This is a genomic window from Cupriavidus pauculus (genome assembly GCF_002858765.1).
Classification (GTDB): Bacteria; Pseudomonadota; Gammaproteobacteria; order Burkholderiales; family Burkholderiaceae; genus Cupriavidus; species Cupriavidus pauculus_B.
The window spans coordinates 1-111,222 of the sequence record NZ_PJRP01000008.1; the positions used below are offsets into that span (position 1 = coordinate 1).

Here is a 111,222-nt window from a genome sequence, read left to right on the forward strand (position 1 = left end):
GCGATGTGGTGATCAGCACCGTGCGCTTCCTGCAGACCAGCGCAGCGCAGATCGTGGCGGCGGTCAAAGCCGCCGGCGTCGAGCGCCTGCTGGTAGTGGGCGGCGCAGGCAGCCTTTACGTGGCACCGTGTCGAACACGGCGGCCTCGGTGGCGTCGAGTTCTTCGGCGCCGCCCGCCAGCATGGCCACCTGCCGGCCCGTGGCGATGGTCTCGTAGGCGTAGCCGATGCCGTGGCTACCCGACGTGCAGGCGCTCGACGTGGTCAGGATGCGCCCGGTCGTACCAAAGAAAAGCCCGATATTGACGGCCGTGGTGTGGGCCATCATGCGAATGTAGGTCGTGGCGTTGACGCCCTCGGTCGTGCGGTCGCTCATCATGCGCGCGAAGTCCTGCGCGGCCGAAGGCGTGCCGGCCGACGAACCGTATGCCACGCCCATCTGCCCACCCTTGACCAGCGGATGACCGGTCAGCCCGGCATCGGCCAGGGCAGCCTCGCTGGCCAGCACGGCCATCTGCGACACCCGGCCCATCGTGCGCATGAGCTTGCGCGTGTAGTGCGGCGGCAGCGTGAACGGGGGGACCGGCGCGCCAAGCTGGGTGTTCAGGCCGCGAATACCCGCCCAGGCGTCCATGCGCACGACGGCATTGCGGCCGCCGGCCAGGTGCCGGCGCACCGTCCCCCAGTCGTTGCCCAGCGCGCTGACGGCGCCCATGCCCGTCACAACCACCCGCTTCATCCGAACATGCCCCCGTTGACCGATATCACCTGCCGCGTAATGTAACCGGCATCGGCCGATAGCAGGAAGGCCACCGTTGCAGCTACCTCATCCGGGGTACCCAGGCGCCGGGCGGGAATGATCTTCAGCGCTTCTTCGCGCACGTGGGCCTCGACCATCTCGGTATCGATCAGCCCGGGTGCCACGCAATTGACCGTGATCTGCCGCTTGGCCAGTTCGATCGCCAGTGCCTTGGTGGCGCCGATGATGCCGGCCTTGGCCGCGCTGTAGTTGGCCTGGCCCCGGTTGCCGACGATGCCCGACACCGACGACAGCGTCACGATGCGCCCCGGCCGGCGGCGCTGCACCATCGGCATCACCACGGGATTGAGCACGTTGTAGAAGGCGTCGAGGTTGGTATGCACCACCTCGTCCCATTCCTCGCCGGTCATGGCCGGGAAGGCGGCGTCGCGTGCCAGGCCGGCATTGCACACCACCCCGTAATAGCAGCCGTGCTGCTCGATGTCGGCCAGCAGCGCATCGGCCGTGGCCTGGCGCTGGCTCACGTCGAAGGCCAGCACACGGGCATTGCGGCCGAACGCGCGCACGGCGTCGGCCACGGATTCGGCTTCGGCGCGGCTGGCACGACAATGCACCACCACGTCGTAGCCATCGCGCGCCAGGCGCAAGGCAATGGCCCGGCCGATGCCACGCGACGCGCCCGTCACGAGCACGGTCTGGTTCGTCATGTCTGCTGTCCTTCGAGGAAGACCCGCGCATCGGCGGGCACAAAAACGGAAACCGTGGCGCGTGCCACTTCCCTGCCGTCCTGCGTCAGCGTGCAGGCGAACATCGACAGGGCGCCGTCGGCCGCCACTTCGCCGGCCATCTCAAGCTGCACGCGGATCGTCAACACGCTGCCGGCCGCAAACGCCGGCACATCGCTCACGTAGCGCCGCGTGCCGAGCAGGAATCCGGGCACGGGCGAGCGACCTGCTTCGCGTGCCTGCATGCCGGCCCATGCCGCGATGGTCTGCGCCATGTACTCGACGCCGATCCATGCCGGCATGCCGGCATCGTCCACGAACAACTGCGTCGGCCGCACGGTGGCCCGGGCCACGCCATGCGTGGCATCGGCCTCCAGCAGTTCGTCGATCAGACGCATGGCGCCCGCGTGAGGCACCAGTTCGCCAACGGGCGGCAGCGGGTTCCGTGCAGTCGATAACGGATCGGCGGCAGTCATCTTTAGCCCTCGCTCATGACCAGCACGCAGTTGCTGCCGCCAAAGGCGAACGAGTTGCTCATGGCATGGCGCACCGGGCGACCCAGCGACTCGTCGGCGCCCACCACATGCAGCGGCGCGATATCGGGGTCGAGCGCGCCGTCCCACCAGTGCGCGGGCAGCCGGCCGCGCGGATTGCCGGTCAGCGTCAGGTACAGCAGCGCGGCCTCCACGGCCCCGGCCGCGCCCAGCGTGTGGCCGGTCTGCGGCTTGGTCGAGCTGACCGGAATATCCGCGCCGAACAGATCGGCCACGGCACGCGCCTCCATGGCGTCGTTCTGCTCGGTGGCCGTGCCGTGCAGGTTCAGGTAGTCGATGTCGCCCGGCTGCAGCCGCGCACGGGCCAGCGCCTGCTGCATCGCCGCACGGGCCCCGGCGCCCGTGGGGTCTGGCGCCGAAATATGATGGGCGTCGCCGGTTTCGCCCCAGCCGCTCAACCGTACCGGCCCGGGCTCGCGCGACATCAGGAACAGCGCCGCCCCTTCGCCCAGATTGATGCCCTGGCGATGTGCCGACAGCGGGTTGCAGCGCGCGGCGCTGACGGCCTCCAGCGCGCGGAACCCGGCAATCGTGAACGTGCAGAGCGTATCCACGCCACCGGCCACGGCTACGTCGACCACGCCCAGTTCCAGCAGCCGCGCCGCGGCGCTCAGCGACTTGGCGCTGGACGAGCACGCCGTGGAAATCGTATACGCCGGCCCTGCCGTGCCCAGCCGGCGTGCCAGGTAGCGCGCCGGAGAATCGAGTTCCTGCTGGCTGTAGTGGAAGCCCGCAGGAAACGCACCGGTGGCGGCACGGGCCCGCACCGCCAGTTCCCCTTCATGGATGCCCGACGTGCTGGTACCGAGCACGATGGCCACGCGCGTCGGGCCTGCCCGCGCGATGGCTGCGTCGACGGCGGCACGCAGCGGTGCCAGCGTGCGCTCCAGCACCGCGTTGTTGCGGCTGGCCTGCGACGGCGGCGTATCGGGCGGCAGGTCCGACACATCGACGGCTTCGGCCAGCACGCCCAGATGCAGCGCCGTGCCGGGCGTGTAGAGATCGGTGCTGGCGCCGCCAGAGGGGCCGTCGCTGCGCCAGAGCGCGGCCCGCACGGCATCGTTGCCGCTGCCCAGCGCGCACAGCACGTTCATGTCGTGCAGGTACACCGTCATCTCGCACTCCCGTTGTCACGCAAGGTACGAATGGTCAGCCGATAGCCGTCGCGCCGCTGGGTGAACAGCGTCGTGGCAGCATCGGGATATCGGATTTCCGCCACCACCTCGGTGCCGGCACGCAACTGTCGCACACCGTCGGCGGTATCCACCCGCCATCCAGCCGGCAGCGCGGCCTGGATCGCCGCCAGCGGCCAGAGCGACAGTTGCATGTCGCTCAGGATACGCTCGGGTTTCAACTCGGGTGGCGCCCACGGCGACCGCATCACGCGCAGGTCGTGGCCGTCCCAGTCGATGCGCGCCAGCACCTGGTTGCCCGCCATCGCCGCCAGCCGCGTGTGCGCCGCATCGGCTTCCAGCAGCGCCAGCATGTCGCGCGTCTGCTCGCCCTGTGGCGACGGATATTGCACCGTGATCTGCTGCTCCAGGCGCAGCGTGCGGCCCAGCGAGGCCGGCGACAGCCGCAGCAGCGGTGTATCTGCGGGATTCACCGCCCCGGCAGGGTTGGATGCCCCGGTCGTCGCGCAGCCGGCCACGCCCGCAGCCAGCACGCACGCGGCCATCAGCGACAGCAGGGAGACCGGGGTCAGGCGCCGCAAAGCTGCTCCACGACGCCAAGGCGCCGCCGCGCATCGGCCACGAACGGGTTGGACGTATCCCAGGCATAGCCGGCCAGGATCGACGAAATCATGCCGCGGATCTCGGCCGGCGAGTCGGGATGGAACAGCACGCGCTGGAAGCGTCCTTCGTACCACGCCTCGACAAACACGCGGAAACAGTCGACGCCAGCCTTCAGCGGCTTGGCGAAGTCCGCTTCCCAGTCGACCGTCTCGCCGGCCAGCTGGCGCACCAGGCAGGCGGCGGCCAGGCTGGCCGACTTGAACGCGATGGTCACGCCCGACGAAAACACGGGGTCCAGGAACTCGCCCGCGTTGCCAAGCAGCGCATAGCCGTTGCCCCACAGTGAACTGACATTGGCCGCGTAGCCCGCGATCTGGCGCGCCGGGGTGTCCCACTGCGCGTTCTCGAGCAGCGCGGCCAGCCCCGGTTCCTCGTTGACCAGCGCCTGCAGCTTCGTCATCTCGTCGCCGTCGTACTGGTCGAGGAACGTCTTCTCGGCCACGACGCCAAGCGAACAGCGGCCATTGGAAAACGGGATCGTCCAGTACCAGACATCGTCATGCTCGGGATGCACGCCCACCCGGATCTTGTTGCGGTCGAACGTGCCGGCCGGAATGCCATCGGCCACGTGCGTGAAGATGGCAGCCCGCACCGGGAAGTTCGACGGCGATTCGAGCTTGAGCAGTCGCGGCAGGATGCGCCCGAAGCCGGAAGCATCGAGCAGGAACTTCGCCTGCACGGCGTAGCGTTCGCCATCGTCGCCGCAAACCGTCACCACCGGCTGCGCACCGCTGACATCAACGGCCTCCACCACATGGCGGAAGCGCACTTCGGCGCCCTGCTTCTGGGCCTCGCGAATCAGCACGTCGTCGAAATGCGCGCGCTGCACCTGGTACGTGGTGCCCCAGCCGGGCGAGAATTTCTCGCGGAAGTCGAAGTCGGTGTAGCGGTCGCCGCGCGCGAACGCCGCGCCGTTCTTGTACTGGAAGCCCGCTTCCACCACGGCCTGCAGCATGCCGGCCTCTTCGATATAGGCCATGCTTTGCGGCAGCAGGCTTTCGCCAATCGAGAAGCGCGGGAAGGTTTCCTTTTCCAGCACCAGCACGCCGATGCCGTGCCGGCGCAGCAGCCCGGCAGCCACGGAGCCGGCCGGGCCGGCCCCCACGATCACGACTTCGGCTTGTTCGGTCTTCATCAATCCTCTCCTGTTGTCCCGCGCCTATCGGGCGGCGGGTCTGAACCATGGCGACAGCACCCAGACCGCGCCCACGCCCGACAGCATCGTCATGCCGAACGCGTGCAGCGCCGGCGTGGACGACAGCGCCAGCAACCCGAACGCCAGCAGCGTGCTGGCCGCGCCCAGGACGATGGCCGTCCACGACACGCCATCGCCAGGATGTTCGAGCAAGAAAATGCCGTAGTCGACGCCAACGCCCAGCAGCAGCGCCAGCGCCAGAATCGAGAACAGTTGCAGCGGCACGTGCAGCCAGCCCAGCACGGCCACACTGAACGCCGCCGCCAGCAGCGTCGGGGCCAGCGCGCGCCAGCCGGACAGCCCGTAGCGCCACGCCAGCAGCAGCCCCACCACGCCGGCGCCGGCCAGCAGCAGCCAGCTCATCAGCACGCGGTAGTGATGCAGCAGCGACGAAAAATCGGCCACGCGGTCCACCCATTCGGCGCCGGGCACCTGGCGCACCGTGGCGGCGATGGCGGGAATCTCCGACACATTGTCCAGGCCGCGCAGCAGCATCACGCTGGCGTAGCCGTGGCCCTCGCGATCCAGCCACAGGTGGCGCAGCGTGTCGGACACGGGATTGGCCAGCCAGGCCTGCAGCGTCAGCCCATCGCCGGCTGGCGCGGCCACGGGCGCGGCAATCGTGCCGCCCAGCGTCCTGGCCACCCGTTCGCGCACCGCCGCCTCCTGGCGGTCGGCCAGCGCCGCGTCGGCACGCTGCCGGGCCGCTGAGGGCACCCAGTCCGAGATCGCCACGAATCCGCCGAACGCATGGCGATCACGCGCGCCGGCCAGGCTTGCCTTGACCGCTTCCTCGCGTGCCAGTACCTCGTCGGGCGTGGCGCCGCGCACCAGCACGAACTGTGCAGGGCTGGGCGTGCCCAGCAGCCGGCCAATGGTGCGTTGTGCCTCTATCAGCGCCGGCGGCGAACTCTGCAGCTGGCGCACGTCATCGACCACGCGCACCTGCCACACCCCGCCCACGATAAACAGCGCCAGCAGGCCCAGCGCCACCCAGGTGCGGCGATCGTTGCGCACCTGCGGCCAGCGCGCCAGGCTATCGGCCAGCCATGTGGACAGCCGGGTCTGGCGCGGCGTGCCGCGATCCAGCAGCGGAAACCAGAACGCCACGGTCAGGAAGGCCCCGGTCAGCCCCACCGCCGAAAACAGTGCCATCTGCCGCAGGCCGGGGAACGGTGCGATGCCAAGGGCCAGATACGCCATCACGCTGGTCAGCAGCGCCAACGACAGGCCAGGCAGCAGGAATCGCATCACCGACGGCGGCGTGGCGCGCGGCATGGCCTGGCGCGTGACAAAGTAATGGATGCCGAAATCCTCCGCCACGCCCATCAGGCTGGCGCCGAACACCAGCGCAATCAGGTGCACGCGGTCGAACACCACGGCGGTGGCGGAAATGGCCATGGCCGTGCCGATCAGCAGCGACAGGCCCACCAGCAGGATGGGTCGCAGCGAGCGGAAAGCCATCCACACCAGCAACAGCACCGCCGCCAGCGAGCCCCAGCCGATGACGTTCATTTCCCAGTTGGCCTGCGACGCCGCTGCCTCGGCGTGCAGCGGAATGCCGGCCATGATCACGCGCACGGCGCTGTCGCGCCCTGGCCCGCCCTGTGCTTCGCCTTGTGCCCCGCCTTGTGCCCCATCCCGCGCGGCCGCTTCGCCCTTGCCAAGCAGGTCGCCGTAGTCGGTGTTGCCGTTCGCGGAAAAGCCCGACTTGGCCGTGCGGAACGTCAGCACGATCCAGTCCTTGCCGTCGCCGGTCACCGTCGCCATGCCGTCGCGCTCGCGCACCCGCGTAGCCGCCGCACGGTCAAGCCACCACTGCTGCCACAGGCCCAGCGGATCGGCCGCCCATTCGGTGAGCTGGGGGCCCATCGAGAACTGGTAAAGCCGCGTCACGGCCTGCTGGGCCAGCGCATCGGGGCTTTCGGAAGACAACTGCTGGCGCTGCGCGTCGGTCAGCAGCCGGTCTCGCCAAGGGCGATAGAACGCCAGCGCCGCGTCGAAATTGAAAGCGCCGAGCTTGTCCTGCGGTTGCAGCAGCGCGTTGCCCGGCCCCACGGCCTGGCGGAAGCGCTCGGCGGCGGCGCGTGTGCGGGCCCAGTCGTCGGCGCCGACCAGCACCACCACCTCGCGCGACACGCCTTCGCCAAGCTGCCGCAGCACGCGATCCGCCGTGGCGGTGCGCGCGCTGGTCGGCAACAGCGCCATCACGTCGGTATCGAGCCGCGACGCGCGCCAGAACTGGAACTGATGCACCGCCACGGCGATCACCAGCAACAGCCACGCGATAGCCAGCACGCGGTCTCGCCGCGTGAGCCCACCCTGCATCGCGAGACCGCCGGCCGCATTACTCAAAGCGCTGCTCCTCGGCGGCATCGAGCCGGTTCGCGGCCACAGGGTTGATCATCTTCACCACCGTGCTGTCGCCGCCGGCTTCCTCCAGCTTTACGTCGCGTACGTACTGGTCGCCCGACAGCTCGATCCGGGCGAACGCGCGCCGCGTGCCGGCATCGGTCGGCGTCAGGGTCAGCGTCCAACCCTTGCTGCCAACGAGCTTGCCGGTCACCGCGAACCGGCCCGACAAACTACGGAAATCGCCGCGCAGCATGGCAATCATCGATTCCCCCACCACGCGCATGGCGGGCTGGGCATCGGCACGCATCTGCTGCTGCACCTTGCCGTCGGCGCCACGCATGACCAGCTTTTCGGGCGTGACCAGCAGGCTCGACGGCACGGGATCGCGCGTCGTCCACACCACGCCCCGGCCACGGGCGACGACAAAGTCGCCGTGCGATACCAGCGGATTGCTGAAGCCGGCCAGCCGGCGCGTCTGCTCGAACTGGCCACGGATCACCGGCGCATCGGTCAGCCGCGCGGCCACCGCCGCCGGCAAGTCTTCTGCATGCAGGGAGGGCACGGCCAGGCCACCCAGAGTGGTAAGGGCGGCAAGGGTCCGCAGCAGGCTGCGGCGCATCATGTCGGGACGCATCATCCCTGGACTCCAAGTCGTTGCAACAGGATGGGCGGGTTGGCGTACAGCATCTCCTGCGTGGCCATGTCCACGGCCACCTGAATCGAATAGCCCCGGGTCAGTCGCTGGCCGCTGGACGCGTCGCGCGCCTCGTAATGGATCTTGAGCCGGTGCTCCCATTCGGCAAACGTGGCGCGCACGATCACCGACTGGCCATAGCGCAACGGCCGCACGTACTTGACGCGGATGTCGATGATGGGCCACGCATAGCCCGATTCGCGCATCTGCGGGTAGTCGTAGTCGATCTGCTGCAGCAGCGCGCAGCGCGCGAGTTCAAAGTAGCGCAGGTAGTTGCCATGCCAGACCACGTCCATCGGATCGAGGTCGTGGAAAGCCGGCGTCAGTTCGATTTCATGACTGAGGATGTTCGGCATCTTGGTCGCGCCCGGTCTGCGAGGGGTCCAGCCGGCCGACGCTGATCGGATCCCGGGCCCAGAAGTCGTAGAAATTGAACCAGTCGTACGGCGAGCGCACCACCAGCAGTTCCAGCCAGGCCACATAGCGCTGCGCCAGTTCCACTAGCCGCGCCTCGCGCGCGGCACGCGGCAGCGCCACGCTGCGCGCCAGTTCGGTAAAGCGGATCACGTGGCCATTGCCGGCGCGCACGCAGCCCATGGCGAACAGCGGGCACTTGAGCAGCGCCGCCAGCACGTAGGGCCCCACCGGAAAACGGGCGGGCGCGCCCAGGAACGGCACGCTCACGGCCCGCCCGCCATGCGCGGGCGCCCGGTCGCCGGCAATCGCCACGAACTCGCCGGCCTGCACGCGGGCCGACAGTTCGAGCGCCGTGGCCGGCGAGATATCGTCGATCTGGTACAGCTGCAGCATCGCGTCGGGGTCGAGCCGGGCCAGGACGCGATTGAACTGCTCCGCGTGGGCCGAATGCACCAGCACCGTCAGCCGCAACCCGTCGATGCGGTTGGCCATGGCACGGCACAGCTCCAGGCAACCCACGTGGGCAGTCATGATGATGCCGCCCTGCCCGCTGGCAATCTGCCTGAGCAGCACGTCGCCGCCTTCCTTGGACACGTGCTCGAACCGGTAGCGGCCGCCGATGGCCAGCAGCTTGTCGAGGATCGTGTCGCCGAACGAGAACAGGTGATTCAGCGAATGGCGCCACGTGGGCCGCGTGCCGATGGCGCCGGTGGCCGCCTCCAGCCGGCGCAGATAGTCCGTCGAGGAACGGCGCGCCAGCGGATAGGCCAGCCAGTAATACGCCACCACCGGCACCATCACGATCCGGAACAGCACCCGGCCGAACACCCGGTACAGCGCGTACAGCAGCCAGATGCCCCAGACGCAGGTGACCTCGCCGATGGCGCTCCAGTGCTGCGAGCGCCGCGACGGTCCGGATGGCTCCGAAGGCCCGGACGGTCCCGAGGGCCCCGGCGGGGACGAGGAAGAATCGGGTTGGACGATACTCATGCCGTCCTCACCTTGCGCCACAGCAGCGACGGCGCACGCCAGATCATGCCCACGAACAGCCGCGTCAGCATGCCGGCGATCAGCAGGTTGTCCTGCAGCATGCGGAAGTGCGACACGCCGTCGCTGGGGTAAGTGACCCGCGTGGGCACGTTGACCACCGGCGCCCCGCGCCAGTACAGACGCACGATCACCTCGGTATCGAACTCCATGTGGTGGCCCAGGCGGCTGTCGGCCATCAGCTTCGTCACGGCGGGCAGCGGATACACGCGCAGGCCACACATCGAATCGCGGATATCGAACGACAGCGTGATCAGCCACACCATCACGTGGGTCAGGTAGCGGAAATAGAACCGGTGCGTGGGCACGGTGTCGTCGTACACCGGATAGCCCGCGATTACCGCGTCCGGGTGCGACTGCGCCAGATCCAGGAAGCGCGGAACGTCGTTGGCGTCGTGCTGGCCGTCGGCGTCGATCTGCAGCGCGTGCGTATAGCCGAGCCGGGCCGCCGTGCGGAAGCCGGTCATCATCGCGGCGCCCTTGCCCTGGTTCTGCGGCAGCCGCTCCAGCAGCACGCGCTCCGGATGGGCGTCGGCAATCTGGCGCAGCACCGCCTCGCACGCGGGCCCGCTGCCATCGTCCACCAGCAGGCAGGGCCACGGATGGCGCAGGATCGCCTCGACCATGGCGCCAATGGCATGCTCATGGTCGTAGACCGGAACCAGCACGATGGGACGGAATACTGCGCTCATGAAGCGTCTGGATGAAATACGATCTTGCCGCTCGCGTGCGGGCCGGCATCGGAGGTCAATCGGAAACCGAGCACGCATTCGGCCGGCTGCCAGGCCAGCGCGAGCCTGACGCGGGTGCCGGGGCGGATGACGGCCTGGAACTTGAGCATGTCGAGCCGCGCGAAACGCTCGCGCGGCGGAATGGCAAGCCGCTCGGGCGCCAGCGCCATGACCCAGTCCACCTGGGCCACGCCAGGCACCACCGGCATGCCGGGAAAGTGACCGTCGAACACGGCCAGGTCGTCGGCGATGTCCAGATCGGCCTGCGCGGAGGTGGCATCCGCCGCCACCCAGCGCACCGCCGGCACGGTATGACGGAACAGTTCGCGCAGCATGGCATCGGTGGTCTTGCCCTGCGCATTGGCGGGCAACTCGCGCGGAAACACCCAGCGGCGCGGCAGGGCCAGCGGATCGACGGCCGGGGCCAGGCACTGGCGCAACGCGCGCACCACGGCGGGCCGCCCTGCCCCGTCCAGCAGGCGCTGACCGGCATCGTCCAGCACCACCACGGCGCCGACGCGCTCGCCCACAGCCGTGGCGATCATCGCCACGCGGGCCTCGCGCACCAGCGGCGACGTGGCCAGGCGCTGTTCGACGGCCGTCAGCGAAATGCGTTTTTCCTCGATCTTGACGATGCGGTCGGCCCGGCCGGCCAGCACGAAGCCGCCGTCCTGTGTGGGCAGCGCGCGATCGGCGCAGACGTACCAGTCGTCATCGGCAAGGTGCGCGGAGCGTACGGCAAGGTGGCCGTCCTGCAGTCGCCAGGCCACGTCAGGCAGCGGCGTCCAGGCATCGTTGTGAAGCTGGCGCTGCCGCCACGCGATGCCGCCGGTTTCGGAACTGCCGAACACCTCGATGGGCGACACGCCAGCCAGGCGCAACACGTCTGCCGACGCCTCGGCTGGCAACGGTCCGCCCGACGAGAACACCGCGCGCAGGACGCCCCGCGTGGCCGTCCAGTCGAGCCCGGCTGGCATCCGCCGGAGATGGGCAGGACTGCTGACCAGGATGGCCGGGCGCGGATCGGCGGCGCACTGGCTCACCAGTTCCTCCAGAAACGCCAGGCGGCTCTGCGGGATGGCGCGGCCAGCGGCGAGTGGCCACAGGATCGTGAACAGCAAGCCATAGATATGCTGGTGCGACACCGTGGTCAGTATCCGCACGTCGGCGGGCAGCCGCGCGCCGAACGCCTGTTGCAGCGCGCGCAGCTCGGCATCGAGCTGGGCGAGCCGCTTCGGCAGCGCCACGGGTGCGCCAGTGGAGCCCGACGTGAACAGCGTGACCCAGGTATCGTCCGGGGACAGCGGGGGCCAGTCGAAGGCGGGTTCGGCACCCGGCAAGCCGGCCTCGGCCTGCAGGCCTTCGGGCAGGTCGCCAGCCAGGCCGTCGACGGTGTCGCGCAGGGCCGCGAGGGTCTCCGCGCGATTGTCGCCTGGCAACACCACTTGCTTGCCGGCATGCCATGCGCCTAGCAGCGCAGCCGCAAATGGCTCAGGCTGGTCCAGGTACAGCGCCCAGCGCTGCCCGGCCTGCGCCGCGAACGCCTGGCGCCAGCCTGCCACGCGGGCCACAAAGTCTGCCGCCCCGGCCTGCGTGGCCAGCCGCGACATCGCGCCTGTCACGCCTGTCACGCCTGCCACGCCGCTCACGCCACTCACGCCGCCCGGACCCATCGCGCGCTCAACCATGATGGCCCTCCGCATGACGGGCCCTGACGCGCTGGCGCACCAGCCATTCGCCGGCAAACATCGCGCCGATCAGGCCATAGGCGATCGCCCCGTTATAGAGCGCCCAAACCCGGTCGCTCGCGGCAAACGCGGTGATGGCGGCCATCGTGCCATTGCAGACGAAGAACACGCACCAGGCCTGCGTCACCCGGCGCGTGTAGGCCACGCCGTGCGCAGGCAGGTCTGGCTCACGCAGGCGCGCCAGCCGCTCGACCAGCGTGGGGGGATAGGCCAGGCTCCAGCCAAACACGCCGAGCAGCGCCACGTTCACGAGTACGGGATAGATTTTCAAGGGCAATGCGTGATCGGAGACCAGCACCACGGCAGCCAGCAGACCCGCCAGCAAGGCCAGCGCACGCCAGCCGGCCTGGCGGCTGGTGGTGGCGCGCAGCAGCGCGAGCGCCAACAGCGCCAGCGCCATTACGCGCGGCGAGTAGTGCTGCAAGCCAAAATAGATCACGAGCGGGTATGCCATCGTCAGCAGCCCCAGGCCCCATTTGCGCCATGCCATGCTGATCCGGTGTCAGGCGGTGGCCGCCGGTGAATCGATCAATTGCGCGAGCGTTTTCACCACATCTCCCACAGTTCTTACCGACTTGAATTGTTCCGGTTTCAGGGGGTGGTCCAACATCGGTTTCAGTCTGACAAGCAGGTCTACCGCATCGATGCTGTCGATATCGAGATCGTCGTAGAGGCGAGCTTCGGGCGTGATCCGCCCGGGCGCGATCTCGAACATCTGCTCGAGCACCGCGGCCACGCGTGCAAGGATTTCATCGTGCGTCATGATTCGCTCCGCATTCCCGTCATGCAAAGTGCCTGATGCGTCGCAATTCAGCTTGCGGACTTGTCGCGTTGCGACGCCACATAGGCGGCCAGCGTGGCCACGCTGGCAAAGCGGGCGCGCATTTCTTCCTTGTCGCCCTTCATCGTGATGCCGTACTTCTTCTGCAGCGCGAGGCCAAGCTCCAGCGCATCGATCGAATCGAGGCCAAGTCCCTCGACGAACAGCGGTGCCTCGGCATCGATATCGTCAGGCGCGATGTCTTCGAGCGACAACGACGCGATGATGAGTTCCTTGATTTCCTGTTCAAGCGCCTTCACGGCGGATCTCCCTCGTAAAAAAGTCGGATAGTGAGCGGTTCAGACGCCGCACCGCCTGCACGGCTTCGGTTTCAACGGGCATCCACGGTTCCACGCTGACATCGGGATGGACATCGATCTCGTAGCAGGGCCGGCGGGCCGGCACGCGGTACCACTTGTCTCCTTTTGTCAGCGTAGGCGGTTCGCAGCGAATCACCACAGGCGTCAGGTCAAAGCCACCCCGCACGGCCACGTTGGCGGCGCCGCGCTGCAACTGCAGCGGTTCGCCCGGCCGCGTGCGCGTGCCTTCCGGAAAAATGATCAGGTTGCTGCCGGCGCGCAGCGACGCGATGCAGTCTTCCACCATCGCGACGCCCCCGGCGTCGTTGCGAATCCAGCCGGTGGCCGCCACGGCAGCACCTGTAAACGGGTTGCGGGCCAGGTCGGCCTTGACCACGCAATCGGCGCCGCGCGTCAGCGTCATCAGGAACACGATGTCGATCAGCGACGGATGATTGGCCACGATCAGCAATCCGCCGCGCCGCAGCCGCTCGCCATTGCGCACGCGGTATTCGATGACGCCGAGACGGCACATCAGCCAGAGAAAGCCTGTGAGTGTGTAATGAATCACATTTCGGCACACGCGACGATGCGTATCGGCCGACCACGGCATCAGCGACAGAAGCGGAAACACCACCAGGCGGACCAGCAGTCCGCCAATACCGAAAATGATGAAGCACAGCGCGGTGGCCAGTACCCGCCAGCCGCGTTCGATGCGGTCAGCCATGTCGCTGCCACCTCCATGCGGCGTTCTCGCCACAATGCAGCAACATTGGCTCGTCCGTCAGGACAAAGCGCAGCACGTCGAGGCTGTGCGGCAGCAAGGCAGGCGGGCGCGGGGCGTCCAGGCTGTCCGGCTCGATGATTTCCAGGCTGAAGGTCGGGTGGGTGCCGTCCGGCTTGCCAATGTGCCAGGCCCAGCCGAACAGGCATTGCGGCTCGTCGGCAAAATCCAGATAAGGGGCCGGGAGCGGCGTGTCATAGCAGACCACCAGCACCTCGTCAGCGCCCTCGCCCAGCAGCGCGCAGGCTTCGACCAGTGCGTTTTCGGTGGTATCCCGCCCGGCAGAGAGGGCCTGCATGTTCGAGGGATCGCGACGATCGATCGAGAACATGGCGCCGATGGCGTTGTGGACGGACAAGCCGAAGGCCGTCGGCGACAGCGGCTGGCTATTGGCCAGTTCGCCGAGCATTTCGTAGGCCCGGTGGGAATCGCCGTGACGGGAGGCAAAGACGGCCGGCATGGCCTTCGGCTTCCCAGTTGCCTGGTCAACAGCGCCGATGTCGTAAGCCGGATGCAGCGCGGCGCGGCCGGTGACATTGACGCGACGGCGCAGCATGGGCGCCATCGCCGCCAGCGGGGGCAGGTCGGCCCCTTCTGGCAACCATGGCGCCTGGCTCCAGGCCTGCCAGTCGGCGGGGGTCTGCAATGCCGGCGCACAGGCGGCCCATGCGCGAATGTCGAATTGAAGTGCCATGCCGTGCGCGTGGGGAAATAAGTGATCCAGTCTGCCGCCAGCATGCGATATGTGGGCGGCGACGCATTCTCCCATGCCACCGATAGCGCTAGCTGTGCCAGAACGTAACTGGAATGCAAAATTGTAACAAGGCAGATGCAGCACTCGGCCGGATCTGCCCTGTCGTTTCCCCTACTACCGCACGCGATGGCGGCCCGGCGTTCAGCGCGGCGCGGGCAGGATCTGGCCGGTTACCTGCCCGAAACCAACGCGGTAGCCATCGCCCTGGCACCAGCCGGTCATGGTCACCGTATCGCCATCTTCCAGGAAGCCCCGCGTAACGCCATCGGCCAGCGTCACGCGCTCGGCGCCATTGCGGGTCGTTTCCAGCAGGCTGCCGAACGAGTCCGGCGTCGTGCCGCTGATCGTGCCCGAGCCCATCAGATCCCCCACGCGCACGTTGCAGCCCGACACCGTGTGGTGCGCCAGCTGCTGCGCCATGGTCCAGTACATCGCCTTGAAGTTGGTGCGGCAAACGGTCGTGGCCGTGGCCGCGCCCTGCGGTTGCAGCGCGACTTCCAGGTCAATGTCGTACGCGTTGCGCGCCGGCTGCTGCAGGTACGCCAGCGGTTCGGGCGATTGCGCCGGGTTCTCGCTGCGGAACGGGTCGAGGGCTTCCATCGTGACCACCCACGGCGAAATCGACGTACCGAAGCCCTTGCTGTTGAACGGCCCCAGCGGCACGTATTCCCATTGCTGGATGTCGCGGGCGCTCCAGTCGTTCAGGATCACCATGCCGAACATGTGGGCAGGCGCATCGGCGGTACTGACCGGCTCGCCCAGGTTCGACGGCTTGCCGACGATGAACGCCATCTCCAGCTCGTAGTCGAGCTTGCGGCACGGGCTGAACACCGGGCGCGCGTCGTCGGGCAGCTTGATCTGGCCATTGGGGCGACGCAACGACGTGCCGCTGACCACCACCGAACTGGCGCGGCCGTTGTAGCCGATCGGAATCTCCAGCCAGTTCGGCAGCAACGCGTTGGCCGGATCGCGGAACATGCGGCCCACATTGGTGGCGTGCTCGCGCGACGAATAAAAATCCGTGTAGCCGGGAATGTCGACCGGCAGGTGAAGCGTCGCCGCCGACATCGGCACCAGGGCCTTGTCGCGCAGTGCGCCGTTGCCGGCGAGCGTCTGGTTGTCGGCGGACAGCAAGGCCGTCAGCGCGGCGCGCGTCTCGGTCCACACCGGCTTGCCCAGCGCAATAAAGCGGTTCAGGTTCGGCGCGGCAAAGGCGCCCTTCGCGGCGGCGGGCAGCAGGCCGGCATCGTCCAGCGCGGACAGGTCCAGCACCTGGTCGCCGATTGCGACGCCCACGCGCGGCGCGCCGTTGCCAATCGAAAAGATGCCGTATGGCAGGTTCTGTGGCGAGAAATGGGTCTGGCCGTCGTTGGCCGAGGCAATCCAGCTGGTCTTGGGGGCGGTCATTGTTCTGGAACTCCGGAAATCAGCGCACGTTCGGGTTGAAATGCTTCTTCAGGCCCTGCCAGCACGTGTAGTAGTCGTGTTGCAGCAGCGCCGATTCGGCGGCCTGGCGGGTGGGACGGATCACGCCCGGCGTCTCGAACATGAACGCCATCGTGTCGGTGATGGGGTGCGGCGTGCTGGTGTCGGATGCCGACGCCCGCTCGAACGTTTCCGCATCGGGGCCGTGGCCGCTCATGCAGTTGTGCAGGCTGGCGCCGCCGGGGGCAAAACCCTCGGCCTTGGCATCGTAGACACCGGCAATCAGGCCCATGAATTCGCTGGCGATATTGCGATGGAACCAGGGCGGGCGGAACGTATCCTGCGCGGCCAGCCAGCGCGGGCCAAAGATCACGAAGTCGATGGTGTCCACGCCCGGCGTATCGGACGGCGACTGCAGCACCAGAAAGATCGACGGATCGGGATGGTCGAAGCTGATCGAACCAATCGTGTTGAAGTGTCGAAGATCGTACTTGTACGGGGCGTAGTTGCCGTGCCAGGCCACCACGTCCAGCGGCGAATGGTCGATCTCGGCACGCCACAGATTGCCCTGGAAGCGGGCCACCAGCTCGAACTTGCCTTCGCGGTCTTCATAGCTGGCCACCGGCGTCAGGAAGTCGCGCGGGTTGGCCAGGCCATTGGAGCCGATCACGCCCAGGTCGGGCAGCTTGAACAGCGCGCCGTAGTTTTCGCAGATATAGCCACGGGCCTCGCCATCGGGCAGCTCCACACGGAAGCGCACACCGCGCGGAATCACCACGATTTCCTGCGGCTCGACGGCCAGGCGACCCATTTCCGTGGCGATCAGCAGGCGGCCCTGCTGCGGCACGATCAGCATCTCGCCGTCCGCGTTGTAGAAGAAGCGGTCCTGCATCGACCGGTTGGCCAGGTACAGATGAATGCCGCAACCGGTCTGGGCCTCGGGGCCGCCATTGCCGGCCATGGTGACGATGCCGTCCACAAAGTCCGTAGGCACGGTAGGCATCGCCGGCGGGCTCCAGCGCATCTGGTTTGGCGACGGCGGCACTTCGTCGAAACGGCTCAGCCAGCGGTCCTGATCGATGCGCACGAACGGCTTGTGCATGGCGGCCGGGCGGATCCGGTACAGCCAGGCGCGGCGGTTATGGGCGCGCGGCGCGGTAAAGGCCGTGCCGGAAATCTGCTCGGCATACAGCCCATACGGGGCGCGCTGCGGCGAATTGCGGCCCACAGGCAGCGCGCCGGGCAGCGCCTCGGTGGCAAATTCGTTGGCGAAGCCGGACATGTACTCGGCAATCCGCGAATCGGCCGCGTGCAATTGTGTTTGCGTCATGGAGTCTTCCTCTCACACCTCCGCCGGCTTTGAAGCTGGCGTTCGTCATCGGCATGGCGTGGGCGCCATATCCATCAAATTACGAATAGTAAAATTGATTCACCAAATCGTAATCACGACTGAGAGCGATGTCAAACCACAATTACGATAAGTCAGCGAACGGATGCGCGAAGGCACGTCATGACGAGCGCAGACGTCGCCTATCGATGGCGGGAACTGGGGAAAACGGAAAAGTGAAGACAGCGGCGCGCGAAAGCACGCTGCAGGCGGCAGCAGAAAGGCGCGCCATTCGATATGGCGGCCGGCAGGACAGGCAGCGCGGCGGCGAAAGCCGGCGCAGCCAACGGAATTCGTGACAGGACGAGCGGTCGCCTGTCCTGTCACGAATCCTGAGGGGTCAGACGGGCTTGTGGCCTTCCCCCGATGTGGGGCCCGAACCGAAGCCTCCGGACGACGGCGTCGAAGTCGCCGGTGCAGCTGCCGCGGCAGGCTGGCCGGCCATCGAGGCAGCCGTCACACCGCCATTGCGGCTGGCAATGAACGCGTTCACGTCGGCGGCAAGATGCTGCGGCGCAAGCACAACTTCAAGCCCCAGCGCCTCGCAGGCCGCCAGGAAAGTGGACATGCGCGGGTCGGCCTGACCCGATTCGGCACGCAGATATGCCTCGCGGGAAATCCCGGCCTTACGGGCGACGTCCTCCTGCTTGAGCTTGCGCGCTCGACGCAACGCCCGCAGTTGCCGGAACGGTTCGCTAGCGCCTCTTGGCACGGCTGTACTGTTCATGTCGGTCTCCAGTCACCAGTGAAAAAAAAGTGCGCGGACGTGCATTCGAGTATAGAGCACGTAAAGCGTTCCGTAAGGTCTGTTGTGGAACACTTTTACAGATTTCTTATGATGGCTTGATCTTCGCCGCCAGACTCTCATCCAAACGGCGGATAAAGCACAGCATCCTCCTCCCGCCCCCACATAACGGTAGTGCGCGCTTTGCGTTGACGTCACATCAGTATCGTCCATGTGTGGCACAAGGCAAGTTGACAAACCGACCGGTCGTGCTATTCTCCAACGCATGCAAAAGGGACAGCTCACGCGCACCGCGATCATCGAACAGGCTCTGCAGTCGGCCACCCAGGTCGGCTTCGAGCAGTTGTCGCTGGCCACACTGGCTGCCGACACCAACATGTCGAAGAGCGGCCTGTACGCCCACTTCAAGTCGAAGGAGGCGCTGCAGGAGGCCGTGCTGGCGCGCGCGATGGAGCGGTTCTCGGAAATCGTGGTACAGCCTGCGATGCGCCAGAAACGTGGCCTCGCCCGACTCGAAACGCTGTTCGATGGCTATCTGGCGTGGATCGCCGGCGCGGTCATCGAGGGTGGCTGCGTGTTCATGGCGCTGTCCCAGGAATACCGCAATCGGCCAGGCGTTATCCGCGACAAGCTGGTGCAGACCTTCAAGGACTGGCACAGCACCATCGTGCGCGTGGTGACCGATGCCGTGGACGAAGGCGACCTGCACGCCGATACCGACCCGCGCCAGTTTGCGTTCGAGATGGCGGGCATCGGCATGTCGTTTCAGTCATCGTCCAGGTTGATGGCCCGTGCCGACGCGGAAGTCATGGCCCGGCGCGCATTCGCGCGACTGGTCAATGACGTGAAAGAGAATCGCGGCAGCGCGACCGCCGGGACACACTGATCCTGGCAGGAAGGCTGCGGAACGCGATGGCGATTCCATGATATCCACCCGCCGCAGGGCAGCGGCATGACGGTGCAGAGGGTGGTTCAGACGGCATTTTTGCCCCATTTTCTTGCCCTGAAAATAGCACGACTGGTCGGTCGTAAAGTATAAAAAAGATGAGGCCAACGAGGTCTTGTCACCGGCCAGATCGGTAAATGATCAGTTGGAGGTGTTCGTCGTGCCGCAAGTGCTGTCATCCACATCCCAACCCGCCCCCGTCCCGCACGCTGGCGGCACCCTCACCCATCCACCGCGGACGGTGTCCAGCGCACTCGACGCGAGTGTCATGGCGTGGCGCCGGCTTCGCTGGCAAGCCGGTAGCCTGTTCTTTCCCACCGCGACCGCTACGGCGCTGGAACGGCTGTGGTTCAGTCCTCCCCGGGCCAAACACAGTCCCGAAGGCCGCCGGCTGCTGGATTCGGCGCGTACGGAATGGGCGCTGGTGACTGGCCAGGGCGCCAGCCGGCGTGTGCGGGTGTATCGCTGGGGCAACAAGGGGCCGGTCGTGCTGCTGGCACACGGCTGGGGCGGCAACGCCGGCCAGTGGCATGCCGTGGTCGGCGGCCTGCTGTCGGCGGGCATGCGCGTGGTGGCATTCGATGCGCTGTCTCACGGCGCATCCGACGCAGGCGCGCGCGGCCAGCAGCAAACCTCGATCGTGGAAATGGCGCGATCGCTATTGGCCGTGGCGTGGCACGTCGGCCCGGTGCACGCCGTCGTGGCGCATTCGCTGGGCGGCGCGGCGGCGGCCCAAGCCATCCGCGAGGGCCTGCCCGCGCGTGGGGTGGCAATGATCGGCGCCCCCGCGGACATGTACGACGCCTGCTCCGCAATGGCCTGGCAGCTTGGCATCGCGCCGCATGTGCTGAAGCGCATGCAGCGCCGCAGCGAGCAGTGGCTGGGCGCCAGTTGGTCGACGTTCAATGTGCCCGATATTGGCCGGACGCGACCGGTGCCGCCGTTGCTGGTGATTCATGACCGCAACGACAAGGAAGTGCGCTGGGAAGATGGTGCGGCTATCGCCGGAGCCTGGCCCGATTCGCGCCTGATCACGACGGAGGGCCTGGGCCACCGGCGCATTCTGCACGATGCCGATGTCATTGCGCACCTGTCGCGCTTTGTCTGCGGCCTGGCAGCCGCGCCGGCCCTGCCACCGATGACGTTCAAGACCTTCACCTCGCCATGACGTGCTGTCATCTGCCGACCGGTGTCGCGTGCGCCGGCAGGCGGATGCGCAATATGGCGCTGGCAAACTCCCTGGTCTGCAAGAACAAAAAAGCCCGCACGAAGCGGGCTTTTTTTACGAGCGAAGGAGAATCAGGTCAAGTCATCCGGCACCGGACGATAGCCCATCGGCGTCGTCGAGGCGTCCTGCACGTACTTTTTTGCGTGCGCCTCGCGCATCGGCTTGAGCACGAAGATGGCCATCAGCGCCGAGACCGCCGCCATGCCCGAGGCCAGCATGAATACCGCATGCCAGTCGCCGGTGGCCGCCGTGATCACGCTCGAGAATGGCACCAGTAGCGCGGCCGTTCCCTTGGCGGTGTAAAGCATGCCGGCGTTGGTCGCGGCGAACTTCGGGCCGAACGTATCGCCGCAAGTGGCCGGGAACAAGCTGTAGATCTCACCCCAGGCGAAGAACACGATGCCGGTCAGGATCACGAATGCCACCGGATTGTGACCATAGCTGGCCAGCAGCAGGATGCCCACGGCTTCCACCGCAAACGCCAGGAACATCGTATTTTCCCGACCGATGTTGTCTGACACCCAGCCGAAGAACGGGCGTGTCAGGCCATTCAGCACGCGGTCGATGGTCAGGGCGAAGGTCAGCGCCGGCAAGGTCAGTCCAAGGATCGACACCGGCGAGTCGTGCAGGCCGAAGTCCTTGGCGATGGGGCCCAGCTGGGCGGTGGCCATCAGACCGCCCGCAGCCATCATCACGAACATCGCGTACATGACCCAGAAGATCGGCGACGACATCACCTGGCGCGGCGACGCGTTATACGTGGTCGCGGCCTTGAGCGTCGACTTCACGTCCGCCAGGATCTTGGCCGACGGCGGCAGCAGCAGCAAGCCCAGGATCATGACGATGATGCCCTGCCCCAGACCGAAGTACAGGAACGTGGCCTCATAGCCGCTGCTCTTGATCATGTTGGCGATCGGCACGACGGTTGCGGCCGATCCGGCGCCGAAACCCGCGGCCGTCAGGCCCGCTGCCAGGCCCCGGCGATTCGGGAACCACTTCAGCGCGTTACCCACGCAGGTGCCATACACCGCGCCCGCGCCGACACCGCCAATGGCAGCCGCCACGTAGAGCATCGGCAGCGACGACGCCACCGAGTTCAACGCCCAGGCCACCGCGCATAGCAGGCCGCCCCCAACCACTACCGGGCGCGGGCCGTACTTGTCCACCAGGTAGCCTTCGATCGGCACCAGCCAGGTTTCGGTCACCACAAAGATGGTGAAAGCCACCTGGATCGCCGTGCGGCCCCAGTGGTATTTGTCGTCGATCGGATTGACGAACAGGGTCCAGCCATACTGCATGTTGGCGATCATCGCCATACAGATCACGCCAAATACAAGCTGCGTCCACGGCGATGAATACCAGGACGCCTGCGCGCTTGCGCCTTGCTGATTTTCCATGGTGTCTCCTTCTGGCGGGTGGGCCCGCTGTTGTGGATCGGCATCTGCATTGGATGCCTTTGGTGTGTGCTGCTATACGTTCTTGTCGTCGAACGGCTTAGCCGCCCTAGTGCTATACAGTATGTGGTATATCAAGCAAGTCAAGCCGATTCGGCGCACTACCTGACCTATCAGGCAGACATTCAAATGGACGTAGTCGCGCTACCGGGGTGACTGGTGCTTGGGGTGCATGAAAGCACTGCGAACGGACAGACCGATTTCCTTGCCGATCAATCACTTAGGCGTGGATTCGGCATCAATGGAAAATGCTGCGGCGCATGTCGCGGATAACCCGATCTAGGGAAAGTCCCGAGCCTTGTGACAACGCCGACTCATCAGCGGGCAAGCTGAATCGGTCGCGGTTCAGGACTGCGGCGCATGGACGAAAACTGGGAATTCCGGAAAATCCGGGGAGGAACAACGCGGAGAGGAACAGAGCGGAGGGCAATGCCTGGCTGCGTCGGGACCTGAGATCACGGGCGCAGGGGCATGGCGATGTTGCTGCTGCGAATGCAGAGAGAAAACGGCCGCTGAGGACTGCGGGAACTACGTACTTCGGGCGTTGCCGGCCGCTACAACTACCCCACTACAACAAACTGCGAATACTGCGAATACTGCGAACTACGGGTACAGCCAGTACTGCGAAAACAGCGATCAGGCGATCAAGCGTGCAGGAAGCGCGGCTGGAGCACCATGTCCGATGCGGAGCTGCCGATGCCGGTGGACGGCTCTTCCGACGAACCAAGACCAGCAAAGCGGCCATGTTCCTGTGCAGTGGTCAGCAGGCCCATCGGCAGGAAGTTGGCCAGCACGTAAGTAACAGTGACACCCAGCGAAACAACACCGAGAGCGAGGAGGGTAAGCAGCGTGGCGTTCATGAAAACTCCTAAGTCGTAAGGATCAAGGTGGATTCATTATATGCTGCACTGCGAGGTCTGTAAATATTTGGTATGTGATATATCTAGAGAGGAAACGCTCTAAAAACAACAACGCACCCCTTGGGGTGCGTTGTTCGTCTCATAGACCTGCTTGTGTGCGGTCGGATCGAGCCAATCAGGGGGTAAAAGTGTCAAATACATCGCAAAAATATTTACTGCGGCGCGGCACGTGAATCCCGTTCATCGCCCTACCCCACTTTCTTCAACAGGCCCTGGTCGTACTCCTGCGCGCGCAGGTTGTCCCAGACCGCCGCGGCATTGGGCTTCAGCGAGCGCGCCTTGCGCCGTACCAGCATGACGTTGGACGTCACCTGGGGCCGCAACGGTCGCAGGACAGCGGCGGGAGCCATGCCGCTGGCCTGCGCACGCGACGGCACCACGCCGATGCCCAGCCCCATCGCCACCATGCCGAAGATGGCAGCGAAATGCCCGAGCAACTGCAACGAGCCCGGCCTGACGTGATACGTGGACAACGCGCGCTCGACGGCGGGCTGGACCCCGGAATTCTGGTCCAGCGACAGCACCGACGCATCGGCCAGTTCGCCCCACCCCAGCGAATCGCGCGACGCCAACGGATGGTCCGCCGGCAGCACGGCCTGCAGCGGATCCACGCACAGCGGCTCGCAGTAAAGATCGTCGCAAGGCGTGGGATTGCTGGCGATACCAAAATCCACCTCGCCGCTGCGCACGCTCTGCAGCACGCAATCATGCGACCGATCGCGCAGCGTGATGCCGATGCCGGGCCATGCCTTGCGGCAGCCCGCCAGCCACATCGGCACCGACATCGAAGACAGCACGGGGTCGGTAGCGATCTGCACCGTGCCCTGGCTCGGCTTGCCGGTGCCGTGGCTGTCGCGCAGCGTCTGCTCGACTTCCTCGATCAGATGGCAGATGCGTTGCGACAACATTTCACCGGCGTCGGTCAGCTCTACCTGGCGCGTGGTGCGGTCGAACAACCGCTGGTCGATCTCTTCTTCTAGTTCTCGCACGCTACGGCTGATTGCCGACTGCGTAAGACCCAGTTCTGCCGCGGCGCGCGTAAAGCTTTTCTGGCGCGCCACCGCGGCAAAGGCCTTCAACTGAGGAAGCGAAACATTCATGGTGCCGCTCCTTCCTTGCTGGGTACTGCCGGGGTTGGGGCTCGGGCTATTCACCCTTGCCTGTGGAGAAACCTGCCATATAGGTACCGCTGTCGCTAACAGGGACAGGCTGTGCCTCGGCATGGCCCGTGATAAAGCGCCGGCGCATCGGCTGCAGCACGAACTTGGCTGCCAGCCCCGCCGCCACCGTCATGACGGCCGCCACGGCAAACACCAGGTTCCAGCCGCCCGTGTGCGACAGCACCGATGCCACCGGCACCAGCAGCGCGGCCGTGCCTTTGGCCGTATAGAGCGTACCGGCATTGGCTGCGGCGAACTTGCTACCGAACGTATCGGCACACAGCGCCGGGAAGATCGAGAAGATCTCGCCCCAGAACAGGAACGTCAGCGCCGCGAACAGCATGAACATGTACGGGTCGTGACCGAACTTCAGCAGGCCGATCAGGGACAGGCCCTCGCCGATGAAGATCAGGAACATCGTGTTCTCGCGGCCGATGCGGTCGGAGACGAAGCCGCACAGCGGACGCGTCAGCCCGTTGCACAGGTTGTCGATCGACAGCGTCATCGTCAGCAGCGGCAGCGTCATGCCCAGCATGGTCACCGGCATCGTGGCAAAGCCGAAGTCCTTGGCGATGGGGCCCAGCTGCGCGGTGGCCATGATGCCGCCCGCCGCCACGGCCACGAACGAGAGGTAGATCACCCAGAACACCGGGGTGCGCACCATCTGGCCAGGCGTGAACTCCACCGGGTTGGTCAGGATCTTCTTGTTGGCCACCAGCCCCTTGGGCGGCTGCGGCTTCACCAGCAGCAGGGCCATCGCGAAGATGAGCACGCCCTGCATGATGCCGAACGTGAAGAACGCGTGCTCATAACCCGACTTCTGGATCATGTTGGCGATGGGGATCACCGTCAGCGCCGAACCCGCGCCAAAGCCGGCGGCGGTCAGCCCGGCGGCCAGGCCGCGCTTGTCCGGGAACCACTTGAGCGCGTTGCCCACGCAGGTGCCATAGACGCCGCCCGCACCAATGCCGGCGATCACCGCCGCCGCGTAGAGCATCGGCAACGACGTGGCATAGGAATTCATCACCCACGCCAGGCCGGCACAGATGGCGCCCACGGCCACCACCGGGCGCGGGCCAAACTTGTCGACGAGCCAGCCTTCCACTGGCACGAGCCAGGTTTCGGTAACGATAAAAATGGAAAAGGCGACCTGGATCGCAGAGTCGCCCCAATGATGCTTGGCGTTCATGGGCGTAACGAACAACGTCCAGCCATACTGGAGGTTCGCCACCAGCCCCATACAGAGTACGCCAATGAATAGCTGGAACCAGCGGTTGCGAAGCAAACCGCTGTTTGAATTGCCCATGGCGGGGCCTGCCGCATTGATGTGCGCCATGTCGTGTCTCCTTGCATTAGTGTCATGCGCGCTCTGCGGCGCGCGTGGTGGGCTGGCCTTTGGGGGGACGCCCGCTTTCACTACTGAATGAGCGCGCCTGACATTGCGGCACGTGTATTCGTGGATTGATGCTACTTCAAACTTAGATCAGCACAGCATAAAGTTTTTTATTATGATCATTGACGATCCTTTATAGATTGCAGGAAATCGTGCAATGAAGAATGCCACGCTGCGCCAGCTGAAAGTCTTTGAAACGGTGGCCCGCCATCTGAGCTTTTCGCGCGCGGCGGAGGAGCTGCATCTCACGCAACCTGCTGTTTCCACACAGGTTCGGCAGCTGGAGCACCATGTCGGCCTGCCCCTTTTCGAGCAGCTCGGCAAGCGCATCTACCTGACACCGGCCGGCACGGAAATGCTCCACTACAGCCGCAGCATCATTCAGCAGTTCCGTGAGGCGGAAGCCGCAATGGGGCAGCTTAAGGGTATATCCGGGGGCCGCCTGAACGTCGCCGTGATCAGTGCGGGCGACTATTTCTTTCCGCGTCTCCTGGCCGAATTCATGAACCGGCATGATTCGGTGACCTTGAATCTTGCAGTGCACAACCGCGAGGAGCTGCTGCACCAGCTGGCAGGCAACCTGACCGACCTGGCTGTCATGGTACGCCCCCCCGAGGGCATGGACACCATTGCCGAATCGTTTGCCCCGCACCCCTATGTGATCGTGGCCGCGCCCAATCATCCGCTCGTGGGCCAGCGCAATATCCCGTTGGCGGGCCTGGCCGAAGAAGCGTTCGTCTCGCGCGAGAAGGGCTCGGACACCTGGAACTCCATGCAGGAAGGTTTTGCCGGCCGGCTCTCGAACCTGCGCATCGCGATGGAGATCAAGAGCACCGAGACCATCAAGCAGGCCGTGATTGCCAACATGGGCATCGCGTTCCTGTCGGCCCACACCGTGGGCCTGGAACTCCAGACCGGCAAGCTGGCCGTCCTAGATATCGAGGGGTTCCCGGTGATGCTGAACTGGTATGTCGTCCATCGCAAGAACAAGCGCCTGCCGCCCGTGGCGCTGGCATTCAAGCAGTTCCTGATGGAGGAAGGTCACACGCTGATCCAGCAGATCACCGGCGTGGAAGGCCTGATCCGGCCGCATCCTGGCCAGTCATCCCATATATAAGCAATAACTTATGGTTTTGCGATAAAACTTTAATTATCGTAAATCGTTCTTCCTGCCTAAGCTTCGGACATCACACGCTGCGGTACAGACGTGTGCAACCACAGGAGACGATCATGAACCACCTCCAATCCGACGCGCCCGCCACCGTTGCAATGTCGACGGCCGTCAGCGAGATGCGCCACGTTGATCGTGAGATCCAGCTGGCCGCCTACAACGCTGCATTCACCGAACTGGGCCTGCGCTTCCGCTGGGACGCACCGATGTTCGACTGGCTGTGCGGCATCGACTGCGAGAAGACGCGCGTCACGCGCTATATCGAGCAGTACCATGCCCACCTGCTGAACGCGTACGACGCGCCGTTCCTGAGCCAGCTGATCTTCGACAAGAAGAACGAATACCTGCGCGGCATGGCCGGCGCCGGCGCGAACTAAGTTCCGCGGCGCTGCCAGAGCGACAAGGGCCCCGTCATGGGGCCCTTCGCTTTTCTACTATCTCTACGGTTGCTTCCGCGCATGGTAGGGGCGCGGGGGAAAACTCGGCAGCGCAAATTGCGGCTTGTCTCAAATTGAGCCGCCCGCCCTCTCCCTCGCTCCTCTCCCGCATACGGGAGAGGGGAGAAAACCAGCAGGAGGGGTGGATACTCCGTCAGATCTTTCCGGCCCCGCGGGCCCACTTGTACTTGGCCCCCAGCACTGCCACCGGGATTTCCGTCGAGTACGCGTAGGCCGGTACGCCGTGCTCGTACAGGTATTCGGCAGCTTCCTCCACCTGCACGTCGCCGGCTAGCGACGCCACGATCGGCTTCTCGATGCCCAGCGCCTTCATTTCCTCCTTGACCTCGACCACGAGTTTGGCGAATACCATCGGCGGCGTGATGATCGTGTGCCAGTAGCCCAGGATGATGGCGTGGATGCGCGGGTCTTCCAGGCCCAGCTTGATCGTGTTCTTGTAGGTGGACGGCGGCTCGCCACCGGTGATGTCCACCGGGTTGCCGGCCGCACCGAACGGCGGGATGAACTTGCGGAACGCGGCGTCCAGGTCATCGGGCATGGACATCAGCGACAGGCCGTTGTCCACGCAGGCATCGGACAGCAGCACGCCTGAACCGCCGGCGCCGGTGATGATCACCACGTTCTCGCCCTGCGGCGTCGGCAGCTTGGGGATGCCCCGCGCGAACTCCAGCAGGTCGCGCAGCGAGCGGGCGCGGATCACGCCGGCCTGCTTGAACACGTCCTCGTAGATCTTGTCGTTGCCGGCCAGCGCGCCCGTGTGCGAACTGGCAGCGCGGGCGCCCATGCTGGTCCGGCCCGCCTTGAGCACCACCACCGGCTTCTTTTTCGATACGCGGCTGGCCGCTTCGGCAAACGCACGGCCATCCTTCAGGTCTTCGCAGTGCTGGGCGATGATCTCGGTGTTGTCGTCCTGCTCGAAGAACGTCAGCAGATCGTCTTCGTCGATATCCGACTTGTTGCCCAGGCCCACGATAGCCGACACGCCCATCTTGGCCGACCGCGAGAAGCCGATGATGGCCATGCCGATGCCACCTGACTGCGACGACAGCGCCGCCTTGCCCTTCACGTCGTACGGCGTGCAGAACGTGGCGCAAAGGTTCTTCGGCGTGTAGTAGAAACCGTAGATATTCGGTCCCATCAGGCGGATGTCGTGCTTGCGCGCGATGGCCACGATCTCTTCCTGGCCTTCAACGTTGCCGGTCTCGGCAAAGCCTGACGGAATCAGCACGGCGCCCGGAATGCCCTTCTTGCCCACCTCTTCCAGCGCCTGCGCCACAAACTTGGCGGGAATCGCGAACACGGCCACGTCGACGTCGCCCGGCACATCGAGCACGCTCTTGTAGGCCGTCATGCCCATGATCTCTTCGGCCTTGGGATGGATCGGATAGATCTTGCCCTGGTAGCCGCCGTTGATCAGGTTTTTCATCACCGAATTGCCAATTTTCCCGTCTTCGGCCGACGCACCGATCACGGCCACGGTATCGGGCTTCATGATGCGGTTCATCTGGCGGACGATGTCTTCCTGGCTCGGGCGATATTTCTGCGGCTGCGGCGAGTGGTCGACCACGATGCGCACGTCGGCGGCAATCGCGCCGGTCGCGCTGGCGAACACTGGGTTCAGGTCGAGTTCGGAGATTTCCGGAAAGTCACTGACCAGTTCCGACACGCGCTGGATCATGGTCGCCAGCGCCTCGCGATTGGCCGGCGCGGCGCCGCGCACGCCCTTGAGCACTTCGGCGGCGGCGATGCCATCGAGCATCGACAACCCGTCATCGTACGAAGCCGGCGCCATGCGGAACGTGATGTCCTTGAGCACTTCCACCAGCACGCCGCCCAGGCCGAACGCCACCAGCTTGCCGAACGACGGATCGGTCACGGCCCCGATGATCACTTCCTGGCCACCGGTAATCATCTGCTGCACCTGCACGCCGACGATATTGGCGTCGGCCTTGTACTGCTTCGCGTTCTCGAGGATCTTCAGGTAGCCCTGCTCCACCTCGGCCGCCGATTTCAGGCCCACCAGCACGCCACCGGCCTCGGTCTTGTGCAGGATGTCGGGCGAGACGATCTTGAGCACCACCGGAAATCCCATCTTGCTGGCCAGCTCGACGGCGCCCGTCGGCGATTTCGCCACGCCCTCGCCCGGCACCGAAATGCCGTAGGCATCGCAAACCAGCTTGCCCTCGGGGGCGGTCAGTGCATCGCGGCCTTCTTCCTTGACGGTCGCGAGGATCTTGCGCACCGCATCCTTGTCATGTGCCATGTCAGGTCTCCATCTGTTCTGGCGGGATGACCGCCAATATTTAGACGTGCAAAGGGGCAGCCGCCCCGCATCGGTTGACGTGGGCGGCATGCGGACTGCTCTGGAGAAATCGTCAGGGATGCGGCGCGGGCGCTAGACGGCTCCGGCCGCCTTCAATGCGGCAATCTGTGCCGGCGAACGGCCCAGCCATTCGAGCACTTCATCGGTATGCTCGCCCAGCAGCGGCGAGCGCTCGACTTCCACCGGCGAATCGGACAGCGTGATCGGGCAGCCAAGCTGCACGTACTTGCCGCGCTGCGGGTGATCCAGTTCCACGAGGTAGCCGCGGTCGTACAGCGAGCCGTCCTCGATCAGGTCCTTCATCGACAGGATCGGGCCACACGGCACGTCCACCTCGTTCAGGGCCGCCATGACCTCGAACTTGGTCCGCGTCCGGGTCCACTTCTCGACGACACCGAAGCACTCGCCCAGGATCTTCAGGCGGCCTTCCGGTGTAGCGAAGTTCGGATGCGTGATCAGGTCCTCGCGGCCGCTCAGGCGCATCAGCGGCTCCCAGCCCTGCGGCTGGATGATGACGTACACGTAATCGTTGGCCCCGCCTGGCGCGCAGCGCAGCGCGGCGCCCGGCTGGCCGCCGCCCGACGCGTTGCCGGCCCGTGGCACGAAATCGCCGAATTCCTGGCTCGGGTATTCCTTGAGCGGCCCGGCCGCCAGGCGCTGCTGGTCGCGCAGCTTCACGCGGCACAGGTTCAGGACCGCATCCTGCATGGCCACTTCCACGCGCTGGCCACGGCCCGACTTCTCGCGATGCAGCAGTGCGGCCAGGATACCCACCACGCAATGCACGCCGGTGCCCGAGTCGCCGATCTGCGCGCCGGTCACAGTGGGCACGCCGTCGGCGTCGCCGGTGGTGCTGGCCGATCCGCCCATGCACTGGGCCACGTTCTCGTACGCCTTGCAGTCGGCGTACGGGCCGGGGCCGAAACCCTTGATCGACGCATAGATCAGGCGCGGATTCAGCGTCTGCAGGCGGTCCCAGTCGAAGCCGGCGCGATCCAGCACGCCCGGCCCGAAGTTCTCGACCAGCACGTCGCAGCGCTGCACCAACTCTTCCAGCAAGGCCTTGCCCTCGGGCGTCTTCATATTGAGGGTCACGCTGCGCTTGTTCGAGTTCAGCATCGTGAAGTACAGGCTGTCGGCGTTTGGCACATCCCGCAGCTGGCTGCGCGTGATGTCGCCGCGACCGGGCAGCTCGACCTTGATCACGTCAGCGCCCAGCCAGGCCATCAGCTGGGTGGCCGAAGGGCCGGCCTGCACATGCGTCATGTCCAGGATGCGGACCCCTTCCAGAGCCTTGTTGTTCATGGCGTTGTCTCCTTGAGGATTCTCGTGAAGGCAATGTCTGGGCGACCGGCCTTGCCTGTTTGACCGGATCGCGTTTCGCGTTCGCGCCGTGAGGGCGTCGATCTTGCTAAACACGGTATGTGATATATCACGCTGCAACAAGAAAAATGTCGGCAGGTCCACCAACTTTCGGTTCTGCGCCGCACCAAATTCGGGCGCCATATCCGCGAAAACCCTCGACACAGAAGGCTTTGCGATCAATACCGGTGCATTGATGCCGTGCGCTTGTCAGCCGAAGACCCTCCTTCGATGCCGGCATCAACCGAGGCATTTTTCGCCACTTTTTCCTTATTTCTGTTGATATATTACATACCATATTTTAGTCTACGAAAAACGAAAACAGCCGGACACCGCGCTGCGCCCCCGGGCGCTTCTCATGCGAGGAGACACATTGCACATTCACGAACATCAGGCCAAGGAGTTGCTCAGGCGCTATGACGTGCCCGTACCGCAGGGCTGCGTGGCCTTTACGCCAGACGAGGCCACCCACGCCGCCCGCAAGCTGGGCGGCACGGTCTGGGTGGTGAAATCGCAGATCCACGCGGGCGGCCGCGGTGTCGGCCGCTTTGTCGGCGACGGCTCGGGCAAGGGCGGCGTGCGCATTGCGACGTCAATCGACGAGGTGCACGCCCACGCCATGCAGATGCTGGGCAAGACGCTGGTCACCCGGCAGACCGGCCCGGCCGGCCGGACGGTGCGGCGTCTCTATATCGAGAAAGGCTTCGACATCGCGCGGGAGTTGTACCTGGGCATCCTGATCGACCGCGCCACGTCGCGCATCACCATCATGGCGTCCACCGAGGGCGGCATCGACATCGAAGAGGTCGCCGCACGCACGCCGGAGAAGATCATGAAGGTAGCGATCGATCCGGCCAGCGGCATCCAGCCGTTTCATGCGCGCCGGCTGGCCAGCAGCCTGAGACTCTCGGGCAAGCAGGTGGGCGCGGCCACGCGCTTCATCCTGTCGGTCTACCGCGCATTTACCGAACTCGACGCGTCGATCGTCGAGATCAATCCGCTGGTGGTCACCGGCAGCGGCGACGTGATGGCGCTAGACGCCAAGTTCAGCTTCGACGACAACGCCCTCTTCCGCCACCCTGAAATCGAGGCCATGCGCGACGAGAGCGAGGAAGACCCGGCCGAAGCCGAGGCCGCGCGCCATGGGCTGAGCTACGTGCGGCTGGACGGCAATATCGGCTGCATGGTGAACGGCGCCGGCCTGGCGATGGCCACCATGGACCTCATCAAGCGCCATGGCGCCGCGCCGGCCAACTTCCTCGACGTGGGCGGCGGCGCCACACAGGAACGCGTGACGACCGCCTTCCGGCTGATCGCGGCCGACCCCAAGGTCGAGGGCATCCTGGTGAACATCTTCGGCGGCATCATGCGCTGCGACGTGATTGCCGAAGGCGTGGTGGCCGCCGCGCACGACGTGGACCTGACCGTGCCACTGGTGGTGCGGCTGGAAGGCACCCACGTCGAACAGGGCAGGCAGATCCTGCGCAATTCGGGCCTGCCGATCCTGTCCGCCAGCCATCTTGGCGATGCGGCCGAGAAAGTGGTGGCCGCCGTGCGCGCCACGCAAAAAAAAGGAGGCAAGTGACATGGCTGTCCTGATCCACCAGCACACGCGCGTGATCTGCCAGGGCTTGACGGGCGCACAAGGTACGTTCCACGCCGAGCAGGCGCTGGCCTATGGCACGAAGATGGTCGCGGGCGTCACCCCCGGCAAGGGTGGCGAACTGCACCTGGGGCTGCCGGTCTTCGACACCGTGGCCGCCGCGGCCCATGCCACCGGCGCCGATGCATCGGTCATCTACGTGCCGCCGCCGTTTGCCGCCGATGCGATCCTGGAAGCCGTCGACGCCGGCATTGCGCTGATCGTCTGCATTACCGAAGGCATTCCCGTGATGGACATGGTGCGGGTCAAGCGTGCCCTGTCAGGGTCCGGCAGCCGGCTGATCGGGCCGAACAGCCCTGGCCTGATCACGCCGGGGCAGTGCAAGATCGGCATCATGCCGGGGCACATCCATACGCCGGGCAAGATCGGCGTGGTGTCGCGTTCGGGCACCCTCACCTACGAGGCCGTGGCGCAGACCACGGCGGCCGGGCTGGGGCAATCGACCTGCATCGGCATTGGTGGCGATCCGGTGAACGGCACCGACTTCATCGACTGCCTGGAGATGTTCCTGGCCGACGACCAGACCGAAGGCATCATCATGATCGGAGAAATCGGCGGTTCGGCGGAGGAAGATGCGGCGCGGTTCCTGCGCGATGCGCGCACGCGCAAACCCGTGGTGAGCTTTATCGCCGGCACCACGGCGCCGCCAGGACGCCGCATGGGCCATGCCGGCGCCATCATCTCGGGCGGCACGGGCACGGCCGAGGCAAAGATCGACGCCATGCGCGAGGCCGGCATCCACGTGGCCGCATCGCCAGCGGAACTGGGTACGACCATGGCAGCAGCCCTGCGATAGCGATGCAAAAACAAACGGGGCGCAACGATGCGCCCCGATATCGGTGAGTCAGCCGGCTCAGGCCGCAGCGCTGGCCTGGGCTTCCAGTTCCGTGATGCGCTTGCGCAGCGCCCGCTCTTCCTGAAAGCGCACGGTCTCGTCGCGGATCACCGCCACGATGCCGGTGACTTCGCCGCCGTCGCCATGCAGGAGCGCAACGGTGAAGGCGATCGACATCGCATCGCCCCTCTTGTTGATCGCCGGAACCTTCAGCAGGTCATGACCGTAGCGGGTCTTGCCCGTTGTCATGGTCTTGTCGTAGCCCTCCCAATGGCGCGCACGCAGGCGCTCGGGAATGATCAGGTCCAGCGACTTGCCCAGGGCTTCTTCCTGGGTAAAGCCGAACATGTATTCCGCCGCAGGGTTCCACAACGTGATGGCGCCGTCAGCGCCGGAGATGATGACGGCGTCGCCGATGGCCGACACCAATTGTTCGTAGTCGATTGCAGTCTGCATGATCATTCCTGAGGAATGTTGGGGTGGCCCGGTTTGCCGCCCCGGGTCCGGGCTGCCGTTGCGATACGGTCGGCCATGCCGGTTGCTCCGGCCGGCGTCCAGGCAAGGAAACACCGGGGCGCGTGGACGCTCGGTCCGCGCGCCCCGATGCTTCGCTCAGATCACCTGCGCTTCACGCAGGCTGGCGATTTCCTCGGCGCCGTAGCCAAGACCGGCCAGCACTTCCTCGCTGTGCTCGCCCAGCAGCGGCGAGCCCGTGATTTCCGGCTTCATGTCCGAGAACTTGATCGGGCTGCCCACGGTCAAGTACGTGCCACGTTCCTTGTGCGGGACTTCCACGATCGAGCCGCTCTTGCGCAGCGATTCATCCGCCGCGATTTCCTTCATGGACAGCACCGGCGAGCACGGAATGTCGAACTTGCGCAGGATGTCGACCGCTTCGTACTTGGTCTTGTCGGCAAGCCAGGCTTCGATGGTCTGGAAGATGTCGAAGATGTGCGGCTGACGGGCCTTGGGCGTGTTGTAGTTCGGATCGGTGATCCACTCTTCCTTGCCCAGCGCCTTGCAGATCGGCTCCCAGGCGTGGCCCTGGATGGTGAAGTAGATATAGGCGTTGGGATCGGTCTCCCAGCCCTTGCACTTCAGCACCCAACCCGGCTGGCCGCCACCGCCGGCGTTGCCGCCGCGCGGCACCACGTCGCTGAACGTGCCGTGCGGGTACTGGGGATACTCTTCCAGATAGCCCAGGGTGTCCAGGCGCTGCTGGTCGCGCAGCTTCACGCGGCACAGGTTCAGCACGGCGTCCTGCATCGACACCGCAACCTTCTGGCCCTTGCCGGTCTGCTGGCGGCCGATGATCGCGGTCAGGATGCCGATGGCCAGGTGCATGCCAGTGTTCGAGTCGCCCAGGGCGGCGGCCGACACAGTCGGCGGGCCGTCCCAGAAACCGGTGGTCGATGCCGCGCCACCGGCGCACTGCGCCACGTTCTCGTAGACCTTCAGGTCTTCATAGTGGTGGCCGTCGCTGAAGCCCTTGACCGATGCCACGATCATCATCGGGTTCAGTTCATTGATGCGCGCCCACGAGAAACCCATGCGGTCCAGTGCGCCCGGGCCGAAGTTCTCGACCAGCACGTCCGATTCACGGATCAGCTGCTCCAGGATCTTCTTGCCTTCCGGCTTCTTGGTGTCCAGCGTCAGCGAACGCTTGTTGCTGTTCAGCATCGTGAAGTACAGCGCGTCGGTATCGGGCTGGTCGCGCAGCTGCGAGCGGGTGACGTCGCCAGAACCGGGGCGCTCCACCTTGATGACGTCCGCGCCGAACCATGCGAGAAGTTGCGTGCAGGCGGGGCCGGCCTGGACGTGCGTAAAGTCGATGATCTTGATGCCGTGCAGAGGTAGGTTCACGTTCGCTCTCCCGTTGGAATAGAGGGTGAAATTCAGGTGGATGGCTTTTTACTTGCTGGCCGAGCTTTGCGGATTCAGGTTGGTCAGACGACCGCTTTCAGTGCCAGCTGCGGGGTCGATCACGGCGTTGATCAGCGTGGGCTTGCCCGACCGCAGCGCTTCGTTCACCGCGGCTTCGAGTTCCGTCGGCGTGGTGACGTTGTGACCGACGCCGCCGAACGCTTCCATCATCTTGTCGTAGCGGGCGCCCGGGACGAACATCGTGACGGCCGGGTCCGCGCCGCCGGTCGGGTTCTTGTCGATGCCCTTGTAGACGCCGTTGTTGTTGAAGACGACCACGCAGATCGGCAGGTTGTAGCGGCAGATCGTCTCGACTTCCATGCCCGAGAAGCCGAATGCACTGTCACCGCACACCGCCAGAACCGGCTTGCCGGTCTCCACCGCCGCAGCAACCGCGTAGCCCATGCCCACGCCCATCACGCCCCAGGTGCCGACGTCCAGCCGCTTGCGGGGCTCGTACATGTCGATCACGGCGCGCGCGTAGTCCAGCGTATTGGCGCCTTCGTTGACAAACGGGATGCTCGGGTTGGCCTTGACGACGTCCTTCAGCACGCGCAGCGCGCTGTGGAAGTTCATCGGCGACGTGTCCTTGGCCAGGGTCTCGGCCATCTTCGCCAGGTTCTTTTCCTTGCGCTCGTCCACCGCGCCAATCCACTCCGCGCCCGGCTTGGCAAAGTTGTTGCCGATCTTGCCGAGCAGTGCCGACACGCACGAGCCAATGTCACCCACTACCGGCGCGGCGATGGATACGTTGCTGTCCATCTCGGTCGGCGAGATGTCGATCTGGATGAACTGCTTCGGCTTGCCCCAGGTCTTGCCCTTGCCGTGCGACAGGAGCCAGTTCAGGCGGGCGCCGACCAGCATCACCACATCGGCTTCCGCCAGCACATACGAACGCGCGGCCGAGGCCGATTGCGGGTGCGTATCGGGCAGCAGGCCCTTGGCCATCGACATGGGCAGGTACGGGATGCCGGTCTTCTCGACCAGCGCGCGAATATCGGCATCGGCGCGTGCGTAGGCGGCACCCTTGCCCAGCAGGATCAGCGGACGCTTGGCGCTCTTCAGCAACTCGACGGCACGGTCGATCGAATCCGGAGCCGGCAGTTGGCGCGGGGCCGGGTCCACAACCTTGATCAGCGACTTGCGGCCCTTCTCGGCTTCCATCGACTGGGCCAGCAGCTTGGCCGGCAGATCCAGGTACACGCCGCCCGGGCGGCCCGACACGGCGGCGCGGATGGCACGCGCGATACCGACACCGATGTCTTCGGCGTGCAGCACGCGGAAGGCCGCCTTGGCGTGCGGACGGGCGATGGCCAGCTGGTCCATCTCTTCGTAGTCGCCCTGCTGCAGGTCGACGATCTCGCGCTCGCTCGAGCCGCTGATCAGGATCATCGGGAAGCAGTTGGTGGTCGCGTTCGCCAGCGCCGTCAGGCCGTTCAGGAAGCCGGGTGCCGACACGGTCAGGCAAACCCCCGGCTTTTGGGTGAGATAGCCCGCAATCGCCGCGGCGTTGCCCGCGTTCTGCTCATGGCGGAAGCTGATGACGCGCATGCCGTTGGCCTGCGCCAGGCGGGCCAGATCGGTGACCGGAATACCAGGCAGGCCGTAGATGTTTTCGATGCCGTTCAGCTTCAGCGCGTCGATGACCAGATGGAAACCATCGGTTTGTGCCTGCTGTTCTTCTGCAGCGTGACGCTGCAGTTCGTTTCCGACTTCTGCCATGGTTGCTTCCTTCTATGCAAATTGACGGGATTGGACTTTCTTCTTCAGGGTGTCTTCAGCGGTCGCGCTCGGTTTCCGCCTGGGCTACTTCGGATAAAACGGAACCGTGTCTCCTCCTGGCGATTCGCTGTACCCGGTAAGTCTGAAATACGGTATGTGATATATCAAAACTCAGCAAGAAAATTTCCACTGTTTCGACGAACTTTCGTCGACGCACTGCAGCATTTCCTGAAAATTAGACGCAAATAAGGGAAATTACTGACGTCCAGGGACGCTTCCTGGCGGCTGCCACGGCAGCCGCCCTGCTCTGCTCCGCAGCGACTGAACCGGTCTCAGCCGCGCATGTGGTTGACCAGCGAGCCGATCCCGCGGATCGACACCTCCACCACCGAGCCATCCTTCATGGACCCGACCCCGATCGACGTGCCGACGGCGATCACGTCGCCCGGCATCAGCGTCATGTCCTGGGACAGGCGGCTGACCTGCTCCTCTGGCGAAAAAACGATGTCTGACAGCGGGTAGTTCTGGCGCTCGGTGCCGTCCAGACGCGTCACCACGCTGGCGCTGCGCCAGTCAAAGCCGGAGACGATGGCCGGACCAATGCAACCGAAGGTGTCGGACCCCTTGGCGCGCGTCCACTGCGGGAAGTTCGGATCGGCATTGAGCAGCTCGCCCGCCGTCACGTCATTGACGATGGTGTAGCCAAAGATGTGCGAGGCGGCTTCGCCCAGCGGCACGCTGCGGCATTCCCGGCCGATGACGATGCCGAGTTCGCCTTCGTAGGCGATCTTGCCGGTGTATCCGCTGGGACGCCGGATGGCATCCCCTGGACCGGCCAGCGAACTGGCCGGCTTCAGCAGGAACAGCGGGTGCACAGGCACCGTTTTCTCAAGCCGGGCCGCAAGCGCGTGAAAGTTGTTCCAGAGCGCCACGATCTTGCCGGGCTCGCACGGGGCCAGCAGGTCAAGCGAGGCGTAACTGTAGGTGTTGCCAGTGGGACGGGGATCGGTATAGCCAGGGCCGTCGCATTCGATGACGCGGTCGGCATCGCCATCGTCAAGCCGGCCATAAGCGGTGTCACCGTCAGGACGGCGGAAGCGAATCCAGGTTTGCACGGCAGGGTTCCTCCGGCAGACGCGTCCATGCCGCGCCTGCGTTCTCATCGGAAATTGGGGGCCCCGTATCAGGGGCAGTGGAGACAGGCGCCGGCCAGGGGCCGCGCGCCTCGGGTCAGACTGCGCCGGCTACGCGCAGCGCCGCGATCTGTGTCGGCGAGCGACCCAGCCATTCGAGGATCTCGTCGGTGTGCTCGCCCAGCAGCGGCGCGCGCTCGACGTCCACCGGCGAATCCGACAACGTGATGGGCGAGCCAAGCTGCACGTATTTGCCACGCGCCGGATGGTCCAGCTCCACCAGGTAGCCGCGCTCGTACATCGACTTGTCCTCGATGAGGTCTTTCATCGACAGGATCGGGCCACACGGCACGTCCACCTCGTTGAGCGCGTTCATCACCTCGAACTTGGTGCGCCCCTGGGTCCATTGCTCGATGATCCCGAAGCAGGCCGTGAGCTTCTTCAGGCGCACTTCAGGCGTGGCGAAGTCCGGATCGGTGATCAGGTCTTCGCGGCGGCACAGGCGCATCAGCGGTTCCCAGCCCTGCGGCTGGATGATGACGTAGACGTAGTCGTTCGGACCGCCCGGCGCGCAGCGCAGCGCCGCACCCGGCTGGCCGCCGCCCGACGCATTGCCGGCGCGCGGCACGTGGTCATCGAACTGGTCGTTGGGGTACTCGCGCAGCGGGCCGGCATCCAGGCGCTGCTGGTCGCGCAGCTTCACGCGGCACAGGTTCAGCACGGCGTCCTGCATGGCCACTTCCACGCGCTGGCCGCGGCCCGAATGCTCGCGCTGCAGCAGTGCGGCCAGGATGCCGACCACGCAATGCACGCCAGTGCCCGAATCACCGATCTGCGCGCCGGTCACCAGCGGCGTGCCGCTGGACTCGCCCGTCGTCGACGCGGAGCCACCCATGCACTGGGCCACGTTTTCATACGCCTTGCAGTCCTGGTAGGGGCCAGGACCGAAGCCCTTGATCGACGCGTAGATCATGCGCGGATTCAGGTCCTGGATATGGTCCCAGTCGAATCCGGCGCGGGCCAGCACACCCGGGCCAAAATTCTCGATCAGCACGTCGCTCTGCTGGATCAGGTCTTCCAGCAATGCCTTGCCTTCCGGCGTCTTCATGTTCAGCGTCAGGCTGCGCTTGTTGCTGTTCAGCATGGTGAAGTACAGGCTGTCAGCGTTCGGCACATCGCGCAGCTGGCTGCGCGTGATGTCACCGCGCCCCGGCATTTCGACCTTGATCACGTCGGCCCCCATCCAGGCCATCAACTGCGTGGCCGAGGGGCCGGCCTGCACGTGGGTCATGTCCAGAATGCGAATACCGTCGAGGGCTTTGCGTTCGTTGTGGGTGTCGGCCATGGTGCGTCTCCTGATGTGTGTTTTGCGCTGTTGACATACAGTATGTGGTATATCACGAAGACGCAAGGGGGTTTAAACCCGAATCACGGAGGTTTCGATGGTGCATCGCAGCAAGCCGCTGTGTCGGATGTGCGCGGCGGGGCGTACCCATGAAAAAACCCCGACGCGCCGTGAGGCGGTCGGGGTGCAAGAGGATGCGGTCACGTCGCACGACGATGACCCTGCGCGCATGGCGCTACGTTAGAACGGCCCTGCCCTGGCCGCAGTCACGGACCGGACCGGGGCGCGGCAAGCGCATGCCGCGACTGGCTGTCAGTCGAGGCTCAGTCCAGAAAGTCGCAGTTCTTTTCCACGTACTCGGCCAGATCCAGCGAATGCTGGCGCACCAGCCGTTCGGCCAGTTCCGTATCCCGCTTTTCCAGTGCTTCGATAATCCGCAGGTGGTCGACGATGGAACGGGCCGCACGGTCGCTCTGCGAGATCGTCATTTTCCGAATCGCGCGCACATGGACAAAGATGTTCTTGATCTGGTCCATGATGATCTGCGACTTCGACAACTGCACGATCGCCTGGTGGAACACGATGTTGGCGTCGGAATATTCCTCGATATGCTCGGCCGGCGTGGAGTCGCGGAAGCTGTCGAACATATGGCGCAGCTTGCCGATTTCCTCGTCGCTGGCATTCTGCGTGGCCAGGCGGGCGGCCATGCTCTCCAGCGCGGCCCAGACCTGGATCATCTCGACGATCTCGCGCTTGGTCTTGCGGGTGATATAGATGCCCCGGCGTGGCACCGTGCGCAGGAAGCCTTCCTGCTCCAGCAGCGTCATGGCCTCGCGGATCGGCGTGCGGCTCACGCCCAGCGCTTCGGACAGCACGCGTTCGTCCAGCCTGACTTCTTCGCGTGACTGGTAGATGTCGGCGTCGGCAATGGCCTGGCGCAGCATCGCGTACGCCTGGTCGCGCAGGCTGGCGCCGGCATTGATCGGTTGCAGCGACAAGGACAGCCCTTGCGGCTGGATTTCGGATTGGCTTTGGGCAGACATGAATGCACTCGTCAGTGGCCGGTGCCCCGGACGCCGGTCTGGCGTCCGGTGGCACCCGTCCCGTGAACGTCATGGCGTCAGTTTGGCATGACGCCATGCGTTCCGCTCATCAATCTGGCGCGCTCAAGCACCACGTCGAGACACAAGGGACGAGTCCGGCCTTTCGTATATGGTATATCACATCGACGGCACTACCGAAGGTCATTGCCCTCGCTCAACCACCCGGCTTCAGGCGGCCTTGGCCACCTTGACCGGTTCGGCGCTGCCTGCCACCGGTGCCTGGGCCATGCGATCGCGCTGCTTGATCAGCCCCAGCACTGCGTCGATCATCGGCGTGGGCTGGCCCATCATCCGGCCCATTTCCTGCACCACGGTCAGCAGCGGGTCGATCTCCATGGCCCTGCCCGCCTCCAGATCCTGCAGCATCGACGTCTTGTGCGCGCCCACCGCCCCGGCGCCATCGATCCGGCGCTCCACGTCCACGCGGAAGTGGACACCAAACCGCTCGGCGATGTCCTTGGCTTCGAGCATCATCTGCCTGGACAAGGCACGCGTGGCCGGGTCGGACGTGATGATGTCCAGCGTGCCGTGCGTCAGCGCGCTGATCGGGTTGAAGCACAGGTTGCCCCAGAGCTTCAGCCAGATTTCGTCACGGATGTTGTCGCGCACCGGGGCATCCAGATCCGCCTTGGCCATGATCTCTGCCAGGCGCGTGACCCGGTCCGAACGGGTGCCATCGGGTTCGCCAATCGGAAACTTCTTGCCATAGACGTGCTTGATGACGCCCGGTGCCACGATTTCGGCCGCCGGGTACAGCACACAGCCGATGGCACGCTCGGGCCCCAGCCCCTGCCACTGCTTGCCGCCCGGGTCCACGCTTTCCAGCGTCCGCCCGGCGAATTCGCCGCCGTGCTTGTGGAAATACCAGTAAGGAATGCCGTTGACGCCGGTCACCACGGCGGTATCCGGCCCCAGCAGCGGCTGCATCAGGTCCACCACGCCCGGCACCTGGTGCGCCTTCAATGTGATGAATACGTAATCCTGGGGGCCCAACTCGCGCGGATCGCTGGCGCAACGAACCTTGGCCACGCGCTCCTGGCCTTCGATCTGCAAACGCACCCCGTTGGCCTGCATGGCCGCCAGGTGCGGCCCCCGGGCGATAAAGCTGACGTCGGCACCCGCCAGCGCCAGCTGGGCGCCCATGTAGCCACCAATGGCTCCCGCCCCGTAGATACAGATCTTCATCGGTTGTCTCCTGATTGTGGTGATAGTGATGTGATGATGTGAATGCTTTGGTATATCACATACTATATTTCACAATCGCCGTTCGACAACCTCGTTCTTTCACTACGTGGCGCCGGACACGCTGTACCGGTATCGCCGCGTGCGGGGTGTGTACTACCATGTCTACCGTTGTCCGCTTGCGGGCCGCCGTTCCCCTTCCCGGCCCCCTTCCACCGTCACGGAGATCTGGAGTCCGCATGGAAACACTGCTCGAACTGGCACGCGACCCGTCCGCCTGGGCCGCCCTGGCCACGCTGGTTGCCATGGAAATCGTGCTCGGCATCGACAATCTCATCTTTATTTCCATCCTGACCAACAAGCTGCCCGAGCAGACCCGGGAAAAGGCGCGTCGCATCGGTATCGGCCTGGCGCTGATCCTGCGGCTGGGGCTGCTGGCCACCATCGCCGTGATCGTGGCGCTGACGGAACCGGTTTTCACCATCCTGGGCAAGGGCATTTCCTGGCGGGACATCATCCTGATTGCCGGGGGCGCCTTCCTGGTGTGGAAAGCCACCCGCGAAATCCACGAGCATGTGGCCCCCGAGGCCGAACACGAGGAGGAATCCGCCGCCGCCCGCGCCGTGCCAGGCTTTGCGGCGGCCATCGGGCAGATCCTGGTGCTCGACCTGGTGTTCTCGATCGACAGCATCATTACCGCCGTGGGTATGACGGATCACATTCCAATCATGTTCGTGGCGGTGATTGCCGCCGTGGCCGTGATGCTGTTTGCCGCCACGCCATTGGCCAACTTCATCAATCGCAACCCCACCATCGTGATGCTGGCGCTGGCCTTCCTGATCATGATCGGCATGACGCTGATCGCCGACGGGCTGGGCCACCATGTGCCCAAGGGCTATATCTACACGGCGATGGCGTTCTCCACGGTCGTGGAAGGACTGAACATGCTGGCGCGGCGCCGGCGCGCAAAGGCCGCCGGCAACGCGCACGACTAAGGACCCGGGCGGCGATAGGTAGGCAAGTCGTCAGATGGCAATTCGTCAGCCGGTTATTCGTGGAAGCGCGACGTGAACCGCTCGCGCAGCACCCGGATGGCCGATTGGAACGTGCCGGCCTCGGTTTCCATCTGCGCCCGCAGATAGGCCTCGCTGGCCGGCAATAGTGCCGCATACAGCGCACCGGTACCGGCCCGTGCCTCGCGCCCGGGCCAGTCGGCCGGCAGCAGTTCATCGGGCAGGCCGGGGTCACGCAACAGCACCCGGCGATACTCGTGGATCAGCAGGATGCGCACAAAAAACGCATCGGCCGCCGACAGCGACGGGGCTTCCTTGACCCATGAGGCAAAGCGCCTGACATACGCCTGCCACGCCTGCGCCACCTCTTTGAGCCGATAGATCTGGTGGATCAGCTGTTCCAGCGGCTGCCGCGAGAACGACGCCACCGATTCCGCCCGCATCACGGCCGCGTGCTCCGTGGCGCCCGCAGCCAGCAGGATTTCAGCCAGCGATCCCTGGTCGGCATTGGGGTGGGCGAACACGCCCGGGGCCACCGGCCCGAAGCCCTCCCAGAGCAGTTCCCGGCGCAGCGGCTGGCGCATCGATGCGCGGGTGTCGTTGCGCAACAGCACCAGCGTCCACTTGCCGTCCCACGCCGGCGACGCGCCCGCATAAATGCGCTTGCCGGCATGCTGCACGCGCAGCAGCCCCGCATCGGACAACCCGTAGAAGCTCTTGCGGCCCACGCGCGTGGCCTCCAGCCAGTCGTCGGCCGTGAGCCGGAAGATCGCCGTGCGCACCAGCCGGTTGCTCAGGCCGAACGGCGCCGACAGCGCGATCAGGCTGCCCAGCCAGGGCGCCTGCGGACGCGGGGCAATCACATCGCCATACATCGTCACCAGCAGCGAGCCCGCGCCCAGTTTCAGCCCCTTCGCCAGCCGGGTCACGGCAGGCGACACCCCCTCCGGCTTCAACAGGTCTGGCATGGGTCTCCTTACGCAAAGTGATACACACGAACTCGTTGAATGAGTCAAATCGTATCACTATGATCCTGATCAATGTCAGGTCTGGCTGATCGGCTACGACCCTGATGCGAATCACGGAGACACGCATGTACGCGCAACTGGTCGATACCGGTGTTACGAAAGTCCGCTCGGCGGAGGACATGAGCGATGACGAACGCAGCTTCCAGCAGCGGATCGACGAAGGCATCCGTATCGAATCGAAGGACTGGATGCCCGACGCCTATCGACGCACGCTGGTACGGCAGATCTCGCAGCACGCCCATTCCGAAATCGTCGGCCAGCTGCCCGAAGGCAACTGGGTGACACGCGCCCCCACGCTGGAGCGCAAGGCGGTGCTGCTGGCCAAGATCCAGGATGAAGCCGGCCATGGGCTGTATCTATATAGCGCGGCAGAAACGCTCGGCGTGTCGCGTGACCAGATGCTGGCCGACCTGCATAGCGGAAAAGCCAAGTATTCGAGCATCTTCAACTACCCGACGCTGAACTGGGCCGACATTGGCGCCATCGGCTGGCTGGTGGACGGATCGGCCATCATCAACCAGGTGCCGCTGTGCCGCTGTTCGTACGGCCCCTATGCCCGCGCGATGGTGCGCGTGTGCAAGGAAGAGTCGTTCCATCAGCGCCAGGGCTACGACATCCTGCTCAAGCTGTGCAACGGCACCCCCGAGCAGAAGCAGATGGCGCAGGACGCGCTGAACCGCTGGTGGTGGCCGGCGCTGATGATGTTCGGGCCGTCCGATGCCGATTCGCTGCACAGCGCGCAATCCGCGCAATGGCGCATCAAGCTGTTCTCGAACGACGCGCTCCGCCAGAAGATGGTGGACCAGACCGTGCCGCAGGCCGAGTTCCTGGGCCTGTCGATTCCCGACCCCGACCTGAAGTGGAACGACGAACGCGGTCACTACGACTTCGGCGCCATCGACTGGGACGAGTTCTACAACGTGATCCAGGGCAACGGCCCCTGCAATCGCGAACGCCTTGGCGCCCGCGTCAAGGCCTGGCAGGACGGCGCGTGGTTCCGTGACGCGCTGGTGGCCCATGCCGACAAGCAGTCCGCCGCGCACCCGGCGGAACGCCAGGTCGCCTGAGGCGCCCCCCTTCCATATCCAGCATCCAACAAGCAGGAGACAGCCATGAGCGAATGGCCGCTTTGGGAAATCTTTATCCGCAGCCAGCACGGCCTGGCGCACAAGCATGTCGGCAGCCTGCACGCCGCCGACGCCGCGATGGCGATCAACAACGCCCGCGACGTCTACACCCGTCGCAACGAAGGCGTCAGCATCTGGGCCGTGCCGGCCACGCACATCGCCGCCAGCAGCCCCACCGACAAAGGGCCGCTGTTCGAGCCGGCCAACAGCAAGGTCTATCGCCATCCGACCTTCTTCCCGATGCCGGAAGCGGTCAAGCACATCTGAGGCGCGCCATGGAAGACAGCAAGCACGCGACGTTCGACTATCTGCTGCGCCTGGGCGACGCCCCGCTGGTGCTGGGTCAGCGCCTGTCCGAATGGTGTGGCAAGGGCCCGGCACTGGAAGAAGACATCGCGCTGACCAACGTCGCGCTGGACCTGATCGGCCAGGCGCGCATGTGGCTGTCCCGTGCCGGTGAGGTGGAAGGCGCGGGCCGCACGGAAGACCAGCTGGCCTACCTGCGCGACGCCCACCAGTTCCGCAACCCGCTGCTGGCCGAGCAGCCCAACGGCAGCTATGCCGATACGCTGGCCCGCCAGTTCCTGTTCGACACCTGGCACTACTACCTGCTCGACGCACTGCGGCAGTCCAGCGACGCCGCCATCGCCGCCATCGCCGACAAGGCGGTCAAGGAAGTGGCCTATCACGCCCGCCGCAGCGCCGATCTGGTGGTGCGCCTTGGCGACGGCACGGCGGAAAGCCATTGCCGCATGCAGGACGCCATCGACCGGCTGTGGATGTACACCGGCGAACTGTTCGATGCCGATACCGTGGACGCCGGCCTGATCGCCGCCGGTGTGGCCTGCGACCCGGCCACGCTGCGCGAGCCCTGGCACCGGCAGGTAGCCGAAGTCCTCGAAGAGGCCACGCTGACCATGCCCGCCGATGGCTGGATGCAGCGCGGCGGCCATGCCGGCCGGCACACGGAACACCTGGGCTTTCTGCTGGCCGAGATGCAGTTCCTGCAGCGCGCCTATCCCGGGGCGACGTGGTGAGCAGCATGCACGCCCAGGCCCTCGCCCATCCGGAAGCCATGACGGACACCATTACCGACACCATCTGGTCCTGGCTCGACACCATCCCCGACCCCGAGATTCCCGTGATCTCGGTGATCGACCTCGGCATCGTGCGCGGCGTGCACTGGGAAGCGGGCACCTGCGTGGTGACGATCACGCCGACGTACTCGGGCTGCCCGGCCGTCACGCTGATCCGCGAGCAGATCGTGCAGGCGCTGGGTGAACACGGCATCGGCCAGGTCGAAGTCCGGCTGCAACTGGCCCCGGCCTGGACCACGGACTGGATGACCGCGCGGGGCCGGCAGCAACTGGCCGGCTACGGCATTGCACCGCCCGCGCAGACCGTCATCGACATCAGCGGCATCACCCGCCGGCGCCAGCCCGCGCTGCAGGTGGCCTGCCCCCAATGCGGATCGGCCCACACCCACCTGGTCAGCCAGTTCGGTTCCACGGCCTGCAAGGCGCTGTATCGCTGCGACGACTGCCGCGAGCCGTTCGACTACTTCAAGGCGCACTGAGCCGCCGCGACCGGAAGAGATAGACATGAGCACTTTCCATGCCCTGCGCGTGACCGACGTCATCAACGAGACCCGCGACGCCATTGCCGTGACCTTCGCCGTGCCGCCGGAACTGGCCGACACCTATCGCTACGCAGCCGGCCAGCACCTGACCGTGCGCACCCGGATTGCCGGCGACGAAGTGCGCCGCTCGTATTCGATCTGCGCCGCCGCGCAGGACCAGCGCCTGTGCATCGCCATCAAGCGCGTGGATGGCGGCCTGTTCTCGAACTGGGCCACCGATACCCTGCACCCCGGCCAGACACTCGACGTGATGCCGCCGTCCGGGCACTTCAGCGTGCCGCTCGACGCCAGCCATCGCAAGCACTACGTGGGCTTTGCCGCCGGCAGCGGCATCACGCCGCTGCTGTCGATCATCGAAACCACGCTGCGCGCCGAGCCCGAAAGCCGCTTCACGCTGTTCTACGGCAACCGCGCGTCGTCCACGGTGATCTTCAAGGAGGCGCTCGAAGACCTGAAGGACACCTACCTGCACCGGCTGAACCTGGTCTTCATCCTGAGCCGCGAGACGCTCGACATCGACCTGTTCAACGGCCGCCTGGACGGCGCCAAGGCCGACGCCCTGCTCAAGCAGTGGGTGGACCCCGCCAGCATCGACGTGGCCTTCATCTGTGGCCCGCAATCGATGATGGAGGGCGTGTCCGACGCGCTGAAGCAGAACGGCGTCGACCCCGCCCGCATCAAGCGCGAGCTGTTCGGCACCAGCACGCCCGCCGCCCGCGCGCCGCAGCCGCAACGCGCCGCCGCCGGCAAGCAGGACTGCGAGGTCACGGTCATCCAGGACGGCCGCTCGCGCAGCTTCACCGTGGCCCGGAATGCCCAGACCGTGCTCGACGCCGCGCTGGAACAGGGGATCGAACTGCCCTACTCCTGCAAGGGCGGCGTCTGTTCCACGTGCCGCTGCAAGCGCGTCTCGGGCGAGGTCGACATGGACGTGAACTTCGCCCTGGAAGACTACGAAGTGGCACGCGGCTTCATCCTGAGCTGCCAGAGCTACGCCGTCACCGACAAGCTCGTTCTCGATTTCGACCAGGAAACCTGAGCCGGCCTGATCGGCCAACGCGCCCGCCCACCGCATTTCGCATCACAACGCCCCTCACGCTTCGGCGTAGCAGATTCAGAAAATTTGGAGACCCCCGTGACGCAAGCCTTGTTCATCCGCCATCAGCCCATGCTCGACCAGGCGCTCGCCGCCATCGATCAGCGCGGCTACTGGAGCCCGTTTTCCGAAATGCCGAGCCCCAAGGTCTATGGCGAAACAGCCGCCGATGACGGCAAGGCCACCTTCGACGCGCGCCTGGGGCAACCGTTTCCGATCACGCAGCCCGGCACCACCGGGCAGGCCGGCCAGGAAGTCTCGCCCTATGGCCCGACGCTTGGCGTGACCTATCCGCGCCCCGATCTGGACGCACTGTTTGGTGCGATCGAAGCCGCCGCGCCCGCGTGGCGCGAGGCCGGCCCCACCACGTGGGTTGGCGTGTGCCTGGAAATCCTGACCCGCCTGAACCGCCGCAGCTTCGAGATGGCCCACGCGGTCATGCACACCACCGGCCAGCCGTTCATGATGGCGTTCCAGGCCGGCGGCCCGCACGCGCAGGATCGCGGCCTGGAAGCCGTGGCCTATGCCTGGCAGGCGATGCGCGGCATCCCGACCCGTGCCACCTGGGAAAAGCCGCAGGGCAAGAATGCGCCGCTGCGGATGGAAAAGACCTTTACGGTCGTGCCGCGTGGCATCGGCCTGGTCATCGGCTGCTGCACCTTCCCCACCTGGAATGGCTATCCCGGCCTGTTCGCCAGCCTGGCGACCGGCAATCCGGTCGTGGTCAAGCCGCACCCGGGCGCCATCCTGCCGCTGGCCATCACGGTGCAGATCGCCCGCGAGGTACTGGCCGAAGCCGGTTTCAGCCCCGACATCGTGACGCTGGTCGCCAACAATCCGGACGAGCGCATGGCGTCCACGCTGGCGCTGCGCCCCGAGGTGCGGCTGATCGACTTCACCGGCAGCACGGCCAACGGCGAATGGCTCGAACGCAACGCCCACCAGGCGCTGGTCTACACCGAGAAAGCCGGCGTCAACCAGGTGGTCATCGATGCCACCGACGACCTCAAGGGCATGATTCGCAACCTGGCCCTGTCGCTGGCGCTGTACTCGGGCCAGATGTGTACCGCCCCCCAGAACCTCTACATCCCGCGCGACGGCATCGACACGCCGGATGGCCACGTCACGTTCGACGGCGTGGTGGCCGCGCTGGGCGAGGCACTGCAGAAACTGACCGCCGACCCGGCCAAGGCCGTGGAGATCCTGGGCGCGATCCAGAACGACGGCGTCGCGCAGCGTATCGACGCATCGCGCGCGCTGGGCAAGGTGGTGCTGGACAGCCAGACCATCGCCCACCCGCAGTTCCCCGAAGCCCGCGTGCGCACCCCGCTGCTGCTCAAGGTGGATGTGCGCGACGAGGACACGTTCACGCAGGAACTGTTCGGCCCGATCGCTTTCGTGATCGCCACCGACAGCACCGACCAGGCGATTGCCACCGCCCGGCGCATTGCGAAGCAGCACGGCGCGCTGACGCTGTCGGGCTATACCACGCAACGCAACGTGGAATCGCAACTCGAAGACGCCGCGCTGGATGCCGGCGTGGCGCTGTCGCTGAACCTGACCGGCCCCGTGCTCGTCAACCAGTCCGCCGCCTTCAGCGACTTCCACGGCACCGGCGCCAATCCGGCCGCCAATGCCGCGCTGGCCGATACGGCCTTCGTCGCCAACCGCTTCCGGGTGATTCAGGCTCGCCGCCATCTGAAAGACTGAACCCCACGGCTCACGCCATCCGCCGCCAAACATCCGCCACATCGCCCGACATACCCTGGAGGAGACACCCATGGTCCAGCGCGCCCCCCAAGCCGATCAGCGTAACCAGCTCGACGCCATCGAGCATGCCAGCCGAGACGAACTCCAGACGCTGCAGCTGCAGCGCCTGAAATGGACGCTGCAACACGCCTACGACAACGTGCCCCACTACCGCCAGGCGTTTGACGCCGCCGGCGTGCATCCCGGCGATCTGCGCCAGCTGTCCGACCTGTCGAAGTTCCCGTTCACCACCAAGAAGGAACTGCGCGACAACTACCCGTTCGGCATGTTCGCCGTGCCGCGCGAGGAAGTCGTGCGCGTGCACGCGTCGAGCGGCACCACGGGCCAGCCGACGGTGGTGGGCTATACCGCCAACGACATCGATACCTGGGCGACGCTGGTGGCCCGTTCGATCCGTGCCGCCGGCGGCCGTCGCGGCGACCTGGTGCAGATCTGCTACGGCTACGGCCTGTTCACCGGCGGCCTCGGCGCCCACTACGGTGCCGAAAAGCTCGGCTGCACCGTGATCCCGATGTCCGGCGGGCAGACCGAGAAGCAGGTGCAGCTGATCCGCGACTTCAAGCCGCGCATCATCATGGTCACGCCGTCGTACATGCTGAACCTGATCGACGAGATGGCCCGCCAGGGCATGTCGCCGGCCGACAGCTCGCTGGAAATCGGCATCTTCGGCGCCGAGCCGTGGACCGACGCCATGCGCCAGGAGATCGAGACGCGCGCCGGCATCGACGCCGTGGACATCTACGGCCTGTCCGAGGTCATGGGCCCCGGCGTGGCGTGCGAGTGCATCGAGAGCAAGGACGGCCCGGTCATCTGGGAAGACCATTTCTATGCCGAAATCATCGACCCCGTGACCGGCGAAGTGCTGCCCGACGGCGCCGAAGGCGAACTCGTCTTTACGTCGCTGACCAAGGAGGCGCTGCCCGTCATCCGCTACCGCACGCGCGACCTGACGCGCTTGCTGCCGCCCACATCGCGCGCCATGCGCCGCATCGGCAAGATCACCGGCCGGTCGGACGACATGCTGATCATCCGTGGCGTCAACGTGTTCCCGTCGCAGATCGAGGAGCTGATCCTCAAGCAGCCCGAACTGGCACCCCACTACCAGCTGACGGTCACGCGCGACGGCCACCTCGACCGCCTGGCCGTGGCGGTTGAAGTGCGGCCCGAGGTCACGCATCGGCTGTCCGACGCCGAGCGCGAGGCGCTGGGCGCGAAGCTGCGCGACGCGATCAAGACCAACGTCGGCATCACCACCCGCGTGGACGCCGTGCCAGCCGACCGACTGGAGCGAACCTCCACGGGCAAGGCCCGGCGCGTGCTGGACCTGCGCACCGCCGCCACGCCAGTGGCGCCGGCACCCGAACGCGCCGCCGCCTGACGCGCGCTTTTCTACCCCGACGACTCCTCGCCGTCGCCGCCCGCCATGCGCGCGGGCGGCAGGCCGAAGCGCCTCGACAGAAGGCGTGACCGGCCACGCTTCGCCATTGGAGACAACCATGACCGAACGGCAATTCGCCTCTATCACCCAACACCCCGACTTCCAGTCGCTGACCCGGCGCCGCGCGCGCCTGGGCTGGACGCTGACCGCGCTGATGCTGGCCGTCTACTTCGGCTTCATCGGCCTGCTGGCCTTCTATCCCGCGCTGCTGGTGGCGCCCGTGCGCGGCGGCACGCTGACCACGGGCATCGTTGCCGGCGCCGGCTTGATCGTGGTGGCGTTCGCGCTGACCGCCATCTACGTGCGCAAGGCCAACCGCGAGTTCGACGGCCTGAACGCCCGCATCCTGAAGGAGTGCGCAGCATGAAGCGGATTGCCATCCTTGCACCGGCCCTTGCCGGGCTCACCGGTCTCACCGCCCTGTCTGCCGGCACCGCCATTGCCAGCCCGGCCGTCGAAGGCAGCGTCGCCGCGCAGCCGCTGAACTGGCATGCCATCGGCATGTTCGTGGTCTTTGTCCTGTTCACGCTGGTCATCACGCGCTGGGCCGCCCGCCGCACACGCACGGCATCGGACTTCTATGCGGCCGGGGGCGGGCTGACCGGGTTCCAGAACGGCCTGGCCATTGCCGGCGACATGGTGTCCGCCGCGTCGTTCCTGGGCATCTCGGCCATGATGTTCGACAAGGGCTTCGACGGCCTGATCTACGCGCTGGGCGTGGTGGCCGGCTGGCCGATCATCCTGTTCGTGGTGGCCGAGCGGCTGCGCAACCTGGGCCGCTACACGTTTGCCGATGTGGTCGCCTACCGCCTGTCGCAAAAGCCGGTGCGCATCACCGCCGCATGCGGCACGCTGACCGTGTCGATCATGTACCTGGTGGCCCAGATGGTAGGCGCCGGCAAGCTGATCCAGTTGCTGTTCGGCACCAGCTACCTGTCCGCCGTGCTCGTGGTTGGCGTGCTGATGGTGCTGTACGTGATGTTCGGCGGCATGCTGGCCACCACGTGGGTGCAGATCATCAAGGCCGTCCTGCTGCTCGGCGGCACCACGTTCATGGCTTACGAGGTCCTGGCGCACTTCGGGTTCAGCCTCGATGCGCTGTTCGCCGCGGCGGTCCAGGTCCATCCGAAAGGCCAGTCGATCATGGCGCCGGGCGGGCTGGTGGCGAATCCAATCGAGGCCATATCGCTAGGCGTCGGGATGATCTTCGGTACGGCGGGCCTGCCCCATATCCTGATGCGCTTCTTCACCGTGGCCGACGCACGCGAAGCCCGCAAGTCGGTCTGCTACGCCACCGGTTTTATCGGCTACTTCTACCTGCTGATCCTGGTGGTCGGGTTCGGGGCCATCGTGCTGGTGGGCAACAACCCTGCCTTCCGCGATGGTGCCGGGCAGCTGATCGGCGGCAGCAACATGGTGGCCGTGCACCTGGCGCAGGCCGTGGGCGGCAACATGTTCCTGGGCTTCATCTCGGCCGTGGCCTTCGCCACCATCCTGGCGGTCGTGGCGGGCCTTGCGCTCTCGGGGGCATCGGCCGTGTCGCACGACATCTATGCCACGGTCATCCGCAAGGGCCGCGCCACCGAGGCCGAGGAAATCCGCGTATCGCGCTACGCCACGCTGGGTATCGGCGTGGTGGCCATCCTGCTCGGCCTGCTGTTCGAGAAGCAGAACATCGCCTTCCTGTCCGGCCTGGTGCTGGCCATCGCGGCCTCGGTCAACTTCCCGGTGCTGTTCCTGTCGATGTTCTGGAAGGGCCTGACCACGCGCGGCGCGGTGGGCGGCAGCGTGGTGGGCCTGGTATCGGCCATCGTGCTGCTGGTGCTGGGCCCGACCGTCTGGGTGGGCATCCTCAAGCATGGCCAGCCGATCTTCCCGTACGCCAACCCGGCGCTGTTCTCGATGACGCTGGCCTTTGGCGCGGCCTGGTTGCTGTCCGTGCTCGATCGTTCGGCAGCGGCTGCCGGCGAGCGCCAGGCCTATCTGCCCCAGTACGTGCGATCCATGACGGGCCTGGGCGCGGCGTCGGCCAGCCAGCATTGATGTAGGGCGCCGGAGCGGCTGGCGGCCTGCTGGACGCCACCGCCTTCGGCACCGGCACCAGCATTACGTTGCCAAGTTAGAATGGCCGCCAGCGCGGCAGCCTGCCTGGAACGGCCGGCTGCCGCACCGCCCATTCCCTTGTCGCACGGACCATTGCCAGCATGTCGACCTCGCCGATCAGCTTTGAAGAGGCCATCCGTACCGCCGGTGTCGGAAAATTCCAGTACCGGCTCTTCGTGATCTTCGGGCTGGTGTGGATGGCCGATGCCATGCAGGTGCTGTCCATCGGCTTCAGCGCCCCGTCGATTGCCGGCACCTTCGGCGTGCCTGTCCCGCAGGCACTGCAGACTGGCACCACGTTCTTCATCGGCATGCTGGTCGGGGCGTTCTGCTTCGGCCGCATCGCCGACCGCATCGGCCGACGGCCGGCGCTGATGCTGGCAGTGGTCATCGACGCGGCTTTCGGCGTGGCTTCCGCATTTGCCCCGAGCCTGGGCTGGCTGATGGCGCTGCGCTTTCTGACCGGCATTGGCGTGGGCGGCACGCTGCCGGTCGACTACACGATGCTGGCCGAATTCCTGCCGCGCGACCGTCGCGGCCGCTGGCTGGTGCTGCTGGAATCGTTCTGGGCGCTCGGCACGATCTGCCTGGCCCTGCTGGCGCTGGCCGCTGCCGCCCATGGCAACGACGCCTGGCGCATCATCTTCTTCGTGACGGGCATCCCCGCGCTGGTTGGCGTGATCCCGCGCATGTATGTGCCGGAGTCGCCGCTGTTCCTGAACCGGAACGGCAAGTCCGAGCAGGCCCGCCAGGTGCTGGAACGCGTGGCCCTGACCAACGGCAGGCACGTCGCCATGCCCGCGCTGCAATCCGAACGCGCCGAGCGGCAATCGGTCTTCACGCTGTTCACGGCCAGCTTCCGGCGCCGCACCGTGGCGCTGTTCGTGGCGTGGCTGCTGATTTCGGTGGCCTACTACGCGGTGTTCGTCTATCTGCCCATCCGCCTGAGCGGCGCCGGCTTTGCCTTCATGCGCGGCCAGGCCTTCCTGGTCATCCTGGCCCTGGTGCAGTTGCCGGGGTACGCACTGGCGGCCTATGGCGTGGAGCGATGGGGACGCAAGCCGACGTTGATCGGATTCCTGCTGCTCAGCGCCGTGGGCTGCATGCTGTACAGCCTGGGCACGGCGCCCGTGGTGGTGGTCGGGTCGACGCTGCTGATGAGCTTTGCGCTGCTGGGCACGTGGGGCGCACTGTACGCCTTCACGCCCGAGGTCTATCCGACCAACCTGCGCGCCACGGGCATGGGTACGGCGGGCGCCGTGGCCCGGTTTGGCGGACTGTTCGCCCCGGCCGTCATCGCGCCTGTCATGTCCACGCATTTCACGCTGGCCCTGGCGATGATTTCGGCCATGCTCGCCACGGCGGCACTGGCCGTCGGCGCCGTCAACGTCGAATCGCGGAATCGCGCACTCGACTGAGTGGCTTCCCCGCGCGGCAGATGGATCACCGGTGCGCGACGTCCTTGCGGAGCGCGGATCCACCTTCTAGGATTTGAACGGTGTTTGCCGACCTAGTGGAGCCGCGCCATGAGCCCAACACCATCCACCCAGCCGCAGTCTGCGACGGATGCCCCCGATCAGGTTCGGCTCACGAAGGTCTCGCCCGAATACTGGCGCGTGACGTTCCACAATCCGCCGTACAACATCTACGGCCCCAGGACGATGCCGCAGTTGAACCAGGTCATCACGGCCCTGGAGACCGATGCGGCCGTGCGGGTCGTCGTGTTCGACAGCGATGTGCCCGATTTCTTCCTGACGCACTACGACTTCGTGCCGCCCCTGACGGACACCACCAGCCTGCCGGCCGGGCCCACGGGGCTGCCGCCGCTGCCCGACATGCTGGTACGCCTGAGCAAGGCCCCCGTCGTATCGATCGCGTCGATCCGGGGACGCGCCACGGGCGTGGGCAGCGAACTGGCGCTGGCTAGCGACATGCGCTTTGCCAGCCGCGAAAAGGCGATCCTGTCGCAATGGGAAATCGGCGCCGCACTGGTGCCGGGCGGCGGCCCCATGGCGCGCCTGCCCCGGCTGATCGGCCGCGGCCGCGCGCTGGAAGTGCTGCTGACCGGCAACGATATCGATGGCGACCTGGCCGAGCGCTACGGCTACGTCAACCGCGCCATGCCGGACGGCGAACTCGACGGCTTCGTCGACACGATGGCCCGGCGCATTGCCCGGTTCGACAAGACATCGATCGGTGAGATCAAGCGGCTGGTCAATGCCAACAGCCTGCCGCCGAATGAGCAGATCGCCGCCGAATGGGATGGCTTTATCGGCTCCGTCATGCGGCCGGGCGCGCAGCAGCGCATCGGGCAGCTCATGGAGCTTGGCCTGCAAACCCATGCGGATGTCGAGAAGCGCCTGGCGCACTATACGGGCCAGCTGGGCTAGCCCGCCGGCCCCATCCGCCACTACCCGCCACGACCTGCTATTCCTTGTAGATATGCGTGGCGAAGTAGTCGATCAGCAGGCGCACATTCGGCATCAGCCCACGGCGAGACGGAAACACCGCGTGGATGATGCCGCCTTTCGGCGCCCAGCCGGGCAGCACGTCGATCAGCGTGCCATCGCGCAGGTCGTCTTCCACCACCATGCACGGCAACTGGACGATGCCGACGCCGGTCTGCGCCGCCTTGCGCAGCGCGCTCATGTCGTCGGTGACGTAGCGGGGCTGGTGCCGCACTTCGGCCGACTGTCCTGCCGGGCCGATCAACTGCCAGGCGTGGCTGCGCGGCGGGCCCCAGTCCAGGCTGGGCAGACCGGCCAGCTCCGCGGGATTGCGTGGCAATGTTCGGCCCGCCATCAGTGCCGGACAGGCCACCAGGCGCTGGTGGCTCTCCGACAGCACGCGCATGACCAGGTCGCTGTTTTCCAACGGCGGAAAGCGCACGCGCAGGGCCAGGTCCAGGCGTTCGCCGATCACGTCCACCCGACGATTGGTGGCTTCCAGATGCACCTGCACCTTCGGGTAGGCCAGCATGAACTGCGCCACGAGCCCGGCCACCCGGTATTCGAGCAACGTCGTCGGGCAGGCCATCCGCACGATACCCTGCGGCTCGGAGCGCTCGCGCTCCATGACCTCGCGCGCCGCTTCGGCCTCGACCAGCACGCCGATACAGCGCTCGTAGAACTCGCGCCCGGTCTCGGTGACCGAGAAGTGCCGCGTCGATCGCTGCAGCAGCCTGACGCCGTACCGGGCCTCCAGCGCCGCGATGCGGCGGCTGAGCTTCGACTTGGGCGCGCCCAGTGCCAGGCCCGCCTGCGTGAAGCCGCCATGGTCGACGACCTTGACGAAGTAGTAGAGGTCGTTGAGGTCGTCCATGACTGTTCCTTCCATAGAACACAGACGGCATCTTACGGTACTACTGTGCCGGTTCCGGCGAACCTATGATGGCTCCACGCTTCGGGGCGTCATCGCGATGCCTCCGGAGCGGCCGATGCTCACAACAACGCGTCCGCGAGACGCGTGACCCATCCCTGCAAGGAGATAGCCATGACAACGTCCTACAAGCGCCTGGACAAGAGTGACGCCGCCGTACTGCTGGTGGACCACCAGGCCGGCCTGCTTTCACTGGTACGCGATATCGACCCGGACAAGTTCAAGAACAATGTCCTGGCGCTGGCCGACCTGGCCAAGTACTTCAAGCTGCCGACCATCCTGACCACCAGCTTCGAGACCGGCCCCAACGGCCCGCTGATGCCCGAGCTCAAGGCCCAGTTTCCGGAAGCGCCCTACATTCCCCGCCCCGGCCAGATCAACGCCTGGGACAACGAAGACTTCGTGAAGGCCATCAAGGCCACCGGCAAGAAGCAGCTCATCATCGCCGGCGTGGTCACCGAAGTCTGCGTCGCCTTCCCGGCGCTGTCGGCCCTGGCCGAAGGCTTCGACGTGTTCGTGGTGGGCGATGCATCGGGCACGTTCGATCCGATCACGCGTGATGCGGCGTGGCACCGCATGGCCCATGCCGGCGCCCAGATGATGACGTGGTTCGGCGTGGCCTGCGAACTGCACCGCGACTGGCGCAACGACATCGAAGGGCTTGGCACGCTGTTCGCCAACCATATTCCCGACTACCGCAACCTGATGACCAGCTTCAAGGTCATGACGTCGAAATAAGTCGACGCCCGCGCAGGCAAAAGCCCCGCCGCACCATTCGCCGGTGCGGCGGCTTTCTCTTTCAGGCGCTCGGGCGCCGACGCATCACTCGCCGTACTGGTACAGCGTGCGCCCTTCCCCGGGTGCGCCGCCGGCCGCGTCGGCGTGCGGCAGGGCACTGGCCCACACCGCAAGCAGCACGGCCAGCGTCAGCAGGGCCTTCACGATGCCGCTCCGGCCAGCGTCGCCTGCAAGGCCTGCAGCCCGTCGCGATAGATGCCCGTGAACAGCCGCGAGGCGTCTTCGCCGCTCACGCCCGCCGGCGTGAACTGCCCGGACCATTCCACGCGCGATGCCTGGCCGTCATCGACACCGACCACGCGCAGCGTGGACCGGTAGCCGGTCACGGGGAACGGCGCCTCCAGGATCGAGTACGTGTAGCTGCGCGCGGCGTTGTCGAACGCTTCCAGCCGCTCGACGATGGCATCGCCGTCGGGGTTGGCCAGTCGGCGCACGCGGCCGCCCTCGCTCGGTTCGCTCTTCGGGATATACGGCAGCCAGTCGGGCAGCGAATCGAAGCCACCAATCAGTTGCCAGACGCGGTCCGGTGCCACCGGCAGCGTGATGGTGGCAGCAGCGGTGGCCAATGGGGTGGCCAATGCGGGGGCCAATGTGCTTGCAGAAGCTTGTGTCATGGTGAACGCCTTCCAGGATGGTGCGGGTCAGACGCGGGCCGATGCGTCGATGGGCAGCGGTGCGTCCGCGGCCACCAGGTGCTGCGCGCGCAGTGCGTGCCAGAAATCGGCCGGAATGTCCTGCTTCAGCGCGGCGGCGTCCTCGGCGATGCGTTCGGGCCGGCTGGCGCCCGGAATCACGGCAGCCACCGCCGGGTTCGCCAGCACGAACTGCAGCGCGGCCGCCTTGACGCTGACGCCATGGCGTTGCGCCACCGCCTTGATGCGCTCGACCTTGCCGACGATCTCGGGCGGCGCCTTCTGGTACTCGAAATGGGCGCCACCGGCCAGGATGCCCGAGCTGTACGGCCCACCCGCGACGATGTGCGTCTGGCGCTCGGCGGCCTTCGGCATCAGCCGTTGCAGCGCGCGCTCGTGGTCCAGCAGCGAGTAGCGGCCCGCCAGCAGGAAGCCGTCCGGCTGGGCTTCGGCCAGGTCCAGCGTCAGTTCGATCGGCTCGACGCGGTTCACGCCCAGGCCCCAGGCCTTGATCACGCCCTCTTCGCGCAGGCGGGTCAGCGCGCGGAAGGCACCCTTGCGGGCCGTCTCGAAGTACGACAGCCATTCGTCGCCATAGAAGTCCTGCGCGATGTCGTGGATCCAGACGAAGTCGAAGCGGTCGGTCTTCATCCGCTTGAGGCTGTCCTCGATCGACCGCAGCGTGCCGTCGGCCGTGTAGTCGACCACCAGCTTGTTGGGACGACCGGCCACGAACAGGCCGCTTTTTTCGCCCAGCGCCCGCGCGGCGGCGTCTTCCACCTCGTCCGAGATCAGGCGACCAACCTTGGTGCTGAGCACGTATTCGTCACGCGGACGGCGCGACAGGGCCTCGCCGAGCCGGATTTCCGACAGGCCGGCGCCGTAGAACGGTGCGGTGTCGAAGTAACGCACGCCGTGCTCCCACGCGGCGTCCACGGTGGCCTGCGCCTCGGCTTCGGGGATGTCGCGGAACATGTTGCCCAGCGGGGCGGTGCCAAAGCCGAGCACGTGGCCGGCGAGTTTGTCCTTGAGACTCATGACTGCTCCAGATACAAAGTAAGTTGGGGTGAAGGCAGTCTAGGATTGCAAGTTAAGTCTGTCCAAGACAGAATACACAACACTTGAGTCCCACAAGGTCTGACATGTTGGATATCCGCCAGCTTCACTATTTCGTGGCCGTCGCCGAAGACGAGCACGTCGGGCGCGCCGCCGAACGGCTTCATATCTCCCAATCGCCACTTAGCCGCCAGATCGCCCAGCTTGAAGAAAAACTGGGGTTGACGCTGTTCGAGCGGTCCCAGCAACGGATTCGGCTGACGCGCGACGGCCGCACCTTTCTGGCCGAAACGCGCGCCTTCCTGACCCACGCCAACCGGCTGGAATCGCTGGCGCGCCGACTGGGCCGGGGCGACGAAGGCGGCCTGTGCATCGGCTATCTGGAATACGCGATGCACTCCGGCGTGCTGCCCAATGCCCTGCGCGAACTGCGGCAAGACCGGCCCGCCGTGCATATCGCGCTGTACAACCAGCAGTCCGACGACCAACTCGAAGGGTTGCGCCAGCGCAGCCTGGACATTGCGCTGGTCTGCGAGCCGCCGCTGCCCGACGACCCCGATCTGGTGGCAGCCCAGGTATTGAACGACCCGATGCTGCTGGCCCTGCCCGAAGGGCATCCGCTGGCCGACAAGCCATCAATGACGCCGGAAGACCTTGGCGCGCAGAAGTGGATCGGCGTCATGCACCGCGAAAGCGCGCTGCGACACGACACCTTCATCGCAGCCTGCGCCCGGGCCGGCTTTACGCCGACGATCACGATGGAGGCCACCGAGCCGCTGGCAGCGCTCGGCCTGGTGGCGGCGGGCCTTGGCGTCACCACGATCCAGCGCAGCCTGCGCCATCAGGCGCCCGCCGGCGTGGTCTTGCGGGAATTGCCGGGCTTCACTTACCGGATGCCGCTCTGGGCGGCCTGGCACAGGGTCAACCTGCGGCCGCTGGTCGAGATCTTCCGCAAGACGTTGCTGGAGACCAGCGGCGTGGTGGCGGAGTCAGGCGAGGTGGCCGAAGGGACCGAAGGGGCCGAAGGGGCCGAAGGGGCCGAAGGGGCCGAAGGGGCCGTAGTAGCCGGAAAGCGCGAAGCGGCGGCGCTGCGCTAGCGCGCTGCCTGGAGAAACGACGATGGCGGCCCGCCCAGCGCCTTGCGGAACATCGTCGAGAACGCGCTGGGGCTGTCGTACCCGAGATCAAGCGCCACCTGGGTGACCGGCGTACCGGCGGACAGCCGGGACAGCGCGGCCATCAGGCACGCCTGCTGGCGCCACGCGCCAAATGGCATCCCCGTCTGTTGCTGGAAGAAGCGCGCGAACGTGCGCGGGCTGCGATGGAGTTGCCGCGCCCAGTCATCGGCCGACGCCCGGATATCGGGCAGGCCCAGCAGTCCGGTGCAGAGCCGGGCCAGATCCGGGTCGCGCGGGATGGGCGCGAACAGCGGCAAGGTAGGCGCCTGCGCCAGTTCAAACAGGATCAGCTGTATCAGCGCGCCCTCGCGGCTGTCGGCCGCGTAGCGGGCAGGCACGTCCGCCGAGGCCAGCAGCAAGGCATGCAGCAGCGGGCTGACCACCAGCACCTCGCAACCGGGGCCACGGCGCGGCGCGGCGTCGGGCAGCACGTAGATGCTGCGCGTACTGACCCCGTTCATGCGCACCCGGTGCGGCTTCTGCGCGGGAATCCACACTCCGGTGTAGGGCGGCACGACCCACGCGCCCTCTTCCGTTCCCACCTCCATCAGGCCCGTCATGCCGTACAGGAATTGCGCGCGGCGGTGGCTGTGCGTATCGAGCAGCGTGCCAAACGCGTAGTCGGTGCCGATGGCCAGCGCGGCACACGGGCTGGCATCGACGCTATCAAGCGGAATGTTGCGCATCGGGGTACAAGCGTAAATTTGCGAATTCGCGCGGTTGGCAAAATCTCGACGATTATTGACCAACCTTCGCAAGCCTGCCAAGCGGCGCGGACCTATCGTATCGATTCCATGCAACGAAATACGATTCGACGATGTTCCTGTACGCGACGCTGTTGGTCTGTGGTGGTCTGGCCGGTGTGACAACCGTCCTGTTCGGCTTTGGCGGCGGCTTTGTCGTGGTGCCGCTGCTTTACACGATGCTCACGATGACGCACGCTGCCGGCAGCCCCGTGGCGCAGTCGGCCATGCAGATTGCGGTGGCCACATCGTCGTGCGTGATGATCTTCGGGTCGTCGATGGCCACCTGGCGCCACCATCGCGCCGGCAATGTGGACTGGCCGCAGGCGCGTGCCATGGGCGGCTATATCGCCGCGGGCGCCATCGTGGGCGCGGCCGCCGCCAGCTGGCTCAGCGGCGACTGGGTGCGCTGGGCGTTCATCGCCTACCTGGCGGCAACCATCCTCGATAGCGCGCTGCGCCCCGGCTTCATGCATGCGCGTCCGGCCGCCGCACGGCCGATGACGGTGGCGACCACAGCAGCGGTGGGGCTTGGCATCGGCACCATCGCCGCGTTCCTGGGCGTGGGCGGCAGCGTCATGACCGTGCCGCTGATGCGCCGGCGCGGTGCCACGATGACGCAGGCCACGGCCATGGCCAATCCGCTATCGCTGCCGATGGCACTGGCCGCCACCGCCACCTATGTCGCGCTGGCCTGGCGGCACGGCGCGACACTGGGCCCCGCGCACGCCGGCTATGTCGACCTGCTGGCCTTTGCCGTGCTGGCGGGCGGCTCCTGGGCAGGCATCCGGCTGGCGGCGCGCTGGATCGGACGCATCCCCGACCGCGTTCACGCCGTGACCTATATCGCGCTGCTGGCCGTGGTGCTGGTGGTCATGCTGGCGGTATAGCCGCGTAGCCATCGCCGATCAGTGCGCCACGCCGTGCATCGTCTCGCGCAGCAGCGTCGTGTCGTAGCCAAGCGCGGCCACGCGGGCGATCAGTGATGTTGCCAGTGCGCGCGGCGGCCGTGCGTCGCGCGTGAGGATCCACAGGAAGCGGCCTGAAGGCTCGCCGACGATCGACCACGTGTAGTCGTCGGCATGGTCCAGCACCCAGTAGTCGCCGAAGAAGAACGGGCCGAAGAACGATACTTCGAGCTTGGCCCCGCCGCTGCCGCGCACGATGCGGGCGCGGCCCTCCGACGTGCGGGCGTCGCCGTCGGCGCAGCCCTCGTGGCAGGTATTGCGCACCGAGACCAGCCCGTCTTCGCGTTTCGCATATTCGGCCGTCACGCCCTCGCAGCCGCGCTCGAAGCCGTTCTCATAGCGCGCGAACTCGTACCATTTGCCAAGGTAGCGATCCAGGTCCACGGACTTTGCCGGTTCGGGCACGGCGGCATTGCCGCGTTTGCCACCCGAGAACTTGCCATACGCCCGTGCCGCCAGCGCGGCCCCTGCCAGGGCGAAACCTGCCGCAGCCAGCGGCGCGAGGGATCGTTTCACAAGGCACCTCCATCGAATCGGCAGGAATCGAACTGGCTCGATCCCCCCGGCCGATTGTGAAGCGCCCACGCCGCCCACCGGAATCGGACGAATGCCGACACGCGCTGTGGGACGGCGCCGACGGCAGCCGGCGCCCCACCCTCACGTGATCCGCCTGCCACCCTAGACCGGCAGCCCCTTCGCCCGCAGCGTGGCGTCGAAGCGCTCGGGGTCGGAGGTGCCCGCAGCGTTCTCCGCGCGGATCCTTGCCTCCTTCGCCAGGTGCGCACGGCAGCGCTCCAGCACCAGCGCGGCGTCGGCTGCCGGCACGGCGATCACGCCGTCCGCATCGCCGACGATCAGGTCGCCCGGCATCACCGCCAGCCCGGCGCACGACACCGGCACGTTGATCTCGCCGGGGCCGTCCTTGCCGGGTCCGCGATGGGTGTGGCCGCGCGCGAAGATCGGCATGCCGTCCTCGGCCCACTCGCACAGGTCGCGGATGGCACCGTCGATGACCAGCCCACCAAGCCGCTTCGCCACGCACGTGGTGCGCATCAGCCCGCCGACCAGCGCCTGCGTGACATCGGCGCCGCCGTCGATGACCAGCACATCGCCGGGCTGCACCATCATCAGCGCCTTGTGGATCATCAGGTTGTCGCCCGGACGCACCCGCACCGTCACGGCCGGGCCGCACAGCACCGTTTCCAGGCGCCGATGGTATTGGCGCAGCCCCACGGTGCCGATATTGCGGCTCATCGAATCGCCAATGGCGGCGACGGGTATGTCTCGAAAGGCTGCCACCAAGGCGGCATCGGGCCCTTCGGCACGCGGATGGATGCGATAGCCGGGTGGCCACTGGGCCGCTGCGGCGGCTTCGGATTGACTCATGACTGACTCCAGAAACAGGGATTGAAAGCGGATATCAGGAAAAGACCTGCGGATTGACGCACGCGGCCCGGTCGGCCGGATGGCCGTCGAGCCAGCCCAGCACGTTGCGCGCGGCACCGGCGGCCATCGCGGCCAGTGCCGCCGGGGTCGATCCACCAACGTGCGGGGTCAGCACCACGTTTTTCAGCGTCGCCAGCGGGCTATCCGGCGGCAGCGGTTCGACGGCCATCGTATCGAGCCCGGCGGCGAACAGGCGCCCGTCTTGCAGCGCGGCCACCAGCGCGGTTTCGTCCACCACCTCGCCGCGCGCCGTATTGATCAGGATCGCCCCCTTCGGCATCTGGCTGAACTGCGCGGCACCGAGCATATTGCGCGTGTGCGGGTTCAGCGGGACATGCAGGCTCAGCACATCGGCCTGGGGTAGCAATTCCGCCATCGAAGACACCAGCGTCGCACCTTCGACGGGGCTCTGCCGCCCGGCGAGTGCCGGATCGAACGCCACCACCTTCATGCCCAGCGCCAGGCCGACGCACGCCACGCGCTGGCCGATCTGGCCAAACCCCACCAGCCCCAGCGTCTTGCCGCACAACTCGACGCCATCCTGGGCGCGCGCCCACCGGCCGCCGTGCAGTTCGGCATCCATCCAGCCGATACGCCGCGCCGCCGCGAACATCAGCCCCAGCGTCATCTCGGCCACCGACTGCGCGTTCGCGCCTGGCGTGACGTAGACCGGAATGCCGCGCTGCGTGGCGGTCTGCACATCGATATTGCTGACGCCCACGCCGTGCTTGGCAATCACCTTGAGCGTGGGACACGATGCGATGGCCTGGGCCGACAGCGCCACCGTGCGCGAGATCACGGCGTCCACCGGCTCGCTGGCCATGATGCGATCCACCTCTTGTGCGTCGTCGGGCGACGACAGATAGATGACGCGCGCACCCGCCTGATCCAGCAGTTGCACGCCGGCCGGGGCAAGCCGGGGCGCGGTGACGAAAACGGTATGCATGGTATTTCTCTGCGTTCAGTCGAGCTTGATTCAGTCGAGCTTGATATGGGCGTCGCGGACCAGGGCACCCCATTTCTGGTGCTCGGCGCGCAGGTATTCGCTGAATTGCTGCGGCGTGCTGCCCAGCGGCGTGCTGCCTTCTACCGCCAGCTTGTCCAGTACGTCCTGCGTTTTCAGCGCCTTGCGTACCTCGGCATTGATGCGGTCGATCACGGCCTGCGGCGTCTGGACCGGCGCCATCAGGCCCGTCCACGTGATGGCCTCGAAACCGGGATAGCCGGATTCGGCCACGGTCGGCACATTGGCCAGCAGCGGCGAAATACGCACGCGCTGCGCCGAACTGATGGCCAGCGCCCGCACCTTCTGGCTGCCCAGTTGCGAAATGGCCGCTGCGGTATTGGCGAAGTTGAATTCCACCTGGTTGCCCAGCAGGTCCATCATCGCCGGGCTGGCACCCTTGTACGGCACGTTGAGCATCCGAAAGCCCGCCTGGCGCTCCAGCAGTTCGCCCGTCAGATGGGCGACGGTGCCGTTGCCGGGCGTGCCCATGCGCAGGGCCTCGGGCTTGGCCTTGGCGGCCGCCACCACATCCTTGAGCGTCTTGAACGGCGACGTGGCGTTGACCAGCAGCACCACGGGCTGCGACGCCACCGTGGTAATGGGCGCGAAGTCCTTGAGCGGATCGAACGGCATCTTCGGATACAGCGCGGGATTGATGGCCAGGTTCGCGGTCTGCCCCAGGCCAATCGTGTAGCCATCGGCCGGCGCCTTGGCGACGACATCCAGGCCGACGTTGCCGCCCGCGCCGGGACGGTTCTCGACCACCACGGTCCAGTGCGCCTGGGTGGACATCTTTTCGGCAATCAGCCGCGCCACCGCATCGGTACCGCCACCGGGCGGGAACGGCACCACCAGCCGGATTGGCCGGCCCGGCCACGCATCGGCGCTCGCGGTGCCACTGCAGATAACCAGCATGGCCGCAGCGGCCAGCATTCCAGGCTTCAGCATCGTGTGTCTCCTTTCTGCTTTCGTTTGCAGACATTCTTGCCGTGCAAAAGCATTCCGTCTATTTGATAATGTTCATGTTTTCATTCCTGTGAGTTATCGATGGAAATCCAGCTCAGGGACCTGCGTTATTTCGAGGTAGTGGCCGAACTCGGGCATGTCGGTCGCGCGGCCGACAAGCTGGGCCGCACGCAACCGGCCCTGACCAAGGCGGTGCAGCGGCTGGAAGAGGCGTTTGGCAGCGAACTGTTCGAGCGCAAGGGGCGCGGCATCCGGCTGACGCCGGTGGGCGAGGTGCTGCTGGCCCGCGCTCGCATGCTGCGCGGCGCCACGGACGAGGCGCTGCGCGAGGTCGGGGATTTCGCCAGGGGCAATGCCGGCCACGTCCGGATTGGCAGCGGCCCCATTGCGGCGGAGCACGTGTTGCCGGAAATCTGCAGCCTGCTGCTGGAAGAAGCGCCGGCAACCACCATCGACATTACCGTGGCGCCCAGCCTGGTGCTGCGCGACCGGCTCAAGGAAGGCTCGCTCGACCTGCTGATCGGCCTGATGCCCGAACAGGACGACGCGCTGGTCAGCCATGCCATCGTGGAAGACGTGGTGGTGGTAGTGGCCAGCCGCCATCATCCGGTGTTCGCGCTGCCGCGCGTCACGCTCAAGGCGCTGCAGGCCTGGCGATGGGTGTTGCCGGCGGCGTCGATCCCCAGCCGGCAATGGATCGACGCGACGTTCCAGTCGCACGGCCTGCCCCGCCCCGTCACGCAGATCGATGCCAACTCGATACCGCTGCTGCCACGGCTGATCGGCAAGACCGAACTGCTGAGTTTCCTGTCCCGGCACACGCTGGAAGAACACCGGCACGTGCTGCGCGAAGTGCCGCTCAAGGAGGCCACGCTACGGCGCCGGCTGGGCGTCAGCTACCGGCGCCAGGGCTACCTGTCGCCCGCCGCGCTGCGGCTCATGGCGCTGCTGCAGGAACGCGGCGAGGCACTGTTCAGCGCGGCGCCGGGCGACGATTGAGGCCCGGCGACCCGCCGCGTTGTGCCACACTCATGCATCCCCACATCCGGAGCGACAACGCCATGACGATGCCAACGGACACCAGCGCGCGCATTCTCGAGCAACTGGCCGATGCCCTGATATTCGCCGATGCCGAAGGCCGCATCACCGGCTGGAACGCGGCGGCCACGGCGTTGTTCGGCCATGATGCCGACGAGGCCATGGGACAGAGCCTGGACCTGATCATCCCCGAGCGGCTGCGCGCCGCACACTGGCGCGGTTACCAGGCCGCCATCGATTCCGGCAAGACGCGGTTGTCCGGCAAACCCACGCTGACCAAGGCCATCCACAAGGACGGCAGCAACCGCTACGTGGAGATGACGTTCGCGCTCGTACTCGATGCGGCGGGACAGCCGATCGGCTCGGTGGCGGTCGCCCGCGATGCCACCGAGCGCGTGGAGCGCGAGCGGCAGGCCCGCGCGCCCACCGACAGCCAGTAGGCGGCACGCAGGCGGCAAGGTCACACCACGGCCGGGCCGCACCTTGAGGCGACAAGGCGGAAACGTCAGGCCGAGAGTTGCTGCATGACGCTGTAGAGGTCCGCCTTGCCCTCGAAGCCGATGCCGGGCAGATCGGGCATCGTCAGGTAGCCGTTCTCGACCTTCACGCCGTCGGGGAAGCCGCCGAACGGCTGGAACAGGTCGGGATAGCTTTCGTTGCCACCCAGGCCCAGGCCGGCGGCGATGTTCAGCGACATCTGGTGGCCACCGTGCGGAATGCAGCGGCTGGCCGACCAGCCGTGCTGCTTCAGCATGTCGAGCGTGCGCAGATACTCCACCAGGCCATAGCTCAGCGCGCAGTCGAACTGCAGCCAGTCGCGGTCCGGGCGCATGCCGCCGTAGCGGATCAGGTTGCGCGCATCCTGCATCGAGAACAGATCTTCGCCGGTGGCCATCGGCTTGTCGTAGTAGTTGCGCAGCGTGGCCTGCAGCTCGAAATCCAGCGGATCGCCCGGCTCCTCGTACCAAAACAGGTCGTACTGCGACAGCGCCTTGGCGTACTGGATGGCCGTGTCGAGATCGAAGCGCCCGTTGGCGTCCACGGCCAGCTTCTGGCCGTCCTGCAGCACGCTCAGGATCGAGTCGATCCGGCGCAGGTCTTCGTCCAGCGACGCCCCACCGATCTTCTTCTTGACCACCGTATAGCCGCGGTCGACGTAACTGCGCATCTCGTCCTTGAGCTTGCCGTGGTCCTGGCCCGGGTAGTAGTAGCCGCCGGCGGCGTACACGAACACCTTGCGGTCCGGCTGGCCGTTGCCGTAGCGGTCGGCCAGCAACTGGAACAGCGGCTTGCCCTCGATCTTGGCCACGGCATCCCACACCGCCATGTCGATCGTGCCGATAGCCACCGAGCGCTCGCCGTGGCCGCCCGGCTTTTCGTTCTTGAACATGGTGTCCCAGATCTTGTGCGGATCGAGGTTGTCGCCGGTGGCATCCACCAGCGACGCCGGATCGGCCTCCATGATGCGGGGGATAAACCGCTCGCGCATCAGCGTGCCCTGGCCATAGCGGCCGTTGGAATTGAAGCCGTAGCCCACCACCGGCTTGCCGTCGCGGATCACGTCCGTGACCACGGCCACCAGGCTCAGCGTCATCTTGCTGAAGTCGATATAGGCGTTGCGGATGGGCGAGCTGATCGGGAACGTCTTTTCTCGAATTTCTACGATTTTCACGGGGTCTCCTGAGTGCGGAACACGGCGGTGCAGGCCGTGCGAATCCGAAGCTTAGGCGCGGGACGATGCACTAGAATTGAATCACTTTCATTTCATTATTCACTTTGAGTGAAGACCGATCTCGCATCCGAACTGGAATTCTTCGTGCTGGTGGCGCGGCTGGGCAGCCTTGCGGCGGCCGCCCGGGAACTGAACCTGACCCCGCCCGCCGCCACCAAGCGCCTGGCATTGACCGAGGCACGGCTGGGCGTGCGGCTGGTGAACCGCACCACCCGCAGCATCAGCCTGACCAACGAGGGCGAGACGTACCTGGCCTACGCCACCCGCATCCTGGCCGACCTGCGTGAAATGGAAAACGTGGTGTCGAGCAGCGGCGCCGAGCCCCGTGGGCTGCTGCGGGTCAACGCCACGCTGGGCTTTGGCCGCACCACCATCGCACCGCTGGTGTCCGAGTTCGCCAAGCGCTACGCGCATGTCGAGGTGCAACTGGAAGTGACCGACCGGCCCGTGGATCTGGTCGACAGCGGCGTCGACCTGGCCATCCGCTTTGGCACGCTGCCAGACCGCCGACTGTCGGCGCGGCGCATCATGTCCAACCGGCGCTTTCTGTGTGCGTCGCCGGCCTATCTGGAAAAGTCAGGCACGCCGCGGTCGCTGGCCGACCTGGCGCAACACCGGTGCATCATCCATCGCCAGAACGACGACGCCTATGGCGTCTGGCGGTTCGAGCACGACGGGGGCCACGAGAGCGTGAAAGTGGAAGGCGCCCTGTCGAGCAACGACGGCGACATCGTGCTGGGCTGGGCGCTGGACGGGCACGGCATCCTGGTCCGGTCGGAATGGGATCTGGCCAAGTATCTGGAAAGCGGCCGACTGCGCGTGGTGCTGCCCGCGTACCGGCTGCCGTCGGCCGACCTGTACGTGTACTACGCCCAGCGCCGCAACCAGACCGCGCGGGCCCGCGCCTTCATCGACTTCCTGGCGCAGCAGTTCCAGCAGGCCGCGCCGGCCAGGCGATAGCTGGCCAGGCTTGGCGGCCCGGCCGCCCATCGGGCATCAGTCCGCCTGAATGCCCGATTCCTTGATGACCCGCGACCAGCGCGTCACCTCGGCCTGGATCTGCACCCTGGCCTGATCCGGCGTCGTGTAGGCCGGCATCGCGCCCTGCGCCACCAGCGCGGATTTGACCTCCGGCTGCTCCATGATGTCCTTGAGCGCGGCGCTGAGCTTGTCGACAACCGGCTTCGGCGTGCCCGCCGGTGCCAGCACGCCGAACATCGAACTCACCTCGAAGCCGGCAAGGCCCGCCTCGGCCGCCGTCGGCACATCGGGCAACACCCGCTGCGGCGTGGCCGATGCCAGCGCGCGCAGCTTGCCGCCCTTGATGAACGCCTGGGTGGCCGGCAGCGTGTCGAAGATCACGTCGACCTGCCCGCCCATCAGGTCATTGAGCGCCGGGCTGCTGCCTTTGTAAGGCACGTGCACCAGTTCCACGCCAGCCTGGCGCTTGAACAGTTCGGCCGCCAGGTGCTGCGGCGAGCCATTGCCCGACGACCCGTAGTTCATGCCGCCCGACTTGGCCTTGGCGGCTGCAATGAAGTCCGCCAGGGTCTTGCCCTTGAACGACGGCCCCACTGCCACCACCAGCGGCACCCGGCCGACCACCGCCTCGGGCACGAAGCTCTTGTCCATCGAGAAGCCTGCCGCAGCCGGCTGCAGCACGCTGTTGATCGAATGGCTGGTCAGCGCGCCGAGCAGCAGCGTGTAGCCGTCCGCTTTTTCCTTGGCCACATAGGCTGCGCCCAGGTTGCCGGCCGCGCCCGCGCGGTTTTCCACCACCACCGGCTGCCCCAGCGATACCGTCAGTTTCTGGCCGATCACGCGCCCGATCACGTCGGTGGCGCCGCCCGGGGTATAGGGCACCACCAGCCTGACCGGCTTGTCGGGATAGTCGGCCAGCGCGAATGCCGGCATTGCGGCGCCGAGGCCAACGGCCACCGCCGCCACAAGGGCACGCCGGCGGCTCATGCCATCGACGCATGATCTGTATTTGTGCTTCACAAGTCTCCTCCTGCTCTGGTTCGGATGCATGGATACGCCCCGTGTACGGACGCACCCGGGGCTGCCCGAACTCTAGTCAATTACATTATTAATAATATAGGTGATAGCACCGACGACAATCAGACGGGACTCGACTATCCTTAGGTCCGATATCCAATCAGGGGCGTCGCGCCCCGGCACACCGCATCCGACCATGTCCCACGACGACCAGAACCCCAAAGGCGCCGCCCCGCGCCACGACATCGCGCCCGCCGCCGCCGCTACCGGCATCTCCAAGGGCCTGACCAACTACGGGGACCAGGGCTTTTCGCTGTTCCTGCGCAAGGCATTCATCAAGGGCGCGGGCTACACCGACGACGCGCTGGACCGCCCGGTCATCGGCGTCGTCAACACGGGCAGCGCCTACAACCCCTGCCATGGCAATGCTCCCCAGCTCATCGAGGCCGTGAAGCGCGGCATCATGCTGGCCGGCGGCCTGCCGATGGACTTCCCGACGATCTCGATCCACGAGAGCTTTTCGGCGCCCACCAGCATGTACCTGCGCAACCTCATGTCGATGGACACCGAGGAAATGATCCGCGCGCAGCCGATGGATGCCGTGGTCCTGATCGGCGGCTGCGACAAGACCGTGCCCGCCCAGTTGATGGGCGCGGCGTCGGCCGGCATCCCCGCCATCCAGCTCATCACGGGGTCGATGCTGACGGGCTCGCACCGCAGCGAGCGCGTGGGTGCGTGCACCGACTGCCGCCGCTACTGGGGCAAGTTCCGTGCGGAAGAGATCGACGCCGAAGAGATTGCCGACGTCAACAACCAGCTGGTGGCCAGCGTGGGCACCTGCTCGGTGATGGGCACGGCCAGCACCATGGCCTGCATCGCCGAGGCCCTGGGCATGACGGTGCCCGGTGGCGCGTCGCCGCCGGCGGTCACCGCCGACCGCATCCGCGTAGCCGAGCAGACCGGCACGGAAGCCGTGCGCATTGCGCGCGAACGCCTGACCATCGACAAGATCCTGACGCCCGCCGCCTTTGAAAACGCCATGCGCGTGCTGCTGGCGATTGGCGGCTCCACCAACGGCATCGTCCACCTGGCCGCCATCGCGGGCCGCCTGGGCTACGACATCGACTTGGCCGCGCTGGACAACATGGGCCGCGACACGCCAGTGCTGCTGGACCTGAAGCCGTCCGGCGACCACTACATGGAAGACTTCCACCACGCGGGCGGCATGGCCACGCTGCTGCGCGAACTGAAGCCGCTGCTGAACCTGGACGCACTGACCGTGACCGGCCGCACGCTGGGCGAGGAAATCGAGCGCGCCGGTCCGGGGTTCAAGCAAGACGTGGTGCGCACGCGCGACAACCCGATCTATCCGCAAGGCGGCATTGCCGTGCTGCGCGGCAACCTGGCCCCGGGCGGCGCCATCATCAAGCAGTCGGCGGCCCACCCGAAGCTGATGGAGCACGAGGGCCGCGCCGTGGTGTTCGAGAACGCCGCCGACCTGGCCAACCGCATCGACAGCGACGACCTGGACGTGACGGCCGACGACATCCTGGTGCTCAAGAACATCGGCCCGAAAGGCGCGCCCGGCATGCCCGAGGCGGGCTATATCCCGATTCCGCGCAAGCTGGCCCGCGCGGGCGTGAAGGACATCGTGCGCATTTCGGATGGCCGCATGAGCGGCACGGCATTCGGCACCATCGTGCTGCACGTGACGCCCGAATCGGCAATCGGGGGCCCGCTGGCCTACGTGCGCAACGGCGACCGCATCAGCCTGTCGGTGGCGCGCCGCGACCTGACGCTGCATGTCAGCGACGACGAACTGGCCCGCCGCGCACAGGAAACGCCGGTGGTGGTGCCCACCGCCGACCGCGGCTACCGCAAGCTCTTTCTCACCACCGTCAACCAGGCCGACCAGGGCGTGGACTTCGACTTCCTGCGCGCCGCCGAGACACGCGGCAAGGTGCCGGGCAGCGGCGCGTGACCTGCGGCGGAACAGGCGCCATGGACGGCAAAATCGGTCAGAATGTCGGCTTTATTGCGACTCGCCACCCAGTGCCGGGGCCCAGCCCCGGCGCGATTCACCCGATGCCCAGTTCCGACTTGCGCAGCCCCGCCGCCGGCGCCGAAGCCGCCCCCCTCGCCCACGACCCGCTGGACGCGATTGTCGCCACGCTCGAAGAAGACATCGTCTTTGGCCGGCTGCACCCCCGGGAGCGGCTGGTCGAGGACGATCTGATGGAGCGGTTTGGCGTCAAGCGGCACGTGGTCAGGGACGCACTGACCGCGCTGGACCGCCTCGGGCTGGTGGAACGCCGCAAGAACGTGGGCGCGGTGGTGCGCTCGTTCTCGGTCCAGGAAGTGACCGAGCTGTACGAGGTGCGCGGCATGCTGGAGACCGAGGCTGCCCGGCGCATCGACCTGCAGCGCGTGCCGGCGCACCTGGACACGCTGATCGCCATCCAGCAGCAGCACGACACGGCCGTGGCCGCCGGTGATGCGCGCACGGTGTTCCGCGTCAACCTGGCCTTCCACCGCGAACTGTTCAGCCTCTGCGGCAACCAGACACTGCAAAAGGCCATCGCAGAATTTGCGCGGCAGACGCATCCGATCCGCTTTGCGTCGCTGGTATCGGCCGAGTACCGCGAGCGCGCCCGCCAGGAACACTGGCAGATGATCGAGGCCCTCAAGGCCGGCGACATCGACGGGCTGGTGGCGCTGTGCGCCAGCCACCTGCTGCCGTCGCGCGATGCCTATCTGAACGCGCAGCAGTACCGGGGCTGATTTCCGGCTCCGGGCGTCTGATTCCGGCGCCTTTTCCGGCTCTTATTCCGGCTCTTATTCCGGCTCTTATTCCGGCTGGATACCAGCCTGTTTCACCAGTTGCCCCCAACGGTCCACCTCGCTGCGCAGCCGGTCGCCCAGTTGCGCCGGCGTGGACGCCTTGAGGTCGATACCCTGGCTGTCCAGGCGCGCCCGGGTCTGCGGATTGGCCAGCGCCGCGCGGACTTCATCGCCCAGCCGGTTGACCACCGCCGTCGGCGTGCGCGCCGGGGCCACCAGGGCCCACCACTGACTCACCTGCAAGGCCGGCAGCTTCGCCTCGGCAGACGTCGGCACATTCGGCAGCGCGGCGATCCGCGACGGCCCCGTCACCATCAGCGCCGTGATCTTGCCGCCGCCAAGCAGGCTGCTGCCGCTGGCCAGCGTCGCAAAATGGCCAGAAACCAGTTGGGCGGAAACATCGGTCAGCGCCGGGGCCGACCCGCGATAGGGCACGGCGTCGACGGGAATGGCCGCTTGCGTCTCCAGCATCCTGGCCGCCAGATGGCTGATCGTGCCGTTGCCGCTCGTGGCCATCTGCATCGGCTTGCCGGACTGGCGTGCATCGGTCAGGAATCGCTGGACGTCGCCGGGCCGGTAACGCGCACTGTCCGCGAACAGCACCAGCGGCGATTCGCCAAGCAGCGACACCGGCGTGAAATCGCGCAACACATCGTAGGACATCTGGCGAAACACCGATGGCGCGACGGTATGGGCCAGTTCGATCACACCGAGCGTATAGCCATCGGGCGCGGCCTTCGCCACGGCTTCGGCGCCGATGCGGCCCGAGGCGCCCGCGCGGTTTTCGACCACCACCGGCTGGCCCATCGATTCGCTCATCCGTTGCGCCACGGCGCGCGCCAGGGCATCGGTGCTGCCGCCTGCCGCCCATGGCACGATCAGGCGGATCGGCTTGTCGGGGTAGCCGGCCGCATGGGCCACCGGCACGTGTACCGCCGCCAGGCCGACGGAAAAGATGGCGCTCAGGTAACGCAACGTCATGGGGGGCTCCTTCATGGCTCTAGTTTGTGATCTGTGCCGGGTCACGATCGCCGCGCGCCGTCAGCATGAGCAGAACGGTTTCCGACGGATCGATGCGGCCATCGGCGCGCAGCATCTGCGCGGCGGCGAGTCCGGCGCCTGCGCAGAGTTCGACCCAGAATCCGGCGGCGGCCAGATGGCCGGTGCCCGCGCGCGCGGCGTCATCGCCCACGACAATCGCGCCGCCACCTGATCGCGTGGCCGCATGCACCTGCTGGGCAGTGACGGTGGACCCGGCCGTGGAAAACTGCTGCGTCGCGCCCGCGAAATCCGCCTGCTGCGACGCCCCGCCCAGCACGCTGGCCAGGCGCGGAAAGGGTTCGACGGCCCACAGCTTCGGCACGCGGGCCAGATGTCCCATCCTCACGAGGTCGCGCAGCGCGCTGTAGAGTCCCCACAGCAGGTCGCCCCGCGCGGTGGGCACCATCACGTGATCGGGCAGGCAGCCCTGGTGCACCCATTCGAGCGCGGCGGCGCGATAGCCTTCCACGCCAAACACCGGGCTGCCGACGGCTGGCAGGCTGTAGTTCGTCAGCGCGAAGGCACCCTCTTCCCGTACGCGGCGGCGCACGTGATCCCAGCGCGCATGTCCGGTCTCGCAAATGACGCGCCTCGCGCCGTAGTGGCGCAGCGCCACGTCGAACACGGCAGGCAGGTCTCGATAGGTGGCCACCTCGCACGCCAGCCCGGCGGCGGCGCAGTAGGCAGCCACCGACACCGCCGCGTTGCCGCTGGACGCCAGCACCACGTCGCGCGCGCCGGACGCCAGCGCGCGGCTGACGGCCTGGGCCGACATGCGGTCCTTGTGCGAGCCGGTCGGGTTGGCGCCTTCGTTCTTGATCCAGACGGCCGCCACGCCGGTCAGTGTAGCCAGCGCCGGAACTGACAGGCAGGGCGTGGCGCCCTCGCCCAGCGTCACGCCGTCCAGATAGGGCATCCAGTGTCCCCAGCGATAACCCTGGCTTTTTGGTGCAAAATCTAGCGCCGGCGCATTGTCTCCCGCTTCGTCGACCCCTTCGTTGACCCCTTCATAAACCGCTTCGAGACTGCTTGGTCGACCCTGGCCGGCGCAGGCTGGACAACCCTCCGGCAGGTCGGCTACCGGGTAGACCTCGCCGCAGGTCACGCATTGCAAGGCGCGTAGCACGGGATTGACGGTCGGCACAGGGCCGGGCGTATGGATGTGGGGCATGGCGACGGACTGGAATGGCATGACGGCGAGTCTACGGGCAGACGCGCCGCCGCGACGCAAGCCATCCGTCGTTTTTGATAAGCCAAACTTATAGGATGAGGATGGACAAGACAGCCGAGGCAGCCGCCGGGCAGACCGTCAGCGCGCGGCAGATCGAGGTGTTCCGCATGGTCATGCGGCTGGGCTCCGCGCGCCGCGCCGCCGAAGCGCTGCATATCAGCCAGCCGGCGGTGACCCAGATCGTGCTGCAACTCGAAAAATCGGCACGGCTCAGGCTGTTCGACCGCAGCAAGGGCCGCATGGTCCCGACCGCCGAGGCGGCCGCGCTGATGGACGAAGTCGAGCGCGTCTACGTGGGCCTGGACGCCGTGCAGCGCAAGATCGACCTGCTGCGCTCGCACGAGGACACCGTGCTACGCGTGGGCGCCCTGCACGCGATGGCCGCCAGCGTGATGCCGCTGGCGGTGGCCAACTTCACGCACAGCTATCCGCGCAGCCATTGCCGGCTGGAGGTGGACAGTTCGCGCGGACTGCGCGAACGGCTGCTGCAGCGCGAGCTCGATCTGGCCTTCATGGGCGATGAAGTGGACACCAGCGGGCTGACCGCCTCGGAGTTCTACGCCGTGCCGGCGGTCTGCATCGTGCCGGCCACGCACCCGTTTGCCGCACGGGGCCGCATCGGCGTGGCTGACCTGGCCGATGCGCCACTGATCGGCCTGGATGCCGCCGACCCAGCCCAACGCCAATTGCAATCGGCCTTCGCCGGACACGGCCACACGCCCCGGTTCGTCGCCACGACGCCATACAGCCACACGCAATGCGCACTGGTGCTGGCCGGGGTGGGCCTGGCCATCACCAACCCGCTGGTGGCGCGCACCTATACCGCGCTGGGGCTGCGCAGCGTGCCGTTTGGCGGCGCGGTGCATTTCCGGGCCATCCTGGCGTTTCACCCAGGCCAGGGACAATCCACGGCGGCACAGCAGTTTGTGCGGCTGTGCCGCCAGCGTGTGGAAGACCTGCTGCGCTGATGCGCGCCGCTCAGCCGTTGCGGAACAGGAAGCTGTACGCGCTCAACGCGGGCGCACCGCCCAGGTGGGCATAAAGCACGCGCGAACCGGCCGGGAATTCGCCCCGCCGCACCATGTCGATCATGCCGTGCATCGACTTGCCTTCGTAGACGGGGTCGGTCATCACGCCTTCGTACCGCGCGCAGGTGCGGATGGCCTCCAGCGTGCCTTCCGACGGCAGGCCATATTCGGGGCCGCCGTAGCGCGTGTCGAGCACCACATCGCCATCGGCAATGTCACGATCCAGCTCCACCAGCCCGGCCGTATGCCTGGCGATACGCAGGATCTGCGCGCGGGTCTGCGCCGGCTTGGCCGATGCGTCGATGCCGATGACGCGGTCAGCCCGGCCATCGGCCGCAAAGCCCACCACCATGCCGGCCTGCGTGCTGCCCGTGACCGAGCACACGACGATGTAGTCGAACCTGAAGCCCAGTTCGGCTTCCTGCGCGCGCACTTCCTCGGCAAACCCGACAAACCCGAGGCCGCCAAGCGGATGCTCCGAACAGCCGGCGGGTATCGGGTACGGCTTGCCGCCGGCCTGGCGTACGCTGTCCATGGCCTCTTCCCAACTCTTGCGGATGCCGATATCGAAGCCGTCGGCCACCAGCCGCACGTCCGCTCCCATCATGCGCGACATCTGGATATTGCCCACCCGGTCGTAGACGGCATCGGCATAGTTGACCCAGTTTTCCTGCACCAGCACGCACTTCAGCCCCAGGTGGGCGGCCACGGCGGCCACCTGGCGCGTCTGGTTGGACTGGATGCCGCCGATCGACACCAGGGTGTCGCAGCCTTGTGCCAGGGCATCAGGAATCAGGTATTCGAGCTTGCGGGTCTTGTTGCCGCCAAATGCCAGGCCGCTGTTGCAGTCTTCGCGCTTGGCGTAGAGCGCCACCTTGCCGCCGAGATGGTCGGACAGGCGCTGCAGCGGCTGGATTGGGGTGGGACCGAACGTCAGGGCGTGGCGGGGGAAACGCTTCAGGTTCATGGCGGCTGCTCCAGGGTGGTTGAGGGCGATGGACTCAATCCTAGAAAAAAAGCCGCGAAACGTGCTTGCAAAGAACGGAGCCTGGAAACACTATTCCTTAACACGAGACCTCTCGTTCTTTCATTTCTTCCGGTAAATCCACCTTGAAAGAAACAAAATTTCGCACCAGGTCCGCGCAGCCGGGGGCACCCGCCGCGCCGGCAGCGCCAGCCCCGGCGCACGTCGACACGCTGGACCGCGCCGACAAGGCGATCCTGCGCGCGCTGCAGCAGGATGCGTCAATCTCCAACGTGGCGCTGGCGGCCAAGGTGAGCCTGAGCCCGCCGGCTTGCCTGCGTCGCGTGGAGCGGCTCAAGGAAATGGGCCTGATCCGCGGCATCGTGGCGCTGCTGGACCCCAAGGCGCTCGACGCGGGCATGCTGGTGATGATCGGCGTGGTGCTCGACCGATCCACGCCCGAATCCTTCGCACAGTTCGAGACAGCCGCACAGAAAGTGTCGGGGTGCATGGAATGTCACGTGGTCACCGGCGAATTCGATTACTTCATGCTGGTGCGCACCCGGGACAGCGAGAGCTTCAATCGGCTGCACGCGGAGCAGCTGCTTTACCTGCCCGGCGTGCGTCAAATCCGCTCGTTCATGGTGCTCAAGCAGGTGCTGTCGACGACGCAGTTCCCCTTTTGACAAAAGGCCTGGCGGCGATCTCGGGTAGACTCTCATGTCTTGAATACCCACATCACGTTTTTCATGCTTCCTACGGACCTGGCTGGCGCCGACGGCGACCAGAGTGCTTCGTTGCCGCGTTCCGAGCGGGCCTATCAACAACTGCGTGCCGCCATCCAGGCAGGCCAGCTGCTACCGGGAACCCGTCTGCGTGAAGTCGAGCTGGCCGAAACGCTCGGCCTGTCGCGCACGCCGGTACGCGAGGCGCTGTCCCGGCTGGAATCCGAAGGCCTGGTCGTCAACGAGCCAAACCGCGGCATGATGGTGACCCGGCTCGATGCCAGCATGGTCAGCGAGCTCTACGTGATGCGTGAAGTGCTGGAGTCTACGGCGGCCGCGCTGGCGGCACGTCATGCCACGGACGTGGAAATTTCGCTGCTGCGCGATATCGTCGAGCGCGACCTGTCGTTTGCGGCGGATCCGGACAAGCTGGCGATGAACAACCGCCTGTTCCACGAAACCTTGCACCGCTGCGCGCACAACCGCTATCTGCTCAAGACCCTGCGGTCGCTGCACGAATCGATGGCGCTGCTGGGCCGGTCCACGCTGGCCGTGCCGGGGCGGGCCCGTGGGTCGTACGAGGAGCACATGGCACTGGTCGAGGCCCTGGAAGCCCGCAATCCAGAGCAGGCCGAACTGATCACCCGCCGCCATATCCAGCAGGCTTACAAGGTACGGCTGTCGCTGTGGATCGAGGAACAGTCCAGCACCTGAGCGTTTGCACCCTGCCTTGCCGCTTGACCCATCATGGCCCCGCTCAGACGGGGCCATTGTTTTAAAAGCCCGAAAAGTGTGTTCCGCCGTTGCGCTTTTTCGCAACGATACGCCGCGTTATCGTGTGGACAGAGGCTGAAGGCTCTCTCTCCCTTCCAGCCTTACGTCACCTCCGTGGCGGTTTTTTCATGATTGGCGCGGGCACGTACGACTCTCAGGCGTACGACAGGCCGGCGCGGGCGCGGCACCCTTGCCGCGCCTCATTTTTTTCCGCCACAGCACCCACGGCAAGGAGCCATCATGACCGACAAGCCCGTCAAGATTCCCGGCCCGGACCATCCCATCACCATTACCCCGCAGCGTGCGCGCGTCGTCGTCACGGCCGGCGGCCACGTGATTGCCGATACCACGCGCGCCCTGAACCTGCAGGAAGCGTCCTATCCGGCCGTCCAGTACATCCCGCGCGACGATGTCGACATGGCGCAACTGGCCCGCACCACGCACGCCAGCCACTGCCCGTACAAGGGCGACGCCGCCTACTTCAGCATCGCGGCCGCCGGCCCACGCGGCACCAACGCGGTCTGGACCTATGAAGAGCCGCACGCCGCGGTGGCGCAAATTGCCGGATATGTCGCGTTCTACCCGGATCGTGTCGACAACATCGACATCCAGCGATAAAACGCCCCTTTGGCGGAAGCCGAAGACAAAAAGCAAAAAACCGGCCCGCCGCGCACCTTGATTCGGTGCGCGGCGGGCCGGTTTTTTAATGCTGCGGCGCCGGAAGCGCCGCTTGTGCTCTATCAGCCGATGCCGATCAGCCGTTCGCGTAGACCACCTTGGCCTTACGCGCTTCCGCCTGCAGGCGGGTAACAATGTGCTGCACGGCGGCGATCACGCGCTTCACGTCGTGGGCAAAACCCAGGCTCTGGGTGCCCAGTTCGCGGTCGATGAGGTCACGTTCCAGTTGATCGGTCAGCTTGATGTCGGATTGGGTGTTCATGGCGTCCTTCCTTTCAGGGATAACCCTTATGGGGTTTTCCCGAATTGTAGCAGAAGGATTGCGGCAATGCAGCATTAGGTAACAGTGCGTATGCGGGGGCGGGATATGTGCCTGAGAAGGCAGGAAAACTGTGGCCCAAATGCCACACCAGGCCTTCGGAGCCCAAAGGCACTACGCTAACAAGGGCTTACCAGCACGCAATATGCGCCTTTAGGCACTTTCGGTGTTCGGTACCGCGTTCGATCGCAATCACCTGCAATTCAGGGAGCCAAACTTGAAGATCCTTGTGCGCTTCTTTACGGTCATCCATGGGCTGATGGCAATTCTCTTCACCTGCGCGGCGCTGATGTTGATTGCGATTGCTGCTCGCATGGGATCGACCGTATTTGCGAGTCAATGGGATCAGACGAGCGCGCAGTCCATCATCGAAGCGCTGGGACTGCTGGCTGGCGCCGTTGTCGCATTGCAGATTGCCGAGACCATCGTTGAGGAAGAGGTCATACGGGAGGCAGACGTGAGCGCGCCCACCCGGGTACGACGTTTCATGTCGCGATTCCTGGTGGTTGTCGTCGTCGCGCTTGCCATTGAAGGGCTCGTGGCGACATTCAAGGCGCTGCACCAGGACCCGTCGCAGCTTCGCTATGCAGCCGCACTGATTGCGTCGACGGCCTTGCTTCTCGCCTCCTGGGGGCTGTTCGTCCACCTGAATCGGTCCGCGGAGGAGTTAGAGCCAGAGGCCATGGCGGAGGCGAAACGCGAAGACAAGAAGGTGCAATAGTGCGGTGTGCCGATTCCGGGCTACAACCGCGAATTCGCGCAGCGTAGCGGGAAAGTTAGCGGCTGGCGCTCGCTTGCTGCCAGCCTTCCTGGAGATTAAAGCGATCTACCACGGCGTTGAGGCGCACAGCTTGACTCTTGAGGCTTTCGGCCGCCGCAGCGCTCTCTTCCACCAGCGCTGCGTTCTGCCGGGTCGTATTGTCGATCTGGGCCACCGCGTCGCCGACATGGCCAACGCCCTGGGCCTGTTGATCGGTGGAACTTGAAATCCTTCGGATCAATTCGCTGACACGGCGTGCCTTCGTCACGATATGCGTCATGCCACCATGCGCGGCGGCTACCTGCTGCCGGCCCTGCTCCACGCAGGCGCTGCTTTCGCCAATCAACTCGCGAATCTGGCGCGCCGCCGTCGACGTCCGATGGGCCAGCAGCTGAACCTCGGTAGCCACAACCGAGAAGCCGCGACCGGCTTCGCCAGACCTGGCCGCCTCCACCGACGCGTTGAGCGACAGGATGTGGGTCTGCAAAGCAATGCTGTCGATCAGGCTCGTGATCTCCGCGATACGGTCGGCAGAGGCCGAAATGCCGTCCATCGTCTGCACGACGCGCCCAACCGCCTCGCCACCTTCGTTGACCGCATCGGATGTCTCGCCAGCCAGCGCGTTCGCCTCGCCAGCAGTTTGCGCGGCACTCTGCACTGCTGCCTGGATCTGCTGCATCGACGTGGCAGTTTGCTGCACGTCCCAGGCCTGGCGCTCGGTACGCTCGCTCAGGTCGATACTGCCGCTGGCGATTTCCGACGCTGCGTCTTCAACCGCCATCGCTGCCGTGCGCACCTCGGACATCGCCCCAGCCATACGCGTGATAGCCGCCTGCAATGCCACTGCCGTGGGAACGCTTACCGCAACGTGCGCCACATCCAGACAGATCCGCTCGCCGCTATCCACCTGCGCCACAAGCGCCGACAGCTCGGCGCCTTCCACGGCGGCACGCCTCAATTGCAGCGCCAGCACGATCTCGATGCCCGTCTGCACTACCACGTACACAGCGTGCAGCAGCACGCGCGCAAAGTCTGCCGACGAGGTGCAGAAGAACGGAAAATTCAGCGCCTGCAAGCGGTCGAACAGGATATGGTGGACTGCGAACAGGGTCGCCGCAAAAACCAGCGGCCGCCAATCGCGATACACGAGCAAGAGGCCCAACAGCACGAACACGCCAAAGTGGAATTCGGTTGTGCCGTGCGACAACTGGATATGCAACACGACCATGCCTACGTTTGCCGTGGTCAGCACCAAGCCGCTTAGCCGTGTGCCGCGTGCCACGGCGAAAATCGCGGCACCGGCTGCCACCAGCAGCACAGCGACCGTCAACGCGAGCATCGGCGCGTAATAGTGCACGCCAATGGCAATGGCTGCCGCCGCCGAGCAAAGCAGGGTGAGAAGCATCACCATGTCAGCCCAACGGGCAATACCGCTCAATGCGGCCTGCCTGGATGTCAGCGGTTGGCCCACGACGCTGGCTTCAGCGGACTGCATACGATTCAACAACATGTCTCGTTCCTTCGACGTTCAAGCTCGCACACCACACGCAGGGCGCCGGTACGCATTGAACATTTAACGGAAACGGAGCCCCAAAGCTTGAGGGATCAACATGGCTTGTCGGCGGCAGCATGCCTTCGGCGTTTGCAGGCTCGTGCCGCCAGACCCGGTCGGCAAGACATTCATCCCTTGCCCAGCATATCAACGCTTCGAGTCTGGCCTCTCCTGATGCTCGCGGGTGAAACCAGCGTTTCTCATCACCTCGCGCAACGCAATTCTGATCTGACGCGCCCGCGCGATACTCGCACGCGCGAATCGACGGGCTCTCGTACGGACGTAGACATCTATCGCGGTGGCGACAAGGGGCGCGACGACCAATAGCAAGCCGGAGCCCTGGGCCAGGAGACTGGCATGCCGCAGCCATTGCGCTTCGGGTGAGTTCCAGCCGAGATAGCGCGATCCAGTGGACAGGCTACGGGCCACGACACGGGGCCTTCCGGCCAGCCCCTCAAGGAGGCCCGCGAATGATGACGTGGCAAGGTTCACGAAACTGGACAGTTTCCCTTGGCGTTCGGCGTGCGCGGCGCTCTGGCGCATCTTGTCCGTCCAAGCTTTTCCGATTTTCCTGATGATTTTGTCCACATCCGCCTCCGATAGTTGCGACCTGGCATGGCTGCGCCTCACCAGCCCTCCCTGCCCATAGCCTCTTGCAGCGTCAGATCGGTCGACGGGAAGGACGTGAGCGATATGGCCTTGGTGCTTTGCTGCCGGGATGCCTTCAATCTAACAACGACCATCACGCGCGCCAATGCCGGCCATATGCGCATACCGGCCAAATTTGGCGTGGTTAATTGCACGTTCTACGACCTGGGTGGGCTCGACATCGCCGACGATGTCATGATCGGGCCGAACGTGAGCCTTATTACGTCCGGCCATCCCATCGAGCCCTCCCGGCGCCGCGATGGCGTCGTCGTCAATCCGATTGTGATCGAGAGAAACGTCTGGATCGCAGTCGGCGCCACCATTATCGGCGGCGTCACCGTCGGCGAGAATTCGGTTGTCGCTGCGGGTTCGGTAGTCACCCGGGACGTCCCCCCCAATACCCTCGTAGGAGGAAATCCGGCGAGAGTCATTCGGACGATTGCCGATTAGGGGAATATTTCAAACTGTTGTCGGCAGGCGCTATCGGTGTCGCTTCCGTCCGCCTGGTATCGACCACGATTCTGGCACCGACATCCTTCAACAGTCGCTGAAAATCCGGAGATTCCAGGATGATCTTGCCTGCGGCGGCCCGAAGCCGGTCAACGGCCTCGGCAGGCAGAGAAAACGATGTCGGCAACTCGTTGAGATAAGCCACCTCCGCCTTGTCCGCCAACTGGTCGAACGACACGTCGATGGCATAGATCGTTGCATCTGGCGTGCGCAATGCTGTCGCCACCGACGCGTCCTTGTTCGCGGCAAATGCCGCAGACGCCCGGACCTGGCGCATGGCACGCCACCGTGCCTGCGTATCCTTGAGCAATTCCGTCGCCTCGTAGGAGTAATGGTCGATCGGCACGCCCGTCGCTTTGAGCAGCACCTCTATGGTTCCCGGCGGCGATTCCGATTTGTCCCATGCGGTCTTGGGCACGGACAGCGAATTGACGACAAAGACGACGATGGTGCGGGTATGGTCAAGCGGCGACGGAAGACCAATCAGATGCAGAGATTCCATGACCTCGAGCGAGTCCAGTACGCTGCGCATCCCGAGGTTGTCCGACACGCCCCCGTCCACGACATGGATAAAGGGCCGGTTCACACCGTCGCCGATTTCGGCCTCTTCACGCAGGTGACGGGTCGCGCGCGCGGCGGGCCGGGGCGGATCGCCACCTTCGAGGAACGGCTTGAACCACGGGGGTAGCGAAAAATCGCAGGTGCCACCGTAGTTGTTAAAGGTGACAGGCGTCAGTACCACGGGCACGGCCGACGACGCGGCCGCCGCACGGGACAGCCGTAGCGCGCTCAGATCCGAGCAGAGCACGTCGAACGTGGCTTGCGTGAAGGGAAAGCGCGCCCCCGTAGAGATATCCGTCGCGGACGCGATAACAAGGGGGCCATTTCCCTTGTTGAGGTCACCGAACGTGGCGCCGTCGAAGAGAATCTCGTCATATAAGTCGGCGGCAAGTTCCGAGCGCCCCCAGGTGCTCGACCACAGCGCAGGCCAATACACGGGATTGATCGTGCGCCAGGTAATCGTGCCTTGCACATCGCGCTTGAGGAAACGCTGTTCGTAGTCCTCAAAAAGCTTCTCGCCGTAGAGACCATACGCGAGCGCCGTAAAACTTCCGCCCGACACCCCCGTGATGACACTGACATGATCGAGCAAGCGAGACTGGTTGCCCTTCGGTCCAACAACTTCGGTATTCCGTAGAAACTCTAGGACGCCGTACGAGAATGCCGCTGCCCGCGTTCCGCCACCCGAGAAAGCGAGAATGACCAGGTTTTCGTTATCGCTTGAGTATTGGGGACGCGTAAAGAACCGATAGCCGCTATCGGGGTCCGCCTTGGCAATCGGGGGATTGACGGGGCGGCTGGCGCACCCGCCTAGCACGACCAGCAGCGCAAGTAACAACCATGCAAACGGCAACGAGCGTCTCATGGATCCCCCGCCTCGGCGCTGTGCTACGGCCGGCTGTCTTGTTCAAATGTGTACGACAGTACAGCATAGGTCGAAAACCGGGTCTGTAGAAACGCGACGGGAAAATGACGAAATCGCCGCACGACGCGCCAGCGCGATCTATTCGCGTTTATATTTTTGCGAGTTCAACGATTCAAATGGCATCCGCGGGTAAATGTCCGATTCCTTTTCTATCCGGACAAACTCGCGCTCGCCCCGCGTGCCATCCTTGTTTTGCCGCTATTTGCGGCCCGCTTCGGCGGCGGAGGGTTCATCAATCAGGAAGAAGCCATGGATCAGCAGGTCGTACATGACTGCCGGGGCAGAGATGCCAATCATCGACGTCGTTTCGGAGAATCTCGACGTTTCCGAGGATTCGATACCGCCCAACCAGGTCAGGACATGCGGCGGCAGGCTTTCCAGTGCCAGCCCGGTACGCACCAGCAGCGCGCGGCGCGATCCGCGATATAGCGTCACGTCCAGCGCGACATCGCTCAGGAACCGCGGACGATCGGCGAACATTTCAAGGCCCTCCAGCCCCAATGAACGCGTCAGACAACAGCGGCGCCCGCGAACCGCGACGCGTCTTCAACGGAAGCGCGGCTTTCCTGTCGGACAACGTCATCGTGCAACCCCTCGAGGTATGTCCCAAATGCTGGCAATCATTTCTCCCCGATCTAAAAATTACGTCATCACTCAGCAACTTGCGATTTGGGAAGGCCAGCATTTCGGACAGGGATGCGACCACATTGAGAAAATCGCCGGCGTGTCAAAGAAAAAGCCCGCGCGTACGCGGGCGAAAGGAGAGGAGACGATATGAACGGCATCGTTGGAAGCCGTCAGGCGTTGTTCTGCATGGAACGTACCTGAGCCCCCGCCACCGGATTCAGCGGGAGAAGAATTGGCCGGCGTGCGGCATACGTGATCTGGTACGGCCGCGCAATGCAAGTCGCGCGTGGAGACGTTGTAGATTCTCGGCGGGCATGGGGTGTTCCGCTGGCTTGCCGTCGATTTTCGGCTCATGCCGATCGTTCGTCTTCGACTTTTCGGCCATTTTTGGCGTTGCAGCTTAGGCATGGTTGTTGCGCGGCGTCTGGTGACGGCCCGCGACTTCGCTCACAGGCGATGCCCTGCGGCGACATGAAGATTGCCGCGTACGCCGTCGAGGTGGGGGGACTTGCAGGTGGGGGACTTGCAAATGGGTGCACGCGGGTAGGATCCCGGCGCACCGGGCAGGAGCGATCATGGACAAAAGTCTGTTCTATCGAGGACACCACATCGTTGCGAAGGCCGTCGAGCACGTATTTGGCAAATGGTGCTGGACTTACACCATCGATGAACAAGCGTCCTATAGCGCACATGGAATTTTTCATGCGAGCAAGGGATCGGCCCTGGAGGCCGCCATCGAGAACGCACGAATGCGCGTGGACAGGTTGCCGGATAACGGCTTGCCCGAGCAGTCCTAGGTCGCTGCGCTATCGCCGTCCTGGTGCCCGGGAAATGACGCACCCAACCGGCCGGCCAGGCGCACGCACGGCCCTGGCAGCCGCGTAGGGGCTGTCCGTCGAGCGCTCCGGCCTCGATCAGCGTCCGGGGTCCATGGCACATGGCATCCATGGGCAGGGCGGCCGCCAGGCGGGCACGACGCGGCCGCGCGTCTATAATCCGGCATGACTTCTTCCGCCCCTACCCCATTCGCCACGCTGCCGCTGTCCGCGGCCATGCAGGCTACCCTCACCCAGCTCGGTTACGACGCCATGACGCCGATCCAGGCGGCCAGCCTGCCGCTCGCGCTGGCTGGCCACGACCTGATCGCCCAGGCACGCACCGGCAGCGGCAAGACCGCGGCATTCGCCCTCGCGCTGCTGCATCGCCTCGATCCGCGCCCGTTTGACGTTCAGGCGCTGGTGCTATGCCCCACGCGCGAACTGGCCGATCAGGTCACGCAGGAAATCCGGCGGCTCGCCCGTGCCGAGGACAACGTCAAGGTGCTGACGCTCAGCGGCGGCTCGCCGATCCGGCCACAGGTGGAAAGCCTGGTGCATGGTGCGCACGTGGTTGTCGGCACGCCCGGCCGCATCATCGATCACCTCGATCGCGGCGGCCTGAATCTCGACACGATCAATACGCTGGTGCTCGATGAAGCCGACCGCATGCTCGACATGGGCTTCCATGACGACATCTCCTTCATTGCCAGCCATGCACCGAAGGATCGGCAGACGCTGCTGTTCTCGGCCACCTATCCGGAGGCCATCGACAAGCTCGCCCATCGCTTCCTGCGTCAGCCGAAGACGGTGAAGGTTGAGCAGGCGCACGACGCCGCCACCATCAGCCAGCGCTTCTACGAGGTGGAGGAAAACGCCCGCCTCAATGCCGTCGGCCTGTTGCTCGACCATTTCCGCCCGGCCACCTCGCTCGCTTTCTGCAACACGAAGGCGCGTTGTCGCGATCTGGTCGACCTGCTGAACGCGCAAGGCTATGCCGCGCTGGCGCTGCATGGCGACCTTGACCAGCGCGAGCGCGATCAGGTGCTGGTGCAGTTCACCAACCGAAGCTGCTCGGTGCTTGTGGCCACCGACGTGGCCGCGCGCGGGCTCGACATTGCGCAACTGGAAGCCGTGATCAACGTCGACGTCACGCCCGACCCCGAAATCCATGTCCACCGCGTCGGCCGCACCGGCCGTGCTGGCGAAGCGGGCTCGGCCTTCAGCCTGGTCAGCCTCGACGAAATGGGTCGCGTAGGCAACATCGAACAGCATCAGGGCGGCGAGTTCGAGTGGCACGCGCTGAGCGAACTGACGCCGGCGGGCGGCACGCGACTGCTGCCGCCGATGGTCACCCTGCAGATGCTGGGCGGGCGCAAGGAAAAGATCCGGCCCGGCGATATCCTTGGCGCGCTGACCGGCGAAGCCGGCTTCACGAAGGAACAGGTCGGCAAGATCAATGTGCTGGAGATGTCGACCTATATCGCCGTCGACCGCACCATTGGCCGCGAGGCGATGAAGCGGCTGAACGAAGGCAAGGTGAAGGGCCGCAAGGTCAAAGTGAGAATGCTGACGACCGATCAGCGGTAACTGCGGGGCGGTCGGTACGGGGGAACGATCCGGCTGCCGCTGGCGTTCTCACGGGCGATAGGCCCTCCTCGCATGCGTGCCTAGATACCCTGCCCGCCAGACACCTCGATGCGTTGTGCATTGACCCATCGATTGTCGACCCCTACCTTGGTCTGAGTCCTCCCCGACCACCCGCCAATTGCTGCGCGCGTGGGCGCTTTCTAGCATCCGGTAGTAGTGGCACCACGGCCGGGGCGGCCGTTGCCTGCCCTTCCCCCAAACGCTGCTTACCCCCGATTCGATCGATGCGCACGATTCGCAAATCCCTCATCCCGCTGCTTTCCGCCATGGCCTTCGGCGCGACATTCGCTGCGGCAACGCTTCCTTCCGTGGCAGCTGCGGCGGCACCCCAGGTGCAAACGCAGGGCCCGGGCTTCTACCGGATCATGGTGGGCGATGTCGAGGTGACGGCGCTGCTTGACGGCACGCACGCGTTTCCGGTCGATACCGTCGTGGAGGGCATGTCCGGCGCAGAGATCCGGGCCGACCTGGCCCGCGACTTCCTGACGCCACCGGTGCAGGGCTCGATCAATGCCTTTCTGATCAACACGGGCAGCCAGCTGCTACTGGTCGATGCGGGTGCCGGCGACCTCTACGGTCCGTGCTGCGGCCATCTGATCGAGAACCTTCGCGCGGCGGGCTATCAGCCGGAGCAGGTGGACCAGGTGCTGCTCACCCACATGCACAAGGACCACATCGGCGGCGTCAGCGCCCACGGAAAGCCACTGTTTCCGAATGCCGTGCTGCGGGTCAGCAAGGCAGAGGCCGACTATTGGCTGACTGCCGCCAACAAGGCGAAGGCGCCCGCGTTCCTGGCCACGTTCTTCGATGCCGCCGGCGCGGCCGCCGCACCGTACCAGGCAGCCCATCGCTTCGCGCCGTTCGAGGCCGATGTGGAACTGGCACCCGGCATCACCACCATGCGTACGCCCGGCCATACGCCGGGGCACGTGTCGTACGTCGTCAAGAGCCAGGGCCAGACGATGATCGTCTGGGGCGACCTGGTCCATGTCGCAGCGCTGCAGCTTCGCAAGCCCGACACCACGGTCAAGTACGACAGCGATGCAGCCAGCGCGCGCCGCTCGCGCCATTCGGTTTTCGGCCAGGTCGTCCGGGACCGTACGGTGGTCGCCGCCGCCCATATCGCGTTCCCGGGCCTGGGGCACTTGCGCCAGCAGGGCGGCCGCTTCGAGTGGGTACCGGTGAACTACGAAGCCGAACCGGGCAAGCCTGACAGCCATTGACGGTATCGGCCCCGCCAGCCCGGCCCGAGGCGATGCAAAAATGCATCGCTGCGTGGGAAAACTTCACGCTTCGGCCCGGGCCGACGGACCCTATACTCGCCGCCATTCACCGCTTGCCTGCCGGGCACCACCCGTTGCGCAAGCTTCAAATGGAGTGCGAATGAAAGCGATCACCATCCCATCGTTCGGCGATGCCGACGCCCTGCAACTGGCAGACGTGGCCGAGCCGGTGCTGCGACCCCACGACCTGCTGGTGCGCAACCACGCCGCAGGCGTGAACCGCGCCGACATCAACCAGCGGCAAGGCGCATACGGCCGCGCCAGCTTTGGCGACTCCGACGTCATGGGCCTGGAGATCGCCGGCGAAGTGGTGGCCGTGGGCGACCAGGCACATGGCTTCAAAGCCGGCGACCGGGTGATGGGCATCGTTGGTGGTGGCGGGTACGCGGAACTGGCTCGCATTGACCATCGCATGGCCATGCCGATCCCGGACGGGCTGTCCTGGATCGAAGCGGCGGCGATCCCCGAAGTCTTCGAGACCGCCCACGAGGCGCTGTTCCACCTTGCCGGCCTGCGCGCCGGCGAACGCGTGCTGATCCATGCCGCGGCCAGCGGCGTGGGCTCCGCCGCCGTGCAGTTGGCCGCCGCGTCCGGCGCCGAGGTATTTGTCACAGCCAGTGGCAGCAAGCTGGCGCCGCTGCGCGAACTCGGCGCGAATGTCCTGATCGACTACCGCGAGCAGGACTTCCTGACCGCCGTGAAGGCAGCCACGGACGACCGGGGCGTAGATGTCATTGTCGACTTCGTGGGCGCCCCCTATTTCGAGCGCAACATCCACGCGCTGGCCAATGGCGGCCGGCTGATCCAGGTGGGCATCCTCGGCGGCGGTGCCGGCGCGAACCTGCCGCTGGAGCGCATCCTGTACGGCCATCTGAAGATCATCGGCACGGTGATGAAATCGCGCACCCAGGCCGAAAAGCACGCGATGACCCGCCGCTTCCGCGAGCATTGGCTGCCGCGCTTCACGGCTGCGGGCCTGAAACCGGTGATCGACAGCGTCTTCCCGCTGGGCCAGGCTGCCGACGCTCACCGCCGGATGGAGTCGAACCAGAGCATCGGCAAGATCGTCCTGGCCGTGGAACCTCCCCGCGCCTGAGCCAGTTGGCGGCTCCGCCAGCCCGCGCGCGGCGGATGTCAGGTATCGAGGTCCTGAAAGGACGCGGCGATCGTGTCGATCATTGCCCGGACACGCGCGGTGTGCCGCAAGTCCTGGTGTGTGACCAGCCAGACCTCGTAGCGGCGGGCCCGTTCTCGCTCGGGCCAGATCCGCACCAGCCCATCGCGCTCGGCCATGGGCACAGGCACCTCGCCGATGGCCGTTCCCATGCGGATCGTGGCGCGGAGCATCAGGCTGGAGTTCACCGCCGCCACCAGCCGCCCGGCACCGATCGGCTCCCCCACCAGCGTCGGCGCGGCATGGCTGGTCAGGTGCGGTTGGTACATCACCAGGTCATGACCGGCGAAACCGCCTTCGGGATCGGGCTCGCCGCGTTGGGCAAGGTAGGCGCCGGACGCGTACAGGCCCACCGGCCAGCGCGCCAGACGGCGTGCGACCAGATCGGGGTTGTCCGGTTTCATGTTGCGGATGGCGATGTCGGCCTCGCGCCGCGCCAGGTTCAGTATCTGCGTGGACGTATTGAGCATCACCCGCACGTCCGGATGATCGGCGTGGAGCCGCGCAATCGCCGGGATCACAAACTCCAGCGCCAGCGAATCGGTCGTGGTGACCTTGACCTCGCCGGCCAGCCGGCTGTCGGTGCCCTGCGCCTGCCTGACCAGATCGTTGGCGAACGCCTCCATCTTCTCGGCCGACCGCAAGGCGTTCTCGCCGGCAGGCGTGAGCACATAGCCGTCGGATGTGCGCAGGAACAGCGTGGCGCCCAGGGCATGCTCCAGCGCCGCCAGCCGTCGACCTACCGTGGCCTGGTCGACGCCGGCCACCCGGGCCGCACGCCGCAGCGTGCCCTCGCGCTGGAGGGCCAGAAAGATTCGCGTATCGTCCCAGTTCACTTCGGTGCCACACCCATGAAGAATCGGATGACAGATATTGTCCCTTCATCCAACGGATAGGCAAAGCCATACCAATGTGCAATGCATCGGCGGGCACGATTTGCTTACCATGGACTGGCCTCGATTTGAGGCCCATCCTCCCTCCGATTGCGCCCGCTTCCCCAAGCGGGCGTTTTTTTGCCCGGCTGTCGGCCGGTCAGTCAGCCTTGGCCGGCTCGCGTTCGGCCAGTGCCTCCAGCAACGGGGCCGATGGCACGAAGAACAGGCCGCCTGTCACCGCCTGGCTGAAGTCCAGCAGCCGGTCGTAGTTGCCTGGTGGCTTGCCGACGATCATGTTCTCGAGCATCTGCTCGATCGGGGCCGGCGAGCGGGCGTAGCCAATGAAGTACGTGCCGAACTCGCCCTTGCCGGGCTGGCCGAAGGGCATGTTGTCACGCAGGATCTTGACCTCTTCGCCGTCCTGCTCAAGCGTCGTCAGCGTACTGTGCGAGCAGGTCGGCTTGACCGCATCGTCCAGTTCGATGTCGTCGAGCTTGGTCCGGCCGATGATGCGCTCCTGGGCCTCCACCGTCAGGTCGTTCCACGCATCCATGTTGTGCAGGTATTTCTGCACGAGCACATAGCTGCCGCCCGCGAACGGCGCGTCTTCGTCGCCGACGATCGTGAAGCGAACCTTGTCGTCGCCCTCCGGATTCTCGGTGCCGTCGACAAACCCCACCATGCTGCGCATGTCGAAGTACCGGAACCCCTGCACTTCATCGACCACCGTTACCGCCGACCCCAGACGCCGCATCAGTTGCGTGGCCAGTTCAAAGCACAGGTCCATCTGGTCGGCGCGGATATGCAGGAGCAGTTCACCCGGGGTCGCCATGGCGCGGCGGTTGCCGGCCTCGAACTCGCGGAATGGATGCAGCGACGACGGGCGCGGCGCCCCGAACAGCCTGTCCCAGGCATCCGAAGCAAAGCCGCAGACGCAGGACAGGTTGCCCGCCGGCACGCGCTTGCCAACGGATCGCACCAGCGCGGCGATGTCGCCGCATATCGACCTGACCGTGTCGGCGTGCGCGTCGCCGTCGGAAATGGTGGCCACGATAAAGATCGCGCTGCGCGTGATGGGGCTGTATACAGCCTGCGGAATGGGGGTGTTATCCATGTTCTTCCAGTCGCTTGACGGTGGTTGGCCCAATGAGTGGTCCCGATGGTTCGCCAGATTGCCGCTCAAGTGACCCATCCCATGGGTCGGCGAATCAGGACGTCGGCCTCGGGATAATAGGCGGCCACCGCCTTGCGCACAATATCCGCCATGGCAGCACGTCAGCGGCCACCCCCCGATGGCGCGCTGACGGCCACGATCATTCCGGCACCACCCCCGCGGCCTGGATGATCTTGCCCCACTTCGATACCTCCGAGCGCTGGAACGTGCTGAAGGCCGCGGATGTCTTGCCTTCCGGCTCCACGCCCAGCGCCCGCAGGCGCTGCTGCACGGCCGGCGTGGCCACGACCGCGGCAATCTCGCTGGCAAGCCGGTCGACAATCGGCTTCGGCGTGCCGGCCGGCGCGAAGATGCCCTGCCAGGACTGCATCTCGAAGCCCTTCAGGCCCTGGTCCGCCAGCGGTTGCACACCGGGCAGGCCCGACAGCGCATGCCTGGACGTGACGCCGATGGCCCGTACGCGCTTGCCGTCAAGCATTGGCTTGGCAGCGGCCACGGTCTCGAACACGAGATCGATCTGGCCGCCGATCAGGTCGGTCATCGCCGCCGCACCCCCCTTGTACGAGATCTGCTGCAACTGCGTGCCGGTGATGCTCTGGAACAACTGGCCCGACAACTGCTGCGAACTACCGGGGCCGGCCGTGCCGAATGTCAGCGAACCCGGCTTGGCCTTCAGCGCGGCGACGATCTGGTCCACCGACTTGTACGGGCTGTCATTCGACACGACCAGCACGTTGCTGACCGTGCCCACCAGGTTCACCGCGACAAAGTCCTTGACCGGGTCATAGCCAAGCTTCTTGTAGAAGAACGGATTGACCGCGTGCGTGGTGATCGTGCCGCCCATGATCGTGTAGCCATCGGGATCGGCACGCGCCACGAACTGGGTGCCGAGGATGCCCGACACCCCAGGCTTGTTGTCGATGACCACCGGCTGTCCCAGACGCTGCGACAGGCCTTCGGCCACGATGCGGGCGGTGGCGTCCGACACGCCGCCGGGCGAGAACGGCACCACGTACTTGATCGGCTTGGTCGGCCAGGTGTCGGCCCTGACCGGTGCGACCACGGCCAGCGACAGCCCGGCAAGCGCCAGGGCGGCGCATAGCGTGCGGCGGTATGCGGATTTCATGTTTCGTCTCCAGTTTATTGTCGCAAGGGGCTCGCAAGCGGTTTCCCCTTCGATACAGCACCTTCTTGCATCACCTTCAATACAGCGGCCTGCCGCCGTCGACGGGAATGGCCACCCCAGTGGTGAACGGCATCGCGCCTGCCGCCGCCAAGACGGCAGTGGCCACTTCGGCGGGATCGGCCAGCCGTCCCAGCGGCGTGAGCCGGGCCTGCATTTCCCGCCACGCCGGGTCCATCGCGCGCACGAAGTCGGTGTCGACCAGGCCGGGCGATACCGACACCACGCGGATACGTGGCGCCAGCGCACGGGCCAGCGACGCGGTCAGGTTGTCCAGCGCCGCCTTCGATGCGCAATAGGCGATGTTGCTGCCCATGGCCGTGCGCGCCGCCACCGACGAGATATTGATGATGGCCGCCCCTTCCGCCGCCTCCAGCAGCGGCCGGAAGGCCCGCACCATGGCGATCGGGCCGCGCACGTTGGTGGCCAGCACGGTGTCGATCAGCGCGTCGTCGAGCGCATCGAGGTCATCGTGCCGAACGTATCGCGTGGTGCCGGCGCAATTGACCAGTACGTCCACGCGCCCGAATGCTTCGGCCACCTCCGCCGCGCCGCGCCGGAGGGCATCGCTGTCCGTCACCGGCAGCGCCACGGCGACGTGATCGCCCTGGCCCGGCGCCGGAAGCTCGCGCGTCAACGCCACGGCCGCCTCGCTGGACCGGTGATACCCAGCCACCACCTGAGCGCCCGCCCCCGCGAACGCGTGGCAGATGGCAGCCCCCAGGCCGCCGGTGGCGCCCGTCACCAGCACCACCTTGCCGCCGAAATCGAGTGGGCCCTGCAGGCCGGCACGCGCGCCCATGTTCATGCTGCCTGGCGCGACTTGCCGTAGCGGCGCACGCGGATATCGGCCTGCTCCTTGTGCCCGGCAAAGCCTTCCAGCGCACACAGCCGCGAGCAGTATTCGCCGATCATGGCCGAGGCCTCGTCGGTCGTCACGCGCTGGTAGGTGCAGGTCTTGATGAACTTGCCCACCCACAGGCCGCCGGTGTAGCGCGCCGCCTTGGTGGTCGGCAGCGTGTGGTTGGTGCCGATGACCTTGTCGCCATACGACACATTGGTGCGGGCGCCCAGGAAGAGCGCGCCGTAGTTCGTCATGTGCTGCAGGAAGTAGTCCGGATCGCGCGTCATGACCTGCACGTGCTCGGATGCAATGCGATCCGCCTCGGTCACCATTTCCTCGTACGAATCGCACAGGATGATCTCGCCGTATTCTTCCCAGGCCACGCGGGCAATCGGCGCGGTCGGCAGGATGGCGAGCTGGCGGGCGATCTCGGCCGGCACGGCCTCTGCCAGGGCGCGCGAGTTGGTCAGCAGGATGGCCGGCGAATTGGGCCCGTGTTCGGCCTGGCCCAGCAGGTCGGCCACCGCGAGTTCGGCGTCGCAGGTGTCGTCGGCGATGATCAGCGTCTCGGTCGGGCCGGCCAGCAGGTCGATGCCCACGCGCCCGAACAGCTGGCGCTTGGCTTCGGCCACATAGGCATTGCCCGGCCCAACGATCATGTCGACCGGTTCGATGTGTTCCGTGCCCAGCGCCATGGCGGCGATGGCCTGCACGCCACCCATGCAGTAGATCTCGTCGGCGCCGGCCAGGTGCATGGCGGCGACGATGGCGGGCGACGGCTTGCCGTCGAACGGCGGCGCCGCCGCAATCACGCGCTTCACGCCGGCCACCTTGGCCGTCAGCACACTCATATGGGCCGATGCCACCAGCGGATACTTGCCCCCGGGGATATAGCAGCCGACGCTGTTCACCGGCAGGTTCTTGTGGCCCAGCACCACGCCGGGCAGGGTCTCCACCTCGACGTCGTGCATCGAATCCTTCTGGATCTGCGCGAAGCGACGGATCTGCGCCTGGGCAAAGCGGATGTCATCGAGCACTTCAGGCGACAGCGACGCCACGCAGGCCTCGATTTCAGCCTGCGACAGCCGGAAGTTCTGCGGCTGCCACTTGTCGAACTGCGCGGAGTAGTCGCGCACGGCGGCGTCGCCACGGCTGGCGATCTGCGCCAGGATGCCCGCGACGGTATCGCGTACCTGCTCCTGGATTTCCGCCTTCACTTCCTGCGGCTTCGACGTCTTCAAAAACTGGGCCATGCAAGTCTCCTTCTGGTATGCCATGGGCGCACGGCGCCGGGACGCGCTGCGCCCGGCCGCTCGTGGCGATTCTGTGTGTGCTGGAACGGGGAAATTCTGGGCGGGCTAGTAGCGCAATCCCGCTGCGGTGGTGTCGTGCCCGGCCTGGGCCGCCTGGCGAAGCGCCTGCGTGATCACGCTGGTGGCGACCGTGGCGAAGTAGCGCGCCCCGCATTCGCCATAGCGTCGCTCGTCGTCCGCGTTCAGCGCAATGATGCCGGCGCACTTGCCCTGGGCATGCACCGCGCGCAGCGTCTGCTCGATGGCGGCCGCCACGGCGGGGGCCTTCCAGTCATTGCCATGGCCCATCGCATGCGCCAGGTCGTTCGGGCCGACGAACACGCAGTCGATGCCGTCGACGGCCGCAATCGCCGCGGCGTTGGCAACGCCCTCGGGCGTTTCGATCATCGCGATCAGCGCCACGCCCTCGTTGCTGCGCGTGGTATGGGCGGCGCCCGGAAACGCGCCGTAGCCGGCTGCGCGGCCGCTGAAAGCGCTGCCGCGTCGGCCAATGGCGGGATACCGCACGCGCTGCACCAGATCGCGGGCATCCTCGACCGTTTCGATCATCGGCACCTGCACGGCGCTGGCGCCCATGTCCAGGACACGGGGGATGTCTTCGAGAAAGCACCGCACCACCGGAATGATGCCGCTGGCGCGGGCGGCGCGCAGCATGTGCTCGGTGGTTTCAAAATCGGCGGCGCCGTGCTCGTTGTCGATGATGGCGAACGTGAAGCCCGCGTAGGCACACATCTCCACGATGGCCGGGCTGGGCAGGGCCGTGAAGATGCCGCGCACGGGCTTTCCACTGCGAAGCAGCGCCGGCAGGCGGTCGTCGATCGGGTGCTGGATGGTCATGTCTCGCGTCTCTGTTTTCATGCCGCGACGCGTAGAGGTGGTCGCGGTGAAGACATTCTGCGTCTGGGCGAGTTATATTTCCAATATTACTTGTGTATCTGACTTATACAGAACCTGTATATGTATAACCCACTCGAACTGCGTGTTCTGACCTCGTTCCTGGTGCTGGCCGACGAACTCAATTTCACGCGCGCCGCACGTCGGCTCAATATGACGCAGCCGCCCTTGAGCCTGCAGATCAAACAACTCGAAGCCCAGATCGGGGCGCAATTGTTCGAGCGGACCAAACGGAGCGTGCGGCTGACGCCAGCCGGCCAGGTGCTGCGCGCCGAGGCCGAGAAGCTGTTCGACATCGAACATCGCGCGCGGCAGATGGTGGCGCAGGCGAACCGTGGCGAGGACGTGGGCCATCTCGGCATCGGCCTGACCGCCATCTCCGCCGTCGAACTCGTTCCGGACATCCTGCGGCGCTTTTCCGCGCGCGTGCCCGGCGTGCTCTACTCGCTGCGCGAAATCAGTTCCGAGGCCATGCTCCAGGCGCTGCTGAGCAACGAGCTGGACGTGGCCATCCTGCGGCCGCCCGTTACCGATCCCCGTCTGCAGGCGCGGCGCCTGATGTCCGATCCCTATGTGCTGGCCGTGCCCGTCGATCATCCGCTGGCCAGCCAGCCAAAAGTCCATGCGCGCGACCTCGACGGCCAGAGCCTGGCCACGCTGGAACGGCGCTACGGCCAGTACGCGCACGACCTGATGATGACCTGGCTGGCCGAGCACAATATCGTGCCGTCGCGCGTGCACGACGCGGCGCGCCACCACGCCATGATGTCGATGGTGTCGGCCGGCATTGCCGTATCGCTGGTGCCCGCATCGGCCGCCGCCCAACCGATCAACGGCGTGGTCTATCGACGGCTGGCCGACCGCGATGTACCGGCATTGGAACTGTGGGTGGCCTTCCACAAGGAAATCGGCAATCCGATGATCCTGCCGTTCGTGGCGCAGGCCGTGGAGAGCGCAGCCGGCTACAAGGTGGCTGACCGCTGCTTCTCGCCACCGGGCTAGCGCCGCCGGGGCCCGCCCGGCCCGGAAAACCTGTACGCTTCCCGTGCGCCATACCCCGAGCGCCCGACAGGCCCACCACCACAAAAGGATCTCCACCATGCCGCGCAGACGACAGTTCCTCGGCTATCTTCCGCTCGCCCTGACCACCAGCGTGATCGTCACCGCGGCCCTGGGCAGCCGGCACGCCCGTGCCGCCAGCATGCTGGGAGAGCAGGAACCGGGGGCATTGAAGCTCGGCTACAAGGCCGATACCGCGAAGGTCGATCCGCAGAAATTCCCGGCCCACAAGCCATCGCAGACCTGCGCGAACTGCCAGCTCTACCAGGGCGACACGGGCAGCGCATCCGGCGGCTGCGTGCTGTTCGGCGACAAGGACGTGGCGGCCAAGGGCTGGTGCAGCGCCTGGGAACAGGGCTGATTTCAGCCAATCATTCAGCCAATCCGTGAGTCGGCCGGCACGTACCGCAGCGTGCCGGCCTGGCGTGCCGGGCCGCCGGTATCGTTCGGATGATTGACGCCATCCATGACCGGCACCTCCGCAAAATCGAACGGGCTGACCCCATCCAGGCAAGCCACGTTGACACCGTACAGGTTCGGATTCGATCGCCGCTGCAGGTGCGTATGGATGCCGCAGCGGGAACAGAAGAAGTGCTGGGCCGATCCGGTGTTGAAGCGGTAGCTGCTCAGCAGCGCCTCGCCGCGCAGGAACCTGAGCCCACCGATGTCCGCCGCGACGACCACGGCGCCCCGCATCCGGCAGTAGGAACAGTTGCAGCGGCGCACCGTGTCGAGGCCGTCGCTGAGTGTCGCCTCGAAGCGCACCGCGCCGCAATGGCACTGGCCAGCCCGCTGATTCATGTCGTTCGTCATGTTGCAAATCTCTCCGCTTGTTCAAAGTCCCAGGCAAATCGCGCCGGCCGTGACGACCATGCAGGCAAGCCAGCGTGCTCGACTGACGGTTTCCCCCAGAAACACCCGGCCGATCAGCACCGCGAACACCACGCTGGTCTCGCGCAGCGCCGATACCGCGCCCATCGCGCCGGCCTGCAGCACCCAGATCACGATGCCATACGCAACCAGCGACACCAGCCCGCCGCCTAGCGACACGCCGACCGACAGCGGCTCCGCACGGACTGGCGCCCACAGCGGCCCGATGCCCCGCATCGCGACGAACAGCACCGGCATCAGCCAGTAGAACAGGAACATCCACGCGGTGTACGAAACCGCCTGGCCGCCGGAAAGCCGTACGCCGATGCCATCGATCACGGTATAGATCGCGATGGTCGCCCCGGTCGCCAGCGCGGCCAGCGCACCGGCGCGCGACATACGGCGCCCCTGCAGCGCGATGGCGATGATGCCGCCCGAGATCATCGCCACCCCCAGCCCGTGCAGCGGGCTGATCGACTCCTGCGCGAACAGCGCCGCGCCCAGCGTGACCAGCAGCGGCGACGAACCGCGCGCGATCGGGTAGGCCAGCGCCAGGTCGCTGCGGCGATAGGACCGCACCAGGCTCATGTTGTAGAAGATATGCACGAGCCCCGACGCGACGATGTACGGCCAGGCGGCACGCGCCGGCAAGGGGCTGGACAGGACGATGATCGTGGCCACCGCCGCGATGGCGATGCTCATCCACGTCATGGACAGGAAACGATCGCGATTGCCGTGCAGCATCGCGTTCCAGCTCGCGTGGAGCAAGGCCGCCAGGAGCACGACGCCGCCGGTAAGACTCAACATAGGGATCAAGGATCAGGACGGAAAGTGAGCGGGAAACGACGTGGTTCAGACTGACAGGCAGGATAACTATCTTGTGATGGCCGGACAATCGAGATAAATTGCCGGCTCACGTTAGAAAATCTATCCCTAATGAAACTGGTATTGCCTCCCCTGAACGCCTTGCGCGCCTTCGAGGCCGCCGGCCGGCTCGGCAGCTTCAAGGAAGCCGCGGCGGAACTGCATGTGACGCATGGCGCGGTGAGCCAGCAGGTGCGCCTGCTTGAGGCATGGCTGGGCGCCGCGCTGTTCGAGCGGCACAACCGGCGGGTGGCGTTGACCCCCGCGGCCAGGGCCTATCTGGACAAGGTCGGCCCCCTGTTGGACCAGCTCTCGCTGGCCACCGCGCGATACGGCGTGACCGAGACGGTCGCGCGGACCCTGTCCGTGAATGCATCCGCCACCTTCACCCTGCGCTGGCTGGTGCCCAGGCTGGCCGTGTTTCGCGCAGCCCATCCTGACGTGGAGGTGAACGTCGAGACGTCCAACGCGCCGCTGGAAAGCCTGAAAGATGGGTATGACGTCATCATCCGGGGTGGCCCGGACACGTTCTACGGCTATTCGACCCGGTCTTTCCTGGTCGAGGAACGGGCGCCGGTCTGCAGTCCGGCGCTGCTGCAGCGCCTGCCGCTCGGGTCGCCAGGCGACCTGCGGCAACACACGTTGCTGCACACGTCGAGCCTGCCACGGCTCTGGCCCGACTGGCTGGCCAGCGCCCAGATGCCGGCGCTGATCCCCGCCGCCACCCTGACCTTCGACCACTTCTATCTGACCTTGCAGGCCGCCATCGACGGCATCGGCATCGCAATGGGGCCGATCGCGCTGGTGGCCGACGATCTCGCCGCGGGCCGGCTTGTCGAGCCGTTCGCCACGCCGCGCCTGCCATCCCGCAGCTATTGCACCTACGTTCCGGATGACAAGTCTGGCGACGAACTGGTGGGGAGATTCTGCACCTGGCTGGAGCACGAGGGCATGGCGCCCCGGGGTGCCACCCGCTAGCCCTGCCGTGCCCGACCCTGCCCGTTCGCCCGCTGTCCGCAGACATTTTTTCAGATTTTTGGCAAAAGGGTGGTCTGTTCCGGATTCTCGCGTGACATAGCAAGTAAGACCTTCTTGCTTATGCTCTGCAGTCCGATCCACGTATGCCCGCTGACCGCCACGACTTTAGCCACGCCTTTCGTCCTTCGACACTGATTCCGCGCACCCTGCTTGCCGCCGCCCTCCACGCTTCGGGGCTGATCGTTGCCGCGCCCGCCTTCGCACAGGGCAATCCCGTGCAGGCGCCCGCCGTCCGCGCTTACGACATACCCCCCGGCGACTTGCAGACGGCGCTGAACCGGTTCGGCCGCGAAGCCGGCATTCTGCTGGCGTTCACGCCCGGACAGACGGCGAACCTGACCACCAACGGCCTGCGCGGCCAATATACGGTGCAGGCGGGGCTGGACCAGCTTCTGGAAGGTACGGGCCTGGGCGTGACCCGGGATAACGGGAGCTATCTTCTTGTCCGCCGCGAAGACGCCAGCCGGGCCACCCAGGACAACGCCACGGGCAGCCCCACCCTGCCCCAGGTAACGGTCAGCGCCACGGGCCCGACGGAAAGCTATCGCCCCCAGCCCAGCGCCTCCACGCTGCGTTCGGACCTGCCACTGCAGGACACGCCGCAGGTCGTCAACATCGTTCCGGCGCAGGTGCTGCAGGACCAGCGGCCGCGCAACCTGGACGATGCATTGGGCAACGTCAGCGGCATTACCCAGGGCAATACGCTGGCCGGCACGCAGGACACCATCATGAAGCGTGGCTTCGGTGGCAATCGCGATGGGTCCATCATGCATAACGGCATGCCGCTGGTGCAGGGCCGCGGCTTCAACGCGGCGGCCGAAAGCGTGGAAGTGATAAAGGGGCCGGCGTCACTGCTGTACGGCATCATGGACCCGGGCGGGGTCATCAACATCGTCAGCAAGGTTCCGGAGCGCAAGCGCCATACGGAACTGTCGCTGCGGGGCTCCACCTATGGGCACGGCCAGAACGGGGCGGGTGGCACCCTGGACACCACCGGCGCGGTTGGCGACACGCCGCTTGCCTACCGGCTGGTGGCTGACTACACCGACGAGCAGTACTGGCGCAATTTCGGCGTCCATCGCGAGACGCTGATCGCGCCATCGGTGGCCTGGTACGGCAAGGACACCCAGGCCGTGCTGTCGTACGAGTATCGCAAATTCCTGTACCCGTTCGATCGCGGCACGGCGCTTGACCCGCGCACGAACGAACCGCTGCCCATCCCGAGCCGCCGGCGGCTTGACGAGGCGTTCAACCAGATGGAAGGCGAATCGCACCTGGCGCAGCTTTCGGTCGACCACCAGTTCAACGCCGACTGGAAGGGCCACTTCGGCTACAGCTACAACCGCGAAACCTACGATGCGGGCCAGTTGCGCGTGACCGGCGTGAACACCGGCAACGGCACGCTGACGCGCAGCAACGACGCCACGCATGGCGCGCTGAGCACGGACAGCTACGGCATTGCCTACGTCGACGGCAACTTCCGGCTGGGCGGGATGCGCAACAACCTGCAGCTGGGGATGGACCACGAGTACCGGCTCATCTATCGCCGCGACCTGCTGCGCCAGGCCACCCGCAGCACGTTCAGTTACCTGAACCCGGTCTATGGCCTGGAAAACCCGTCCACCACGGTCTCGGCCAGCGACAGCGACCAGACCGATTCGCTGCACAACACGTCGGTCTTCCTGCAGGACAGCCTGTACCTGACCGACAAGTGGATCCTGGTGGGCGGCGTCCGCTACATGACCTGGAGCCAGATGGCGGGGCGCGGCCGCCCGTTCACCGTCAACACCGACATCTCGGGCAACAAGTGGCTGCCGCGCGCGGGCATCGTCTACAAGGCCACGCCGGCGGTATCGGTCTACGCGAGCTACACGGCATCGCTCAAGCCGACCTCGACCATCGCGCCGCTGAGTTCGGGCGTGGTCATCGATTCGTCGGTGGCCCCGGAAGAAGCCAGGTCGTGGGAACTGGGGACGAAGGTGGACTTCGTCGGCGGCCTGACCGGCACGTTCGCGCTGTTCAACATCGACAAGAAGAACGTACTGGTATCCCAGTACAACGACGTCACCAAGCTGACGGACTGGCGCACATCGGGCAAGGCCCGCTCGCGTGGCGCCGAACTGGACATTTCCGGGCAGATCGGCAACCGCTGGAACGTCATCGCCAGCTATGCCTACATCGACGCCAAGACCACCGAAGACCCGCTGTACGCCGGCAACCGGCTCTGGAACGTGGCACAGCACACGGCATCGCTGTCCGCCGTCTACGACTTCGGACAGATCTTCGGCGGCGACCGCCTGCGGCTGGGCGGCATGGCCCACTACGTGGGCAACCGGCCCGGCGATTCGGCCAACAGCTTCTCGCTGCCGGCCTACACACTGTTCGACGCGTTCGCGACCTACGAGACGCGCCTCAGCGGGCAAAAGGTGCGCTTCCAGTTGAACGCCAAGAACCTGTTCAACCGCGTGTACTACCCGTCCAGCGCCAACCGCTACTTCGTGGCCGTGGGCGACGCCCGGCAGGTTTCGCTGATTACCACCTTCGAGTTCTGACCATGAACGAATCGTCGAAAACCGGCCGTCGGGCCGCCAGGACAGGTGCGGCGCTTGCCGGGCTCTGGACAGCCTGCGCCCTCTGGTCCGCGCCCGCGTCCGCCGCAAATCGCACCATTGCGCTCGTGACGCAGGTATCGAGCCCCAGTGCCGCGGCAGACCGGCTGGTGAAGACCCATCTCGAATCGCGCGGCTATCGCGTCACGATCCATAACCAGGATGTGGCGCCTGATGTCGTGGCCAATGCCGACTGCGTGATCCTGTCATCCACCGTCTCGGCAAAGTCGATGCAGGCCGGCTGGCGGCAACTGCGCGTGCCGTTGATGACGTGGGAGAACGACTATCTCGACGATCTGGCGATGACGGGCAAGCGGCATGATGCCGACTTCGGCGAGGCGCCGCGCGAGCGCTATGTCTGGCTGGTCAATGCGCCCCACCCGGCCGCGGGCGGGCTGCCGGCGGGCGTCGTCAACGTGTACCAGAAGCAGGCCGCCATGAGCTGGGGCAAGCCGGGGCTCGGCGCCAGCACCATCGCCACGCTCTACGGGCAGCCCGACAAGGCCGCCGTATTCACCTACGAGAAAGGCGCGACGATGGATTACGAGTCCATCGCGCCGGCACGACGTGTGATGTTCTTCCTGGACAACGAGACGTTCCCCAACCTGTCGCCCGAAGGACTGCGCCTGTTCGATGCCGTCGTCGACTGGGCCGCCCAGCCGGGGCCCAGGCAAGGCGATCAGCCAAGCCAGGACAAGGCTTCGGTCAGCGACAGCACGGCCGTGCGCGAATCGAACGCCGTGGCAAACAGGTGATCGTGGACGACCGGGTCCGGGTCGTAGCAGCAATCCTTGACCGTGACCAGCCTGAAGTCGGCATCGCTGGCATACGCAACGGACGACAGCATCACGCCGGTCGAGGCAATCCCCACCATGACCAACGTGTCGATGCCCTGTGCGGACAGCCGCACCTGCAGGTCGGTGCCGAAGAACACGCTGGCCCGATGCGCCAGGATGATCGGCTCATCGGACCGGCGGCCCAGTTCCGGCGATAGCTGGTCCTCGACGAACAGCCCCAGTTGCCGGATGCCCTGCCCGTTCCGGTTCAGCGGACTGATCTCCGGATAGCCCGGCGCGAAGTGGATCTTCGCAAAGTAGACGCTGACGCCCCGCGCCCGTGCCGCATCGCACAGCCGGCGCGTGTTGGCCAGCAACGTCGGCGCGACCTCCGGAAACAGGTTCAGGATGTCGGTCTGATAGTGCATGACCACCAGCGCTGTCCGCGCTGGCACACAGGTCGGCATCGGCATGCTCGCTCCGGTTCTCGTCCGCCTTCATTGCGCCTTTTCAGGCACCCGCGCCGCTATCCGCGTCGCGCGGCCTCGATGGTGGCAATGTCGATCTTGCGCATCGTCATCATGGCGTCGAAGACGCGCTTGGCCGCCACGCGGTCGGGGGCGGAAATCCCCGCCAACAGCACACGCGGAGTGATTTGCCACGAAATCCCCCAGCGGTCCTTGCACCAGCCGCATTCGCTTTCCTTGCCGCCGTTGTCGACAATCGCGCTCCACAGGCGGTCGGTTTCGGCCTGGTCGTCGGTGGCAATCTGGAACGAAAACGCCTCGCTGTGCTTGAAGTGCGGGCCACCGTTCAGCCCCACGCACGGGATGCCGGCCACCGTGAATTCCACGGTCAGGACATCCCCGAGCTTGCCGTCGGGATAGTCACCCGGCGCGCGCATCACCGCGCCGACCTTGCTGTCTGGAATGTGCTGCGCATAGAAGGTGGCCGCGTCCAGCGCGTCCCGCTCGAACCACAAACAGATCGTGTTCTTGCTGCTCATGCTGTGTCTCCTGATAGGTGTCCGGCGCCGGTATCTTACTCCCGCCACGCCGGTAGTCTGGCCGAAACGTGCTGTCCACAAATCCTACGAGAACACGTAGCCCAGCCGGGCCGGCCCTGGCACGACGCCGACGGCCACGACCTGTCGGGAACTTGGAGCGCGCCCGTGTAAGAGCTACACACGCAGCCTGCAGCCCGGCTGCCGGCACGCCCTCTTGTACAAGGCAACGGCAGGCGGGATGCCCTGGCATCTGAATTGCAGCGTACGAATGTTTCGCCAGGAAGAAAAACACGTCATGGCGCAGGCCTTCACACGCGCGGAAGTCCTTGTTCTCAAGCTGCTGGGCCTTGGCGTGCTGGTTCTGGTCGCCGCCGCCCTTGGCGTGGCCCGCTGGTCCATGGCCCCACAGATCGAGATGCAGGAACCCGTTGCGCAGCCCATTCCGTTCAGCCACAAGCATCACGTCTCGGACGATGGCATCGACTGCCGCTACTGCCATGCATCCGTGGAGACGTCGGCGTTCGCGGGCATGCCGGCCACCGGCGTATGCCTGACATGTCACAGCGTGCTGTTTCGTGACGCGCCGATGCTGGCGCCCCTGCACGCCAGCAACCGGGACAACCGGCCGCTGGCATGGACGCGCGTGCATGACCTGCCCGATTTCGTGTATTTCGACCACAGCATCCACGTTGCCAAGGGTGTGGCCTGCCAGGAATGCCACGGGCGCGTGGACCAGATGCCGCTGACGCGCCGGGTGGCGCCGCTGGACATGCAGTGGTGCCTGGCATGCCACCGCGATCCAGCCCGCCACCTGCATGCGCCCACCGACATCTTTGCGATGCGCGAGCGCCCCCCGCTCGCGGCCGACGAAATGGCGCTGCTGCAGAAGATGTATCACCTGCAGGACACCCGGCGGCTCACCGATTGTTCCACCTGTCATCGATGACGCACCGGCCCGTGATTCCGATCGTCCCTGCGTCCGAGGCGTCCGATGCGTCCGAGGCCTTCGATGCCTCCGATACCGCCGACACGCCCGACAGCCTCGCCCGGCGCAACTTCCTGCGCGTGATGGCCGCCTCGGCCGCGCTGGCGGGCGGCGCCTGCAGCGGGCCGCCGAAGGAGGCCATCGTTCCGTACGTCCACATGCCCGAGGGCATGGTGCCAGGGCGGCCGATCTTCTACGCCACCGCGCTGACCCGCCATGGCTACGGCACGGGTGTGCTGGTTGAAAGCAATATGGGCCGCCCCACCAAGATCGAGGGCAATCCGCGCCATCCCGCCAGCCTGGGCGGCACGCATCCGTTCGACCAGGCCGCCGTGCTCCAGCTATGGGACCCCGACCGCAGCCAGGCACCCTATCGCGGCGCGGCCATGTCGACCTGGCAGGCCTTCGATGCGGCGCTGGCCGTGCAACGCACCCAATGGCGCGACCGCGATGGCGAAGGGCTGCGCCTGCTGACCGGCAATATCGGCTCGCCCACGCTTGCGGCACAGATCGCGCACTGGCTGGAACGGTATCCCAAGGCCGTCTGGCACGCCCACGATCCGGTCCACGACGGCACGCCCGGCATCGACCTGGCTTTTGGCGATGCGGTGGATCCGGTACTCGATCCCTCGCCGGCCACGCTCGTGGTGACCTTCGATGCCGATCTGCTTGGCCAGGGGCCTGGCGCCGTCCGGCAGGCCCACGACCTGATGGCCGACCGCCGCGGCACGGCCCCCGCGCTGGCGCGCCGCATTTATGCGATCGAATCGTCGCCCACGCTGACGGGCGAGATCGCTGATAACCGGCTGGCGCTGCCTCCCCATGACATCGAACGACTGGCGTGGTCGCTCGCGCGCAAGCTCGGCATGCCCGAAGCGGCGGCGGACACGCCCGCCCCCGACGACGCCACCGCGCGCCGCTGGCTCGATGTGCTGGCACGGCGTCTCGCGGACGCCCCGGCGGGCCAGTCGCTGCTGGTGCCGGGCGACAGCCTGGCGCCGTCCACCCAGGCGCTGATCTGGCGCCTCAACGCGCGGCTGGGCAATCTTGGCCGTGCGGTGCGCACGGTTGCCCGGTCGCCACGACGACCTCGGGGCGACGGCCATTCGATGGCTGCACTGACCCAGGCCATGCGGGCCGGCCAGGTTTCGGCGCTACTGGTCATCGACGCCAACCCCGCCTACGACGCGCCCTGCGATCTTGACTTCGGCGGCGCGCTTGGCCACGTGCCGTGGTCGGCCCACCTGGGCCTGTACCGCGACGAAACGGCGCGCCTGACCACCTGGCATATCCCGATGGCCCACGACCTGGAGCGATGGAGCGACGCGCACGCGTGGGACGGCACCGTATCCATCGTGCAGCCCCTGATTGCACCGCTCAATGCCGGCCGCTCGGCGCACGAACTGCTATCGGCCGCCACCGGCGACCCGCCCGCTTCCGGCCACGCGATCGTGCGCGCGCACTGGCAGGCGCACCAGCCGTCTGGCTTCGACGATGTCTGGCAACTCGCACTGCGCACCGGCGTGGTCCCCGATTCGGCGTCTGCCGATGTGTCGCCCGAGATGCAGCGCCCCATCACGCCGCCCTTATTCGCCATACCTCCGCTGGTTGCCCGCTTCACGCCCGACCCCGCCACCGACGGCGGCGAACTGGCCAACAACGCCTGGCTGCAGGAACTGCCGCGCGCGCTGACGCGGCACACCTGGGACAACGCTGCGCTGCTGGGTCCGCTCACGGCCCGGATGCACCATCTGGCCACCGGCGACATCGTGCGGATACGCCGCGTGGATGGCCGAGGCCAGCCGGTCGAGGCGCCGGTGTGGGTCATGCCGCGTCACGCGGAAGGGGTCGTTACGCTACCGCTTGGCTACGGGCGTCGCCATGCCGGGCGCGTTGGCAACGGCGTGGGCTTCGACGCCTACGTCCTGCGCACGTCGGATGGGCCGCACGCCATCGCCCTGGACGCCACGGGCGCCACGCACGCGTTCGCGGTGGTGCAGACGCAGACCTCGATGGCCGGGCGAGGGCTTGCGCCAGCCGCCACGGCCGCCGAGTACCGTCGCCATCCCCATTTCGCGCAGCGCCATGCACCGCAGGCCGCCGAATCGCTCTACCCGCGCTGGCCCTATCCCCACGAGCGCTGGGGCATGACGATCGATCTGAACGCCTGCATCGGCTGCAATGCCTGCACCATCGCCTGCCAGGCCGAAAACAATATTCCGGTGGTCGGCAAGACCGAGGTCGGGCGTGGCCGCGTGATGCACTGGATCCGCGTCGACCGGTACGACGACGCGCGTGACACCGCCGGCCAGCCGGTTCGCACCGTCTTCCAGCCCGTGCCATGCATGCACTGCGAAGACGCGCCGTGCGAACTGGTGTGCCCGGTCGGCGCCACCGTCCACGACAGCGCCGGCCTCAATGTGCAGGTCTACAACCGGTGCGTCGGCACGCGCTTCTGCTCCAACAACTGTCCGTACAAGGTACGGCGCTTCAACTTCCTGCAGTACAGCAACCAGGGCGACGACCGGCCGCCGCCGGCCTACAACCCCGAAGTGACGGTGCGCCGGCGTGGCGTGATGGAGAAATGCACGTACTGCCTGCAACGTGTCACGCGCGCCCGGATCGAAGCGGAAAAGCTCGGCCGGCCGCTGCGCGATGGCGACGTGGTCACCGCCTGCCAGGCCAGTTGCCCGACACAGGCCATTGCGTTCGGCAATCTCGCCGACCCGGACAGCCAGGTCAGCCAGCGCAAGCGGTCTCCGCGCAACTTCGACCTGCTGGCCGAACTGAATACCCGGCCACGCACCAGCTATGCCGCGCTGGTGACCAACCCCGACGAGGATCTTGCATAGCCATGGCAGACCCGTCGGACACGCCCCCCGTTTCAAGAGATATTGGTGTACTGCGGCCGGGCTGGGGCTATGCCAGCGTGTCCGACAAGATCGCCGGCCTGGTGCTGGACCGGCCGGTGCAACTGCCCTGGCTCGGCGCCTTCCTGCTGACGTTTGCCGGCATGCTGGTGTTCATCGGCGGCACGGCCTGGCTCTTCGCCAAAGGCGTGGGCATCTGGGGCGTCGATATTCCCGTGGCGTGGGGCTTTGCCATCGGCAACTTCGTCTGGTGGATCGGGATCGGCCATGCCGGCACGTTCATTTCGGCGTTCCTGCTGCTGCTCAGGCAGCAATGGCGTACGTCGGTGAACCGGTTCGCCGAAGCCATGACGCTGTTTGCCGCCGCCATCGCCGGCCTGTTCCCGATCCTGCATCTGGGCCGCCCGTGGTTCTTCTACTGGCTGGTGCCCTACCCCAACGTGATGAATGTCTGGCCGCAGTGGCGCAGCCCGCTGGTGTGGGATCTCTTTGCCATCGGCACCTACCTGATCGTGTCGCTGCTGTTCTGGTACGTCGGGCTGATTCCCGATCTGGCCACGCTGCGCGACCGCGCCTGCCTGCGCGGGCGCCGCCGGGTGGCGCAGACCTATGCGGTGATGGCCCTGGGCTGGCGCGGCGACGCGCGGCACTGGGCGCGCTACGAGAGCGCCTACAAGCTGCTGGCCGGGCTGGCCACGCCGCTGGTCATCGCCGTGCATTCCATCGTGTCGCTGGACTTTGCGATCGGCAACACGCCGGGCTACCACTCCACCATCTTTCCCCCGTACTTCGTCGCCGGGGCGCTGTTTTCCGGCTTTGCCATGGTGCTGACGATCGCCATTCCGCTGCGGCACGCCTACGGCCTGCAGGACTTCATCACCAGCCGCCATCTGGCCAACGCGGCAAAGATCATGCTGACGATGAGCGTGATCGTCGCGTATGGCTACACCAGCGAGATCTTCACCGCCTTCTACAGCGGCGACCCCTACGAGATCTTCCTGGTCCGCAACCGCTGGGGCGGCCCGTACGCCGGGGTGTACTGGGCGATGATGGCCTGCAACGTGCTGGTGCCGCAGTGCCTGTGGTGGCGGCGCGTGCGGCACAGCCCGCTGGCCTTGTTCGCGCTGAGCCTGGTCATCAACACGGGCATGTGGATGGAGCGCTTTCTGATCGTGGTATCGAGCCTGCACCGCGACTTCCTGCCGTCGTCGTGGGGCATGTTCTATCCGACCGTATGGGACTGGATCATGCTGGTGGGCTCCATCGCCATGTTCGCGTGGCTGTTCCTGGTCTTTATCCGCTGCCTGCCGGTGATCTCCATCGCCGAGATGCGCGAACTCGTGCACGCCAGCGCCAGGGAGCAGCCATGAGTCCCTATGGCGTCCTGGCCGAATACCGTACCGGCGATGCCCTGCTGGACGCGGCCCGCCACGCACGCGCCGCCGGGTTCACCGACCTCGAAGCGTTCACGCCGTATCCCGTGGAGGGGCTGGCGGACGCCATCGGCATGGCAACGGACCGCATGCCGCTGCTGGCGCTGCTGGGGGGGCTGGCCGGCGGCATCGGCGGCTTCCTGCTGCAGTGGTATGCGGCGGTCTTCGACTATCCGATCAATGTCGGCGGGCGCCCGACCGGAAGCTGGCAGATGTTCGTGCCGGCGACGTTCTCGATGACGATCCTCGGCGCGGCTTTGGCAACGGTATTCGGCATGCTGGTGGCCAACCGGCTGCCGCGCCTGCGCCATCCGCTGTTCGATGCCGCCGATTTCGAGCAGGCGACGCGACACCGGTTCTTCCTGTGCGTCCGGCCCGGCAACGATGATGCCGACGCCGCCCGGCGCATGCTGGCAGCCACCGACCCCTTGCAGGTGACAGCGGTGGCGGAGGTGCCGGCATGACCCCCTTCCGGCTGCTGCGCTGTCTCTGCATCCTGTGTGTGCCCTGTGCGCTGGCGTCGTTTGCCGGGTGCGAGCGGGCGCGCCAGGACATGTACGACCAGCCAAAGTACAAGCCCTTTGCGCGCAGCGACCGCTTCGGTGACGGCACCTCGGCCCGGCCGTTACCCGACAACACCGTGCCGGCGCCAGGCGGCCCGTTTGCGGCCACGTCCAGCGGCCGAAGCCAGGACGATGCCCCGAACGCATCGCGCCCGCCGCTGACGCTGCAGCAGCTGCAACGCGGCCAGTCCCGCTACGAGATCTACTGCATGCCGTGTCACAGCGCCACCGGCGACGGCGACGGCATGGTGGTGCGACGCGGCTTTCCGCGTCCGCCATCGTTCCACACCGATGCGTTGCACGCCGCACCCGACACCTTGCTCTACGACGTGATCAGTCACGGCAGCGGACAGATGGCCGCCTACGCCGCGCAGTTGCCGCCGCCGGACCGCTGGGCCGTGGTGGCCTATCTGCGCGCCCTGCAGTTCAGCCAGCATGCGCCCGCCGCGCGCCTGACGGCCGACGACCTGCGGCACCTGGACGGCGCAGCGCCGGCCGGAGAGCATCGATGAGCCCGCACACCATCGCCACGCTGCTGTCGCTGTACCTGACTGCCTGGTGGTGCGGCATCGGCGTGGTGATGGGCGGCCTGGCCATCGTCTGGATCCACAACCTGACGGGCGGCGCGTGGGGCGAGCCGCTGCGCGCGCCATTGCTGGGCATGGCGCGCCATACCTGGCTGCTGGCGTTGCTGTTCCTGCCGATCCTGGCAGGCGTCGGCGCACTGTACCCCTGGGCGGCCGACGCCGCACGCGGGGCGCAGCGCTGGGCGCCCGACATCCCCGCCCACAGCGCCGCATTCAAGTCACTATGGCTGAGCCGATCCGGCTTTGTCGTGCGCGGCGTGGCGGTGCTGGCCGTCTGGGTCGTCCTGGCCACGATGAGCCGGTCCGCCCGCCACACGCGCTCGCCACGCTTTGCGGCGGCGGCGTTGATCATCTATGGGCTCACGGTCAGCGTGGCGGCGGTGGACTGGATCATGTCGCTGATGCCGCTCTGGTACTCCAGTGTGTTCGGCCTGCTGCTGGCCACGGGCCAGGCGTGCGCCGGC

108 protein-coding genes and 3 pseudogenes (1 of these 111 only partly in view) are annotated in these 111,222 nt (G+C 66.1%); 49 read left to right on the forward strand and 62 right to left on the reverse strand.

Annotated features, from left to right (window positions below; all coding sequences use genetic code 11):
* Positions 1 to 128 (forward strand): annotated as a pseudogene (locus CYJ10_RS34815) (NAD(P)-dependent oxidoreductase); the annotation flags it as partial.
* On the opposite strand, the pseudogene CYJ10_RS17285 reads toward CYJ10_RS34815, so the two are convergent.
* From CYJ10_RS17285 to CYJ10_RS17380, 20 genes and pseudogenes are all read right to left on the reverse strand, one after another.
* Positions 124 to 738: pseudogene (locus tag CYJ10_RS17285) on the reverse strand (beta-ketoacyl synthase N-terminal-like domain-containing protein); the annotation flags it as partial. The pseudogenes CYJ10_RS34815 and CYJ10_RS17285 overlap by 5 nt on opposite strands.
* Positions 735 to 1,466, reverse strand: a complete 732-nt coding sequence (fabG, locus tag CYJ10_RS17290; protein WP_101682722.1) for a 3-oxoacyl-ACP reductase FabG — start codon at positions 1,464 to 1,466, stop codon at positions 735 to 737. The pseudogene CYJ10_RS17285 and the gene fabG, both read right to left, overlap by 4 nt.
* On the reverse strand, positions 1,463 to 1,960 hold the full coding sequence (locus CYJ10_RS17295; protein ID WP_101682723.1) for an ApeP family dehydratase: 498 nt from the start codon (positions 1,958 to 1,960) through the stop codon (positions 1,463 to 1,465). Before CYJ10_RS17295 ends, fabG begins: the two co-directional genes overlap by 4 nt.
* A 2-nt stretch (positions 1,961 to 1,962) precedes the next feature.
* Complete coding sequence (locus CYJ10_RS17300; protein WP_101682724.1) at positions 1,963 to 3,153, reverse strand: beta-ketoacyl-ACP synthase; 1,191 nt, start codon at positions 3,151 to 3,153, stop codon at positions 1,963 to 1,965.
* Positions 3,150 to 3,752: a DUF3261 domain-containing protein gene (locus tag CYJ10_RS17305; protein WP_101682725.1), complete on the reverse strand. Its 603-nt coding sequence runs from the start codon at positions 3,750 to 3,752 to the stop codon at positions 3,150 to 3,152. Before CYJ10_RS17305 ends, CYJ10_RS17300 begins: the two co-directional genes overlap by 4 nt.
* Positions 3,740 to 4,969 (reverse strand): NAD(P)/FAD-dependent oxidoreductase, encoded by a 1,230-nt coding sequence (locus tag CYJ10_RS17310; protein WP_101682726.1) that lies wholly within the window; start codon positions 4,967 to 4,969, stop codon positions 3,740 to 3,742. Before CYJ10_RS17310 ends, CYJ10_RS17305 begins: the two co-directional genes overlap by 13 nt.
* Before the next feature lie 24 nt (positions 4,970 to 4,993).
* Positions 4,994 to 7,384, reverse strand: a complete 2,391-nt coding sequence (locus CYJ10_RS17315; protein ID WP_257993388.1) for an MMPL family transporter — start codon at positions 7,382 to 7,384, stop codon at positions 4,994 to 4,996.
* Positions 7,377 to 8,021 (reverse strand): LolA family protein, encoded by a 645-nt coding sequence (locus CYJ10_RS17320; RefSeq protein ID WP_257993389.1) that lies wholly within the window; start codon positions 8,019 to 8,021, stop codon positions 7,377 to 7,379. Before CYJ10_RS17320 ends, CYJ10_RS17315 begins: the two co-directional genes overlap by 8 nt.
* Positions 8,018 to 8,434, reverse strand: coding sequence for an acyl-CoA thioesterase (locus CYJ10_RS17325; protein WP_101682728.1), 417 nt, complete (start codon positions 8,432 to 8,434; stop codon positions 8,018 to 8,020). Before CYJ10_RS17325 ends, CYJ10_RS17320 begins: the two co-directional genes overlap by 4 nt.
* On the reverse strand, positions 8,412 to 9,485 hold the full coding sequence (locus tag CYJ10_RS17330) for an LpxL/LpxP family acyltransferase (protein ID WP_146002070.1): 1,074 nt from the start codon (positions 9,483 to 9,485) through the stop codon (positions 8,412 to 8,414). Before CYJ10_RS17330 ends, CYJ10_RS17325 begins: the two co-directional genes overlap by 23 nt.
* Entirely contained in the window at positions 9,482 to 10,234 is a 753-nt protein-coding gene (locus CYJ10_RS17335) for a glycosyltransferase family 2 protein (protein WP_101682729.1), read from the reverse strand. The genes CYJ10_RS17330 and CYJ10_RS17335 overlap by 4 nt, the downstream gene beginning before the upstream one ends.
* Positions 10,231 to 11,961 (reverse strand): AMP-binding protein, encoded by a 1,731-nt coding sequence (locus CYJ10_RS17340; RefSeq protein ID WP_257993390.1) that lies wholly within the window; start codon positions 11,959 to 11,961, stop codon positions 10,231 to 10,233. The genes CYJ10_RS17335 and CYJ10_RS17340 overlap by 4 nt, the downstream gene beginning before the upstream one ends.
* Positions 11,954 to 12,511 (reverse strand): COG4648 family protein, encoded by a 558-nt coding sequence (locus tag CYJ10_RS17345; RefSeq protein ID WP_101682731.1) that lies wholly within the window; start codon positions 12,509 to 12,511, stop codon positions 11,954 to 11,956. The genes CYJ10_RS17340 and CYJ10_RS17345 overlap by 8 nt, the downstream gene beginning before the upstream one ends.
* Before the next feature lie 12 nt (positions 12,512 to 12,523).
* Positions 12,524 to 12,784 carry an acyl carrier protein gene (locus tag CYJ10_RS17350; protein WP_101682732.1) on the reverse strand — a complete coding sequence of 87 codons (261 nt, stop codon included), beginning with the start codon at positions 12,782 to 12,784 and terminating at the stop codon, positions 12,524 to 12,526.
* A gap of 47 nt (positions 12,785 to 12,831) precedes the next feature.
* A complete protein-coding gene (locus CYJ10_RS17355) occupies positions 12,832 to 13,101 on the reverse strand; it encodes a phosphopantetheine-binding protein (protein WP_101682733.1) in 270 nt (89 codons plus the stop codon).
* Positions 13,088 to 13,867, reverse strand: coding sequence for a lysophospholipid acyltransferase family protein (locus CYJ10_RS17360; RefSeq protein WP_101682734.1), 780 nt, complete (start codon positions 13,865 to 13,867; stop codon positions 13,088 to 13,090). Before CYJ10_RS17360 ends, CYJ10_RS17355 begins: the two co-directional genes overlap by 14 nt.
* A complete protein-coding gene (locus CYJ10_RS17365) occupies positions 13,860 to 14,618 on the reverse strand; it encodes a beta-ketoacyl synthase chain length factor (protein WP_101682735.1) in 759 nt (252 codons plus the stop codon). Before CYJ10_RS17365 ends, CYJ10_RS17360 begins: the two co-directional genes overlap by 8 nt.
* A gap of 201 nt (positions 14,619 to 14,819) precedes the next feature.
* Entirely contained in the window at positions 14,820 to 16,085 is a 1,266-nt protein-coding gene (gene fahA / locus CYJ10_RS17370) for a fumarylacetoacetase (protein WP_101682736.1), read from the reverse strand.
* 19 nt (positions 16,086 to 16,104) lie between these two features.
* The gene (hmgA, locus tag CYJ10_RS17375; protein WP_101682737.1) at positions 16,105 to 17,433 is read right to left on the reverse strand and encodes a homogentisate 1,2-dioxygenase; all 1,329 of its coding nucleotides are present in this window, start codon (positions 17,431 to 17,433) and stop codon (positions 16,105 to 16,107) included.
* 397 nt (positions 17,434 to 17,830) lie between these two features.
* Positions 17,831 to 18,217, reverse strand: coding sequence for a helix-turn-helix domain-containing protein (locus CYJ10_RS17380; protein ID WP_029050932.1), 387 nt, complete (start codon positions 18,215 to 18,217; stop codon positions 17,831 to 17,833).
* A gap of 283 nt (positions 18,218 to 18,500) precedes the next feature.
* On the opposite strand from CYJ10_RS17380, the gene CYJ10_RS17385 reads away from it, so the two are divergent.
* Together CYJ10_RS17385 and CYJ10_RS17390 are read left to right on the forward strand one after the other, a co-directional pair.
* Positions 18,501 to 19,121 carry a TetR/AcrR family transcriptional regulator gene (locus CYJ10_RS17385; protein ID WP_101682738.1) on the forward strand — a complete coding sequence of 207 codons (621 nt, stop codon included), beginning with the start codon at positions 18,501 to 18,503 and terminating at the stop codon, positions 19,119 to 19,121.
* A gap of 328 nt (positions 19,122 to 19,449) precedes the next feature.
* Positions 19,450 to 20,349, forward strand: coding sequence for an alpha/beta fold hydrolase (locus CYJ10_RS17390; RefSeq protein WP_257993391.1), 900 nt, complete (start codon positions 19,450 to 19,452; stop codon positions 20,347 to 20,349).
* Positions 20,350 to 20,480: 131 nt separating this feature from the next.
* On the opposite strand, the gene oxlT (CYJ10_RS17395) is transcribed toward CYJ10_RS17390, so the two are convergent.
* The 4 genes from oxlT (CYJ10_RS17395) to oxlT (CYJ10_RS17410) form a co-directional block, all read right to left on the reverse strand.
* Positions 20,481 to 21,806: an oxalate/formate MFS antiporter gene (gene oxlT / locus CYJ10_RS17395; RefSeq protein WP_101682739.1), complete on the reverse strand. Its 1,326-nt coding sequence runs from the start codon at positions 21,804 to 21,806 to the stop codon at positions 20,481 to 20,483.
* 701 nt (positions 21,807 to 22,507) lie between these two features.
* Positions 22,508 to 22,723: a hypothetical protein gene (locus tag CYJ10_RS17400; RefSeq protein WP_101682740.1), complete on the reverse strand. Its 216-nt coding sequence runs from the start codon at positions 22,721 to 22,723 to the stop codon at positions 22,508 to 22,510.
* 248 nt (positions 22,724 to 22,971) lie between these two features.
* Positions 22,972 to 23,883, reverse strand: a complete 912-nt coding sequence (locus tag CYJ10_RS17405) for a LysR family transcriptional regulator (protein WP_101682741.1) — start codon at positions 23,881 to 23,883, stop codon at positions 22,972 to 22,974.
* 46 nt (positions 23,884 to 23,929) lie between these two features.
* Positions 23,930 to 25,279 carry an oxalate/formate MFS antiporter gene (oxlT, locus tag CYJ10_RS17410; protein WP_101682742.1) on the reverse strand — a complete coding sequence of 450 codons (1,350 nt, stop codon included), beginning with the start codon at positions 25,277 to 25,279 and terminating at the stop codon, positions 23,930 to 23,932.
* 214 nt (positions 25,280 to 25,493) lie between these two features.
* Between oxlT (CYJ10_RS17410) and CYJ10_RS17415 the strand changes: the two genes are divergently transcribed.
* Both CYJ10_RS17415 and CYJ10_RS17420 read left to right on the forward strand, forming a co-directional pair.
* Positions 25,494 to 26,453, forward strand: a complete 960-nt coding sequence (locus CYJ10_RS17415) for a LysR family transcriptional regulator (RefSeq protein ID WP_101682743.1) — start codon at positions 25,494 to 25,496, stop codon at positions 26,451 to 26,453.
* A gap of 113 nt (positions 26,454 to 26,566) precedes the next feature.
* Entirely contained in the window at positions 26,567 to 26,884 is a 318-nt protein-coding gene (locus tag CYJ10_RS17420; RefSeq protein ID WP_101682744.1) for a LysR family transcriptional regulator, read from the forward strand.
* A gap of 214 nt (positions 26,885 to 27,098) precedes the next feature.
* Here CYJ10_RS17420 and CYJ10_RS17425 read toward each other — a convergent pair whose 3' ends face one another.
* Positions 27,099 to 29,228 carry an acetate--CoA ligase family protein gene (locus tag CYJ10_RS17425; protein WP_101682745.1) on the reverse strand — a complete coding sequence of 710 codons (2,130 nt, stop codon included), beginning with the start codon at positions 29,226 to 29,228 and terminating at the stop codon, positions 27,099 to 27,101.
* Between the two features lie 132 nt (positions 29,229 to 29,360).
* The gene (frc, locus tag CYJ10_RS17430; RefSeq protein ID WP_101682746.1) at positions 29,361 to 30,593 is read right to left on the reverse strand and encodes a formyl-CoA transferase; all 1,233 of its coding nucleotides are present in this window, start codon (positions 30,591 to 30,593) and stop codon (positions 29,361 to 29,363) included.
* A gap of 430 nt (positions 30,594 to 31,023) precedes the next feature.
* Between frc (CYJ10_RS17430) and sucC the strand changes: the two genes are divergently transcribed.
* Together sucC and sucD are read left to right on the forward strand one after the other, a co-directional pair.
* Positions 31,024 to 32,235, forward strand: a complete 1,212-nt coding sequence (gene sucC / locus CYJ10_RS17435; protein ID WP_101682747.1) for an ADP-forming succinate--CoA ligase subunit beta — start codon at positions 31,024 to 31,026, stop codon at positions 32,233 to 32,235.
* 1 nt (position 32,236) lies between these two features.
* Positions 32,237 to 33,109: a succinate--CoA ligase subunit alpha gene (sucD, locus tag CYJ10_RS17440; protein ID WP_101682748.1), complete on the forward strand. Its 873-nt coding sequence runs from the start codon at positions 32,237 to 32,239 to the stop codon at positions 33,107 to 33,109.
* 57 nt (positions 33,110 to 33,166) lie between these two features.
* Here sucD and CYJ10_RS17445 read toward each other — a convergent pair whose 3' ends face one another.
* The 7 genes from CYJ10_RS17445 to CYJ10_RS17475 all read right to left on the reverse strand — a co-directional run bounded on the left by CYJ10_RS17445 (position 33,167) and on the right by CYJ10_RS17475 (position 41,559).
* The gene (locus CYJ10_RS17445) at positions 33,167 to 33,604 is read right to left on the reverse strand and encodes a PAS domain S-box protein (RefSeq protein ID WP_101682951.1); all 438 of its coding nucleotides are present in this window, start codon (positions 33,602 to 33,604) and stop codon (positions 33,167 to 33,169) included.
* Between the two features lie 156 nt (positions 33,605 to 33,760).
* On the reverse strand, positions 33,761 to 35,011 hold the full coding sequence (gene frc, locus CYJ10_RS17450) for a formyl-CoA transferase (RefSeq protein WP_101682749.1): 1,251 nt from the start codon (positions 35,009 to 35,011) through the stop codon (positions 33,761 to 33,763).
* A gap of 48 nt (positions 35,012 to 35,059) precedes the next feature.
* The gene (gene oxc / locus CYJ10_RS17455; RefSeq protein WP_101682750.1) at positions 35,060 to 36,793 is read right to left on the reverse strand and encodes an oxalyl-CoA decarboxylase; all 1,734 of its coding nucleotides are present in this window, start codon (positions 36,791 to 36,793) and stop codon (positions 35,060 to 35,062) included.
* Between the two features lie 332 nt (positions 36,794 to 37,125).
* Entirely contained in the window at positions 37,126 to 37,908 is a 783-nt protein-coding gene (locus tag CYJ10_RS17460; protein ID WP_101682751.1) for a fumarylacetoacetate hydrolase family protein, read from the reverse strand.
* A 115-nt stretch (positions 37,909 to 38,023) separates the two neighbouring features.
* Positions 38,024 to 39,271, reverse strand: coding sequence for a formyl-CoA transferase (gene frc, locus CYJ10_RS17465; RefSeq protein WP_101682752.1), 1,248 nt, complete (start codon positions 39,269 to 39,271; stop codon positions 38,024 to 38,026).
* Positions 39,272 to 39,594: 323 nt separating this feature from the next.
* Entirely contained in the window at positions 39,595 to 40,314 is a 720-nt protein-coding gene (locus CYJ10_RS17470; RefSeq protein WP_101682753.1) for a GntR family transcriptional regulator, read from the reverse strand.
* Between the two features lie 228 nt (positions 40,315 to 40,542).
* Complete coding sequence (locus CYJ10_RS17475) at positions 40,543 to 41,559, reverse strand: 2-dehydropantoate 2-reductase (RefSeq protein WP_101682754.1); 1,017 nt, start codon at positions 41,557 to 41,559, stop codon at positions 40,543 to 40,545.
* Positions 41,560 to 41,795: 236 nt separating this feature from the next.
* On the opposite strand from CYJ10_RS17475, the gene CYJ10_RS17480 reads away from it, so the two are divergent.
* A complete protein-coding gene (locus tag CYJ10_RS17480; RefSeq protein WP_101682755.1) occupies positions 41,796 to 42,551 on the forward strand; it encodes a TerC family protein in 756 nt (251 codons plus the stop codon).
* Positions 42,552 to 42,604: 53 nt separating this feature from the next.
* Here CYJ10_RS17480 and paaX read toward each other — a convergent pair whose 3' ends face one another.
* The gene (gene paaX, locus CYJ10_RS17485) at positions 42,605 to 43,537 is read right to left on the reverse strand and encodes a phenylacetic acid degradation operon negative regulatory protein PaaX (protein WP_101682756.1); all 933 of its coding nucleotides are present in this window, start codon (positions 43,535 to 43,537) and stop codon (positions 42,605 to 42,607) included.
* Positions 43,538 to 43,662: 125 nt separating this feature from the next.
* Here paaX and paaA point away from each other — a divergent pair, with 125 nt between their 5' ends.
* The 11 genes from paaA (at position 43,663) to CYJ10_RS17540 (ending at position 55,160) form a co-directional block, all read left to right on the forward strand.
* Entirely contained in the window at positions 43,663 to 44,664 is a 1,002-nt protein-coding gene (gene paaA / locus CYJ10_RS17490) for a 1,2-phenylacetyl-CoA epoxidase subunit PaaA (RefSeq protein ID WP_101682757.1), read from the forward strand.
* Positions 44,665 to 44,709: 45 nt separating this feature from the next.
* Positions 44,710 to 44,991: a 1,2-phenylacetyl-CoA epoxidase subunit PaaB gene (paaB, locus tag CYJ10_RS17495; RefSeq protein WP_066737396.1), complete on the forward strand. Its 282-nt coding sequence runs from the start codon at positions 44,710 to 44,712 to the stop codon at positions 44,989 to 44,991.
* 8 nt (positions 44,992 to 44,999) lie between these two features.
* The gene (gene paaC, locus CYJ10_RS17500; RefSeq protein WP_101682758.1) at positions 45,000 to 45,761 is read left to right on the forward strand and encodes a 1,2-phenylacetyl-CoA epoxidase subunit PaaC; all 762 of its coding nucleotides are present in this window, start codon (positions 45,000 to 45,002) and stop codon (positions 45,759 to 45,761) included.
* 5 nt (positions 45,762 to 45,766) lie between these two features.
* Positions 45,767 to 46,300, forward strand: coding sequence for a 1,2-phenylacetyl-CoA epoxidase subunit PaaD (gene paaD / locus CYJ10_RS17505; protein ID WP_257993394.1), 534 nt, complete (start codon positions 45,767 to 45,769; stop codon positions 46,298 to 46,300).
* A gap of 25 nt (positions 46,301 to 46,325) precedes the next feature.
* Positions 46,326 to 47,402 (forward strand): 1,2-phenylacetyl-CoA epoxidase subunit PaaE, encoded by a 1,077-nt coding sequence (gene paaE, locus CYJ10_RS17510; protein ID WP_101682759.1) that lies wholly within the window; start codon positions 46,326 to 46,328, stop codon positions 47,400 to 47,402.
* Positions 47,403 to 47,498: 96 nt separating this feature from the next.
* Entirely contained in the window at positions 47,499 to 49,169 is a 1,671-nt protein-coding gene (paaN, locus tag CYJ10_RS17515; protein ID WP_101682760.1) for a phenylacetic acid degradation protein PaaN, read from the forward strand.
* Between the two features lie 70 nt (positions 49,170 to 49,239).
* Positions 49,240 to 50,607 (forward strand): phenylacetate--CoA ligase PaaK, encoded by a 1,368-nt coding sequence (gene paaK, locus CYJ10_RS17520; protein WP_180862968.1) that lies wholly within the window; start codon positions 49,240 to 49,242, stop codon positions 50,605 to 50,607.
* A 118-nt stretch (positions 50,608 to 50,725) separates the two neighbouring features.
* On the forward strand, positions 50,726 to 51,034 hold the full coding sequence (locus tag CYJ10_RS17525; protein WP_101682762.1) for a DUF485 domain-containing protein: 309 nt from the start codon (positions 50,726 to 50,728) through the stop codon (positions 51,032 to 51,034).
* Positions 51,031 to 52,710: a cation acetate symporter gene (locus CYJ10_RS17530; RefSeq protein ID WP_101682763.1), complete on the forward strand. Its 1,680-nt coding sequence runs from the start codon at positions 51,031 to 51,033 to the stop codon at positions 52,708 to 52,710. Before CYJ10_RS17525 ends, CYJ10_RS17530 begins: the two co-directional genes overlap by 4 nt.
* Before the next feature lie 161 nt (positions 52,711 to 52,871).
* Positions 52,872 to 54,188, forward strand: coding sequence for an MFS transporter (locus CYJ10_RS17535; protein WP_101682764.1), 1,317 nt, complete (start codon positions 52,872 to 52,874; stop codon positions 54,186 to 54,188).
* A gap of 108 nt (positions 54,189 to 54,296) precedes the next feature.
* A complete protein-coding gene (locus tag CYJ10_RS17540) occupies positions 54,297 to 55,160 on the forward strand; it encodes an enoyl-CoA hydratase/isomerase family protein (protein WP_101682765.1) in 864 nt (287 codons plus the stop codon).
* Between the two features lie 37 nt (positions 55,161 to 55,197).
* Here CYJ10_RS17540 and CYJ10_RS17545 read toward each other — a convergent pair whose 3' ends face one another.
* Positions 55,198 to 56,091 (reverse strand): LysR substrate-binding domain-containing protein, encoded by an 894-nt coding sequence (locus tag CYJ10_RS17545; RefSeq protein ID WP_101682766.1) that lies wholly within the window; start codon positions 56,089 to 56,091, stop codon positions 55,198 to 55,200.
* 171 nt (positions 56,092 to 56,262) lie between these two features.
* On the opposite strand from CYJ10_RS17545, the gene ycaC reads away from it, so the two are divergent.
* Positions 56,263 to 56,886, forward strand: coding sequence for an isochorismate family cysteine hydrolase YcaC (gene ycaC / locus CYJ10_RS17550; protein ID WP_101682767.1), 624 nt, complete (start codon positions 56,263 to 56,265; stop codon positions 56,884 to 56,886).
* 200 nt (positions 56,887 to 57,086) lie between these two features.
* Here the strand turns inward: ycaC and CYJ10_RS17555 are convergent, their stop codons facing one another.
* Positions 57,087 to 57,512, reverse strand: a complete 426-nt coding sequence (locus CYJ10_RS17555) for an SRPBCC family protein (RefSeq protein ID WP_101682768.1) — start codon at positions 57,510 to 57,512, stop codon at positions 57,087 to 57,089.
* Between the two features lie 75 nt (positions 57,513 to 57,587).
* Positions 57,588 to 58,616, reverse strand: a complete 1,029-nt coding sequence (locus tag CYJ10_RS17560; protein WP_101682769.1) for an aldo/keto reductase — start codon at positions 58,614 to 58,616, stop codon at positions 57,588 to 57,590.
* 104 nt (positions 58,617 to 58,720) lie between these two features.
* Between CYJ10_RS17560 and CYJ10_RS17565 the strand changes: the two genes are divergently transcribed.
* Positions 58,721 to 59,731: a LysR family transcriptional regulator gene (locus CYJ10_RS17565; protein ID WP_257993395.1), complete on the forward strand. Its 1,011-nt coding sequence runs from the start codon at positions 58,721 to 58,723 to the stop codon at positions 59,729 to 59,731.
* Here CYJ10_RS17565 and CYJ10_RS17570 read toward each other — a convergent pair.
* Positions 59,728 to 60,498 (reverse strand): AraC family transcriptional regulator, encoded by a 771-nt coding sequence (locus CYJ10_RS17570; RefSeq protein WP_101682770.1) that lies wholly within the window; start codon positions 60,496 to 60,498, stop codon positions 59,728 to 59,730. The genes CYJ10_RS17565 and CYJ10_RS17570 overlap by 4 nt on opposite strands.
* A 131-nt stretch (positions 60,499 to 60,629) precedes the next feature.
* On the opposite strand from CYJ10_RS17570, the gene CYJ10_RS17575 reads away from it, so the two are divergent.
* Entirely contained in the window at positions 60,630 to 61,445 is an 816-nt protein-coding gene (locus tag CYJ10_RS17575) for a sulfite exporter TauE/SafE family protein (RefSeq protein ID WP_101682771.1), read from the forward strand.
* A gap of 18 nt (positions 61,446 to 61,463) precedes the next feature.
* Here CYJ10_RS17575 and CYJ10_RS17580 read toward each other — a convergent pair whose 3' ends face one another.
* From CYJ10_RS17580 to CYJ10_RS17595, 4 genes are all read right to left on the reverse strand, one after another.
* Positions 61,464 to 62,039 carry a lipocalin family protein gene (locus CYJ10_RS17580; protein ID WP_101682772.1) on the reverse strand — a complete coding sequence of 192 codons (576 nt, stop codon included), beginning with the start codon at positions 62,037 to 62,039 and terminating at the stop codon, positions 61,464 to 61,466.
* A 162-nt stretch (positions 62,040 to 62,201) separates the two neighbouring features.
* Positions 62,202 to 62,909: an RraA family protein gene (locus tag CYJ10_RS17585; protein ID WP_101682773.1), complete on the reverse strand. Its 708-nt coding sequence runs from the start codon at positions 62,907 to 62,909 to the stop codon at positions 62,202 to 62,204.
* A 34-nt stretch (positions 62,910 to 62,943) separates the two neighbouring features.
* Complete coding sequence (locus CYJ10_RS17590; protein ID WP_101682774.1) at positions 62,944 to 63,915, reverse strand: hydroxyacid dehydrogenase; 972 nt, start codon at positions 63,913 to 63,915, stop codon at positions 62,944 to 62,946.
* Between the two features lie 30 nt (positions 63,916 to 63,945).
* A complete protein-coding gene (locus CYJ10_RS17595; protein WP_101682775.1) occupies positions 63,946 to 64,923 on the reverse strand; it encodes a Bug family tripartite tricarboxylate transporter substrate binding protein in 978 nt (325 codons plus the stop codon).
* A gap of 99 nt (positions 64,924 to 65,022) precedes the next feature.
* Between CYJ10_RS17595 and CYJ10_RS17600 the strand changes: the two genes are divergently transcribed.
* Both CYJ10_RS17600 and CYJ10_RS17605 read left to right on the forward strand, forming a co-directional pair.
* Positions 65,023 to 65,940 (forward strand): LysR family transcriptional regulator, encoded by a 918-nt coding sequence (locus tag CYJ10_RS17600; RefSeq protein WP_101682776.1) that lies wholly within the window; start codon positions 65,023 to 65,025, stop codon positions 65,938 to 65,940.
* Positions 65,941 to 66,002: 62 nt separating this feature from the next.
* Entirely contained in the window at positions 66,003 to 66,419 is a 417-nt protein-coding gene (locus CYJ10_RS17605) for a PAS domain-containing protein (RefSeq protein ID WP_101682953.1), read from the forward strand.
* A gap of 65 nt (positions 66,420 to 66,484) precedes the next feature.
* Here CYJ10_RS17605 and CYJ10_RS17610 read toward each other — a convergent pair whose 3' ends face one another.
* Positions 66,485 to 67,651 carry a mandelate racemase/muconate lactonizing enzyme family protein gene (locus CYJ10_RS17610; RefSeq protein ID WP_101682777.1) on the reverse strand — a complete coding sequence of 389 codons (1,167 nt, stop codon included), beginning with the start codon at positions 67,649 to 67,651 and terminating at the stop codon, positions 66,485 to 66,487.
* Between the two features lie 108 nt (positions 67,652 to 67,759).
* Between CYJ10_RS17610 and CYJ10_RS17615 the strand changes: the two genes are divergently transcribed.
* Complete coding sequence (locus CYJ10_RS17615; RefSeq protein WP_101682778.1) at positions 67,760 to 68,671, forward strand: LysR family transcriptional regulator; 912 nt, start codon at positions 67,760 to 67,762, stop codon at positions 68,669 to 68,671.
* Positions 68,672 to 68,707: 36 nt separating this feature from the next.
* Here the strand turns inward: CYJ10_RS17615 and CYJ10_RS17620 are convergent, their stop codons facing one another.
* Positions 68,708 to 69,679 carry a Bug family tripartite tricarboxylate transporter substrate binding protein gene (locus tag CYJ10_RS17620; protein WP_101682779.1) on the reverse strand — a complete coding sequence of 324 codons (972 nt, stop codon included), beginning with the start codon at positions 69,677 to 69,679 and terminating at the stop codon, positions 68,708 to 68,710.
* Positions 69,680 to 69,905: 226 nt separating this feature from the next.
* Between CYJ10_RS17620 and CYJ10_RS17625 the strand changes: the two genes are divergently transcribed.
* Positions 69,906 to 71,690, forward strand: coding sequence for an IlvD/Edd family dehydratase (locus CYJ10_RS17625; protein WP_101682780.1), 1,785 nt, complete (start codon positions 69,906 to 69,908; stop codon positions 71,688 to 71,690).
* 104 nt (positions 71,691 to 71,794) lie between these two features.
* Entirely contained in the window at positions 71,795 to 72,490 is a 696-nt protein-coding gene (locus CYJ10_RS17630) for a GntR family transcriptional regulator (protein ID WP_101682781.1), read from the forward strand.
* 66 nt (positions 72,491 to 72,556) lie between these two features.
* On the opposite strand, the gene CYJ10_RS17635 is transcribed toward CYJ10_RS17630, so the two are convergent.
* Together CYJ10_RS17635 and CYJ10_RS17640 are read right to left on the reverse strand one after the other, a co-directional pair.
* The gene (locus CYJ10_RS17635) at positions 72,557 to 73,531 is read right to left on the reverse strand and encodes a tripartite tricarboxylate transporter substrate binding protein (RefSeq protein WP_101682782.1); all 975 of its coding nucleotides are present in this window, start codon (positions 73,529 to 73,531) and stop codon (positions 72,557 to 72,559) included.
* A gap of 19 nt (positions 73,532 to 73,550) precedes the next feature.
* Positions 73,551 to 74,783: a pyridoxal-phosphate dependent enzyme gene (locus CYJ10_RS17640; RefSeq protein ID WP_257993396.1), complete on the reverse strand. Its 1,233-nt coding sequence runs from the start codon at positions 74,781 to 74,783 to the stop codon at positions 73,551 to 73,553.
* An 80-nt stretch (positions 74,784 to 74,863) separates the two neighbouring features.
* On the opposite strand from CYJ10_RS17640, the gene CYJ10_RS17645 reads away from it, so the two are divergent.
* Positions 74,864 to 75,790, forward strand: a complete 927-nt coding sequence (locus tag CYJ10_RS17645) for a LysR family transcriptional regulator (protein WP_101682783.1) — start codon at positions 74,864 to 74,866, stop codon at positions 75,788 to 75,790.
* Between the two features lie 10 nt (positions 75,791 to 75,800).
* On the opposite strand, the gene CYJ10_RS17650 is transcribed toward CYJ10_RS17645, so the two are convergent.
* Positions 75,801 to 76,817 (reverse strand): 1-aminocyclopropane-1-carboxylate deaminase, encoded by a 1,017-nt coding sequence (locus CYJ10_RS17650; protein ID WP_101682784.1) that lies wholly within the window; start codon positions 76,815 to 76,817, stop codon positions 75,801 to 75,803.
* Positions 76,818 to 76,960: 143 nt separating this feature from the next.
* Here CYJ10_RS17650 and CYJ10_RS17655 point away from each other — a divergent pair, with 143 nt between their 5' ends.
* From CYJ10_RS17655 to CYJ10_RS17665, 3 genes are all read left to right on the forward strand, one after another.
* Positions 76,961 to 77,500: an Lrp/AsnC family transcriptional regulator gene (locus tag CYJ10_RS17655; RefSeq protein ID WP_101682785.1), complete on the forward strand. Its 540-nt coding sequence runs from the start codon at positions 76,961 to 76,963 to the stop codon at positions 77,498 to 77,500.
* Between the two features lie 63 nt (positions 77,501 to 77,563).
* Positions 77,564 to 78,253 (forward strand): GntR family transcriptional regulator, encoded by a 690-nt coding sequence (locus CYJ10_RS17660; protein WP_101682955.1) that lies wholly within the window; start codon positions 77,564 to 77,566, stop codon positions 78,251 to 78,253.
* Positions 78,254 to 78,553: 300 nt separating this feature from the next.
* The gene (locus CYJ10_RS17665; RefSeq protein ID WP_101682786.1) at positions 78,554 to 78,931 is read left to right on the forward strand and encodes a DUF427 domain-containing protein; all 378 of its coding nucleotides are present in this window, start codon (positions 78,554 to 78,556) and stop codon (positions 78,929 to 78,931) included.
* A 136-nt stretch (positions 78,932 to 79,067) separates the two neighbouring features.
* Here CYJ10_RS17665 and CYJ10_RS17670 read toward each other — a convergent pair whose 3' ends face one another.
* Positions 79,068 to 79,253, reverse strand: a complete 186-nt coding sequence (locus CYJ10_RS17670) for a hypothetical protein (protein ID WP_101682787.1) — start codon at positions 79,251 to 79,253, stop codon at positions 79,068 to 79,070.
* A gap of 274 nt (positions 79,254 to 79,527) precedes the next feature.
* Between CYJ10_RS17670 and CYJ10_RS17675 the strand changes: the two genes are divergently transcribed.
* Positions 79,528 to 80,031, forward strand: coding sequence for a hypothetical protein (locus CYJ10_RS17675; RefSeq protein ID WP_257993397.1), 504 nt, complete (start codon positions 79,528 to 79,530; stop codon positions 80,029 to 80,031).
* Between the two features lie 55 nt (positions 80,032 to 80,086).
* On the opposite strand, the gene CYJ10_RS17680 is transcribed toward CYJ10_RS17675, so the two are convergent.
* Entirely contained in the window at positions 80,087 to 81,580 is a 1,494-nt protein-coding gene (locus tag CYJ10_RS17680; protein ID WP_101682788.1) for a methyl-accepting chemotaxis protein, read from the reverse strand.
* A gap of 189 nt (positions 81,581 to 81,769) precedes the next feature.
* Positions 81,770 to 82,210, reverse strand: a complete 441-nt coding sequence (locus CYJ10_RS17685) for a hypothetical protein (protein ID WP_146002071.1) — start codon at positions 82,208 to 82,210, stop codon at positions 81,770 to 81,772.
* Positions 82,211 to 82,417: 207 nt separating this feature from the next.
* Here CYJ10_RS17685 and CYJ10_RS17690 point away from each other — a divergent pair.
* Positions 82,418 to 82,720 (forward strand): annotated as a pseudogene (locus CYJ10_RS17690) (DapH/DapD/GlmU-related protein); the annotation flags it as partial.
* On the opposite strand, the gene CYJ10_RS17695 reads toward CYJ10_RS17690, so the two are convergent.
* Positions 82,698 to 84,206 carry a patatin-like phospholipase family protein gene (locus CYJ10_RS17695; RefSeq protein WP_101682790.1) on the reverse strand — a complete coding sequence of 503 codons (1,509 nt, stop codon included), beginning with the start codon at positions 84,204 to 84,206 and terminating at the stop codon, positions 82,698 to 82,700. The pseudogene CYJ10_RS17690 and the gene CYJ10_RS17695 overlap by 23 nt on opposite strands.
* Positions 84,207 to 84,464: 258 nt before the next feature.
* Complete coding sequence (locus CYJ10_RS17700) at positions 84,465 to 84,746, reverse strand: hypothetical protein (protein WP_101682791.1); 282 nt, start codon at positions 84,744 to 84,746, stop codon at positions 84,465 to 84,467.
* Positions 84,747 to 84,876: 130 nt separating this feature from the next.
* On the opposite strand from CYJ10_RS17700, the gene CYJ10_RS34180 reads away from it, so the two are divergent.
* From CYJ10_RS34180 to CYJ10_RS17720, 5 genes are all read left to right on the forward strand, one after another.
* Positions 84,877 to 85,044 carry a hypothetical protein gene (locus CYJ10_RS34180; RefSeq protein ID WP_180862969.1) on the forward strand — a complete coding sequence of 56 codons (168 nt, stop codon included), beginning with the start codon at positions 84,877 to 84,879 and terminating at the stop codon, positions 85,042 to 85,044.
* 424 nt (positions 85,045 to 85,468) lie between these two features.
* A complete protein-coding gene (locus tag CYJ10_RS17705; protein ID WP_101682792.1) occupies positions 85,469 to 85,690 on the forward strand; it encodes a hypothetical protein in 222 nt (73 codons plus the stop codon).
* Positions 85,691 to 85,894: 204 nt separating this feature from the next.
* Positions 85,895 to 87,298 carry an ATP-dependent RNA helicase DbpA gene (gene dbpA / locus CYJ10_RS17710; RefSeq protein WP_101682793.1) on the forward strand — a complete coding sequence of 468 codons (1,404 nt, stop codon included), beginning with the start codon at positions 85,895 to 85,897 and terminating at the stop codon, positions 87,296 to 87,298.
* A gap of 284 nt (positions 87,299 to 87,582) precedes the next feature.
* The gene (locus CYJ10_RS17715) at positions 87,583 to 88,581 is read left to right on the forward strand and encodes an MBL fold metallo-hydrolase (RefSeq protein ID WP_101682794.1); all 999 of its coding nucleotides are present in this window, start codon (positions 87,583 to 87,585) and stop codon (positions 88,579 to 88,581) included.
* Between the two features lie 160 nt (positions 88,582 to 88,741).
* Entirely contained in the window at positions 88,742 to 89,737 is a 996-nt protein-coding gene (locus CYJ10_RS17720; RefSeq protein WP_101682795.1) for an NAD(P)H-quinone oxidoreductase, read from the forward strand.
* A 38-nt stretch (positions 89,738 to 89,775) separates the two neighbouring features.
* Here the strand turns inward: CYJ10_RS17720 and CYJ10_RS17725 are convergent, their stop codons facing one another.
* The 6 genes from CYJ10_RS17725 to CYJ10_RS17750 all read right to left on the reverse strand — a co-directional run bounded on the left by CYJ10_RS17725 (position 89,776) and on the right by CYJ10_RS17750 (position 96,041).
* The gene (locus tag CYJ10_RS17725) at positions 89,776 to 90,651 is read right to left on the reverse strand and encodes a LysR family transcriptional regulator (protein ID WP_101682796.1); all 876 of its coding nucleotides are present in this window, start codon (positions 90,649 to 90,651) and stop codon (positions 89,776 to 89,778) included.
* 196 nt (positions 90,652 to 90,847) lie between these two features.
* The gene (locus tag CYJ10_RS17730; RefSeq protein ID WP_101682797.1) at positions 90,848 to 91,804 is read right to left on the reverse strand and encodes a Dyp-type peroxidase; all 957 of its coding nucleotides are present in this window, start codon (positions 91,802 to 91,804) and stop codon (positions 90,848 to 90,850) included.
* Positions 91,805 to 92,003: 199 nt separating this feature from the next.
* Entirely contained in the window at positions 92,004 to 92,990 is a 987-nt protein-coding gene (locus CYJ10_RS17735; protein WP_101682798.1) for a Bug family tripartite tricarboxylate transporter substrate binding protein, read from the reverse strand.
* A 76-nt stretch (positions 92,991 to 93,066) separates the two neighbouring features.
* Positions 93,067 to 93,849 (reverse strand): SDR family NAD(P)-dependent oxidoreductase, encoded by a 783-nt coding sequence (locus CYJ10_RS17740; protein ID WP_101682957.1) that lies wholly within the window; start codon positions 93,847 to 93,849, stop codon positions 93,067 to 93,069.
* A 2-nt stretch (positions 93,850 to 93,851) separates the two neighbouring features.
* Positions 93,852 to 95,144 carry a histidinol dehydrogenase gene (gene hisD / locus CYJ10_RS17745; protein ID WP_101682799.1) on the reverse strand — a complete coding sequence of 431 codons (1,293 nt, stop codon included), beginning with the start codon at positions 95,142 to 95,144 and terminating at the stop codon, positions 93,852 to 93,854.
* A gap of 105 nt (positions 95,145 to 95,249) precedes the next feature.
* A complete protein-coding gene (locus CYJ10_RS17750) occupies positions 95,250 to 96,041 on the reverse strand; it encodes an HpcH/HpaI aldolase family protein (RefSeq protein ID WP_101682800.1) in 792 nt (263 codons plus the stop codon).
* 120 nt (positions 96,042 to 96,161) lie between these two features.
* On the opposite strand from CYJ10_RS17750, the gene CYJ10_RS17755 reads away from it, so the two are divergent.
* Both CYJ10_RS17755 and CYJ10_RS17760 read left to right on the forward strand, forming a co-directional pair.
* Positions 96,162 to 97,100, forward strand: a complete 939-nt coding sequence (locus CYJ10_RS17755; protein ID WP_101682801.1) for a LysR substrate-binding domain-containing protein — start codon at positions 96,162 to 96,164, stop codon at positions 97,098 to 97,100.
* Positions 97,101 to 97,197: 97 nt separating this feature from the next.
* Positions 97,198 to 97,518 carry a high-potential iron-sulfur protein gene (locus CYJ10_RS17760; protein WP_101682802.1) on the forward strand — a complete coding sequence of 107 codons (321 nt, stop codon included), beginning with the start codon at positions 97,198 to 97,200 and terminating at the stop codon, positions 97,516 to 97,518.
* A 14-nt stretch (positions 97,519 to 97,532) separates the two neighbouring features.
* Here the strand turns inward: CYJ10_RS17760 and CYJ10_RS17765 are convergent, their stop codons facing one another.
* The gene (locus tag CYJ10_RS17765) at positions 97,533 to 97,970 is read right to left on the reverse strand and encodes a GFA family protein (RefSeq protein ID WP_101682803.1); all 438 of its coding nucleotides are present in this window, start codon (positions 97,968 to 97,970) and stop codon (positions 97,533 to 97,535) included.
* 21 nt (positions 97,971 to 97,991) lie between these two features.
* A complete protein-coding gene (locus CYJ10_RS17770) occupies positions 97,992 to 98,834 on the reverse strand; it encodes a DMT family transporter (protein ID WP_101682804.1) in 843 nt (280 codons plus the stop codon).
* A 129-nt stretch (positions 98,835 to 98,963) separates the two neighbouring features.
* On the opposite strand from CYJ10_RS17770, the gene gcvA reads away from it, so the two are divergent.
* The 3 genes from gcvA to CYJ10_RS17785 all read left to right on the forward strand — a co-directional run bounded on the left by gcvA (position 98,964) and on the right by CYJ10_RS17785 (position 103,293).
* The gene (gene gcvA, locus CYJ10_RS17775) at positions 98,964 to 99,869 is read left to right on the forward strand and encodes a transcriptional regulator GcvA (RefSeq protein ID WP_101682805.1); all 906 of its coding nucleotides are present in this window, start codon (positions 98,964 to 98,966) and stop codon (positions 99,867 to 99,869) included.
* Positions 99,870 to 100,012: 143 nt separating this feature from the next.
* A complete protein-coding gene (locus CYJ10_RS17780) occupies positions 100,013 to 102,481 on the forward strand; it encodes a TonB-dependent siderophore receptor (protein ID WP_101682806.1) in 2,469 nt (822 codons plus the stop codon).
* Between the two features lie 2 nt (positions 102,482 to 102,483).
* Complete coding sequence (locus CYJ10_RS17785) at positions 102,484 to 103,293, forward strand: hypothetical protein (RefSeq protein ID WP_257993398.1); 810 nt, start codon at positions 102,484 to 102,486, stop codon at positions 103,291 to 103,293.
* Here CYJ10_RS17785 and CYJ10_RS17790 read toward each other — a convergent pair.
* Positions 103,218 to 103,787 (reverse strand): isochorismatase family cysteine hydrolase, encoded by a 570-nt coding sequence (locus tag CYJ10_RS17790; protein WP_101682807.1) that lies wholly within the window; start codon positions 103,785 to 103,787, stop codon positions 103,218 to 103,220. The genes CYJ10_RS17785 and CYJ10_RS17790 overlap by 76 nt on opposite strands.
* 53 nt (positions 103,788 to 103,840) lie before the next feature.
* The gene (locus CYJ10_RS17795; RefSeq protein ID WP_101682808.1) at positions 103,841 to 104,320 is read right to left on the reverse strand and encodes a VOC family protein; all 480 of its coding nucleotides are present in this window, start codon (positions 104,318 to 104,320) and stop codon (positions 103,841 to 103,843) included.
* 268 nt (positions 104,321 to 104,588) lie between these two features.
* Between CYJ10_RS17795 and CYJ10_RS17800 the strand changes: the two genes are divergently transcribed.
* The 6 genes in view from CYJ10_RS17800 to CYJ10_RS17825 are tightly spaced (at most 2 nt apart) and all read left to right on the forward strand, a layout consistent with a single transcriptional unit that may run on beyond the window.
* The gene (locus CYJ10_RS17800; protein WP_257993399.1) at positions 104,589 to 105,266 is read left to right on the forward strand and encodes a cytochrome c3 family protein; all 678 of its coding nucleotides are present in this window, start codon (positions 104,589 to 104,591) and stop codon (positions 105,264 to 105,266) included.
* The gene (locus CYJ10_RS17805; protein WP_101682809.1) at positions 105,263 to 108,157 is read left to right on the forward strand and encodes a 4Fe-4S dicluster domain-containing protein; all 2,895 of its coding nucleotides are present in this window, start codon (positions 105,263 to 105,265) and stop codon (positions 108,155 to 108,157) included. Before CYJ10_RS17800 ends, CYJ10_RS17805 begins: the two co-directional genes overlap by 4 nt.
* Positions 108,158 to 108,159: 2 nt before the next feature.
* Positions 108,160 to 109,545, forward strand: coding sequence for an NrfD/PsrC family molybdoenzyme membrane anchor subunit (nrfD, locus tag CYJ10_RS17810; protein ID WP_257993400.1), 1,386 nt, complete (start codon positions 108,160 to 108,162; stop codon positions 109,543 to 109,545).
* Positions 109,542 to 110,072: a DUF3341 domain-containing protein gene (locus tag CYJ10_RS17815; protein ID WP_101682810.1), complete on the forward strand. Its 531-nt coding sequence runs from the start codon at positions 109,542 to 109,544 to the stop codon at positions 110,070 to 110,072. Before nrfD ends, CYJ10_RS17815 begins: the two co-directional genes overlap by 4 nt.
* Positions 110,069 to 110,683, forward strand: a complete 615-nt coding sequence (locus tag CYJ10_RS17820) for a c-type cytochrome (RefSeq protein ID WP_101682811.1) — start codon at positions 110,069 to 110,071, stop codon at positions 110,681 to 110,683. Before CYJ10_RS17815 ends, CYJ10_RS17820 begins: the two co-directional genes overlap by 4 nt.
* A protein-coding gene (locus CYJ10_RS17825; protein WP_101682812.1) for a hypothetical protein crosses the window boundary here: on the forward strand, positions 110,680 to 111,222 show its 5' portion. It continues 366 nt past the right edge of the window; only the first 543 of its 909 coding nucleotides appear in the window; the start codon lies at positions 110,680 to 110,682; its stop codon lies off the right edge, out of view. The genes CYJ10_RS17820 and CYJ10_RS17825 overlap by 4 nt, the downstream gene beginning before the upstream one ends.

What these genes read in the sequence shown, in the direction of transcription:
- CYJ10_RS17415 (WP_101682743.1), top strand. Translation starts at nt 25,494, where the DNA reads ATGAAGAATGCCACGCTGCGCCAGCTGAAAGTCTTTGAAACGGTGGCC.
- CYJ10_RS17365 (WP_101682735.1), bottom strand. Translation starts at nt 14,618, where the DNA reads ATGGCACTTCAATTCGACATTCGCGCATGGGCCGCCTGTGCGCCGGCA.
- CYJ10_RS17815 (WP_101682810.1), top strand. Translation starts at nt 109,542, where the DNA reads ATGAGTCCCTATGGCGTCCTGGCCGAATACCGTACCGGCGATGCCCTG.
- CYJ10_RS17650 (WP_101682784.1), bottom strand. Translation starts at nt 76,817, where the DNA reads ATGAACCTGAAGCGTTTCCCCCGCCACGCCCTGACGTTCGGTCCCACC.
- CYJ10_RS17350 (WP_101682732.1), bottom strand. Translation starts at nt 12,784, where the DNA reads ATGACGCACGATGAAATCCTTGCACGCGTGGCCGCGGTGCTCGAGCAG.
- CYJ10_RS17645 (WP_101682783.1), top strand. Translation starts at nt 74,864, where the DNA reads ATGGACAAGACAGCCGAGGCAGCCGCCGGGCAGACCGTCAGCGCGCGG.
- frc (WP_101682752.1), bottom strand. Translation starts at nt 39,271, where the DNA reads ATGGCCGACACCCACAACGAACGCAAAGCCCTCGACGGTATTCGCATT.
- CYJ10_RS34180 (WP_180862969.1), top strand. Translation starts at nt 84,877, where the DNA reads ATGCTGGCAATCATTTCTCCCCGATCTAAAAATTACGTCATCACTCAG.
- CYJ10_RS17600 (WP_101682776.1), top strand. Translation starts at nt 65,023, where the DNA reads ATGGAAATCCAGCTCAGGGACCTGCGTTATTTCGAGGTAGTGGCCGAA.
- CYJ10_RS17295 (WP_101682723.1), bottom strand. Translation starts at nt 1,960, where the DNA reads ATGACTGCCGCCGATCCGTTATCGACTGCACGGAACCCGCTGCCGCCC.
- CYJ10_RS17670 (WP_101682787.1), bottom strand. Translation starts at nt 79,253, where the DNA reads ATGAACACCCAATCCGACATCAAGCTGACCGATCAACTGGAACGTGAC.
- CYJ10_RS17660 (WP_101682955.1), top strand. Translation starts at nt 77,564, where the DNA reads ATGCTTCCTACGGACCTGGCTGGCGCCGACGGCGACCAGAGTGCTTCG.
- CYJ10_RS17560 (WP_101682769.1), bottom strand. Translation starts at nt 58,616, where the DNA reads ATGAGTCTCAAGGACAAACTCGCCGGCCACGTGCTCGGCTTTGGCACC.
- CYJ10_RS17790 (WP_101682807.1), bottom strand. Translation starts at nt 103,787, where the DNA reads ATGCCGATGCCGACCTGTGTGCCAGCGCGGACAGCGCTGGTGGTCATG.
- CYJ10_RS17535 (WP_101682764.1), top strand. Translation starts at nt 52,872, where the DNA reads ATGTCGACCTCGCCGATCAGCTTTGAAGAGGCCATCCGTACCGCCGGT.
- CYJ10_RS17575 (WP_101682771.1), top strand. Translation starts at nt 60,630, where the DNA reads ATGTTCCTGTACGCGACGCTGTTGGTCTGTGGTGGTCTGGCCGGTGTG.
- CYJ10_RS17720 (WP_101682795.1), top strand. Translation starts at nt 88,742, where the DNA reads ATGAAAGCGATCACCATCCCATCGTTCGGCGATGCCGACGCCCTGCAA.
- CYJ10_RS17445 (WP_101682951.1), bottom strand. Translation starts at nt 33,604, where the DNA reads ATGCAGACTGCAATCGACTACGAACAATTGGTGTCGGCCATCGGCGAC.
- CYJ10_RS17380 (WP_029050932.1), bottom strand. Translation starts at nt 18,217, where the DNA reads ATGAACAGTACAGCCGTGCCAAGAGGCGCTAGCGAACCGTTCCGGCAA.
- CYJ10_RS17530 (WP_101682763.1), top strand. Translation starts at nt 51,031, where the DNA reads ATGAAGCGGATTGCCATCCTTGCACCGGCCCTTGCCGGGCTCACCGGT.
- paaC (WP_101682758.1), top strand. Translation starts at nt 45,000, where the DNA reads ATGGAAGACAGCAAGCACGCGACGTTCGACTATCTGCTGCGCCTGGGC.
- CYJ10_RS17545 (WP_101682766.1), bottom strand. Translation starts at nt 56,091, where the DNA reads ATGGACGACCTCAACGACCTCTACTACTTCGTCAAGGTCGTCGACCAT.
- CYJ10_RS17475 (WP_101682754.1), bottom strand. Translation starts at nt 41,559, where the DNA reads ATGAAGATCTGTATCTACGGGGCGGGAGCCATTGGTGGCTACATGGGC.
- CYJ10_RS17770 (WP_101682804.1), bottom strand. Translation starts at nt 98,834, where the DNA reads ATGTTGAGTCTTACCGGCGGCGTCGTGCTCCTGGCGGCCTTGCTCCAC.
- frc (WP_101682746.1), bottom strand. Translation starts at nt 30,593, where the DNA reads ATGAACAACAAGGCTCTGGAAGGGGTCCGCATCCTGGACATGACGCAT.
- CYJ10_RS17750 (WP_101682800.1), bottom strand. Translation starts at nt 96,041, where the DNA reads ATGACCATCCAGCACCCGATCGACGACCGCCTGCCGGCGCTGCTTCGC.
- CYJ10_RS17310 (WP_101682726.1), bottom strand. Translation starts at nt 4,969, where the DNA reads ATGAAGACCGAACAAGCCGAAGTCGTGATCGTGGGGGCCGGCCCGGCC.
- paaA (WP_101682757.1), top strand. Translation starts at nt 43,663, where the DNA reads ATGTACGCGCAACTGGTCGATACCGGTGTTACGAAAGTCCGCTCGGCG.
- paaK (WP_180862968.1), top strand. Translation starts at nt 49,240, where the DNA reads ATGGTCCAGCGCGCCCCCCAAGCCGATCAGCGTAACCAGCTCGACGCC.
- CYJ10_RS17405 (WP_101682741.1), bottom strand. Translation starts at nt 23,883, where the DNA reads ATGAATGTTTCGCTTCCTCAGTTGAAGGCCTTTGCCGCGGTGGCGCGC.
- CYJ10_RS17765 (WP_101682803.1), bottom strand. Translation starts at nt 97,970, where the DNA reads ATGACGAACGACATGAATCAGCGGGCTGGCCAGTGCCATTGCGGCGCG.
- gcvA (WP_101682805.1), top strand. Translation starts at nt 98,964, where the DNA reads ATGAAACTGGTATTGCCTCCCCTGAACGCCTTGCGCGCCTTCGAGGCC.
- CYJ10_RS17570 (WP_101682770.1), bottom strand. Translation starts at nt 60,498, where the DNA reads ATGCGCAACATTCCGCTTGATAGCGTCGATGCCAGCCCGTGTGCCGCG.
- CYJ10_RS17480 (WP_101682755.1), top strand. Translation starts at nt 41,796, where the DNA reads ATGGAAACACTGCTCGAACTGGCACGCGACCCGTCCGCCTGGGCCGCC.
- CYJ10_RS17625 (WP_101682780.1), top strand. Translation starts at nt 69,906, where the DNA reads ATGTCCCACGACGACCAGAACCCCAAAGGCGCCGCCCCGCGCCACGAC.
- paaX (WP_101682756.1), bottom strand. Translation starts at nt 43,537, where the DNA reads ATGCCAGACCTGTTGAAGCCGGAGGGGGTGTCGCCTGCCGTGACCCGG.
- fabG (WP_101682722.1), bottom strand. Translation starts at nt 1,466, where the DNA reads ATGACGAACCAGACCGTGCTCGTGACGGGCGCGTCGCGTGGCATCGGC.
- CYJ10_RS17705 (WP_101682792.1), top strand. Translation starts at nt 85,469, where the DNA reads ATGGACAAAAGTCTGTTCTATCGAGGACACCACATCGTTGCGAAGGCC.
- CYJ10_RS17665 (WP_101682786.1), top strand. Translation starts at nt 78,554, where the DNA reads ATGACCGACAAGCCCGTCAAGATTCCCGGCCCGGACCATCCCATCACC.
- CYJ10_RS17300 (WP_101682724.1), bottom strand. Translation starts at nt 3,153, where the DNA reads ATGACGGTGTACCTGCACGACATGAACGTGCTGTGCGCGCTGGGCAGC.
- dbpA (WP_101682793.1), top strand. Translation starts at nt 85,895, where the DNA reads ATGACTTCTTCCGCCCCTACCCCATTCGCCACGCTGCCGCTGTCCGCG.
- CYJ10_RS17715 (WP_101682794.1), top strand. Translation starts at nt 87,583, where the DNA reads ATGCGCACGATTCGCAAATCCCTCATCCCGCTGCTTTCCGCCATGGCC.
- fahA (WP_101682736.1), bottom strand. Translation starts at nt 16,085, where the DNA reads ATGACCGCCCCCAAGACCAGCTGGATTGCCTCGGCCAACGACGGCCAG.
- paaE (WP_101682759.1), top strand. Translation starts at nt 46,326, where the DNA reads ATGAGCACTTTCCATGCCCTGCGCGTGACCGACGTCATCAACGAGACC.
- paaB (WP_066737396.1), top strand. Translation starts at nt 44,710, where the DNA reads ATGAGCGAATGGCCGCTTTGGGAAATCTTTATCCGCAGCCAGCACGGC.
- CYJ10_RS17740 (WP_101682957.1), bottom strand. Translation starts at nt 93,849, where the DNA reads ATGGGCGCGCGTGCCGGCCTGCAGGGCCCACTCGATTTCGGCGGCAAG.
- CYJ10_RS17400 (WP_101682740.1), bottom strand. Translation starts at nt 22,723, where the DNA reads ATGAACGCCACGCTGCTTACCCTCCTCGCTCTCGGTGTTGTTTCGCTG.
- CYJ10_RS17335 (WP_101682729.1), bottom strand. Translation starts at nt 10,234, where the DNA reads ATGAGCGCAGTATTCCGTCCCATCGTGCTGGTTCCGGTCTACGACCAT.
- CYJ10_RS17590 (WP_101682774.1), bottom strand. Translation starts at nt 63,915, where the DNA reads ATGCATACCGTTTTCGTCACCGCGCCCCGGCTTGCCCCGGCCGGCGTG.
- CYJ10_RS17630 (WP_101682781.1), top strand. Translation starts at nt 71,795, where the DNA reads ATGCCCAGTTCCGACTTGCGCAGCCCCGCCGCCGGCGCCGAAGCCGCC.
- oxc (WP_101682750.1), bottom strand. Translation starts at nt 36,793, where the DNA reads ATGGCAGAAGTCGGAAACGAACTGCAGCGTCACGCTGCAGAAGAACAG.
- CYJ10_RS17800 (WP_257993399.1), top strand. Translation starts at nt 104,589, where the DNA reads ATGTTTCGCCAGGAAGAAAAACACGTCATGGCGCAGGCCTTCACACGC.
- CYJ10_RS17760 (WP_101682802.1), top strand. Translation starts at nt 97,198, where the DNA reads ATGCCGCGCAGACGACAGTTCCTCGGCTATCTTCCGCTCGCCCTGACC.
- paaD (WP_257993394.1), top strand. Translation starts at nt 45,767, where the DNA reads ATGCACGCCCAGGCCCTCGCCCATCCGGAAGCCATGACGGACACCATT.
- CYJ10_RS17470 (WP_101682753.1), bottom strand. Translation starts at nt 40,314, where the DNA reads ATGTCTGCCCAAAGCCAATCCGAAATCCAGCCGCAAGGGCTGTCCTTG.
- sucD (WP_101682748.1), top strand. Translation starts at nt 32,237, where the DNA reads ATGGCTGTCCTGATCCACCAGCACACGCGCGTGATCTGCCAGGGCTTG.
- hisD (WP_101682799.1), bottom strand. Translation starts at nt 95,144, where the DNA reads ATGGCCCAGTTTTTGAAGACGTCGAAGCCGCAGGAAGTGAAGGCGGAA.
- CYJ10_RS17420 (WP_101682744.1), top strand. Translation starts at nt 26,567, where the DNA reads ATGAACCACCTCCAATCCGACGCGCCCGCCACCGTTGCAATGTCGACG.
- CYJ10_RS17345 (WP_101682731.1), bottom strand. Translation starts at nt 12,511, where the DNA reads ATGGCATGGCGCAAATGGGGCCTGGGGCTGCTGACGATGGCATACCCG.
- CYJ10_RS17325 (WP_101682728.1), bottom strand. Translation starts at nt 8,434, where the DNA reads ATGCCGAACATCCTCAGTCATGAAATCGAACTGACGCCGGCTTTCCAC.
- oxlT (WP_101682742.1), bottom strand. Translation starts at nt 25,279, where the DNA reads ATGGCGCACATCAATGCGGCAGGCCCCGCCATGGGCAATTCAAACAGC.
- CYJ10_RS17585 (WP_101682773.1), bottom strand. Translation starts at nt 62,909, where the DNA reads ATGAGTCAATCCGAAGCCGCCGCAGCGGCCCAGTGGCCACCCGGCTAT.
- CYJ10_RS17755 (WP_101682801.1), top strand. Translation starts at nt 96,162, where the DNA reads ATGTATAACCCACTCGAACTGCGTGTTCTGACCTCGTTCCTGGTGCTG.
- CYJ10_RS17565 (WP_257993395.1), top strand. Translation starts at nt 58,721, where the DNA reads ATGTTGGATATCCGCCAGCTTCACTATTTCGTGGCCGTCGCCGAAGAC.
- CYJ10_RS17360 (WP_101682734.1), bottom strand. Translation starts at nt 13,867, where the DNA reads ATGGCTGACCGCATCGAACGCGGCTGGCGGGTACTGGCCACCGCGCTG.
- CYJ10_RS17785 (WP_257993398.1), top strand. Translation starts at nt 102,484, where the DNA reads ATGAACGAATCGTCGAAAACCGGCCGTCGGGCCGCCAGGACAGGTGCG.
- CYJ10_RS17680 (WP_101682788.1), bottom strand. Translation starts at nt 81,580, where the DNA reads ATGTTGTTGAATCGTATGCAGTCCGCTGAAGCCAGCGTCGTGGGCCAA.
- hmgA (WP_101682737.1), bottom strand. Translation starts at nt 17,433, where the DNA reads ATGACGCAAACACAATTGCACGCGGCCGATTCGCGGATTGCCGAGTAC.
- CYJ10_RS17595 (WP_101682775.1), bottom strand. Translation starts at nt 64,923, where the DNA reads ATGCTGAAGCCTGGAATGCTGGCCGCTGCGGCCATGCTGGTTATCTGC.
- CYJ10_RS17735 (WP_101682798.1), bottom strand. Translation starts at nt 92,990, where the DNA reads ATGAAATCCGCATACCGCCGCACGCTATGCGCCGCCCTGGCGCTTGCC.
- ycaC (WP_101682767.1), top strand. Translation starts at nt 56,263, where the DNA reads ATGACAACGTCCTACAAGCGCCTGGACAAGAGTGACGCCGCCGTACTG.
- CYJ10_RS17605 (WP_101682953.1), top strand. Translation starts at nt 66,003, where the DNA reads ATGACGATGCCAACGGACACCAGCGCGCGCATTCTCGAGCAACTGGCC.
- CYJ10_RS17390 (WP_257993391.1), top strand. Translation starts at nt 19,450, where the DNA reads ATGGCGTGGCGCCGGCTTCGCTGGCAAGCCGGTAGCCTGTTCTTTCCC.
- CYJ10_RS17525 (WP_101682762.1), top strand. Translation starts at nt 50,726, where the DNA reads ATGACCGAACGGCAATTCGCCTCTATCACCCAACACCCCGACTTCCAG.
- CYJ10_RS17425 (WP_101682745.1), bottom strand. Translation starts at nt 29,228, where the DNA reads ATGGCACATGACAAGGATGCGGTGCGCAAGATCCTCGCGACCGTCAAG.
- CYJ10_RS17330 (WP_146002070.1), bottom strand. Translation starts at nt 9,485, where the DNA reads ATGAGTATCGTCCAACCCGATTCTTCCTCGTCCCCGCCGGGGCCCTCG.
- CYJ10_RS17640 (WP_257993396.1), bottom strand. Translation starts at nt 74,783, where the DNA reads ATGCCATTCCAGTCCGTCGCCATGCCCCACATCCATACGCCCGGCCCT.
- CYJ10_RS17620 (WP_101682779.1), bottom strand. Translation starts at nt 69,679, where the DNA reads ATGAGCCGCCGGCGTGCCCTTGTGGCGGCGGTGGCCGTTGGCCTCGGC.
- CYJ10_RS17805 (WP_101682809.1), top strand. Translation starts at nt 105,263, where the DNA reads ATGACGCACCGGCCCGTGATTCCGATCGTCCCTGCGTCCGAGGCGTCC.
- CYJ10_RS17695 (WP_101682790.1), bottom strand. Translation starts at nt 84,206, where the DNA reads ATGAGACGCTCGTTGCCGTTTGCATGGTTGTTACTTGCGCTGCTGGTC.
- CYJ10_RS17320 (WP_257993389.1), bottom strand. Translation starts at nt 8,021, where the DNA reads ATGATGCGTCCCGACATGATGCGCCGCAGCCTGCTGCGGACCCTTGCC.
- CYJ10_RS17700 (WP_101682791.1), bottom strand. Translation starts at nt 84,746, where the DNA reads ATGTTCGCCGATCGTCCGCGGTTCCTGAGCGATGTCGCGCTGGACGTG.
- CYJ10_RS17795 (WP_101682808.1), bottom strand. Translation starts at nt 104,320, where the DNA reads ATGAGCAGCAAGAACACGATCTGTTTGTGGTTCGAGCGGGACGCGCTG.
- CYJ10_RS17385 (WP_101682738.1), top strand. Translation starts at nt 18,501, where the DNA reads ATGCAAAAGGGACAGCTCACGCGCACCGCGATCATCGAACAGGCTCTG.
- CYJ10_RS17340 (WP_257993390.1), bottom strand. Translation starts at nt 11,961, where the DNA reads ATGGTTGAGCGCGCGATGGGTCCGGGCGGCGTGAGTGGCGTGAGCGGC.
- oxlT (WP_101682739.1), bottom strand. Translation starts at nt 21,806, where the DNA reads ATGGAAAATCAGCAAGGCGCAAGCGCGCAGGCGTCCTGGTATTCATCG.
- CYJ10_RS17780 (WP_101682806.1), top strand. Translation starts at nt 100,013, where the DNA reads ATGCCCGCTGACCGCCACGACTTTAGCCACGCCTTTCGTCCTTCGACA.
- CYJ10_RS17820 (WP_101682811.1), top strand. Translation starts at nt 110,069, where the DNA reads ATGACCCCCTTCCGGCTGCTGCGCTGTCTCTGCATCCTGTGTGTGCCC.
- CYJ10_RS17635 (WP_101682782.1), bottom strand. Translation starts at nt 73,531, where the DNA reads ATGACGTTGCGTTACCTGAGCGCCATCTTTTCCGTCGGCCTGGCGGCG.
- CYJ10_RS17730 (WP_101682797.1), bottom strand. Translation starts at nt 91,804, where the DNA reads ATGGATAACACCCCCATTCCGCAGGCTGTATACAGCCCCATCACGCGC.
- nrfD (WP_257993400.1), top strand. Translation starts at nt 108,160, where the DNA reads ATGGCAGACCCGTCGGACACGCCCCCCGTTTCAAGAGATATTGGTGTA.
- CYJ10_RS17540 (WP_101682765.1), top strand. Translation starts at nt 54,297, where the DNA reads ATGAGCCCAACACCATCCACCCAGCCGCAGTCTGCGACGGATGCCCCC.